Raw genomic sequence first — 113,614 nt, forward strand, 5'->3', positions numbered from 1 at the left:
CGCGAAGTACGCCTCGAACTGGCGCACCGGCTCGGCCAGCCGGGCGGAGCCGGGGGCCTCGGCCGGCTCCGCGCCGAGCCGGCCGCGCAGCCGGTCCAGCGCCCTGTCCCGTATCTCCGGGCGGGCGTGGAAGACGACGCTCACCAGCCCCGTCTCCGTCGCGGCCAGCATCAACGGACCGATGTCGCTCCCGACCACGGTCCACTCGACGACCCCGTTGCTGTCCATGCCACCACCGTACGGCGGCCCACTGACAACGGGGCCCGGCGGACTCAGCCCCGTGTGGCCGCGCGCACCACGTCGGGGGTGTTCGTGATGATCCCGTCCACCCCCATGGACTCGACCCGGCGCGCGGCCGCCGCGTCGTTCACCGTCCAGGAGTTCACCTGGAGCGTCTTGCCGTGCGGGCCCTTCAGGGCGTGCACCGCCGTCACATAGCTGCCCGACAGGCCCGTGTACGAGGGGTTGATCTGGTCGGCGAACGCCGCGTACGCGGGCAGCTCGGAGACGGCCGGGGCGCCGAGGAAACCGGTGACCAGGTCCGGGCGCAGGGAGTGCACCGTACGCAGGCTGTCGGCCCCGAAACTCTGGATCACCAGGCGGCTGCGGACGTGGCTCGTGTCCAGCCAGCCCTCCTCGCCCAGCACCCGGAGGGTCGCCCGCTCGATCCCCGGGTAGCTCTCCGGGCTCTTGATCTCCAGCAGGAGGTTCTGCTTGTTGTGGCCGAGCCGCTTCAGGTACTGGTGCAGGGTCGGCACCCGGGTCCCGGCGTACGCGGGCCCGAACCAGCTGCCCGCGTCCAGTCGGGAGATCTCGGCGGCCGTGAAGTCCTTGACCGCCCAGGGCGCACGGTCCGGGAACACCTCCTCGGCGTTCGTCGTCCGCTTGAGATCGGTGTCGTGGATGACGACCACCACCCCGTCCCTGGTCAGCTGGACGTCGTTCTCCACCCAGTCGAAGCCCAGCGCGTCGGCCTTGTCCACGGACCTGAGCGTGTTCTCGGGGGCGTACGCCGAGGCGCCCCGGTGGGCGTAGACGCGCGGGTGGTCCGCCGCGGCGTCGGAGGCCCGGCGGACCGGGGCGACCTGTTGGACCGGGTGCCGGGTCAGCGGGGTGTCCGCGACCGGGGTGCCCGGTTGCGGCATCAGCAACGTGCCGGCGCCCATGACGGCAGCGGCGGCGACGGAGGCGGTAGCGGTGCCTGCGTACACGTGGACTCCTTGCGTCAGAGTTGCGGACGGCCCGAGCGTCCCAGCCGGCCCCGAACACGGGACAGGCGCAGGATGGCCACTGTGTGAAGGGACCGCGTCACCCGCTGTCGGCCCGGTCGATAAGATGCGGCACTTCTGTTGTGTCTGCCGGGCCCCGCGCCCGGACGACGGGCCCTGGGATCGTCCCGACCCGGGCTTGCTGCTGCGAAGGGCGTACAAGGATGCAGGGCACGATCGACGGCTTCAGCTACGGAGCGGTGACCCCTGCGGCGGCGTTCCTGATGGCGTGCCTCGGTGCGGCGCTGGGCCTGCGCTGCACCACGCGGTCACTGCGTACCGAGCGTTCCTTCCGGGCCGGCTGGCTGGCTCTCGGGGCGACCTCCATAGGTTCGGGCATCTGGACCATGCACTTCATCGCGATGACGGGCTTCTCCGTCGAAGAGGTGCCGATCGGCTACGACAAACCGATCACCTTCGCCAGCCTCGCCGTCGCGATCGTGATGGTCGGCATCGGGATCTTCCTGGTCGGTTACCGGGGCGCCACCCGCATGGCCCTGGTGACGGGAGGCACGATCACCGGGCTCGGTGTGGCCTCCATGCATTACCTCGGCATGGCGGGAATGCGTCTTGATGGGCAGTTCGAGTACGACACGGTGACCGTCGCCCTCTCCGTGGTCATCGCCGTCGTCGCCTCGACCGCCGCGCTGTGGGCCGCCGTCTCCATCCACGGCTTCCTGCCCAGCCTCGGCGCGAGCGTCGTGATGGGCGTCGCCGTGAGCGGCATGCACTACACCGGGATGGCCGCGCTCCGGGTCCATCTGCACCCCGCCGCCTCGACCGCCGCCCACGCCCCCGGCGACAGCGCGGGCTCGCTGCTGGTGCCCCTGCTGCTCGGCCCCGCCTGCTTCCTGCTGCTGGCCGCCGTCGTGGTCATGTTCGACCCGCTGGTGGTCATGGGCACGCCCGACTGGGACGACCCGCGCGCCGCCCGGACCCCCGGCATCCCGGCCCAGCGCCAGGTCCCGCGCTTCGGCACCCACGCCGATCCGGCCTCCTTCCACTCCCGCCCGCGCGACGCCGTGGGGCCCGCGGACCGGTGAACCGGGCCCGTTGTCAGTGGCGGGTCGTACGGTGGTTGCATGCGGCCAGTCTCGAAGATCGAACGTACGGTGGCGCCTTTCGAGGTCATCAGTCCCTATCAGCCCAGCGGCGACCAGCCCACGGCCATCGCCGAGCTGGAGAAGCGCGTCCGCGCAGGTGAGAAGGACGTCGTGCTCCTCGGCGCGACCGGCACCGGTAAATCCGCGACCACCGCGTGGATGATCGAGAAGCTCCAGCGCCCCACGCTGGTCATGGCGCCGAACAAGACGCTCGCCGCCCAGCTGGCCAACGAGTTCCGCGAGCTCCTGCCCAACAACGCCGTCGAGTACTTCGTCTCGTACTACGACTACTACCAGCCCGAGGCGTACGTCCCGCAGTCGGACACCTACATCGAGAAGGACTCCTCGATCAACGAGGAGGTCGAGCGGCTGCGCCACTCCGCGACCAACTCGCTGCTCACTCGGCGCGACGTCGTCGTGGTCGCCTCCGTCTCCTGCATCTACGGCCTCGGTACGCCGCAGGAGTACGTGGACCGCATGGTCCAGCTCAAGGTGGGCGACGAGGTCGACCGCGACGCGCTGCTGCGCCGCTTCGTGGAGATCCAGTACACGCGCAACGACCTGGCCTTCACCCGGGGCACCTTCCGGGTGCGCGGCGACACCATCGAGATCTTCCCGGTCTACGAGGAGCTCGCCGTCCGCATCGAGATGTTCGGCGACGAGATCGAGGCCCTGTCCACGCTGCACCCGCTGACCGGCGAGGTCATCAGCGAGGACCAGTCCCTCCACGTCTTCCCCGCCAGCCACTACGTGGCGGGTCCCGAGCGCATGGAGAAGGCCGTCAGCGGCATCGAGCGGGAGCTGGAGGAGCGCCTGGCCGAGCTGGAGAAGCAGGGCAAGATGCTGGAGGCCCAGCGGCTCCGCATGCGTACGACGTACGACATCGAGATGCTCCGCCAGATCGGCACCTGCTCCGGCGTCGAGAACTACTCGATGCACTTCGACGGCCGTTCCCCCGGCACCGCCCCCAACACCCTCCTCGACTACTTCCCGGAGGACTTCCTCCTGGTGCTGGACGAGTCGCACGTCACGGTCCCGCAGATCGGCGCCATGTACGAGGGCGACGCCTCCCGCAAGCGGACCCTGGTCGACCACGGCTTCCGGCTGCCGTCCGCCCTGGACAACCGCCCGCTGAAGTGGGAGGAATTCCTCCAGCGGATCAACCAGACGGTCTACCTCTCCGCCACCCCGGGCAACTACGAGATGTCCCGTGGCGACGGCTTCGTGGAGCAGATCATCCGCCCGACCGGCCTGGTCGACCCCGAGGTCGTCGTCAAGCCCACCGAGGGCCAGATCGACGACCTGGTGCACGAGATCCGGACGCGCGCCGAGCGCGACGAACGGGTCCTGGTCACCACGCTCACCAAGAAGATGGCGGAGGACCTGACCGACTACTTCCTGGAGCTCGGCATCCAGGTCCGCTACCTCCACAGCGACGTCGACACGCTGCGCCGCATCGAGCTGCTGCGCGAGCTGCGCTCCGGCGAGTACGACGTCCTGGTCGGGATCAACCTCCTGCGCGAGGGCCTGGACCTGCCCGAGGTGTCCCTCGTGGCCATCCTCGACGCCGACAAGCAGGGCTTCCTGCGCTCGGGCACCTCGCTGATCCAGACCATCGGCCGCGCGGCGCGCAACGTCTCGGGCCAGGTCCACATGTACGCGGACAAGGTCACTCCGGCCATGGCGCAGGCCATCGACGAGACCAACCGCCGCCGCGAGAAGCAGATCGCGTACAACACCGAGCGCGGCATCGACCCGCAGCCGCTGCGCAAGAAGATCAACGACATCGTCGCCACCATCGCGCGCGAGGAGATCGACACCGAGCAGCTGCTCGGCACCGGCTACCGCCAGGGCAAGGAGGGCAAGGCACCCGTGCCCGCCCTCGGCAAGCACGCCGTCCCCGGTGACGGCAAGGCGGCGACGGCCGGGAAGTCCGCGAAGGCCGGCAAGGCGGGCAAGGCCGCCGCGGCGGTCACCGACCGCCCGGCGACCGAACTGGCCGGGATCATCGAGGAGATGACGGACCGGATGCGCGCCGCCGCGGCCGACCTCCAGTTCGAGGTCGCCGCCCGGCTGCGCGACGAGGTGGGCGAGCTGAAGAAGGAGCTCCGCCAGATGCGCGAGGCCGGTCTGGCCTGACCGGCCGGGGCGCTTCGGGCGGCATGTTGCAGGACCGACACAAAACGGCCCAGGCCCTCCGCGCGGGTGACACCACTGCGTAGGGTGCTGGGAAACCGCACAAGGACGGTTGCGGGGAATGCGGAGAGGGGACAGCGCGTGACGGTCAATATGACCAAGGGTCAGGCCATCAGCCTGCAGAAGAGCGACGGGGGGACCCTGACCGCGGTACGGATGGGGCTCGGCTGGCAGGCGGCACCGCGCCGCGGTCTGTTCGGCTCGCGCACCCGGGAGATCGACCTGGACGCCTCGGCCGTCCTGTTCGCCGACAAGCAGCCGGTCGACGTCGTGTTCTTCCGGCACCTCACCAGCGACGACGGCTCGGTGCGCCACACCGGGGACAACCTCGTGGGCGGCGCCGGTTCCGGCGGCGACGACGAGGCGATCCTCGTGGACCTCCAGCGGGTGCCGGTCCACATCGACCAGATCGTCTTCACGGTGAACTCCTTCACCGGCCAGACGTTCCAGGAGGTGCAGAACGCCTTCTGCCGCATCGTGGACGAGACCAACGGCCAGGAGCTCGCCCGCTACACGCTGGACGGCGGCGGGCAGTACACCGCGCAGATCATGGCGAAGGTGCACCGGGCGGGCAACGCCTGGAAGATGACCGCCATCGGCACCCCGGCCAACGGCCGCACCTTCCAGGACCTCATGCCGGCGATCCTGCCGCACCTGTAGGACGGCACACCGGACCGCGAGGTCCGCATCGCGGTACGCGCAGCTCCCGGCGGCATCGGCCACCGGGAGCTGCCCGCATACTTCACCAACACCAGCGGTAATACGTCGAGGGGACAGGGCAATGACGGCCGAGCTGGTCCGGGGGCAGAACCACACCTTGCCCCAGACCCGTCTGGAGATCCGGATATCGGCCGGGGCGCCCGTCGTCGCCGGTGCCACGCTCGGTGACGAGCAGGGCAGGGTGGCCGGCGTCGAGTGGATCGCCCACCCCGGATCGCCGCAGCTGCACGGCCTCGAAGTCTCCCGGCAGGCCGCCGCCGACCACCGCCTCGCCGTCGACCTCGACGCCCTGCCCGAAGGGGTCCACCGGGTCACGGTGCTGCTGGCCCTCCCGCTCGGCGCCGGCGGGCCGACCCGGTTCGGCGCCGTCGCCTCGCCCTTCGTCGCGGTCACCGGCCTCGACGGCACCGAGATCGCCACCTTCACGCTGACCGGCCTCGACAGCGAGTCCGCGGTCGCCGCCCTGGAGCTGTACCGCCGCCAGGGCGCCTGGAAGGTCCGCGCGGTCGGCCAGGGGTACGCGGGCGGCCTCGCGGCCATGCTCGCCGACCAGGGCGTGGACCGGGCCGCCGAGCTGGCCGGGACCATCCAGGACGCGGTCGCCCGGGGCCTCGCCCGCTCCGTGGCCCCGCCGCCGCCCCGCACCCCGGAGGGCGACCGGGTCAGGCACGCGCCCACCCCGGCCCCCGCCCCGGGCAACGGGCAGCCGCCCGTCCCGCCGCCCGCGCCGGCCACACCCGCGCAGCCCGAACCGCTGGCGGAGCCGGCCGCCCCGGGCGGCCCGGTCAACTACGCGCACCCGCGCCGCCAGTCCACCGCGCCCCCGCCGCCGCCCCCGGTCGCGCCGCCCGCCCCGCCGGGGCAGCCCGCCCAGCCCGTCGCCGGGGACGCCACCGGCTGGTCCATGGACGAGCGCCTGTACAACCAGGTGTGGGGCATGTTCGAGGACCTGGCCCGCGCCGTCGCCGCCTACCGCAGCGCCGTCGACTTCGCCGAGTCCCGCATGGACCAGGAGCTGGAGCGCACCCTGTCCGACCCGCGCAGCCGCATCGGGGGCGCGGGGGACCGGGCCCGCGAGGAGGCCCGCGCTAAGCGCGACGAGCTGACCTCCCGCGCCCGCGAGTCCCTGGACCGCGACCTCGCCCAGCTCGACGCCGAGTCCGCCGTCGTGGAGCCCGCGCTCCCCGCCCCGTACGCGGGCTGGGACAACCCCGTCTGGCACGGCTACCGGGTGCCGATGGAGATCCCCATGGCGCTGCGCATCGGTGACCTCCACCTCCCGGAGCGCGCCGACCTGCGCATCCCGCTCCTCGTCCGGCTGCCGCTGGAGCGCGGCATGTGGATCGACAGCGGGCGCACCGCCTCCGAGGCCGCCGCGCTGACCGGCCCGGACCAGCTGCGCGGGCTCGCGATGGAGACCGCCGTGCTGCACGCGGCCCGGCTGCTGGCGGTCTACCCGCCGAACGAGTTCACGGTCCACGTCATCGACCCGGCCGGATCGGCCGCCGGGGCGCTCGCCCCGCTGGTCCGCTCCGGGGTGCTGCCCTCGCCGCCCGCCGCCGGGGCGCAGGGCGTCTCCTCGGTCCTCGCCCACCTCACCCGGCGGGTGGACCTGGTGCAGATGGCGATCCGGGCCGGTGCCGCCGACTCGCTGCCGCCGGACCTGGACCCGGCCGAGCAGCTGCTGATCGTCAACGACTTCCCGCACGGCTTCGACGACCGGGCGGTGACCCAGCTGCGCTACCTCGCCGACGAGGGGCCGTCCGTGGGCGTCCACCTGATGATGGTCGCGGACCGGGAGGAGGCGTCCGAGTACGGCCCGATCCTGGACCCGCTGTGGCGTTCGCTGCTGCGGGTCACCCCGGTCGCCGACGACCATCTGGCCGACCCGTGGGTCGGCCACGCGTGGACGTACGAACCGCCCAGGACACCGCCGGGGAGCGCGGTCCTGGACCAGGTGCTGGAGCGGGTCGCGCACGCCCGCCGCACCGGGCACCGCTAAGTCGCCGGGCCCCGTAACGCCTTCGGTAAACCGCCCCTGACCTGCTCTTTTGGAGATCCTTTAGGCTTCCCTTTACCTTTCTTTGGTATTTCCTGTACCGTTCATGGAGCGGAGGGGAGTACTCCCATACGCGGCGTTCCCGTCAGTACGGACTGTGACCGGTCCCGGGGCGCCGGCCCAGGCGCGCAGCCCGCGCGCCCAGGTGGAAGAGACCTCCGGCAGCGACGACGCTGATCAGTAGCCCGTAGCGAACTGCCGGAGGCGCAGTGGACGTTTCATGGACCCTCTGGGCGCTGACCATCTTTGGTCTGTGCGCCCTCATCGCCGTCGACTTCTTCATCGGGCGCAAGCCCCATGACGTGTCGACCAAGGAAGCCGGGATCTGGACGATCGTCTGGATCGTGCTGGCCGCCCTCTTCGGCCTCGGGCTGCTCGTCTTCGGCGAGACCCAGGCATCGGGCGAGTTCTTCGCCGGGTACATCACCGAGAAGTCGCTCAGCGTCGACAACCTCTTCGTCTTCGTGCTGATCATGGCGAAGTTCTCGGTGCCCTCCCACCTCCAGCAGCGGGTGCTGCTGATCGGCGTGCTGATCGCCCTGGTGCTGCGGGCGATCTTCATCGCGGCCGGCGCCGCGGTCATCGCCAACTTCTCGTGGATCTTCTACATCTTCGGCGCGTTCCTGATCTACACCGCCTGGAAGCTCATCCAGGAGGCGCGGGCGGACGACGAGGACGAGGAGTTCGAGGAGAACCGCCTCCTGAAGAGCATCGAGCGCCGCTTCGGCGTCGCCGACCGGTACCACGGCACCAAGCTCTTCATCCGCAACAACGGCAAGCGCGTCATGACCCCGCTGATGGTCGTCATGCTCGCCATCGGCACCACCGACGTGCTGTTCGCGCTGGACTCCATCCCCGCGATCTTCGGCCTCACCCAGGACCCGTACATCGTCTTCACCGCCAACGCCTTCGCCCTGATGGGCCTGCGCCAGCTGTACTTCCTGATCGGCGGTCTGCTGGAGAAGCTGGTCCACCTCAGCTACGGGCTGTCGGTGATCCTCGGCTTCATCGGCATCAAGCTGGTGCTGCACGCCCTGCACGAGTCCGGGGTGCACGTCCCCGAGATCTCCATCCCGGTCTCGCTCGGCGTGATCTGCGGGGTGCTGATCATCACGACGATCACCAGCCTCATGGCCAACAAGAAGAAGGCCGAGGCCGAGGCCCGCGAGGCGAAGACCGGGGACCGCGTCTAGCCCCGGCGACACGGAGACGGACGGTCCCGCCTCACCAGCCCCGGGCGCGCCACTCGGGCAGGTGGGGCCGTTCGTCCCCCAGCGTGGTGTCGCGCCCGTGGCCCGGGTAGACCCAGGTCTCGTCCGGCAGCGGCGCGAAGAGCTTGGTCTCCACGTCGTGCAGCAGACTCGCGAACGCCTCGGGGTCCTTGTGCGTGTTGCCGACGCCGCCGGGGAAGAGGCAGTCCCCGGTGAACAGGTGCGGCGCCCCGTGCGGGTCGTCGTACAGGAGCGAGATCGACCCCGGGGTGTGCCCGGTCAGGTGGCGGGCGGTGAGCGCCACCTCGCCCACCCGGATCGTGTCGCCGTCCTCGACCAGGACCTCCGTCGGCACCTCGATGCCCTCGGCGTCGAACCGCCCCGCGAAGGTGCGCGCCCCGGTCGCGGCGACCACCTCGGCCAGGGCCCGCCAGTGGTCGCGGTGCCGGTGGGTGGTGACGACGGAGAGGATCGAGTCGTCACCGATCAGCCGCAGCAGCGTCCCGGCCTCGTCGGCCGCGTCGATCAGCAGCTGCTCTCCGGTGGCCCGGCAGCGCAGCAGATAGGCGTTGTTGTCCATCGGGCCGACGGCGACCTTCGAGATCATCAGATCCGTCAGCTCGTGCACATCGGCGGGCCCGCCGACCCTGACCGCTCCGCTGTACGTCATGTTCCTCAGCCTATAGCGGGGCAGCGGCCTACAGCGGGGGCAGTGCCGGAAGCGTGCCGCCTTCGACCGTCAGCGCCGAGCCGTCGCGCCGTCCGCTGAGCCAGCCAAGCAGCCCGGGCGCCGTGCCCCGGACCGCGACCGGCCCGCCCTCCGCGCCGCCGCCGGTCGTCCACACCCGCCCGGTGTCGTCGGCCAGTGACGTCGGCACCACCTCCGGATGCCCGGCGAACCGCTCGGCCAGGAAGCCGATCTCCCGCCCGGTGAACTCCTCCGGCAGGTCCTCCAGCTCGTAGCCGACGCCCAGGTCGACGTGGTGCAGCTCCACCTCGCCGCGGCGCCGGAACGGCACGAGGGCCGCCGAGTCCGTCACACCGTTGCGCAGGGTCACCGTGCGCGACCAGTCCGCGGGCTCGGCCGCCGCCTCCACGAAACGGGCCGCGCTCGCCGTCAGGTCGGCCAGTTGCTGCTCCTGGGGCCGGGGGGCGTCCCGCTCGATGTCGCGGTCCCGGGTTTCGCTGTCTGCGTACATCGGCAGGCCGCGGAGAACATTTGCGAGCGCGTCGGCGTTACGGGAGAGGTGCGCGATGACATGACCGCGGCTCCAGCCCGGCAGCCGGGACGGCTCGGACAGCGCCGCGTCGTCCAGTTTTCCGGTGGCTCCGAGCAGCCGATCCGTCGCTTCCCGGAGTGCTGCCAGGTCGTGCGCATGATCAGTCATGGGGCCGAGCCTAGCTGCGGCCACTCGTTCGGGTGAAGGAGTTCTCAGCCGTCCGCAATTCGAATGTGCGTGCTATACGCTCGAAGTCGAAAGCTTCGTACACCGCTGTGGCGCCCCCCATACCCTGGGCCGGGGGCTCAGTTCCCCCATTTCTCTCCAGAAAGGTGCGGACCGGCGTGGCCGACCGTCTCATCGTCCGTGGCGCTCGCGAGCACAACCTCAAGAACGTCTCGCTCGACCTTCCCCGCGACTCCCTCATCGTCTTCACCGGGCTCTCCGGGTCGGGCAAGTCGTCGCTCGCGTTCGACACGATCTTCGCCGAGGGCCAGCGGCGCTACGTGGAGTCGCTCTCCTCGTACGCCCGGCAGTTCCTCGGCCAGATGGACAAGCCGGACGTCGACTTCATCGAGGGCCTGTCGCCCGCCGTCTCCATCGACCAGAAGTCGACCTCGCGCAACCCGCGCTCGACGGTCGGCACCATCACCGAGGTCTACGACTACCTCCGGCTGCTCTTCGCCCGGATCGGCAAGCCGCACTGCCCCGAGTGCCACCGCCCCATCTCGCGCCAGTCGCCGCAGGCCATCGTGGACAAGGTCCTCGGCCTGCCCGAGGGCAGCCGCTTCCAGGTGCTCTCGCCGCTGGTGCGCGAGCGCAAGGGTGAGTTCGTGGACCTGTTCTCGGACCTCCAGACCAAGGGCTACAGCCGTGCCCGGGTGGACGGTGCCACGATCCAGCTCTCCGAGCCGCCCACGCTCAAGAAGCAGGAGAAGCACACCATCGAGGTCGTCATCGACCGCCTCACCGTGAAGGACAGCGCCAAGCGCCGGCTGACGGACTCCGTCGAGACCGCGCTCGGCCTCTCCGGCGGCATGGTCGTGCTCGACTTCGTGGACCTCCCCGAGGACGACCCCGAGCGCGAGCGGATGTACTCGGAGCACCTCTACTGCCCGTACGACGACCTCTCCTTCGAGGAGCTGGAGCCGCGCTCCTTCTCCTTCAACTCCCCGTTCGGCGCCTGCCCCGACTGCACCGGCATCGGTACGCGCATGGAGGTCGACCCGGAGCTGATCGTCCCGGACGAGGAGAAGTCCCTGGACGAGGGCGCCATCCACCCCTGGTCCCACGGCCACACCAAGGAGTACTTCGGCCGCCAGATCAACGCCCTGGCCGAAGCCCTCGGCTTCCGTACGGACATCCCCTGGGCCGGGCTGCCGCAGCGCGCCAAGAAGGCCCTGCTGCACGGCCACAAGATCCAGACCGAGGTCCGCTACCGCAACCGGTACGGGCGCGAGCGCGCCTACACCACCCCGTCCTTCGAGGGCGCCGTCCAGTTCGTCAAGCGGCGGCACTCCGAGGCCGAGAGCGACTCCAGCCGGGAGCGCTTCGAGGGGTACATGCGCGAGGTCCCCTGCCCGACCTGTGAGGGCACCCGGCTCAAGCCGATCGTCCTCGCGGTCACGGTGATGGAGAAGTCCATCGCCGAGGTCTCCGCGATGTCCATCAGCGAGTGCGCCGAATTCCTCGGCCGCCTCAAGCTGAACGCGCGCGACAAGAAGATCGCCGAGCGGGTCCTCAAGGAGGTCAACGAGCGGCTGAAGTTCCTGGTCGACGTCGGCCTGGACTACCTCTCGCTGAACCGCGCCGCAGGCACCCTGTCCGGTGGCGAGGCCCAGCGCATCCGGCTCGCCACGCAGATCGGCTCCGGTCTCGTCGGCGTGCTCTACGTGCTGGACGAGCCCTCCATCGGACTGCACCAGCGCGACAACCACCGGCTGATCGAGACCCTGGTCCGCCTCCGGGACATGGGCAACACGCTCATCGTCGTGGAGCACGACGAGGACACCATCAAGGTCGCCGACTGGGTGGTGGACATCGGCCCCGGCGCCGGTGAGCACGGCGGCAAGGTCGTCCACTCCGGCTCGCTCAAGGAGCTGCTGGCCAACGACAAGTCGGTCACCGGGCAGTACCTGACCGGCAAGCGGTCCATCCCCGTCCCCGACGTGCGGCGGCCCGTGGACCCCTCGCGGCTGCTCACGGTGCACGGCGCCCGGGAGAACAACCTGCGGGACATCGACGTCTCCTTCCCGCTGGGCGTGCTGACCGCCGTCACCGGCGTCTCAGGCTCCGGCAAGTCGACGCTGGTCAACGACATTCTCTACACCCACCTGGCCCGCGAGCTGAACGGCGCCAAGTCGGTGCCCGGCCGGCACACCCGGGTCGACGGGGACGACCTGGTCGACAAGGTGGTGCACGTCGACCAGTCGCCCATCGGCCGTACGCCCCGGTCCAACCCGGCCACGTACACCGGTGTCTTCGACCACGTCCGCAAGCTGTTCGCGGAGACGATGGAGGCCAAGGTCCGCGGCTATCTGCCGGGCCGGTTCTCCTTCAACGTCAAGGGCGGCCGCTGCGAGAACTGCTCGGGCGACGGCACGATCAAGATCGAGATGAACTTCCTGCCCGACGTGTACGTCCCGTGCGAGGTCTGCCACGGTGCGCGCTACAACCGGGAGACCCTGGAGGTCCACTACAAGGGCAAGTCCATCGCCGAGGTGCTGGACATGCCGATCGAGGAGGGCCTGGAGTTCTTCGAGGCCGTCCCCACGATCGCCCGCCATCTGCGCACGCTCAACGAGGTCGGCCTCGGCTACGTGCGGCTCGGCCAGTCCGCGCCGACGCTCTCCGGCGGTGAGGCCCAGCGGGTCAAGCTCGCCAGCGAGCTCCAGAAGCGCTCCACCGGCCGCACGGTCTACGTCCTGGACGAGCCGACCACCGGTCTGCACTTCGAGGACATCTCCAAGCTGATCAAGGTGCTCTCCGGCCTGGTCGACAAGGGGAACTCGGTGATCGTCATCGAGCACAACCTCGACGTCATCAAGACCGCCGACTGGGTCGTGGACATGGGCCCCGAGGGCGGCAGCGGCGGCGGCCTGGTCATCGCCGAGGGCACCCCGGAGTACGTGGCGGGCGCCCCCGCCAGCCATACCGGGAAGTTCCTCCAGGACATCCTGGACGCCGACCGGGTCAGCGAAGCGGCCGTCCCGGCCGCCCGCAAGCCGGCCGGGAAGAAGGCCGTGAAGAAGACGGCCGCCGCGAAGTCGGCCTCGGCCACGAAGACGGCGACGGCGACGGCCAAGGCGTCCGCGGCGAAGAAGACGGCCGCGAAGAAGCCCGCCGCCAAGAAGACGGCCCGGGCCCGCAAGGCCTGACGCCGACGACCCGCCGTACGAGGCGGCGGCCCCCCACGGTGGGGGCCGCCGCCTCGCCGCGTTCCCGGCCGTCCTCGCGCGCCGGCCGCCGCCGCACCGCGTTCCCGGCTCCGACGAGCCACGACCGGCCCCCGCGCGGAGGCGCCCGTCTCCGCCGGTATCGTCGGTTACGTCACCGATGCCGCGGCCGCCCCGGGCAGCTCCGGCACGGTTTCCCGATCTGACCGCCCGACCCGTGGAGACCGCATGTCCGGCCAGCCCGCCGCCCGCCGCACCGTGCTGAAGGGCGCCGCTCTCGCCGGCGTCGCCGGGCTGGGCGCCGCCGCCTGCTCGACCGACTCGAAGCTCGGCCACGCCCAGACGCCGACCCCCACCGCCCCCGTCGAGCTCGGCGCGCCCGACGAGGTCCCCGTCGGCGAGTCCAAGCTCTACCGCGAGCAGCGCGTCGTCGTGACCTGCCCGGCCAAGGGGGAGTTCAAGGCGTTCAGCGCCCAGTGCACCCACGCCGGCTGCCTGCTGGACAAGGTCGAGAAGAACGAGGGCCACTGCCCCTGCCACGGCAGCCGCTTCGACACCACGACCGGCAAGGCCATCCACGGCCCCGCGACCGTGCCGCTGCCCGCCGTCCCGGTCCGCGTCGAGGGCGGAAAGCTGATCGCGGGCCCCGACGCCTGAGTCACCCGGCCCCCGGCCTACTCCCAGTCCCAGTCGATCCCGACCAGCCCCGGCCGCACCCCCTGCTCCACCAGATGCACGGTCCGGTGCCGGCCGGTCAGCGTGAGCTCCGCCCGGGCGCCCCGGGGCGCGCCCGCCGACGCCTGGGCGAAGCTCCGGCACCGTACCGGCAGCGCCTCCTCGGCGAACCCGACCTGGAGCACGTACTGCCCGCCGCCGAAGGTGAAGCCGCGCATGTACTCGCCGCACGGCCCGCCCGTGCCGTCCTCGAAGCCGTAGCCGAAGAGGTACGTGTCGCCCGCCCGCAGCCGGGTGTCGAACAGCAGCTCGGCGACCAGCACCCCCGTCTCCCGGTCCCAGCGGACCCGGCCCGTCCGGCAGTTCTCCCGGGCGCGCACCTCGACCCGCGCCGGATCGCAGCCCGGATCGCCCACGTACACCGCGAGATAGCGGTCGATGCCGTCCCGGTGGGCGCGCACCACATGCTGGGAGGCCCGCTGCTGCATCTGGCGCCCCGGCCCGATCCGTACCCGTTCCTGGTGGCCCACCGTGTGCAGCCCGCCGTCCGCGGGTGACTCCATGTCCGCGAGCAGCCGCTCCACGACCCCGGACGTCTCCACCAGCGAGCGGTAGGTGCGCGCGGGCGGGCGCTCGGTGTCCGGGCGGGGCTCCTCGGTGTCCAGGAGCCCGAGCAGCGAGTTCGGCGGCAGTGCGAGGACCTCCTCCAGGGCCTTCACGGCGCGCAGCGACTCCGGACGCTGCGGGCGGCGGGCGCCCTGCTGCCAGTAACTCAGGCTGGTCACACCGAGCTTGATCCCCCGGTGCGCGAGATGGTGCCGGACCCGCTGGAGCGGCAGGCCGCGCACCGACAGCGCGGTGCGCAGGGCCAGGTGGAACGGGCCGGTGTGCAGCACCTGCGCCAGTTCGGCCTCGGTGTGCCGCATGGGTCCTCCTGGTGAACGTTCACGCCGGCCGGGCAGGGGGCCGCGCCGACGGATGCCGGTCCGCAGGTGGCCGGGGGCGCGCGTTCACACCTCGGCCCCGGACGTTCACACCGCGGTGTTCACCCGCATTCAAGCGTGTTGACCCGTCCCCGACAACGGTTGATGCTCCTCCACAGCGTCCGGACGCGCTCCTCGGAACCCCCACCCCCCGCCCCGGGAGGAACGCCATGCGCAACCCAGGTACCAGGCCGGCCCGGCTGTCGGTGACAGCCGTACTGGCCGCCCTGCTGCTCGCCGTCCCCACGGCGACCGCCACCGCCGCCGACCAGCCCCGCATCGCCGCCGCCACGGCCACCGCCACCGCCCAGGTCCGGACCGCGTCCGCCCCGACGGCCGCCCTCGCCGCCACCAAGCGGCTGAACATCACGATGCAGGCCCAGCAGAAGACCAACTGGTGCTGGGCCGCGTCCGGCAACACCATCGCCACCTGGTACGGCCGCAACTACAGCCAGAACCAGTTCTGCAACGCCGCCTTCAACCGCGCCCAGGGCTACGACTGCCCCAACTCGCAGGCCGCCCTCGACAACGTGCAGAACGCCCTGTACTGGGCGGGCATCAGCCCCGGCTCGTACGTCAGCGGCTGGCTGCGCTACGCCACCGTGCAGAGCGAGATAGCCGCCGGACGCCCGGTCGAGACCCGCATCCAGTGGTCCTCGGGCGGCGGCCACATGCACGTCCTGTACGGCTACGACGACGCCAACAGCCTCGTCTACTGGGGCGACCCGTGGCCCTCCAGCAACCGCTACAACTGGGCCTCGCACTCCTGGTACGTGAACAACAGCGAGTTCTCCTGGACCCACTCGCTCTACCGGATCGGGGCGTGACGCCATGACCACCACCCGTACCCGGAGCGCCCGCCGCCCCCTCGCCGCCGCCCTGGCCGCCGCCGGTGTCCTCGCCGGCACGGCCCTCCTCACCGCCGCCCCGCAGGCGGCCGCCGCCGACGGCCCCCAGGCCGGTCCCGCCGCCCTGGCCGCGGCCCACGAGGCGGCCACCGACGCCACCACCCTGAACACCCTGTCCCGGTTCTTCGCCCGCGAGGGCGCCGTCACCGAGAAGGCCGCCGCACCCCGCATCCAGGGCGAGGCCGTGCCCGTGCGCACCCTGTCCGCCGGGTTCGTCGCGGGCGAGCCGGGCGCCCCCGTCGCCTCCCTCGACTACCTGGCCAGCACCGCCGTCTCCTCGGACGGGCAGAAGGCGTCGCTCTGGACGCTGCCGGAACCCGGCAAGGACGGCGCGATGCGGGTGGTGAACATCGCCACCGGCGACGACGAGGCCCGCTACACCGCGGCCGGCGCCCGCAAGCTGCCCGGCGGCATCGTCTTCCACGAGCCCCAGATCGACGCCTGGTACGTGCAGAAGGGGGACAAGGTCCTCCCGCTCGACCAGGACGCCGTCCGGGCGGTCGGCAAGCAGGGGACGACGCTCTCCGCCTACCGCACCCGGGTCCACGCCGCCTACGCGGACAAGCTCCCCGGATCCGCGTACGCCCGCAAGGGCGAGGCGGGCGGCTACGGGCCCGAGGCGAAGAAGGCGTCCGGCCCCGCCATCGCGGCCTCCACCACCGGGACCGAGACCGCCCTGACCGCGGGCTCCATGGCGGCCGCCGGAGGCGCCGTCGCCGTACTCGCCCTGTGCGGCGTCACCGCCCTGCGCCTCAGGAACCGCCGCCGGACCGGGTGATCCGCCCGGCCCCACGACCCCGCGCTCCGGGGCAGGTGCTCCCCACCCCTGCCCCGGAGCGCGGCGCCATCCGCGCACCCCGCGCTGTCACCGCCCGCAAGTAGGGTGGGGAGCATGGCAGACCCCTCCAGCTACCGCCCCAAGCCGGGACAGATCCCCGACTCCCCGGGGGTCTACAAATTCCGCGACGAACACCGCCGGGTGATCTACGTCGGGAAGGCCAAAAGCCTGCGCCAGCGCCTGGCCAACTACTTCCAGGACCTCTCCGGCCTCCACCCGCGCACGCGCACGATGGTGACCACGGCCGCCTCCGTGGAGTGGACGGTCGTCTCCACCGAGGTCGAGGCGCTTCAGCTGGAGTACTCCTGGATCAAGGAGTTCGACCCCCGGTTCAACGTCAAGTACCGCGACGACAAGAGCTATCCCTACCTGGCGGTCACGCTCAACGAGGAGTTCCCCCGCGTCCAGGTGATGCGCGGCGCCAAGAAGAAGGGCGTGCGCTACTTCGGTCCGTACGGGCACGCCTGGGCGATCCGCGAGACGGTCGACCTGATGCTCCGCGTCTTCCCCGTCCGCACCTGCTCCGCCGGCGTCTTCAAGAACGCCGCGCGGACCGGCCGCCCCTGCCTCCTCGGCTACATCGGCAAGTGCTCGGCCCCCTGCGTCGGCCGCGTCACCCCCGAGGAGCACCGCGAACTGGCGGACGACTTCTGCGACTTCATGGCCGGCCGCACCGGCACGTACATCCGCCGCCTGGAGAAGGACATGATGGCGGCCGCCGAGGAGATGGAGTACGAGCGGGCCGCGCGGCTGCGCGACGACGTCGAGGCACTGAAGCGCGCGATGGAGAAGAGCGCCGTCGTCCTCGCCGACGCCACCGACGCCGACCTCATCGCGGTCGCCGAGGACGAGCTGGAGGCCGCCGTCCAGATCTTCCACGTGCGCGGCGGCCGGGTCCGCGGCCAGCGCGGCTGGGTCACCGACAAGGTGGAGAACGTCGACACCTCCGGCCTCGTGGAGCACGCCCTCCAGCAGCTGTACGGGGAGGAGAGCGGCGACGCCGTCCCCAAGGAGGTCCTGGTCCCGGCCCTGCCCGAGGACCCCGAGGCGGTCTCCCAGTGGCTCGCAGACCGGCGCGGCTCCCAGGTCAGCCTGCGCATCCCGCAGCGCGGCGACAAGAAGGACCTGATGGTCACCGTCCAGCGCAACGCCCAGCAGGCGCTCGGACTGCACAAGACCAAGCGCGCCTCCGACCTCACCACCCGCTCCCGGGCCCTGGAGGAGATCGCCGGGGCCCTGGACCTGGACACCGCCCCGCTGCGCATCGAGTGCTTCGACATCTCGCACCTCCAGGGCGACGACGTCGTCGCGTCCATGGTGGTCTTCGAGGACGGCCTCGCCCGCAAGGGGGAGTACCGCCGCTTCCAGATCAAGGGCTTCGAGGGCCAGGACGACGTCCGCTCGATGCACGAGGTGATCAGCCGCCGCTTCCGCCGCTACCTCCAGGAGAAGGAGCGCACGGGGGAGTGGGAGGAGACCCCGGCGCCCACCGGCCCCGTCCCGGCGGTCCCGGGCGAGGGCCACGAGGACCCCCGGGCCGCCGACGAGTCCCGCGAGGACGACGGCCGCCCCAAGCGGTTCGCGTATCCGCCGCAGCTCCTCGTCGTGGACGGCGGGCAGCCGCAGGTCGCCGCCGCCAAGCGGGCCCTGGACGAGCTCGGCATCGACGACATCGCGGTCTGCGGCCTCGCCAAGCGCCTCGAAGAGGTCTGGCTGCCCGATGACGACGACCCGGTGGTCCTGCCCCGCTCCAGCGAGGGCCTGTATCTCCTCCAGCGCGTCCGCGACGAGGCGCACCGCTTCGCCATCACCTACCAGCGCGCCAAGCGGGCCAAGCGCATCCGCGCCAGCCCGCTGGACGCCGTCCCCGGCCTCGGAGACACCCGGAAACAGGCCCTGATCAAGCATTTCGGCTCCGTCAAGAAGCTGCGGCAGGCGACAATCGAAGAGATCTGCGAGGTTCCCGGGATAGGCCGCAGGACAGCGGAGTCCGTGGCCGTCGCCCTCGCGGCGGCCGCCCCGGCCGCACCCGCCGTGAACACGGCCACAGGAGAGATCATGGAAGAGGACGACGGGGGCAGCACGACATGACCGAGAACGAACATGAACACGGGCACGACCGCACGGACCGAGCAGACGGAGCAGCACACGTGAGTACGGGCACCCCGACCGAGACGGGCGACGCCGCGACGGCCATCCCGGAGCTGGTGATCATCTCCGGCATGTCCGGCGCCGGGCGCAGCACAGCGGCCAAGTGTCTGGAGGACCTCGGCTGGTTCGTCGTGGACAACCTGCCGCCCGCGCTGATCCCCACCATGGTGGAGCTCGGCGCCCGCTCCCAGGGCAACGTCGCCCGGATCGCCGTCGTGGTCGACGTGCGGGGCCGCCGCTTCTTCGACAACCTGCGCGAATCCCTCGCCGACCTGGACGCCAAGGGCGTCACCCGCCGCGTGGTCTTCCTGGAGTCCTCCGACGACGCGCTGGTCCGCCGCTTCGAGTCGGTCCGCCGCCCCCACCCGCTCCAGGGCGACGGCCGCATCGTGGACGGCATCGCCGCCGAGCGCGACCTGCTCCGCGAGCTGCGCGGCGACGCCGACCTGGTGATCGACACCTCCAGCCTCAACGTCCACGAGCTGCGCGCCAAGATGGACGCCCAGTTCGCCGGCGACGAGGAGCCGGAGCTGCGCGCCACGGTGATGTCCTTCGGCTTCAAGTACGGCCTGCCGGTCGACGCCGACCTGGTGGTCGACTGCCGCTTCCTGCCGAACCCGCACTGGGTCCCGGAGCTGCGCCCCTTCACCGGGCTGAACGAGGAGGTGTCGGCGTACGTCTTCGACCAGCCCGGCGCCAAGGAGTTCCTCAACCAGTACACCGAACTGCTCCAGCTCGTCGCCGCGGGCTACCGCCGCGAGGGCAAGCGCTATGTGACCATCGCGGTGGGCTGCACGGGCGGCAAGCACCGCTCGGTGGCCATGTCCGAGAAGCTGGCGGCCCGGCTCGCCACGGAGGGGATCGAGACCGTGCTCGTACACAGGGACATGGGGCGCGAGTGACCAGTCGCAATCTGCGCCTGCGCCGGCTGCGGGGCGCCGCGCCCGCGCTCTCCGTGCGCAAGCGCGGCGCCCAGCCCAAGGTCGTCGCCCTCGGCGGCGGCATGGGCCTGTCGGCCTCCCTCACCGCGCTGCGCCGGATCACCGGCGATCTGACCGCCGTGGTCACCGTCGCCGACGACGGCGGCTCCAGCGGACGGCTGCGTGAGGAGCTGGGCGTCCTGCCCCCGGGTGACCTGCGCAAGGCGCTGGCCGCCCTGTGCGGCGACGACGAGTGGGGCCAGACCTGGGCCCAGGTCATCCAGCACCGCTTCCAGTCCAAGGGCGACCTGCACGAGCACGCGGTCGGCAATCTGCTGATCGTCGCCCTCTGGGAGCAGCTGGGCGACCACGTCCAGGCCCTGGACCTGGTCGGCAAGCTGCTCGGCGCGCACGGCCGGGTGCTGCCCATGTCCGCCGTGCCGCTGGAGCTCCAGGCTCTCGTCAAGGGCCACGACCCGGACCGCCCGGAGGACGTGGACACCGTGCGCGGCCAGGCCACCGTGGCCCTCACCCCGGGCGAGGTGCAGTCCGTGCACCTGGTCCCGGCCGACCCGCCGGCCGTCCCCGAGGCGGTCGCCGCCGTCCGGGACGCGGACTGGGTGGTCCTCGGCCCTGGCTCCTGGTTCTCCTCTGTCATCCCGCACCTGCTCGTCCCCGAACTGCTGGACGCGCTGATCGAGACGAAGGCCCGCAAGGTCCTTTCGTTGAATCTCGCACCGCAACCCGGTGAAACAGATGGCTTCTCACCGCAGCGTCATTTGGAGGTTTTGGGACGACACGCCCCTAAACTCGCCCTGGACGTGGTGCTGGCCGACGAGGCCGCCGTGCCCGACCGCGATTCCCTCGCCGACGCAGCCAAACGGCTCGGCGCCGCGGTCGAGCTGGCGCCCGTGGCCTCACCCGACGGCGTTCCGATCCATGATCCGGAGCTGTTGGCCGCCGCGTACGACCGTATTTTTCGGATGCATGGAAGGATCGGCCCATGGCGATGACGCCGGCGGTGAAGGACGAAGTCTCCCGGCTTCCCGTGACCCGGACCTGCTGCAGGAAGGCAGAGGTCTCGGCGATTCTCCGGTTCGCGGGCGGGCTCCACCTGGTGAGCGGCCGGATCGTGATCGAGGCGGAGCTGGACACCGCGATGGCGGCGCGCCGGCTCAAGCGGGACATCCTGGAGATCTTCGGGCACAGCTCGGAGCTCATCGTGATGGCCCCCGGCGGGCTGCGGCGCGGTTCGCGCTACGTCGTACGGGTGGTGGCGGGCGGCGACCAGCTGGCGCGCCAGACCGGCCTGGTCGACGGCCGGGGCCGCCCCATCCGCGGCCTCCCGCCGCAGGTGGTCTCGGGGGCCACCTGCGACGCCGAGGCCGCCTGGCGCGGGGCGTTCCTGGCGCACGGCTCGCTCACCGAGCCCGGCCGCTCCTCCTCGCTGGAGGTCACCTGCCCCGGCCCGGAGGCCGCGCTCGCCCTGGTCGGCGCCGCCCGCCGGCTCTCCATCGCGGCCAAGGCCCGCGAGGTGCGCGGGGTCGACCGGGTCGTCGTCCGCGACGGCGACGCGATCGGCGCCCTGCTCACCCGGCTCGGCGCCCATGAGTCGGTGCTGGCCTGGGAGGAGCGCCGGATGCGCCGCGAGGTCCGGGCCACGGCGAACCGCCTCGCCAACTTCGACGACGCGAACCTGCGCCGCTCCGCCCGGGCCGCGGTCGCCGCGGGCGCCCGGGTCGGCCGCGCCCTGGAGATCCTGGGCGAGGAGGTCCCGGAGCACCTGGCGGCCGCCGGGCGGCTGCGCATGGAGCACAAGCAGGCGTCGCTGGAGGAGCTGGGCGCCCTCGCCGACCCGCCGCTGACCAAGGACGCGGTCGCGGGCCGCATCCGCCGGCTCCTCGCGATGGCCGACAAGCGGGCCCAGGACCTGGGCATCCCCGGCACGGAATCCACTCTCAGCGAAGAGCTGGCCGACGGTCTGGTCGGCTGAGCCGTACCGGCGGTACGCGCCCCGCGAGGGGAACGGCCCGCCGACTCGCGGCCGTTGACGCTGCGTAATCGCCGCAGAGGGTGCCGTACGGCGCCCGGAGGCCCGTATTCCTACTGGGGAGTACGGGCTTCCCGCGTTCTTACGGCACCGCTCGATGTCACCCCGGCGGCTCCGGAGAGGTAGGGTCGGAGGCGGTCGGGGACATCCCATACAACTCGCCGGCGTCGAAAACCGGCGTACCTAACGAGGAGATCGGTTCGTGACGATCCGCGTAGGCATCAACGGCTTTGGCCGCATCGGTCGTAACTACTTCCGCGCGCTGCTGGAGCAGGGTGCGGACATCGAGATCGTGGCTGTCAACGACCTGGGTGACACCGCGACCACGGCCCACCTGCTGAAGTACGACACCATCCTGGGTCGTCTCAAGGCAGAGGTCAGCCACACCGCCGACACCATCACCGTCGACGGCCACACCATCAAGGTGCTCTCGGAGCGCAACCCGGCCGACATCCCCTGGGGTGAGCTGGGCGTCGACATCGTCATCGAGTCGACCGGCATCTTCACCAAGAAGGCCGACGCCGCGAAGCACATCGCCGGTGGCGCGAAGAAGGTCCTCATCTCGGCTCCGGCCAAGGACGAGGACATCACCATCGTGATGGGCGTCAACCAGGACAAGTACGACGCGGCCAACCACCACGTCATCTCCAACGCGTCCTGCACGACCAACTGTGTCGCCCCGATGGCCAAGGTTCTGGACGAGAACTTCGGCATCGTCAAGGGCCTCATGACGACGGTCCACGCGTACACCAACGACCAGCGCATCCTGGACTTCCCGCACTCGGACCTGCGCCGCGCCCGCGCCGCCGCCGAGAACATCATCCCGACCACGACGGGTGCCGCCAAGGCGACCGCCCTGGTCCTGCCGCAGCTCAAGGGCAAGCTCGACGGCATCGCGATGCGCGTCCCGGTCCCGACCGGCTCGGCCACCGACCTGGTCGTGACCCTCCAGCGCGAGGTCACCAAGGACGAGGTCAACGCCGCGTTCAAGAAGGCCGCCGACGACGGCGACCTGAAGGGCATCCTGTACTACACCGAGGACCCGATCGTGTCCTCGGACATCGTCAGCGACCCGGCGTCCTGCACCTTCGACTCCTCCCTGACGATGGTCCAGGAGGGCAACACGGTGAAGATCCTCGGCTGGTACGACAACGAGTGGGGCTACTCCAACCGTCTCGTGGACCTCACCGTCTTCGTCGGCGGCCAGCTCTGAGCACCGCCGCACCGGCAGGCATCTCGATGTGAGCACGGGGCTCGAACAGCGCGACGCTGCGCTGTTCGAGCCCCCTCGCATGCTCACTCGTCCTCCAAGGAGTCCAGACAGATGAAGACGATCGACGCACTTCTCGCCGAAGGGGTCGCCGGCAAGCGGGTATTCGTCCGCGCCGACCTCAACGTGCCGCTGAGCGGCACCACCATCACCGATGACGGCCGCATCCGCGCCGTCACCCCGACCGTCCGCAAGCTGGCCGAGGCCGGCGCCCGGGTCGTCGTCGCCTCGCACCTGGGCCGCCCCAAGGGCGCCCCGGACCCGGCGTTCTCGCTGGCCCCCGCCGCCACCCGGCTCGGCGAACTGCTCGGCGCCGACGTCGCGTTCGCGACCGACACGGTCGGCGAGTCCGCCCGCGCCACCGTCGCCGCGCTGACCGACGGCCAGGTCGCGGTCATCGAGAACCTCCGCTTCAACCCCGGCGAGACCTCCAAGGACGACGCCGAGCGCGGCGCCTTCGCGGACCAGCTCGCCGAGCTGGCCGACCTGTACGTGGGCGACGGCTTCGGCGCGGTCCACCGCAAGCACGCCTCGGTCTTCGACCTCCCGGCCCGCCTCCCGCACGCGGCCGGCGACCTCATCGCCACCGAGGTCGGCGTCCTGAAGAAGCTCACCGAGGACGTGCAGCGGCCCTACGCCGTCGTGCTCGGCGGCGCCAAGGTCTCCGACAAGCTCGGCGTCATCGACCACCTCCTCGAGCGCGCCGACCGCATCCTCATCGGCGGCGGCATGGCGTACACCTTCCTCAAGGCCCAGGGCCACGAGGTCGGCAGCTCGCTGCTCCAGGAGGACCAGATCCCGGCGGTCCAGGAGTACCTGCGGCGGGCCGAGGCGAAGGGCGTGGAGTTCGTGCTCCCCGTCGACGTCGTCGTCGCGCCCGCCTTCCCGGACCTGAAGACCAAGGCCCCGGCCCACCCGGAGACCGTTGCCGCCGACGCCATGCCGGCCGGACAGATGGGCCTGGACAACGGTCCCGAGACCAACAAGCTCTACGCATCGAAGCTCGCCGACGCGGCCACCGTCTTCTGGAACGGTCCGATGGGCGTCTTCGAGCACCCCGACTTCGCCGAGGGCACCCGGGCCGTCGCCCAGGCCCTCGTCGACTCCTCGGGCTTCAGCGTGGTCGGCGGTGGCGACTCCGCCGCCGCGGTCCGCATCCTGGGCTTCGACGAGAACGCGTTCGGACACATCTCGACCGGTGGCGGCGCCAGCCTCGAATACCTCGAGGGCAAGACGCTTCCCGGCCTCGCCGCTCTGGAGGACTGACCTTTCATGACCACCCGCACCCCGCTGATGGCGGGCAACTGGAAGATGAACCTCAACCACCTCGAGGCCATCGCCCACGTCCAGAAGCTCGCCTTCGCCCTGGCCGACAAGGACTACGACGCCGTAGAGGTCGCCGTCCTGCCGCCCTTCACCGACCTGCGCTCCGTGCAGACGCTGGTCGACGGCGACAAGCTGAAGATCAAGTACGGCGCCCAGGACATCTCGGCGCAGGACTCCGGCGCGTACACCGGTGAGATCTCCGGCCCCATGCTCGCCAAGCTGAAGTGCACCTTCGTCGCCGTCGGCCACAGCGAGCGCCGCCAGTACCACGCGGAGACCGACGAGGTCTGCAACGCCAAGGTGAAGGCCGCGTACAAGCACGGCCTGACCCCGATCCTCTGCGTCGGCGAGGGCCTGGACGTCCGCAAGGCCGGCGACCAGGTCGCGTACACCCTCGCGCAGCTCGACGGCGGCCTGAAGGACATCCCGGCCGAGCAGGCCGAGTCCATCGTGATCGCCTACGAGCCGGTCTGGGCCATCGGCACCGGCGAGGTCGCCACCCCGGAGGACGCGCAGGAGGTCTGCGGTGCGATCCGCGTCCGCCTCGCCGAGCTGTACTCGCAGGAGCTGGCCGACGCGGTCCGCATCCAGTACGGCGGCTCGGTGAAGTCCGGCAACGTGGCCGCGATCATGGCCCAGCCCGACGTCGACGGCGCCCTGATCGGCGGCGCGGCGCTCGACGCGGACGAGTTCGTCAAGATCGTCCGCTTCCGCGACCAGTGAGTATGCGGTAGCGCGGATCCGTCGTACCCTTGCGGGGGCCGGGGAGGGCGACCTCCCGGCCCCCGTAGTTCGCACTAGCAGTCGGTATTTCCGGAAAGTAGGGACCAGCCGTGATTCTGGGGTTCGAGATCGCCCTGATCGTCTTCAGCCTGCTGCTGATGCTGCTGGTGCTCATGCACAAGGGCAAGGGCGGCGGTCTCTCCGACATGTTCGGTGGCGGCATGCAGTCCTCCGTCGGCGGCTCCTCGGTCGCCGAGCGCAACCTCGACCGCATCACCGTCGTGGTCGGTCTGGGCTGGTTCGCGTGCATCGTGGTGCTTGGTCTGCTCATCAAGCTGGACAACTGACCCGTCGTGCGCGCTTCCCGGTGACGGTGTAACTCCTTTCACTGGACGCGCGTTGGGCCTTACGTAGACTGGGGCACCTTCGAGCACCATCACGCAGGGAGTTACGACCGTGGCAAGTGGCAACGCGATCCGGGGAAGCCGGGTCGGGGCGGGGCCGATGGGGGAGGCCGAGCGCGGCGAGTCCGCGCCACGGCTCCGCATCTCCTTCTGGTGCTCGAACGGGCACGAGACGCAGCCCAGCTTCGCCCATGACGCGCAGGTACCGGACACCTGGGACTGCCCGCGGTGCGGTTTCCCGGCCGGCCAGGACCCGGAGAGCCCGCCCGACCCGCCGCGCACCGAACCGTACAAGACGCACCTCGCGTACGTGCGGGAGCGCCGCAGCGACGCGGACGGCGAGGCCATCCTCGCCGAGGCCCTGGCGAAGCTCCGCGGCGAGATCTGAAGACGTTCACCGGCCGGACACCCCCTGGGTGCCCGGCCGGAATGCTTCCGTCGTGCCGCAGCCTGCCGCCGTCACGTCCGGCCGCCTGATCAATTAGGTTGGAGGGGCAGCGGGGAACTGCGGTGACGAGAGAAGTGGGCTGATGTCCGGGATGAACGCAACTAGCCGTACCAGGCTCAACCAGACGCCGGAATGGGCGGCGCTGGGGAAGCACCGTGAGCAGCTCGGGCCGACCGGTCTGCGCGAGTTGTTCGCGGACGACCCGGAGCGCGGCACCGGGTACACCCTGCGGGTCGGCGACCTGCACCTCGACTACTCCAAGCACCTCGTCACCGACGAGACGCTGACCCTCCTGCGCGAACTCGCCGCGGCCACCGACGTGTTCGGGCTGCGGGACGCGATGTTCCGCGGCGACAAGATCAACACCACCGAGGACCGGGCGGTCCTGCACACCGCGCTGCGCGCCCCGCGCGAGGCCGTCATCGAGGTCGACGGCGAGAACGTGGTGCCGGCGGTGCACGCGGTGCTCGACAAGATGGCGGCGTTCTCCGACCGGGTCAGGTCGGGGGAGTGGACCGGTCACACCGGCAAGCCCATCAAGAACATCGTCAACATCGGCATCGGCGGCTCGGACCTGGGCCCCGCCATGGCGTACGAGGTGCTGCGCTCCTTCACGGACCGCTCGCTCACCTTCCGCTTCGTCTCCAACGTGGACGGCGCCGACCTGCACGAGGCCGTCCGCGACCTCGACCCGGCCGAGACGCTGTTCATCATCGCCTCGAAGACCTTCACCACCATCGAGACGATCACCAACGCCACCTCCGCCCGCAACTGGCTGCTCACCGGCCTGAGGGCCGGTCAGGACGCCGTCGCCAAGCACTTCGTCGCGCTGTCGACCAACGCGGAGAAGGTGTCGGACTTCGGCATCGACACGGCCAACATGTTCGAGTTCTGGGACTGGGTCGGCGGCCGCTACTCGTACGACTCCGCCATCGGCCTCTCGCTGATGATCGCCATCGGCCCGGACCGCTTCCGCGAGATGCTCGACGGCTTCCACCTCGTGGACGAGCACTTCCGCACCGCCCCGGCCGAGGAGAACGCCCCGCTGCTGCTCGGCCTGCTGGGCGTCTGGTACGGCGCGTTCTTCGACGCCCAGTCGCACGCGGTGCTGCCCTACAGCCACTACCTGTCGAAGTTCACCGCGTACCTCCAGCAGCTGGACATGGAGTCCAACGGCAAGTCCGTGGACCGCGACGGCAACCCCGTCGACTGGCAGACCGGACCGGTCGTCTGGGGCACCCCCGGCACCAACGGCCAGCACGCCTACTACCAGCTGATCCACCAGGGTACGAAGGTGATCCCGGCCGACTTCATCGGCTTCGCGCAGCCGGTCGAGGACCTGCTGCCCGGGCTGGTCGCCCAGCACGACCTGCTGATGGCCAACTTCTTCGCCCAGACCCAGGCCCTCGCCTTCGGCAAGACGCCGGACGAGGTCCGCGCCGAGGGCGTCCCCGAGGAGCTGGTGGCGCACAAGACGTTCCGGGGCAACCACCCCACGACGACGATCCTCGCCGACCGGCTCACCCCGTCCGTGCTCGGCCAGCTGATCGCCCTGTACGAGCACAAGGTCTTCGTCCAGGGCGCCATCTGGAACATCGACTCCTTCGACCAGTGGGGCGTCGAGCTCGGCAAGGTCCTCGCCAAGAAGATCGAGCCCGTCCTGACCGAGGGCAAGGGCGGCGAGCAGCTGGACAGCTCGACCGCCGCGCTCGTCTCGACCTACCGCGAGCTGCGCGGGCGCTGAGCCCCCGCTGAGGGGCCCCGCCGTGCCGGTGGGGCCCCTCAGCCGTGCGTCGTGTCGATGACGCAGAAGCGATTGCCCTCCGGGTCCGCCAGCACCACGAAGTCCGGGTCCTCCGGATACAGCTCCCAGTCGGTCTCCGCCGCGCCCAGCGCGAGCAGCCGGGCCACCTCGGCGTCCTGCTCCTCCGTGTACAGGTCGAGGTGGACCCGGGGCACCTCCTGCACCGGGGAGTCGCTGCGGCCCAGCGAGAGCCCGACGCCCGGCCCCTCGGCGGGGACCAGGACCACCCAGTCCTCCGTGGCCGGTTCCCGCTCCACGTAGCCCAGGGCCGCCTTCCAGAAGGCCGCCGCCCGCGCCACGTCCGACGCGCCCATCACCACGGTTCCGATACGCATGGGGCCGAGCCTTTCACGTATCGCCCCCGGAAACGCGCCGGGCCCGGCCCGCCCCGAAGGACGGACCGGGCCCGTGGGCACCCCCGCTGACGGCCGGTCAGGCGGAAGCCGGCGGATACAGGGCGTGGGGGAGGCGGGAGGCCGCCGCCGCGTCGAGCAGCCACAGCGTGCGGGCGCGGCCGTACGCACCGGCCGCCGGTGCCTGGATCTCGCCGGCCCCGGACAGGGCGATGGCGACCGCCTCCGCCTTGTCCTCGCCCGCGGCCAGCAGCCACACCTCGCGCGCCGCCCGGATGGCGGGCAGCGTCAGCGAGACCCGGACCGGCGGCGGCTTGGGCGCACCGTGCACACCGACGACGGTGCGCTCGGTCTCCCGCACCCCGGGCAGTTCCGGGAAGAGCGAGGCGACGTGCGTGTCCGGGCCGACGCCCAGCATCAGCACGTCGAACTCCGGCACCGGGCCGTGGTCCTGCGGCGCCGAGGCCGCCGCCAGTTCGGCCGCGTACCCGGCGGCCGCGGCGTCGGCGTCCGGGCCGTAGGGGCCGTCCGAGGCCGGCATCACGTGCACCCGCGAGGGGTCCAGGGGCACGGCGTCCAGCAGGGCCTCGCGGGCCTGCGTGACATTGCGCTCCGGGTCGCCCTCCGGCAGGAACCGCTCGTCGCCCCACCACAGGTCGAGCCGCGACCAGTCGACCGCGTCCCGGGCGGGCGCGGCGGCGAGCGCGGCCAGCAGGCCGTTGCCGTTGCGCCCGCCGGTGAGCACCACCGAGGCGTCGCCGCGCGCGGCCTGGGCGTCCACGATCTTCGTGATCAGCCGGGCCGCGGCGGCCTGCGCCATCAGCTCCTTGTCGCGGTGCACGACGAGCTGCGGGACTCCGGTCACTTCGCCGCCGCCTTCTTGGCCGGGGCGGCCTTCTTCGCGGCGGGGGCCTTGTCGGAGGCCGGAGCGGGGGCCTTGGCCGACTGGCCCGGACCTGCCTTCTCCAGCCGGTCCACGCCGAACTTCACGGTCGACTCGTAGATGTTGTCCGGGTCGAGCCGCCGCAGCTCCTCCGCGAGGAGCTCCGCCGTCTCGCGGCGCTTGAGCGCCACCGCGCGGTCCGGCTGGCCCGCCATGCACAGCGTGGCGAGCGAGCCGTCGGCCCGGTCCAGGACGATGTCGCCGTTCTTGGTGACCATCCGGACGGCCGTCAGACCGGGGCCGCCGGACGTGGTGCGCTCCACCGGCACGCCGAGCCGGTCCGCGAGCCACATGGCGAGGAGCTCGCAGCTCGGGTTGTCCGACTCGCCCTCGACCGTGGCCGAGACGACCTCCGCCGGCTGCTGGTCGAGCGCGGCGGCCAGCATCGAACGCCACGGCGTGATGCGCGTCCACGCCAGGTCCGTGTCACCGGGCCGGTACGTGTCGGCGCGCACCCCCAGCTCGTCCAGCGGGTGCTCGGCCGAGTAGGTGTCGGTGATCCGGCGCTGGGCCAGCGCGCCGAGGGCGTCCTTCGCCGGGTCGGCGGGGGAGTCCTGCGGCCACCACGCCACCACCGGGGCGTCCGGCAGCAGCAGCGGCAGGACGACCGACTGGGCGTGGTTGGCCAGCTCGCCGTGGAGCCGGAGCACCACGGTCTCGCCGGAGCCCGAGTCGGAACCGACCCGGATCTCGGCGTCGAGCCGTGCGTCGCGGCGGGTGCGCGGCGAACGGCTGAGCCGCTTGATGACCGCGATGATCCGCGAGGGGTGCTCCCGCGAGGAGTCGCTGGCCGCCTTCAGCGCGTCGTAGGCGTTCTCCTCGTCGGTGACGATGACGAGGGTGAGGACCATCCCGATCGCCGGGGCGCCGACCGCGCGCCGGGCCGAGATGAGCGCCTGGTTGATCTTGCTGGACGTGGTTTCCGTGAGATCGATCTTCATGGCCGGCGCCAGCTCCGTCCGTCGCGTGCGAGCATCTCGTCCGCCTCGGCCGGACCCCAGGTGCCGGCCGGGTACTGGGCGGGCTTGCCGTGCTTGTCCCAGTACTCCTCGATCGGGTCGAGGATGTTCCAGGAGAGCTCGACCTCCTGGTGGCGGGGGAAGAGGTTGGCGTCGCCGAGCAGGACATCGAGGATGAGCCGCTCGTACGCCTCCGGGCTGGACTCCGTGAAGGACTCGCCGTACGCGAAGTCCATCGTGACGTCCCGGACCTCCATCGAGGTGCCGGGCACCTTGGAGCCGAACCGCACCGTGACGCCCTCGTCCGGCTGCACCCGGATGACCAGGGCGTTGCCGCCCAGCTCCTCGGTGGCGCCGGACTCGAACGGCAGGTACGGGGCGCGCTTGAAGACGACCGCGATCTCCGTGACCCGGCGGCCGAGCCGCTTGCCGGTGCGCAGGTAGAAGGGGACGCCCGCCCAGCGGCGGTTGTTGATCGTCAGCTTGATCGCGGCGAAGGTGTCGGTCTTCGACTTGGGGTCGATGCCGTCCTCCTCCAGATAGCCGACGGCCTCCTCGCCGCCCTGCCAGGCGTGCGTGTACTGACCGCGCACGGTGTGCTTGCCCAGGTCCTCGGGCAGCTCCACCGCCGTGAGCACCTTGAGCTTCTCGGCGACCAGGGCCTTCGGGTGGAAGGAGCCGGGCTCCTCCATCGCGGTCAGCGCGAGCAGCTGGAGCAGGTGGTTCTGGATGACGTCGCGGGCGGCGCCGATGCCGTCGTAGTAGCCGGCCCGGCCGCCGATGCCGATGTCCTCGGCCATCGTGATCTGCACGTGGTCGACGTAACTGCGGTTCCAGATCGGCTCGAACATCGTGTTGGCGAAGCGCAGCGCCAGGATGTTCTGGACGGTCTCCTTGCCGAGGTAGTGGTCGATCCGGAAGACCTCGTTCGGCGGGAAGACGTCGTGCACGATCTGGTTGAGCTCCTGCGCGCTCTTCAGGTCGTGGCCGAACGGCTTCTCGATGACGGCGCGCCGCCAGCTGCCTTCCTTCTGGTCGGCCAGCCCGTGCTTCTTGAGCTGCTGGACGACCTTGGGGAAGAACTTCGGCGGGACGGACAGGTAGAAGGCGAAGTTGCCGCCCGTGCCCTGCGCCTTGTCCAGCTCCTCGATCGTGGCCCTGAGGGTCTCGAAGGCCACGTCGTCGTCGAAGTTGCCCTGCACGAAGCGCATGCCCTGGCTGAGCTGCTGCCAGACCTCTTCGCGGAAGGGCGTACGGGAATGCTCCTTGACGGCGTCGTGGACGACCTGGGCGAAGTCCTCGTCCTCCCAGTCGCGGCGCGCGAAACCGATGAGTGAGAAGCCCGGCGGCAACAGGCCGCGGTTGGCCAGGTCGTAGACGGCGGGCATCAGCTTTTTACGGGACAAATCGCCCGTGACGCCAAAGATGACCAGGCCCGACGGCCCCGCGATGCGCGGGAGCCGTCGGTCCTGGGCGTCACGGAGCGGGTTGGCTCCGGGAACACCAGACAAAGTGGTCAGCCCTTCGAGGGGGCGAGGCGCTGAAGCTCCGCCTCGGTCGACTTGAGCAGGTCGTTCCAGGACGTCTCGAACTTCTCGACGCCCTCGTCCTCCAGCAGCTGCACGACGTCGTCGTAGTCGACGCCGAGCTTCTTGATCGCGTCGAGGTCGGCGCGAGCCTGGTCGTACGCACCGGTGACGGTGTCGCCGGTCACCTCGCCGTGGTCCGCCACCGCGTCCAGAGTCGCCTCCGGCATGGTGTTGACCGTGTTCGGCGCGACGAGGTCCACCACGTACAGGGTGTCCTTGAGGGCCGGGTCCTTCACGCCGGTCGAGGCCCACAGCGGACGCTGCTTGTTGGCGTGCGCCTTGTCCAGGGCGGCCCAGCGCTCACCGGCGAAGACCTCCTCGTACGCCTCGTAGGCCAGGCGGGCGTTGGCCAGGGCGGACTTGCCCTTCGCGGCCTTCGCCTCCTCGCCGCCGATGGCGTCCAGGCGCTTGTCGATCTCGGTGTCCACACGGGACACGAAGAAGGACGCCACCGAGTGGATCTTGGAGAGGTCCAGGCCCGCGGCCTTCGCCTTCTCCAGGCCCGCCAGGTAGGCGTCCATGACCGCGCGGTAGCGCTCCAGCGAGAAGATCAGCGTGACGTTGACGCTGATGCCCCGGCCGATCGTCTCGGTGATCGCGGGCAGGCCCGCCTTGGTCGCCGGGATCTTGATCAGCGTGTTCGGGCGGTCCACCAGCCAGGCCAGCTGCTTGGCCTCGGCGACCGTGGCCGTCGTGTCGTGCGCCAGGCGCGGGTCGACCTCGATGGAGACCCGGCCGTCCTGGCCGTCCGTCGCGTCGAAGACCGGGCGCAGGATGTCGGCCGCGTCCCGGACGTCCGCGGTGGTGATCATGCGGATCGCTTCCTCGACGGTCACCTTGCGGGCCGCGAGGTCGGCGAGCTGCTGGTCGTAACCGTCGCCCTGCGAGATGGCCTTCTGGAAGATCGACGGGTTGGTCGTGACCCCCACGACGTGGCTCTGGTCGATCAGCTCGGCGAGGTTGCCCGAGGTGATCCGCTTGCGCGAGAGGTCGTCGAGCCAGATCGCCACGCCCTCGTCGGAGAGGCGCTTGAGTGCGTCTGTCATGAGAAATGCATCTCCTACTAGTCGTATACCGGCGTCAGCGCGTGGCGGCGGCGAGGGATTCCCGGGCGGCGGCGGCGACGTTCTCGCCGGTGAAGCCGAACTCGCGGAACAGGACCTTCGCGTCCGCCGAGGCGCCGAAGTGCTCCAGCGAGACGATCCGGCCGGCGTCTCCCACGTACCGGTACCAGGTCAGGGCGATGCCCGCCTCGACGGCCACGCGCGCCTTGACCGACGGGGGCAGGACGGAGTCCTTGTAACCCTGTTCCTGCTCCTCGAACCACTCGACACACGGCATCGAGACCACACGGGTCGGAACTCCGGCCGCCTGGAGCTCCTCGCGCGCCTCGACGGCGAGCTGGACCTCGGAGCCCGTACCGATCAGCACGACCTGGGGCGTGCCGCCCTCGGCCTCGAAGAGCACGTAGCCGCCCTTGGCCGCGTCCTCGTTCGCCTCGTACGTCGGCACACCCTGGCGGGTCAGCGCCAGGCCGTGCGGGGCGCCCTCGCCGAACACCTTGGTGTAGCGGCGCAGGATCTCGCGCCAGGCGATGGCGGTCTCGTTGGCGTCGGCCGGGCGCACGACGTTGAGGCCCGGGATGGCGCGCAGCGAGGCCAGGTGCTCGACCGGCTGGTGGGTCGGGCCGTCCTCGCCGAGGCCGATCGAGTCGTGCGTCCACACGTAGGTCACCGGCAGGTGCATCAGCGCGGACAGGCGCACGGCGTTGCGCATGTAGTCGGAGAACACCAGGAAGGTGCCCCCGTAGATGCGGGTGTTGCCGTGCAGCGCGATGCCGTTCATCGCGGCGGCCATGGCGTGCTCGCGGATGCCGAAGTGGATCGTCCGGCCGTACGGGTCGGCCTCCGGCAGCGGGTTGCCCGCGGGGAGGAACGACGACGTCTTGTCGATCGTGGTGTTGTTCGAACCGGCCAGGTCGGCGGAGCCGCCCCACAGCTCGGGGATGATCCCGCCGAGCGCCTGGAGCACCTTGCCGGACGCGGCGCGGGTGGCGACGCCCTTGCCCGTCTCGAAGACCGGCAGGCTGTCCTCCCAGCCCTTGGGCAGCTCGCCCGCGGCGATGCGGTCGAAGTCGGCGGCGCGCTCGGGGTTGGCGGAGCGCCAGGCGTCGAAGCCCTTCTCCCACTCGGCCTTCGCCTCGCGGCCCCGGTCCAGGGCGCGGCGGGTGTGCGCGATGACCTCGTCGGCGACCTCGAAGCTCTTCTCCGGGTCGAAGCCGAGCACCTTCTTGGTCGCGGCGACCTCGTCGTCGCCGAGCGCCGAGCCGTGCGACGCCTCGGTGTTCTGAGCGTGCGGGGCGGGCCAGGCGATGATCGAGCGGGCCGCGATGAACGAGGGGCGCTCGGTCTCGGCCTTGGCGGCGAGCAGCGCGTTGTAGAGGCCCTCCGGGTCCAGGTCGCCGTTGGGCAGCTGGTCGACGCGCTGGACGTGCCAGCCGTACGCCTCGTAGCGCTTGACGGTGTCCTCGGAGACCGCGGTCTCCGTGTCGCCCTCGATGGAGATGTGGTTGTCGTCCCACAGCAGGACCAGGTTGCCCAGCTTCTGGTGGCCGGCCAGCGAGGACGCCTCGGCCGAGATGCCCTCCTGGAGGCAGCCGTCACCGGCGACGACCCACACCATGTGGTCGAACGGGGAGGTGCCGGGGGCCGCCTCCGGGTCGAACAGACCGCGCTCGTAGCGGGCGGCCATGGCCATGCCCACCGCGTTGGCGACGCCCTGGCCCAGCGGGCCGGTCGTCGTCTCGACCCCGGTGGTGTGGCCGTACTCCGGGTGGCCCGGGGTCTTGGAGCCCCAGGTGCGGAACGACTCCAGGTCCGCCAGCTCCAGGCCGTAGCCGGCCAGGTAGAGCTGGATGTACAGGGTCAGGCTGCTGTGGCCCGCGGAGAGCACGAACCGGTCGCGGCCGGTCCAGTCCGCGTCCGCCGGGTCGTGCCGCATCACCTTCTGGAAGATGGTGTACGCGGCGGGAGCCAGGCTCATCGCCGTGCCCGGGTGGCCGTTTCCGACTTTCTGTACGGCGTCCGCGGCGAGGACGCGGACGGTGTCCACGGCCCGCTGGTCCAATTCGGTCCACTGGAGGTCTGTGGTGGTCGGCTTGGTGCTCACCCTGAGTCAGGGCTCCTCTCCAACTGTTGTAGACCGGTGACTTCGACCGCACCGGATGCTGTCGAGCCTACCCCCGTCCGTACCCGTGTTTTCCGGCTCCTACCAGGGTGCGGGCGGCCCGTGGAATCCGCCTCCCGTATGAGCGGAAGGGCTCACCGATGGGCTTCTCCGATGAGCGCGGAGACCCACTCCTGGGCGCTCCGAAGAGCGGCCCCGGGCGCGGTTGCGGAGGCCCCGGAAACGGGTCGCGCGACCCCTGCGACACCAGTGCGTCACTCGTGCGTACGAGACGGCCCCCGGCGGCCGTCCGCGCCACATCAACACGACCCCACCCCCGCGAAGGGCGGCCTGTCCCCAACGTCTACAGTGGTCGGGTTCGCGCAAGTCTTCACCGGGCCCTTACGCCCGGAGCTTGCTGGGATTTCTCTGTCAGGGGTGTGCGTGACGGCCGTCGAGTCCCGACCCGCAGGGGTCGCCTTGACTCCGAGCCCAGGGGGCCAACGCCCATTCGGGGCCCGTGTCAAGGCATTCGTGGCACTGACCAAGCCTCGGATCATCGAGCTGTTGCTGATCACCACTGTTCCGGTGATGTTCCTGGCCGCTCAGGGTGTACCCGACCTGTGGCTCGTGCTCACTACCACCATCGGCGGCTACCTGTCCGCCGGCGGTGCCAATGCACTGAACATGTACATCGACCGCGACATCGACGCGCTGATGGACCGTACGTCGCAGCGCCCGCTGGTCACCGGGATGGTGAGCCCGCGCGAGTGCCTGGCCTTCGGCATCACCCTCGCGGTGGTCTCGACGGTCTGGTTCGGTCTGCTGGTCAACTGGCTGTCCGCGGCGCTGTCGCTGGGCGCCCTGCTCTTCTACGTCGTGATCTACACGATGCTGCTGAAGCGCCGCACCTCGCAGAACATCGTCTGGGGCGGCATCGCGGGCTGCATGCCGGTCCTCATCGGCTGGTCCGCCGTGACGAACGAGATGTCCTGGGCCGCGGTGATCCTCTTCGCCGTCATCTTCTTCTGGACGCCGCCGCACTACTGGCCGCTGTCGATGAAGGTGAAGGACGACTACGCCCGCGTCGGCGTCCCCATGCTCCCGGTCATCGCGTCCAACCGGGTGGTCGCCCGCCAGATCGTCGCCTACAGCTGGGTGATGGTCGCCGTCTCGCTGCTGCTCACCCCGCTGGGCTACACCGGCTGGTTCTACACCGCCGTGGCGCTGCTGACCGGCGGCTTCTGGCTCTGGGAGGCGCACGCGCTGCTCAGCCGGGCCAAGTCCGGGGTGACGGGCGCGAAGCTCAAGGAGATGCGGCTGTTCCACTGGTCGATCACCTATGTGTCGCTGCTCTTCGTCGCCGTGGCGGTGGACCCCTTCCTCCGGTAGAACCCCTGCTCCGTCCGACGGGCGGGGAGCGTGGCCGATGCCACGCTCCCCGCCCGTCGCCGGTTGATCTACCCGCCGGTAGCATCCTGTCCATGGCAGAGACGGCAGAGGCTGAGACCCAGCAGGTGGACGGCAGGCGGGCGGCGCGCGCGGAGCGCAGGGCGGCCCGGCTGGCCAAGCAGATCGGTGCCTTCGCGAAGGCGCACGGCGGTGCCGAGGGGCAGGTCGCCTACCTCGGGCAGATGGGCGCCCGCATCGTCCTGGTGGGCGAGGACGGCGAGTGGGGCGATCTGGTCGCCCCCTCGTACGAGATCGCCGAGAGCGCCGCGCAGAGGTCCGGGATCACGCTCCACGAATCCTTCGACGGCGAGTTCGCGGCGAAGGTGCGCACGGGCCCGTACGAGTGGACCCGGATGGCCGGGATCCAGGTCGGCGGCCCCTCCAACGCGGCCTGAGACCGGAGAAACGGACCGGGGCTCCCGCTCCGACGGCGTACAGCCGTGGAGCGGGAGCCCCGGTCCGTTCGTGTGTGCCCCGGCGTCAGCCGGCCGCGGCGGGCTCCGCCTGCTCGGCCGCCGGCGCCGGCAGCGGCGCGACGGCCACCGGCCGCTCGCGCAGCGACAGCATGACGCGTACGACCCCGATCCACACCAGGCACGAGCCGAACATGTGCACGCCGACCAGGATCTCCGGCGTATCGGTGAAGTACTGCACATAGCCGATGACGCCCTGCGCCATCAGGATCAGGAACAGCTCCCGGGTCCGGTGCAGCGGCCCGATGGGCGCGTCCACGGCCTTCAGGACGAACCAGAGCGCGACGGTCAGCGCCACCACGACCCAGGCCAGGTCCGCGTGCAGCTGGGCGACCGTCTTCCAGTCGATGGGGATGCGGTGGACGTCGCTGGAGTCGCCCGCGTGCCGCCCGGCGCCCGTGACCACCGTGCCCACGGCGATCAGGAGCCCCGCCGCGACGGCCAGCAGCCAGGCCAGCTGGGCGACCGCCTTGCCGACCAGCGGGCGCGGCGCCTCGTCGCCCTCACGGATCCGCTGCCAGGTCGTCAGGGCGACCGTGAGCAGCGCGGTGGAGAGCAGGAAGTGCGCCGCGACGGTGTACGGGTTCAGCCCGACGAGCACGACGATGCCGCCGAGCACCGCGTTGCCCATCACGATCCAGAACTGGACCCAGCCGAGCCGGGTGACGCTGCGCCGCCAGGGCTTCGCGGACCGGGCCGCGATGATCGCCCAGCCGACGGCCGCGCACAGCACGTACGTGAGCATCCGGTTGCCGAACTCGATGGCGCCGTGGAAGCCCATCGCGCTCGTCGCCGTCAGGCTCTCGTCGGTGCACTTGGGCCAGGTCGGGCAGCCGAGGCCGGAGCCGGTGAGCCGGACGGCGCCGCCGGTCACGACGATCACGACGGCCATCACGACCGCGGACATGGCCGCGCGGCGCACCGTCCGGGGCTCGGGCGTCCAGCGCTCGGCGATGTACAGCAGCGGATTGCGCAGGGCTTGAGCGACTTCGGCTCGGGTCAGCTTGGGCACGCGCACCATGGTAGGACGCCGCTTGTGCAAGCTTTCACGAGGGGGCGTCGCGCCGGTCAGGGTGGGATCAGGCCGCGGCGTCTGGTGCGGTGCATCGCAAGGCGCCGGAACATCCTAATGGCGGAGCCATTCGGGCGTTTCGGCAACGCGGCGAGGTGCCGTGCCAGGCGTCGTGGACCCCGCCCTGACCGGTGCGACGCCCCCCTGGGGGGACGAGTTACGCGTAACGGCGACGGAGCGCGTCTGTCGGCTCACTCCCAGCGGAAGAAGCGGGCCGCCGCGCCGAGCCCCAGGACCGTCCAGACCGCGAGGATGCCCAGGTCGCCCCAGGGCATCCCGGCGCCGTGCTGGAGGACGTCCCGCAGCCCGTCCGAGAGGGCCGCGATCGGCAGCAGGCCCAGCACCGACTGCACCGCGTCCGGGAACTTCTCCAGCGGCACGATCACCCCGCCGCCGACCAGGAGCAGCAGGAAGACCAGGTTGGCCGCGGCGAGGGTCGCCTCCGCCTTCAGCGTCCCGGCCATCAGCAGCCCGAGCCCGGAGAAGGCGGCGGTCCCCAGCACCAGGAGCAGCAGCACGGCGAGGGGGTTGCCGTGCGGGGACCAGCCCAGCGCGAAGGCGATCACCGTCAGCAGGACCACCTGGAGGACCTCGGTGACCAGCACGGACAGGGTCTTCGCGGTCATCAGCGCCCAGCGGGGCAGCGGTGAGGCGCCGAGCCGCTTGAGCACCCCGTAGCGCCGCTCGAAGCCGGTGGCGATGGCCTGGCCGGTGAAGGCGGTCGACATCACGGCCAGCGCCAGCACGCCGGGCGTCAGGAAGTCGACCGGCTCGCCCGTGCCGGTGTCCACGATGTCCACGGAGCTGAACAGCACGAGGAGCAGCGTCGGGATGACCACGGTCAGCAGCAGCTGCTCGCCGTTGCGCAGCAGCATCCGCGTCTCCAGCGCGGTCTGCGCGGCGATCATGCGCGGCAGCGGGGCGGCGCCCGGCCGGGGGGTGTACGTACCGGCGCTCATGCGCGCAGCTCCTTGCCGGTCAGTTCGAGGAAGACGTCCTCCAGGGTGTGGCGCTCGACGGAGATGCCGGAGGGCATCACGCCGTGCTGCGCGCACCAGGAGGTGACGGTGGCCAGCAGCTGCGGGTCGATGTCGCCCGTGATGCGGTACGTGCCGGAGCTCAGCTCGTCCGCCCCGGTGCCGTCGGGCAGCGCCTTGAGCAGCGAACCGAGGTCGAGCCCGGGGCGGCCGGTGAAGCGCAGGGTGTTCTCGGCGCCGCCCCGGCACAGGGCCTCGGGGGAGCCCTGGGCGACGATCCGGCCGGCGTCGATGACGGCGACCTCGTCGGCCAGCTCCTCCGCCTCGTCCATGAAGTGGGTGGTGAGCACCACGCTCACCCCGTCGGCGCGCAGCTCCCGGACCAGGTCCCAGGTGGAGCGGCGGGCCTGCGGGTCGAGGCCGGCGGTGGGCTCGTCCAGGAAGACCAGCTCGGGCCGGCCGACGACCGCCATGGCGAGGGCGAGCCGCTGCTGCTGGCCGCCGGAGAGCCTGCGGTAGGTGGTGCGGCCGCAGGAGCCGAGGCCGAGGCGTTCGATCAGGGCGTCGACGTCGAGCGGGTGGGCGTGCAGCTTGGCCATGTGGCGGAGCATCTCGTCGGCGCGGGCGCCGGAGTAGATCCCGCCGGACTGGAGCATCACGCCGATCCGGGGGCGCAGCCGCGCGGCGTCGGCGACGGGGTCGAGGCCGAGGACCCGGACGGTCCCGCCGTCGGGGCGGCGGTAGCCCTCGCAGGTCTCGATGGTGGTGGTCTTGCCGGCGCCGTTGGGGCCGAGCACGGCGGTGACGGCGCCGGCCGGGATCTCCAGGTCGAGGCCGTCCACCGCGGTCTTGTCGCCGTACCGCTTCACCAGGCCGCTGATCCGGACGGCCGGGCGGGGCTCGCTGTTCATGGCAGACGAGTCTAGGCAGCGGCCCGGAGAGGCCCGGCTCCGGGGCTTGATTAGGTAACCCTAAGTGATGGAAAGCACCGTTGATCGTTTCGGACCGTGGTTGTCACGGCCGGAGGAATTACGCAACAATGGCGTTGTGAAATACGCGGGCGAGGCTCCTCAGGAGGAACTCGCGACCGGTGAGCGCTCGACGCGCAACCGCGTCGCGCGGTCCATCCTGGACCACGGCCCGTCCACCGTCGCGGAGCTGGCGAAGCGGCTGGGGCTCACCCAGGCCGCCGTGCGCCGCCATCTCGACGCGCTCGCCTGCGACGGCGTGGTCGAGGCCCGCGAGCAGCGGGTGTACGGGGCGCGGACCCGGGGCCGTCCGGCCAAGGTCTTCGCCCTCACCGACTGCGGCCGGGACGCCTTCGACCAGTCCTACGACACGCTCGCCGCGGACGCCCTGCGCTGGATCGCCGAGACCGCGGGCGACGAAGCGGTCATGGCGTTCGCCCGGGCCAGGACCGCCGAGCAGTCGGCGGCCTACCGCGCGGCCATCGAGGCCGCGGATCCCGAAGCCCGTACGGAGGCGCTGGCCAAGGCGCTGTCCGCCGACGGGTACGCTGCTACGGCGCGCAGCGCGCCGGGCCCGCAGCAGGGTGAGCAGCTGTGCCAGCACCACTGCCCGGTCGCGCACGTCGCCGAGCAGTACCCGCAGCTGTGCGAGGCGGAGACGGAGATCTTCTCCAGCCTCCTGGGGACCCATGTGCAGCGTCTGGCCACCATCGCCCACGGCGACGGGGTGTGCACGACGTACATTCCGCGCAGCGGACACCCCACCCCACACACCACCGATTCAGCATCTGCAAGCACGGCCGGGAGGAACCCCGCATGACGCTCCCCACGGAGACTGCCCACCCTGAGCTCGAGGGTCTGGGCACGTACGAATTCGGCTGGGCCGACTCCGACGCGGCAGGCGCGGCGGCCAAGCGCGGCCTCTCCGAGGCCGTCGTCCGCGACATCTCGGAGAAGAAGAACGAGCCCGAGTGGATGCTGAAGCTGCGGCTCAAGGGCCTCAAGCTCTTCGGCAAGAAGCCCATGCCGAACTGGGGCTCGGACCTGTCGGGCATCGACTTCGACAACATCAAGTACTTCGTCCGCTCCACGGAGAAGCAGGCTGCCTCCTGGGACGACCTGCCCGAGGACATCAAGAACACGTACGACAAGCTCGGCATCCCCGAGGCGGAGAAGCAGCGCCTCGTCGCCGGTGTCGCCGCGCAGTACGAGTCCGAGGTCGTCTACCACCAGATCCGCGAGGACCTGGAGGAGCAGGGCGTCATCTTCGTCGACACCGACACCGCGCTGAAGGAGCACGAGGAGCTCTTCAAGGAGTACTTCGGCACCGTCATCCCGGTCGGCGACAACAAGTTCGCGTCGCTGAACACGGCCGTGTGGTCCGGCGGCTCCTTCATCTACGTGCCCAAGGGTGTCCACGTGGACATCCCGCTCCAGGCCTACTTCCGTATCAACACGGAGAACATGGGCCAGTTCGAGCGCACGCTGATCATCGTGGACGAGGACGCCTACGTCCACTACGTCGAGGGCTGCACGGCCCCGATCTACTCCTCCGACTCGCTGCACTCCGCGGTCGTCGAGATCATCGTGAAGAAGGGCGGCCGCTGCCGCTACACGACGATCCAGAACTGGTCGAACAACGTCTACAACCTGGTCACCAAGCGTGCCGTGGCCTACGAGGGCGCGACCATGGAGTGGGTCGACGGCAACATCGGCTCCAAGGTCACCATGAAGTACCCGGCCGTCTACCTGATGGGCGAGCACGCCAAGGGCGAGACCCTGTCCATCGCCTTCGCGGGCGAGGGCCAGCACCAGGACGCCGGCGCCAAGATGGTCCACATGGCCCCGAACACCTCGTCCAACATCGTCTCCAAGTCGGTGGCGCGAGGCGGCGGCCGCACCTCCTACCGCGGTCTGATCGAGATCGGCGAGGGCGCGCCGGGCGCGAAGTCCAACGTGCTGTGCGACGCGCTGCTCGTGGACACGATCTCCCGGTCCGACACCTACCCGTACGTCGACGTCCGCGAGGACGACGTGTCGATGGGCCACGAGGCGACCGTCTCCAAGGTCTCCGAGGACCAACTCTTCTACCTGATGAGCCGCGGCATGACCGAGTTCGAGGCCATGGCGATGATCGTGCGCGGCTTCGTCGAGCCGATCGCCAAGGAGCTCCCGATGGAGTACGCCCTGGAGCTCAACCGGCTGATCGAGCTGCAGATGGAGGGTTCGGTCGGCTAGTACGCCGCCGAACACGTCCTGAAGTTCTTGACTGAGAAAGCGAGCACTACGACAGCCATGGCTGAGGCTCAGAACATCCCCGCGGGGTCCACCACCGCCGGTTCCATCGCGGTGGCCGCGGAGTCGACCGTCGCCACGCGCATGAGCGCGCCCCCGTCCTTCGACGTAGCGGACTTCCCCGTCCCGCACGGCCGCGAGGAGGAGTGGCGGTTCACCCCGCTGGAGCGGCTGCGCGGCCTGCACGACGGCACCGCCGCCGCGACCGGCAGCGGTGTGAAGGTCGCCATCGAGGCCCCCGAGGGCGTCGTGGTCGAGACCGTCGGCCGCGACGACGCCCGGCTGGGCAAGGCCGGCAAGCCGGTCGACCGGGTGGCCGCGCAGGCGTACTCGTCCTTCGAGCAGGCCCACGTCGTCACGGTCCCCAAGGAGGCCGTGCTGACCGAGCCGATCCGGATCGCCGTGCACGGCGAGGGCGGTGTCGCCTACGGCCACCAGGTCGTGGAGCTGGGGGCCTTCGCCGAGGCCGTCGTCGTCATCGACCACACCGGTGACGCGGTGCTCGCCGCCAACGTCGACTACGTCCTGGGCGACGGCGCCAAGCTGACCGTCGTCTCCGTGCAGGACTGGGACGAGCGCGCGGTCCACGTCGGCCAGCACAACGCGCTGGTCGGCCGGGACGCCTCGTTCAAGTCCGTCGTCGTCACCTTCGGCGGCGACGTGGTCCGGCTGCACCCCCGGATCGCCTACGCGGGCACCGGCGGCGAGGCCGAGCTGTTCGGCCTGTACTTCACCGACAAGGGCCAGCACCAGGAGCACCGCCTCCTGGTCGACCACAACACCCCGCACTGCAAGTCCAACGTGGCCTACAAGGGCGCGCTCCAGGGCGACGAGGCGCACGCGGTGTGGATCGGCGACGTGCTCATCCAGGCCGCCGCCGAGGGCACCGACACCTACGAGATGAACCGCAACCTGGTCCTCACGGACGGCGCGCGGGTCGACTCCGTGCCGAACCTGGAGATCGAGACCGGCGAGATCGTCGGCGCCGGCCACGCCTCCGCGACCGGCCGCTTCGACGACGAGCAGCTGTTCTACCTCCAGTCCCGGGGCATCCCGGCCGAGGAGGCCCGCCGCCTCGTCGTGCGCGGCTTCTTCGCCGAGCTGGTCCAGCAGATCGGTCTGCCGGACGTCGAGGCCCGCCTGCTCGACAAGATCGAGGCCGAGCTGGAGGCGTCGGTCTGATGGCCTTCGTCAAAGCCTGTGCGCTGAGCGAGCTGGCGGACGACACCCCCAAACGGGTGGAGCTCGACGGCACGCCGGTCTCCGTCGTCCGCACCGAGGGCGAGGTGTTCGCGATCAACGACATCTGCTCGCACGCGAACGTCTCGCTGTCCGAGGGCGAGGTCGAGGACTGTTCGATCGAGTGCTGGCTGCACGGATCGAGCTTCGACCTGCGCACCGGCAAGCCGTCCGGCCTTCCCGCGACGCGCCCCGTCCCCGTATACCCCGTCAAGATCGAAGGGGACGATGTGCTCGTCTCCGTCACCCAGGAGTCCTGAGTCACCCATGGCAACGCTTGAAATCCGCGACCTGCACGTTTCCGTCGAGGCCGACAACGCCACGAAGGAGATCCTCAAGGGCGTCGACCTGACCGTGAAGCAGGGCGAGACCCACGCCATCATGGGCCCCAACGGGTCCGGCAAGTCCACCCTCGCGTACTCCCTCGCAGGCCACCCCAAGTACACGATCACCAGCGGCACGGTGACCCTGGACGGCGAGGACGTCCTGGAGATGTCCGTGGACGAGCGGGCCCGCGCCGGCCTGTTCCTCGCCATGCAGTACCCGGTCGAGATCCCCGGTGTCTCGGTCTCCAACTTCCTGCGCACCTCCGCCACCGCTGTCCGCGGCGAGGCGCCCAAGCTGCGTACCTGGGTGAAGGAGGTCAAGGAGACGATGGCCGGCCTCCAGATGGACCCGTCCTTCGCCGAGCGCAACGTCAACGAGGGCTTCTCCGGCGGTGAGAAGAAGCGCCACGAGATCCTTCAGCTGGAGCTCCTCAAGCCGAAGGTCGCCATCCTCGACGAGACCGACTCCGGTCTGGACGTCGACGCCCTGCGCATCGTCTCCGAGGGCGTCAACCGCGTCCGCGAGACCGGCGAGGTCGGCACCCTGCTGATCACGCACTACACCCGGATCCTCCGGTACATCAAGCCCGACTTCGTGCACGTGTTCGCCAACGGCCGGATCGCCGAGTCCGGCGGCGCCGAGCTGGCCGACAAGCTGGAGAACGAGGGCTACGAGGCCTACGTGAAGGGTGGCGCTGCCGCGTGACATATCTGCCGGGCCTCCTCGACACCGAGGCGATCCGCAAGGACTTCCCCCTCCTGGACCGCACGGTCCACGACGGCAAGAAGATCGTGTACCTGGACAGCGCGGCGACCTCGCAGAAGCCGCGCCAGGTCCTCGACGCCCTCAACGAGTACTACGAGCGCCACAACGCCAATGTGCACCGGGGCGTGTACACGATCGCGGAGGAGGCCACGGCGCTGTACGAGGGCGCCCGTGACAAGGTCGCCGCCTTCATCAACGCGCCCAGCCGCGACGAGGTCATCTTCACGAAGAACGCCTCGGAGTCGCTGAACCTCGTGGCCAACATGCTCGGCTGGGCCGACGAGCCCTACCGGGTCGACCACGAGACCGAGATCGTCACCACGGAGATGGAGCACCACTCCAACATCGTTCCCTGGCAGCTGCTCTCGCAGCGCACGGGCGCGAAGCTGAAGTGGTTCGGCATCACCGACGACGGCCGGCTCGACCTGTCCAACATCGACGAGATCATCACCGAGAAGACGAAGATCGTCTCCTTCACGCTGGTCTCGAACATCATGGGCACGCACAACCCGGTCGAGCAGATCGTCCGCCGCGCCCAGGAGGTCGGTGCGCTCGTCTGCGTCGACGCCTCCCAGGCTGCCCCGCACATGGTGCTCGACGTGCAGGCGCTCCAGGCCGATTTCGTGGCCTTTACCGGTCACAAGATGGTCGGCCCGACCGGCATCGGCGTCCTCTGGGGACGGCAGGAACTCCTGGAGGACCTGCCGCCGTTCCTGGGTGGCGGCGAGATGATCGAGACCGTGTCGATGCACTCCTCGACCTACGCGCCCGCGCCGCACAAGTTCGAGGCCGGTACGCCCCCGATCGCCCAGGCCGTCGGCCTCGGCGCGGCCGTGGACTACCTGACCTCGATCGGCATGGAGAACATCCACCGCCATGAGCAGGCCATCACCGCCTACGCGGTGAAGCGGCTCCTGGAGGTGCCGGACCTCAGGATCATCGGCCCGGCCACCGCGGAGGACCGCGGCGCGACGATCTCCTTCACGCTCGGCGACATCCATCCGCACGACGTGGGGCAGGTGCTGGACGAACAGGGCATCGCGGTCCGGGTCGGCCACCACTGCGCCCGCCCGGTCTGCCTGCGGTACGGAATTCCTGCGACGACGCGAGCGTCGTTCTATCTGTACTCCACGCCCGCCGAGGTCGACGCCCTGGTGGACGGCCTGGAACACGTCCGGAATTTTTTCGCCTAGACGCGGCTGGGGATTGAACTCGTGAAGCTGGATTCCATGTACCAGGAAGTGATCCTGGACCACTACAAGCACCCGCACGGGCGCGGTCTGCGGGACGGCGACGCCGAGGTGCACCACGTCAATCCGACGTGTGGTGACGAGATCACGCTGCGGGTGCGGTACGACGGCGAGACCCTCGCCGACGTGAGCTACGAGGGCCAGGGCTGCTCCATCAGCCAGGCCAGCGCCTCCGTGCTGAACGAGCTGCTGGTGGGCAAGGAACTGGGCGAGGCGCAGAAGATCCAGGCCGCGTTCCTGGAACTGATGCAGTCGAAGGGGCAGCTGGAGCCCGACGACGCGATGGAAGAGGTGCTGGAGGACGCGGTCGCGTTCGCCGGTGTCTCCAAGTACCCGGCCCGGGTGAAATGCGCGCTGCTGAGCTGGATGGCGTGGAAGGACGCGACGGCGCAGGCGCTGTCCGAAGGGAAGACCGCATGAGCGACAACGAGACCGTGACGACCAAGCCGGCCTCCGAGGAGGAGGTCCGCGAAGCGCTGTACGACGTGGTCGACCCCGAGCTGGGCATCGACGTCGTCAACCTGGGGCTGATCTACGGCATCCACATCGATGACGCCAACATCGCCACCCTCGACATGACCCTGACGTCCGCGGCCTGTCCGCTGACCGATGTCATCGAGGACCAGGCGAAGTCCGCGACGGACGGCATCGTCAACGAGCTCCGGATCAACTGGGTCTGGATGCCGCCGTGGGGCCCCGACAAGATCACGGACGACGGCCGCGAGCAGCTGCGCGCGCTGGGCTTCAACGTCTGAGCCTCCGCGTACACCCGTACGCGCGACAACGGCCCCGGCAACTCGCCGGGGCCGTTTCGGCGTTGTGGGCGCAGGGGCCGCGGGGCAGACTGTCGCCCATGGCCCTTCGCTTCTATCAGCTCGCCGTCGACGCCCATGACCTGCCCGCCCAGGCGCGCTTCTGGTGTGCCGCCCTGGACTGGCGGGTGATCTACGAGGACGAGGACGAGATCGTCATCGGCGCCGACGAGACCGCGCTGCCGGGCATCTGCTTCCTGCCCGTGCCCGAGGACAAGGCGGTCAAGAACCGGCTGCACATCGACCTCTCCCCGGACGACCAGGCCGCCGAGGTCGAGCGCCTGACCGGGCTCGGCGCCCGGCGCATCGAGGTCGGCCAGCCGTCGGACGTGACGTGGGTGGTGCTGGCCGATCCCGAGGGCAACGAGTTCTGCGTACTGCGCCCGAAGAAGACGCTGACCGACTAGGCGGCGTACGGCGGCGGTACGGCGGCGGCCTCGGCGAGGACCGGGGCCAGGTTCTCGGTGCGGATGCGCCGGTCCACGTACAGCAGTCCCGTGATCAGCGGCGGGAACACGGCGACGACCAGCTGGCCCACGAGCTGGCCGAGCACCGCGAGGACCACGTAGCCGCCCAGGGCGGTGATGATCGCGGCCGGGTGCGTGTTCTCGTCCACGGCGGTGGAGCCCAGTGCGCCGGTGAACATGCCGAGGAAGTTGAACGGCAGCTGGATGATGTAGCTGACCGCGGAGGCGATGATGCCCGAGAGGAGCATCATGCCGAAGATCCGCCACCAGTCGCCGCGCACCAGCAGGGCCGAGCGGCGGAGCGAGGCCACGGGGCCCTGGTTCTCGAACACGGCCGTCGCGGGGGCGAGCGAGAACCGCACCCAGATCCAGAGGACCAGCGGGACGAAGGCGAGGAAGCAGACCGCGCCCACGATGATCAGCGTCACCGCGGCCCCGCCGCCGTCCGTGGCGACCGCGGCGATGATCCCCGCGGTGAGCGCGCCCACCGCCAGCACCATCGGCACCATCGTGATCAGCCCGGTCAGCAGAAGCGTGCCGATCACCGCGGGCGTCCGCGCCCAGGCCCGCCGCCAGACCGCGGAAAACGTCGTCGGCCGGCCCAGCACCGCGTCCTGGAGAACCGCCGGCACCGCCGCGTAGACCACGGCCGAGGCGATCACCATCGCGAGGAACCCGAGCAGCAGGACCACGCCGAACGCGACGATCACCGGGACCACGTCCTGCGAGGCGGCGGCCTCGCCCTCCTCCAGGTCGAACAGCCGGTCCAGATGGTCCGAGACCGCCCCGTACGCGACGGCGACCGCCACGCCCAGCACGACCAGCGCCCCGCCGTACAGCGCCGCGCCCACCGCGAAGAGCTGCTTGGCATAGCGGCCCAGCGTCGAGAACGCGCCGTTGAATATGTCCCCGAGCTTCAACGGCCCCAGGGGTATGACCCCCGGCTTCGGGGGCATCCAGCCACCGCCACCCCAGCCGCCCCACCCTGCGTCCTGCGCCACTGCCGCTCCCCGCCCATCTGTTCGATCATGTGCTGAACGGACCACGGTAGCGGCAAGGCGTTGCGTACACTCGTACACATGGGATACGGACTGCTCGCCGCGGCCATCGCGGCGGAGGTGGCGGGGACGACCGCCATGAAGTACAGCGAGGGATTCACCCGGCTCTGGCCCTCGCTGATCACCGTCGCCGGCTATCTGCTGGCCTTCTCCCTGCTCGCCCAGACCCTCAAGACCCTGTCCGTCGGCACCGCCTACGCGATCTGGGCGGGCGTCGGCACCGCGGCGGTGGCCCTCATCGGGATGTTCTTCCTGGGGGAGTCCGCCACTCCGCTCAAGGCCCTCGGCGTGCTGCTGGTCATCGCCGGTGTGGTGGTGCTCAATCTGGGCGGGGCGCACTGATGGCACGGCGGTACGACCCCGAGCGGCGCGACCGGATCATCGACGCGGCGATCCGGGTGGCCGGTGAGCGGGGCATCGCCGGGCTGAGCCACCGCTCCGTCGCCGCCGAGGCCGATGTGCCGCTGGGCTCGACCACGTACCACTTCGCCTCGCTGGACGAACTGCTGGTCGCCGCCCTGCGCCGGACCAACGAGAACTTCGCCGCCGTCCTGCGCGGGAGCGTCGCCCTCGCCGACCCGGAAGCGGACCTCGCCACCGAACTCGCCCGGCTGCTCGGGGAGTTCTTCGCGGGCGGGCGCGGCCGCGCCGAGCTGGAGTACGAGCTGTATCTCGCCGCCGTGCGCAGGCCCGCGCTGCGCCCGGTCGCCGCCGAGTGGACCGACGGCGTGACCGACCTGCTCCGCCCGCGCACCGACCCGGCCACCGCCCGCGCCCTGGTCGCCCTGATGGACGGCATCTGCATCCAGGTGCTGCTCACGGGCAGTGCCTACGACGAGGCGTACGCCCGCGAGATGCTGGGCCGGGTCGCGGGCTGAGCGCCGTCAGGGCCGGGGCACCGCCGCCAGGGCGGCCCGCACGCTGTCCTCGATGTCGGTGACCGGGTACAGCACCTCGCGGACCGTGCGGTCCCGGTCCACCACCAGGGTCAGCCGCTTGGCGCGGACGATTCCGCCGGCGCGGAACGTCGGCAGGCGCAGCGCGGCGGTCAGCTCCAGGTCGGCGTCGGAGAGGAGCGGGAAGCGCAGGCGCTCCGCCTCGGCGAAGGCCGCCTGCTCGTCGGGGCGTTGGGTGGAGACGCCGTGCACGCTCGCGCCCGCCGCCGTGAACTCGGCCAGCCGGTCGCGGTAGGTGCACGATTCGAGGGTGCAGCCGCGGGCGCCGGGGATGCCGGACCAGCCCGGGGGATAGGACTCCTGGCGGGCATAGGCGCCGGGGAAGAAGTACAGGACGGTGTACGGGGTGGCGGCCACCGGGTCCCGGCGGTCGCCGTCCGCCCCGGGCAGGGTCAGCTCCGGCACACGCGTCCCGCGCAGCGCGTGCACGCGCGCGGCCTCCCGTGAGGACTCCTCCGTGGTCGCCATCGTCTCCCCGTCTCCCATCACCCAGGCGTCGCCCCAGTCCTGGAGCGCGATCAGTACCGGCAGCAGGGCGCGTCCGCGCGGGGTCAGCCGGTACTCGTACCGCACCGGCCGCTCCTGGTACGGCTCGCGGGAGAGCACCCCCGCGTCGACCAGGAGCCGCAGCCGTTCCGTCAGGACCTTGCGCGAGACGCCCAGTTCGCGCTGGAGGGCGTCGAACCGGTGCACGCCGCGCGCGGTGTCCCGCACGATCAGCAGGGTCCACCAGTCGCCGACCACGTCGAGCGCCTGCGCGATGGCGCAGTCGGCGTCGGCCTGGCTGATGCGCTGGGGCATGGGGCCTCCTCGGTGGTCCGGGGCTGCCATTCAACTCCATCGGGCCGCGTTGACCTGCGGAATCCATGCTGCCATAGTCAGTTCCCAAAAGGAACTCACTGGGTGTTCCGCTGGGGAGGGTGTTCGGATGGGGATGCTGAGAGGTGTGCCGCGCACGGTGCGGCTGCTGGCCGTCGGGGCGTTCTTCAACGCGGTGGTGAGCTTCACCTTCGTCTACCTCTTCGTCTATCTGACCGGCCCGCGCGGGCTCTCCGTCGCCCAGGCCGGGCTGCTCACCGGCATCGGCGGCGTCGGCCTGGTCGCGGGGAACTTCACCGGAGGCTGGTTCGGCGACCGCTACGGGCACCGCCGGATGCTGCTGCTCGGCGCCTGTGTGAGCGGTGCGGTCCTCGTCGCGCTGCCCCTGCTGCCGCTCGCCGCGCTGTACGCCGTGCTGCCGCTCGCCCAGTACGCGAGCGGCGTCGTGCGCGCCGCGAACTCCGCCCTGGTGGCCGTCTCCGTCCCGGAGGGCGGCCGGCGCCAGAGCTTCGCCCTGACCCGCTTCGCCTCCAACGGCGGCTTCACCCTCGGACCGCCCGCCGGAGCGCTGATCGCCGCCCGCTTCTCGTACGACTGGCTGTTCCTCGTCGACGGCCTGGGCACCCTGCTCTTCGCCTGTTACGCGGCCCGCATCCTCCCCGCCCGGGGCACCGCGCACTCCCGCCCCGCGCCCCCGCCGCCCGGTGCCCCGGGGCTGTGGCGCGAGCTGCTGGCCAGGCCCGCCGTGCCGGTCCTGCTCGCCGCGATCGTCTGCGTGGACGTCGTCTACCGCCAGCAGTACTCCACCCTGCCGGTTTTCCTCGCGGACCACGGCCACTCCACCGCGTTCTACGGCTGGCTCATCGCCGTGAACGGCGGGGTGATCCTCTGTCTGGAACTGCCCGCCGCCCACGCCCTGCGCGCCCGCGCCCCGCTGGGCATCATCGGCACCGGACTGCTGCTGGTCGCGGCCGGGTACACGCTGCTGATCCCGGGCGCCGGGGCCGGATTCGCCGTCCTGATGATGGTCTCCCTCACCCTCGGCGAGATCCTGTACAAGACCCCCGCCACGGCGTACGTCGCCGATCAGGCGCCCGCCCACGCGCAGGGCCGCTTCCAGAGCCTGTACGCGGGCGCCTCGATCAGCGGCCAGGTGCTGGCCCCGCCGCTGGGCGGCGCCCTGTACACCACCGCGCCCGCGCTGCTCTGGCCCGCCTGCGCGGTCCTCGCCTGCCTGGCGGGGTGCGCGGTGCTCGCGGCCCGGCGGCTGCCCGGGTCTCCCGCGCCGGTCCCGGCGGCGCGTCGCCCGGACGCTGAGACCGGTTCGCCCGCGCGCCCCCGGTCCGGTTAGGTTTCTGGTCATGACCGACACGACTTCCACCCGTACCACCGGCGCCGTCGCCGCCGGCCTCGCCACCATCGCCGGCGACGGTGCCGTCCTCGACACCTGGTTCCCCGCCCCCGAGCTGACCGCCGAGCCCGGCCCGGCCGGAACCGAGCGGCTCAGCCCCGACCAGGCCGTCAACCTGCTCGGCGAGGGCGCCGCCAAGGCCATCGGCGTCGACGCCCGCCGCGGGGTCGAGGTCGTCGCCGTGCGCACGGTCATCGCCTCCCTGGACGACAAGCCGCTCGACGCCCACGACGTCTACCTGCGCCTGCACCTGCTCTCGCACCGCCTGGTCCAGCCGCACGGGCAGAACCTGGACGGCATCTTCGGCCACCTCGCCAACGTCGCCTGGACCTCGCTCGGCCCGGTCGCCGTGGACGATCTGGAGAAGGTGCGGCTCAACGCCCGCGCCGAGGGCCTGCACCTCCAGGTCACCTCCGTCGACAAGTTCCCGCGCATGACGGACTACGTGGCGCCGAAGGGCGTGCGGATCGCCGACGCCGACCGGGTGCGCCTCGGCGCGCACCTCGCCTCCGGCACGACCGTGATGCACGAGGGCTTCGTCAACTTCAACGCCGGCACGCTCGGCACCTCCATGGTCGAGGGCCGCATCTCCGCCGGTGTCGTCATCGGTGACGGCTCGGACATCGGCGGCGGCGCCTCCACGATGGGCACGCTCTCCGGCGGTGGCAAGGAGCGCATCGTGATCGGCGAGCGCTGTCTGGTCGGCGCGGAGGCCGGGGTCGGCATCGCGCTCGGCGACGAGTGCGTCGTGGAGGCCGGTCTGTACGTCACCGCCGGCACCCGGGTCACCCTGCCGGACGGCCAGGTGGTCAAGGCCCGCGAGCTCTCCGGCGCCTCGAACATCCTCTTCCGCCGCAACTCGGTCACCGGAGCCGTCGAGGCCCGCCCGAACAACGCGGTCTGGGACGGCCTCAACGACGTCCTGCACAGCAACGACTAAGCGGCCACGAGGAGTTCCTCGTACGCCGCACGCAGCCCGTCGGACGCCTCGCGCCCGGCGGGCTGCAGCGGTTCGCGGACCGGGCCCGCCGCCAGCAGCGCCTTCGCGGTCACCGTGCCGGGCAGCCCGGACGCCATCATCAGCGCGGTCAGCGGGGCCAGCCGCGCGTTCAGCCGGGCGGCCCCGTCGGTGTCCCCGGCGTCGAACGCGTCCAGCACCGCCCGCATCCGGCCCGGCACCACGTTGGCGACCGTGCTGACGTACCCGGCGCCGCCCACCGCGTACAGCGGCAGATTCAGCTCCTCGCAGCCCGAGTAGTAGGCCAGCCCGCCGGCCGCGATCACCCGGGTCGCCGTCAGCAGGTCCTGCGAGCAGTCCTTCACGGCCACGATGCGCGGGTGCTCCGCGAGCCTCAGCATCGTCTCCGGCTCGATGCGGGTGCCGGTGCGGCCGGGGATGTCGTACAGCATCACCGGCAGGCCCGCCGCGTCCGCGATCCGCCGGAAGTGCGCCTCCACGGCCGCCTGCGGGGGCCTGCTGTAGTACGGGGTCACCACCAGGAGCCCGTCCGCGCCCGCCCGTTCCGCCTGGTGCGCCAGCTCGACGGTGTGCCGGGTGTCCGCGGTGCCGACGCCCGCCACCAGCGGCACGTCCGGGCCGACCGCGTCGCGCACCGCGCGCAGCAGGTCCGCCTTCTCCGCGTCGGAGGTGGTCGGGGACTCGCCGGTCGTGCCGCTGAGCACCAGCCCGTCGCAGCCGCCCGCGACCAGGGCGGCGGCGTGCGCGGCGGCGGCCTCCCGGTCGAGGGCGCCGTCGGCGGTGAACGGCGTGATCATGGCACAGAGGGCGCGGCCGAAGGGGCGCGGGCGGGCAGCGGCGGAAGGCGTCATACCGGCAGTCTCGGTCCCGCTGACCGTGAAGGTCCACTTAGATCTGCTGTGGGTGAAGGTGAAGCAATGCTCAATCATCACCGGGGGTCGGGTCTCCCGGGCGTCCCGGGCGCTCAGAGGAAGAGCTTGAAACCTTCGTGGCTCGCGGTGAACCCCAGCGAGGTGTAGAAGCGGTGCGCGTCCGTCCGGCTCCGGTTGCTGGTGAGCTGCACCAGCGCGCAGCCGCGCAGCCGGGCCCGCTCCACCGCCAGCTCCATCAGCCGCCGCCCCAGACCGCCGCCCCGGCGGTCCGCCCTGACCCGCACCGCCTCGATCAGCGCCCGCTCCGCACCGCCCTTGCCGAGCCCCGGGATGTACGTCGCCTGAAGGCAGCCCACCACTGTCCCGTCCGCCTCCAGCACCAGGATCTCGTTGCGCGCGTCGGCCGCGATGTCGGCGAACGCCTTCTCGTGCGCCTCGCCCACCACGACCGACGCGGGGTCCGTCACCGCGTTCTCGTCGGCGAGCAGGGCGAGGACGGCGGGCAGGTCGGGGCGGGTGGCGGTACGCAGATGCACGCCCCGGATTCTGGCACGGGCGCCCCGGCGTGGAGCGGGGCGGTCCGGGGCGCCGTGACCCATGCCCGCATTCCGGTCGGCGCGCGGCGAATTGCGTTTAGGCTTGGGGCGTGTTCCGGAAACGCGGCCCCCTGCCGGGCGGCGCGGAACACGTTCTGAGCCCCGGTCCCGTATCCGGCCCGGCGACCGAACCCCGTACGTTCCGAGGAGACCCCCTGATGTCCGCAGAGCGCCCGACCCTGCCGCCGGTCCGGCTGCACACCGAGGCCGAGCTGGCACGGGACGCGCTGGCCGCGCCGCTGCTCGCCCGTGCCGCCCGGCTCGCCCGCTGGGCCGGGCCGGACACCAGGGTCGGCGCCGGCGGCGAACTGGTCGACGCGCAACTGCCCGCCGCCGCCGAACTCCTCGGCCTCACCCCGGACGAGGACGGCGCGGCCGAGGCCAGCGAGGCGTGGCGGCTCGCCGTGGACACCGGTCTGGTCGACATCGAGGACCCCGCAGGCGAGACGGGCGACCCGGACGACGCCTTCGGCGCGGAGGACGGCTTCGCCGAGGACGATGAGCCCGGGGACGAGGAGCCTTCCGGGACCGTCACGCCCGGCGAGAACCTGGCGCTGCTGACCGGGGGTTCACCCGCGGACGTGCTCGCGATCTGGCTCGACGGGCTGGAGGCCGCGTACGCCGACGCGACCGCACCCGCCTTCGACGACTTCGCGGACCTCATCGGCGAGGACGGCTCGGTCGACTTCGACGCGCTCGACTGGGACCCGGAGACCGAGACGGAGTTCCTGGACGGCGTCCTCGGCAACCTCTACCTGCTCACCGTCGGCGAGGGGGCGGACGGGGCGCCCGTGCCGCTGCCCGCGCTTGCCGCCTCGATGATCGTCCCCGACGACATGGGCGAGCCCACCGATGACGTCCTGGAGCAGGTCTCGGACGCGATGATGCGGCTGGACGACCAGTTCCGGGTCCTCGAACCCATCGGCATCGTCGAGTACCAGCCGGTGGACGAGGCGCTGCTGGTCGAGGAGGGCGAGGACGCGCTGTCCCCGGGCGACGAGGAGGACGTCACCCGCTACGGCATGGTCCGGCTGACCCCGCTCGGCCTCTACGGCATCCGCGCCCGGATGCTGGACGCCGGGGTGGACGCCCCGGCGATCGGCGACCTCGCGGACAAGGGCGCCGACGCGCTCCTCGGCGGCGTCGCCCACTACCCGGAGGCCGCGGCCCGCGCCGAGATCCAGCTGTGGCTCACCCGCCGGGGCCAGGACGGCGCCGCCGCCGAACTCCTGGACGCCGCACGGGGCACCGACGAGCTGGGTCCGCTGCGCCGGCTGCACTGCCAGCAGGCGCTCGCCCTGGTCGGCGCCGAGGCGGAGCCCGCCGTGCGCGCGGTGCTGGGCGACCCGGAGCTCGGCGGCCTGGCCCGGGTCTGGCTCGCCGAGCGCGGCGCGGAGGGCGTTCCGGCGCCCTCGGAGGAGATGATCTTCTGGCTCGCCATCGACACGATCGCCGCCCAGCTGGAGGCCGCCGGCGACCTGGAGGAGCTCCAGGGCCTGGTCGAGGGGCTGTCCGGCCAGCACAGCGGCTTCTTCGAGGAGGCGTGGCGCGTCGACCACCCGGCCGCGGCGGACGTCCTGGAGGCGATGGGGCGGCTGCACAGCGACAAGAAGCAGGCCAAGGACGCCCGCAAGGCCGCGTTCAAGGCGCGCTCGCGCGGCGGTTCGGCCGACTGAGCGGGCGTACCACGACGGGATGAGGGGCGGCCGAAGTTCACCGAACGGGTCGCCCCGAAGTCGTCGCCGGTTCAACTGGTGTTGGGGAACGGGCGGAACGGTGAGGGCCGTCAACAGCACGCCCCCGCAGCACCAGGAGTACGTGATGGCCTTCACGCGCAGGGAATTCACCACACAGTCCGCCCTCACCGGCGCCGGCATCGCCCTGACCGGAACCGTCGCCGCGCTGGCCACCGCGCCCGGCGCCCTCGCCGCCGGGGGCCCGAATCACGGCCACGGCCACGACGACCACGACCACGACCACGGGCACGACGGTCACGGCCACGGGCATGACCACGGCCCCGGGTACGGCCCGCTGCGCTCCGACCCCAAGGGCATACTCGCGCTGCCCGCCGGATTCTCGTACCGGATCATCACGCACTGCGGGGTCACCAAGCTGGACAGCGGGGAGTACACCCCCTCCAACCACGACGGCACGGCCGCCTTCGAGGGCCCGCGCGGGGTGACCCTCCTGGTCAACAACCACGAGCTGGCCGGCACCCGGGAGGGCTGGGAGCACCCCGTGCCCCTCACCGACGGCCTGGTCTACGACCCGGTCGCGGCCGGCGGCTGCACCGTCGTGGAGACCCGCCGCGACGGCCGCACCGCCGAGTGGGTCGGCATCGCCGGCACCTCCACCAACTGCGCGGGCGGCGCCACCCCGTGGGACACTTGGCTCACCTGCGAGGAGACCGAGGACAAGGCCGGCAAGAACGGCCTCCTGAAGGACCACGGCTACGTCTTCGAGGTCGACCCGTACGACAAGCGCGCCAACCGCTCGCCGCGCCCGATCAAGGCGTTCGGCCGGTACGCGCACGAGGCGGTCGTCATCGACCCCAAGCAGGGCCACGCCTACCTCACCGAGGACGCCTCGGGCCCCAACGGCCTGCTCTACCGCTGGGTGCCGCCGCACGGCTTCCGGCACGGCCGGGGCAAGCTGCGCACCCTCGCCGACGACGCGGGCGTGCTCCAGGCGTTCAAGTGCTTCGACAAGACCGGCAAGTTCGTGGACGACCTCTCGCGGGCCACGAAGACCGGCACCGTGTACGGCGTGGACTGGGTGGACGTGCCGGACCGCGACGCCAAGTCCGTCTCGGTGCGCAAGCAGTTCGCGGACGGCACGGTCACCCGCGCCCGCAAGCTGGAAGGCATGTGGTGGGCCGACGGCGGCGCGTACATCGTGTCCTCCTTCGCCCGTGACGAGAGCCCCGTCCAGCACGACGGCCAGGTCTGGTTCTACGACCCGAAGCGCCGCACGCTGACCCTGAAGGTGCTCCTCGGCGTCAACCCGGACCCGTCGAAGGACGGCGCGTTCGACGGCCCGGACAACATCACCGTCTCGCCGTACGGCGGCCTGGTCATCGCCGAGGACGGCGAGGGCGTCCAGCACCTCTTCGGGGCGACCGACAGCGGCCGTACCTACCCGATCGCGCGCAACGAGCTGAACATCGGCAGCGAGGCGGAGCCGGAGTACAGCGAGTTCACCGGGGTCACGTTCTCGCCGGACGGGCGGACGCTCTTCGCCAACATCCAGACCCCGGGGATCATGGTCGCGATCACCGGTCCGTGGAAGCGGCAGCCCAACCGTTAACTGCGGGGCATGGCGTCGGGCCCTCCGGGGGCGCATACTCGACTTAATGAAACAGTCAGCCGGCTCCCGCCGCCACCTGCCGTCCAGTCCCTTCAACCGCCCGGCCCAGGCGGCCCCACCGGTCGAGTTGTTCGACGTGGGTGACCGGGTCTCGCACGACCAGTTCGGTCTCGGGCGCGTCCTCGCCGTCGAGGGCGACAACGACGCGGTGCTCATCGACTTCGCGGGCCGCCAGGGCCGCATCATGAGCCCGTACTCCAAGCTCACCAAGCTCTGAGGCCGTCACAGGGGCCGTCCGCCAGCCGCGCGGGCGGCCCCTGAGCCATGCGTGGGGCCCGTGTGGAGCCCCTACAGCGCCTGCGCGGCGGGCTTCACCATGCCCCGGACGGTCCGCGACTTCACGAAGTCGCCGATGGCGGTCATCTCCCACTCGCCGGAGAACTGCTTGATCAGCTTGGCCATCATCACGCCGGTCTGCGGCTCGGCCCCGGTCAGGTCGAAGCGGACCAGCTCCTCGTCGGTGGCGGCGTCCACCAGGCGGCAGTACGCCTTGGCGACCTCGGTGAACTTCTGGCCCGTGAACGAGTTGACCGTGAACACCAGGCCCGTCGCCTCCGCCGGGATCCGGCCCAGGTCCACGACGATCACCTCGTCGTCCCCCTCGCCCTCACCGGTGAGATTGTCCCCGGAGTGCTTGATCGCGCCGTTCAGGATGGACAGCTTGCCGAAGTAGCAGCTGTCCAGGTGGTTGCGCTGGGGCCCGTACGCGATGACCGAGGCGTCCAGGTCGATGTCCTTGCCCCGGTAGGCGGGCTCCCAGCCGAGGCCCATCTTGACCTGGGAGAGCAGCGGGCGCCCCGCCTTGACCAGCGAGACCGTCTCGTTCTTCCGGAGGCTGACCCGGCCCTTGTCCAGGTTGATCCGGCCGGGCGCGGCCGGTGCGGGGGCCGCGGGTGCGGCCGGGGGCGGCGCTGGGGTGGCGACCGGTGCCGGGGCGGCGGCCGGCGGCGGGGGAGCGGGGGCGGTGACCGCCGGGGCGGCGGGCGGGGCGGCGGGCTCCTCGACCGTGACCCCGAAGTCCGTGGCGATGCCCGCCAGGCCGTTCGCGTAACCCTGGCCGACCGCGCGGACCTTCCAGGCGCCGCCGCGCCGGTAGACCTCCATGATCACGAGCGCGGTCTCGGTGCCCAGCCGGGGCGGGGTGAAGGACGCGAGCACCGTGCCGTCGTCCGCGTTGCGCACGGTGGCGGTCGGCTCGACGCCCTGGAAGGTCCGGCCCGCCTCGTCCGGGCTGGCCGTGACGACGATCTTCTCGATCCCGGCGGGCACCGAGGCGGTGTCCACCACGACGGCGTCCGGCGCGCTGCCGCCGCCGGAGCGGTAGCTCACGCCGGGGCCCGTGGGCTGGTTGTAGAAGATGAAGTCGTCGTCGGAGCGCACCTTGCCGTCGGCGGTGAGCAGCAGGCCCGAGACGTCGAGCCGCACGGGCGCGGCGACGTCCACCGCCACGCGGACGGCGTTCAGCGGGAGGTTCGAGCCGGGTGTCATAGCGGTCATGTCCGGATGAACGAACGACCCGGCTTTGCCGTTCCCTTACCTTTCGGCAGTTTCGCCCGGACGGCGGAAGCCCCCGTTCCGCGCCGGGCGCCGGCTCCCGTCAGCGGTTGCGCGGGTGGTTGCGCGCGGTGCGCTCGTTGCCGTGCTTGTACGCCCCCGTCCAGCGGGCCATCACCAGCTGGGCATCGCCCGCCGCCACCTCGGCCAGGAACTTCTCCGCCCGGCCGCCGCGCAGGGTGCCCGCCGGGCGGCCGTGGTGGGTGACGGTGACGCTCGCGTCGCCGTGCTGTTCGTACCGGAATCCCGAAGGTCTCGCCATGCCCGCATCATGCCGCGCCGACGCGGTCCGGGCGACGGCGTTTCCGCGGCCTCAGTGCGGCCAGACCGGCGGGTTGGTGCAGAAGTGGCCGCCGAGGTGGGCGTGGTCCGGGTTGGCCGGGTCCAGCTCGCCCTGCTCCGCGATGAGCTTTGCCGCGTACGGCTCCGAGTCGTCCTGCGGCTCGTAGCCCAGCGCGCGGGCCGAGGTGAGGTCCCACCACAGCCGGGTGTTGTCCGAGGAGCCGTGGACGACGGTGTGCCCGACGCCCTCGGCGGTGAGCGCGGCGTCGAAGAGGCGGGCACCGTCGGCCGGGCTCATCCACACCGACAGCATCCTTACGGACGTCGGCTCCGGGAAGCAGGAGCCGATGCGGATGGAGACCGTCTCCAGGCCGTGCAGGTCCCAGTACAGCTGGGCGAGGTCCTCGCCGAACGACTTGGAGAGGCCGTAGAAGGTGTCGGGGCGGCGCGGGGTCCCGATCGGGATCAGCGGGTCGCCGGGGAGCGGGCGCGGGGTGAAGCCCACCGCGTGGTTGGACGAGGCGAACACGACGCGCGGGACACCGGCCTCGCGCGCGGCCTCGTACAGGTTGTACGTGCCCTCGATGTTCGCCTTGAGGATCTTGTCGAAGGAGGCTTCCAGGGAGATGCCCGCGAGGTGGATGATCGCGTCGACCCCGGTCACGGCCGCGCGCAGCGCCTCCCGGTCCCCGAGGTCGGCGGTGATCGCGTCCGGCTCGCCCTCGATCGGCACCATGTCGAACAGGCGCAGCGTGTAGCCGTGGGCGGGCAGCAGCTCGCGCATCAGCGTGCCGAGGCCGCCGGCGGCGCCGGTGAGCAGGACGGTGCGGGGCTTTTCGGCGGGCATGCGGGGTCTCCTCTTGGATCTGGTTCACATGCGTGGACAAGGTATGCGGGGGCTCGGGGAGCGTCAAGGGAACCCGTGGCGGGTTGGTCCGGACCGGGGCGTCGTCGCCTTGACCCCGGAGCCCCGCCGGGCCTAGCTTAGGCATCGTTCATAAATATGGACACCAATCAGAGATGCGCACGCCTCAGGAGGCGCCCGTGAGCTCAGACCCGCTTGCCGCCCGGCTCACCGCCGTTGCCGGGCCGCTCTTCTTCCCCGTCACCGCGTACGACGCGACCGGCTCCGTCGACCTGGACGTCTTCCGGGCGCACGTCCGCCAGGGCATCGACGCGGGCGCGGCGGCCGTCTTCGCGTGCTGCGGCACCGGGGAGTTCCACGCCCTGACCCCGGAGGAGTTCCGGAGCGTCGTCGCCGCCGCGGTGGAGGAGACCGCCGGGCAGGTGCCGGTCGTCGCGGGCGCCGGATACGGCACCGCGCTGGCCGTCCAGTTCGCCCGGCTCGCCGAGGAGGCGGGCGCGGACGGGCTGCTCGCCATGCCCCCGTACCTGGTCCACGCGGACCAGGAAGGGCTGCTGGCCCACTACACCGCGCTGGTCGGGGTGACCGGCCTGGAGACCATCGTCTACCAGCGCGACAACGCCGTCTTCACCCCCGAGACCGTGCTCGCCCTGGCGCAGACCCCGGGCATCATCGGCCTCAAGGACGGCTACGGCGACCTGGACCTCATGCAGCGCATCGTGAGCGCGGTGCGCACGGGGCTGCCCGGGCAGGACTTCCTCTACTTCAACGGGCTGCCCACCGCCGAGCTCACCGGCCTCGCCTACCGGGGCATCGGCGTCACGCTGTACTCCTCGGCCGTCTTCGCCTTCGCCCCGGACATCGCGCTCGCCTTCTACCGCGCCCTGGAATCCGGCGACGACGCCCTGGTCAACGCGCTGCTCGACTCCTTCTACCGGCCGCTCGTCGAGCTCCGGGCCCAGGGGCGCGGCTACGCCGTCTCGCTGGTCAAGGCGGGCGTCCGGATGCACGGCCTGGACGTCGGGCCGGTGCGCAGTCCGCTCACCGAGCCGCCCGCCGCCCACATCAAGGAGCTGACGGAGATCATCGCCGCCGGGCGCGCGCTGCTGGAGGGGCGCGGATGAGGACGTCCGCCTTCCTCTACCCCTGGGACGTCGTCGGCGACCCGGACGCCCCCGCCCGCATCGCGGACCTCGGCGTCCAGCAGGTGACCCTCGCCGCCGCCTACCACTCGACCCGGGCGCTGACCCCCCGCCACCCCGGCCGCCGCATCGTCACGGCCGAGTACGCGGCGGTCCTGTACCCGCCGGACGAAGGCCGCTGGGCTGGGCGGGAGGTCCGCCCGTACCGGCAGGCGTGGATGCCCTCCGACGACCCCTTCGCGGAGGCCGCCGAGGCGCTGGCCGGGGCCGGTCTCGACGTGCACAGCTGGGTGGTCCTCGCGCACAGCTCCCGCCTGGGCGCGGACCACCCGGACACCTCGGTGGTCAACGCCTACGGGGACCGCTACCCGTGGGCGCCCTGCATCGCGCGCCCCGAGGTCCGCGCCTACCTGGTGGACCTGGCGGCGGAGGCGGCGGTACGCGAGGGGGCGCGGGGCACCGAGCTGGAGTCGTGCGGCTGGTACGGCTTCGCCCACCTCCACGCCCACGACAAGGTGGCGGGTGTCGGGCTCGGCGACGCGGCGCAGTACCTGATGTCGCTCTGCTTCTGCGCCGTCTGCCGGGCCGGTTACGCCGGACAGGGCCTCGATCCCGAGGAGCTGGGCGCGGCCGTGCGCCGCGCGCTGGCACCGGTCTGGTCCGGGTCCGGCTCACCGGACGCGGGCTGGGACGCGGTGGGGAAGCTCCTCGGCGCCGACCTCGCGGAGGCGACGCTGCGGTGGCGCACCGAGGTGGCCCGGAGCCTCCAGGAAGCGGTGACCGGTGCGGTGCGGGCGGCGGCGGCGCCCGGGTTCCAGGTGCTGCTGCACGCCGACCCCGCCCCGTACCGCTGCGGGGCCAACGTGGGCGTCGACCCCGGGCACATCCTGTCCGTGGCGGACGGCGTGGTCCTGCCGTGCACCGGGGCGGACGCGGTACGGGAGGCGGTGCTCGGGCCGTTCGCGGGCCGGGGGAGCGATGCGGTCGTCGCCGCCAACCTCACCGTGGTGCGCGGCATGGGCGGCAGCCCGGACACGCTGGAACGGGACGCGGCGCACGCCGCCTCGCTCGGCGCGAACCAACTCCGCCTCTACCACGCGGGCCTGGCCTCGGACCCGGACCTGGCGAAGGTGGCCGGGGCGCTCTCACGCCTCGGCTGAGGCCGAGACCGCCGGGCCGCCCGGAACCACCCGTTCCCGGCGGCCCGCGGCCAGCAGCAGCCCCGCCGTCAGGAGCGCCCCGGCGCCCACCAGCGGCAGCAGAACCTGGACGTCCACCCGCGCCACCAGGCCCGCGCCGATGCCCAGCGCCACCGCGTTGGGCGACATGATCAGGGTGTCGGCGGTCGCTGCCGTGCGGCCGAGGACCGCGTCCGGGGTCTCCCGCTGCACCGCCGTCAGCGCGGCGATCAGCACGCACGGCAGGCCCACCCCGATCAGCGCGCACGCGGCGAGCGCCGTCGCGTCGGACGGCACGGCCCGCAGCGCCACCGCGACCCCGAACACCGCGATCCCGGCCGCCCCGAACACCCGCCCCGGCAGCCGGCGCATCAGCGCGCCCGCGAACAGCCCGACCGTGACGGACCCGAGCCCCTGGGCGACCGACAGCACCCCGGCGTACGCGGGGGAGTGGCCGAGGGTGTCCACGACGGCGTACAGCGTCGCCCCGTTGAGCCCGGCGCACAGCATCGTGGCCGAGGCGGCGAGGACCAGGGGGCGCAGCACCGGCGACCCCCACAGCTGCCGCATCCCGGCCGTCCAGCCACCCGGTCCCCCGCGGGCGGGCCGGGCCGTCCGGCGTACCCGCAGCAGCGCGTAGAGACCGGCCGCCAGGGCGAAGGAGACCGCGTCCAGGAGCGCCACCGCGCCGCCCCCGAAGCGGGCGTAGAGCCCGGCGCCGGTCAGCGGGGCGACCAGCTTCATGCCCTCGTTCGCCATCATCCGCAGCCCGTTGAAGTCGCCGAGCAACGCGGCCGGTACCGCCCCCGCCACCACGGCCGACTCCGCCGAGTCCATCAGCACCGAGAGGCACCCGTACAGCACCAGCACCGTGAACAGCAGCCGGACGCGTCCCTCCGCGCCCAGGAGCGCGAGCGCCGCCATCAGGGCCGCCAGGACGACGTTCGTGCCCACCAGGAGCGGCTTGCGCGGCAGCCGGTCCGCCACCGCCCCGAGCAGCGGGCCGAACAGGACCGGCAGCCAGACCGCGAACAGGGCGAGCGCCGCCAGGGAGTCCGATCCCGTCAGCGACTTGACCCAGATCCCGGCCGCCAGCCGCATCGCCGAACTGCCGAACCCCGAGACCACGACCGCCGCGAGGAACACCCCAGCCGTCCGGTTCCGCAGCACCCGACCCACCGCCATCCCGCCCACCGCACCTTTCCGACCTGCGTGTTCTTCCTGCGGTCAGGCTGGCGGCTGAGGCCCCGGCGCGGCATCGGGCAGATGCCCTACCCCCGGGAACTCCCGCGCGGCGCACCGGAATCCGTGTACGGCACATGTCCCGGTCGCACGAACTTCTTTCGTCAGAAGCGTTGACGAAACATTTGCGGCGGCCCTAGCTTCATCGCGTCGTACTCCGTACGTCATATATGAGACGCGATACGCGAGATGTGAGAGCCCTTCACCCATGACCTTTGCGCCCACCCCGATTCCGTCCCGCACCCAGTACGTGCTGGAGGCGATCAAGCACGCGATCCTCACGGCACAACTGAGGCCGGGGCAGGCGCTCGTGGAGACCGAGCTCGCCGCGCAGTTCGGGGTCTCCAAGACCCCCGTCCGCGAGGCGCTGAAGACCCTCGCCGGCACCGGACTCGTCGTCATGAGCCAGTACAAGGGCGCCACCGTCCGGCTGGTCGACGCGGCCATGGCCCGCGAGGTCTACGACGTACGGCTGCTGCTCGAACCGGAGGCGCTGCGCCGCTCGATCACCCGCAAGGCGTCCCTCGACGCGGCGCAGGAGGCCCTGGAGCGGGCGGATTCGGCGGGCGACAAGGCCGACCGCTCGCTCGCCAACCGGGACTTCCACCGGGCGCTCTACCTGCCCTGCGGCAACCCGCTGCTCGCCCGGATGCTGGACGAGGTCCGCGACCAGGCGGCGCTGGTCTCCACGGTCGCCTGGTCGGCGATCCCGTCCTGGGAGCGGGAGGCGGCCGAGCACCGGGAGATCCTGCGGCTCGCGCTCGCCGACGACGCGGACGCGGCGGCCGGGGCCCTGCACGACCACATCGCGTCGTTCGTCCGCCGCGCCTTCCCCGACGACGAGGACGGGGGCGGCGCGGCGTGACCCCGCACACCGAAGAAAGGCCAGTCCGCATGGACCTCACCCCGCTGAAGGCGGCCCTCGCAGATGTCGTGGCGATCCCGGTGACCCCGTTCGCCGGGGACGGATCCATCGACACGACGGCGCACCGCGCCCTGCTGCGGAGACTGCTCGACGGCGGCGTGCGCATCGTCACCCCGAACGGCAACACCGGGGAGTTCTACGCGCTCACCCCCGAGGAGCGGCGCACCGTCACCGAGCTGACCGTCGAGGAGGCCGGCGGCCGCGCGACGGTCCTGGTCGGCGTCGGACACGACGTGCCGACCGCCGTCGCCGCCGCCGAGCACGCCCGGGACGCCGGGGCCGAGATGGTGATGGTCCACCAGCCTGTCCACCCGTACGTCTCGCAGGACGGCTGGATCGACTACCACCGGGCCATCGCGGAGGCCGTGCCCGGGCTCGGGGTCGTCCCGTACATCCGCAACCCGCACCTGGACGGCGGCTGCCTGGCCGTCCTCGCCGACAGCTGCCCCAACGTCATCGGCGTCAAGTACGCGGTGCCGGACGCGGCCCGCTTCGCCGCCTTCGCCCGCGACGCCGGACTGGACCGCTTCGTCTGGGTCGCCGGGCTCGCCGAGTTGTACGCCCCGGCCTACTTCTCGGCGGGCGCGACGGGCTTCACCTCCGGGCTCGTCAACGTGGCGCCCGGCGTCTCGCTGGCCATGCTGGAGGCGCTGCGGGCCGGCGACCACCCGGCCGCCATGAAGGTCTGGGAGCAGATCCGCCGCTTCGAGGAGCTGCGCGCCGACCGTCAGTCCGCCAACAACGTGACCGTCGTCAAGGAGGCCCTGGCCGCGCTCGGGCTCTGCGACCGCGCGGTGCGCCCGCCCAGCCGGGTGCTGCCCGAGGCCCAGCGCGCCGAGGTCGCCGACCAGATCGCCGGGTGGTCCATATGACCGGCCGCATCGCCCCCGAGGAACTGCGCAGCCACCAGTGGTACGGCACCGACGGGCTCCGCTCGTTCAGCCACCGCGCCCGCACCCGTCAGCTCGGCTACCTCCCCGAGGAGCACCTGGGCAAGCCGGTCGTGGCGATCCTCAACACCTGGTCGGACATCAACCCCTGCCACGTCCACCTGCGCGACCGGGCGCAGGCCGTGAAGCGCGGGGTCTGGCAGGCGGGCGGCTTCCCGCTGGAGTTCCCGGTCTCCACGCTCTCGGAGACCTTCCAGAAGCCGACCCCGATGCTCTACCGGAACATGCTGGCGATGGAGACCGAGGAGCTGCTGCGCTCCTACCCGGTCGACGGGGCGGTGCTGCTCGGCGGCTGCGACAAGTCCACCCCGGCGCTGCTGATGGGCGCCGCGTCCGTGGACCTGCCGGCCGTCTTCGTACCGGCGGGGCCGATGCTGCCGGGGCACTGGCGCAACGAGGTCCTGGGCTCCGGCACCGACATGTGGAAGTACTGGGACGACAAGCGCGCCGGGCTCATCGGCGACTGCGAGATGGGCGAGCTGGAGAACGGCCTCGCCCGCTCGCCCGGCCACTGCATGACCATGGGCACCGCCTCCACCCTCACCGCCGCCGCCGAGGCCCTCGGCGTCACCGTCCCGGGCGCCTCCTCGATCCCCGCCGTCGACTCCGGCCACGACCGGATGGCCGCCGCCTCCGGCCTCCGGATCGTCGAACTGGTGTGGCAGCAGCGGAAGCTGTCGCAGATCCTCACGGCCGAGGCGTACGAGGACGCCGTCGCGACCGTCCTCGCGCTCGGCGGGTCCACCAACGCCGTCATCCACCTCATCGCGATGGCCGGACGCTCCGGGATCAAGCTCACCCTGGACGACTTCGACCGCATCGCCCGCACCGTCCCGGTCCTCGCCAACCTGCGCCCCGGCGGGAAGTACCTGATGGAGGACTTCCACTTCGCGGGCGGGCTCCCCGGATTCCTGGCCCGGCTCACCGACGTCCTGCATCTCGACCGGCCCACGGTCGCGCACGACACCCTGCGCGAACAGCTCGACGGGGCGCTGGTGCACAACGACGACGTCATACGGAAGCGCTCCAACCCGCTCGCGGACGAGGGCGGCGTGGCGGTGCTGCGCGGCAACCTCTGCCCGGACGGCGCCGTCATCAAGCACATCGCCGCCGAACCGCACCTGCTGCGCCACACCGGGCCCGCGGTCGTCTTCGACGACTACCAGGAGATGCAGCGCACCATCAACGACCCGGCGCTCGCGCTCACCCCCGACCATGTGCTCGTCCTGCGCAACGCCGGACCCAAGGGCGGTCCGGGGATGCCCGAGTACGGCATGCTGCCGATCCCCGACTACCTGCTCAAGCAGGGCGTACGGGACATGGTCCGGCTCTCCGACGCCCGGATGAGCGGCACCAGTTACGGCGCCTGCGTGCTGCACATCGCGCCCGAGTCGTACGTCGGCGGGCCCCTCGCCCTCGTCCGCACCGGTGACCTGGTCACCCTGGACGTCGAGGCGCGGCTGCTGAACCTCGACGTGTCCGACGAGGAACTGGCGCGCCGCCGCGCCGAGTGGACCCCGCCGCCCGTCCGCTACGAGCGCGGCTACCAGGCGCTCTACCAGGACCAGATCACCCAGGCCGACACCGGCTGCGACTTCGCCTTCCTGGCCCGGCCGGGAGAAGTGCCCGACCCGTACGCCGGCTGAACGGCCCCTCAGGAATTCCGGCGCCCCCTTGTTCGACATACCGAACACCATGCGGGAAGCGCTTGCACCCCCGTACAGAGAGAACGGAGACGTGTCATGGCCCAAGCCTCCGCCGCGGCCACACCGCCCAAGGTGCCCCGGCGCCGCTCCGCAAGCCCCCGCCGGCTGCCGTATCTGCTGATCGCCCCCGCGGGGCTGCTGATGCTCGGCTTCATCGCCTATCCGGTGGTCAGCGTCTTCTACTACAGCCTGCAGAACTACAACGTCACCAAGCCCTGGCGGAACGGCTTCGCGGGCCTGGACAACTTCACCCGGATCTTCACCGAGGACGACCAGTTCTGGACGACCCTCGGCTTCAGCGCCCAGTGGGTGATCGTGCAGGTCGCGCTCCAGCTCACGCTGGGGCTCGCGCTGGCCCTGATCGTCAACCAGACCTTCATCGGCCGGGGCATCTCCCGCGCCATGGTCTTCTCGCCGTGGGCCGTCTCCGGGGTGCTGACCAGCACCATCTGGATCCTGCTCTACAACTCCTCGACCGGCTTCAGCCGCTACCTCGCGGACGCCGGGATCGGCGACTACGGCACCTCGGTGCTCTCCGACACCGGCACCGTCTTCTGGGCCGCGACCGTCGCCGAACTCTGGCGCGGCGTCCCCTTCTTCGCCATCCTCATCCTCGCCGACCTCCAGTCCGTCTCCAAGGAGCTGTACGAGGCGGCCGCCGTGGACGGCGCCGGACGGCTGCGGCAGTTCTTCCACATCACCCTGCCCCACCTGCGCGACGCGATCATCCTGTCCACGCTGCTGCGCGGGGTCTGGGAGTTCAACAACGTCGACCTGCTCTACACCCTCACCGGCGGCGGACCGGCCGGCGAAACCACCACGCTGCCGCTCTACGTCGCCAACACCGGCATCGAGGGCCACGACTTCGGCTACGCCTCCGCGCTCACCACCGTCGCCTTCGTGATCCTCCTCTTCTGCTCGATCGTCTATCTGCGCCTGAGCAAGTTCGGAGGCGACCACAAGTGACCGCAGCCCTCGCCGAGAAGAACGACACCCGTGCCGCACGGCCGGCCGCCCCCGAGGGCCCGCCGCCCGCCGCGCCCCGCCGCAGGCCAGGACGCGAACGCGCCTTCGACGACGTACCGCGCTGGCAGATCTACGTACCGCTGGGCCTCTACCTGGTCTTCACGCTCGTCCCGTTCTACTGGATGTTCCTCTTCGCCGTACGGCCCGCGGGCTCCACCTCGCTGGTGCCCTGGCCGATGACCGGGGAGCACTTCTCGAAGGTCTGGAACGAGCGCAGCTTCGCCGTCTTCTTCCAGAACAGCATGATCGTCGGCGTCTGCACCCTGGTCGCCACGACCCTCGTCGCCCTGGCCGGCGGCTACGCCCTCGCCCGGTTCGACTTCAGGATCAAGAACGGCTTCATGCTGGCGCTGCTCTGCTCGCAGTTCATCCCCGGCGCGCTGATGCTCGTCCCGCTCTTCGAGATCTTCAAGAACCTCCAGATGATCAACTCCCTGGGGAGCGTGGTCATCGCCGAGACGGTCTTCCAGCTGCCGCTCTCCATCATCCTGATCAGCGGATTCATCAAGAACGTGCCGCCCTCGCTGGAGGAGGCCGCCTGGGTGGACGGCTGCTCGCGCTTCCGGGCCTTCTGCGCGGTCGTGCTGCCGCTGCTGCGCCCCGGGCTCATCGCCGTCGGCTCCTTCGCCTTCGTGCACAGCTGGAACCACTTCCTGTTCGCGCTGATGTTCCTCAGCGAGCAGGACAAGCAGACGATCCCGGTCGGCCTGAACACCCTCATCGGCGCGGACAGCGTCGACCTGGGCGCGCTCGCCGCGGGCGGGGTGATCGCCGCGGTGCCCGTGGTGATCGTCTTCGCCTTCATCCAGAAGTGGCTGATCACCGGCTTCAGCGCCGGCGCCGTGAAGGGGTGACGGACATGACCTCGCTGCCCCCCGCCGCCACGCCCGTCCCGATCGTCCTCGCGGGCGCCCGGGGCCACGGCCGCTGGCACCTCGCCAACATCCGCCGCCTCCAGCACCAGGGGCTCGTCCGCCTCGCCGGCATCTGCGAGCTCACCCCGCTCGACGCCACCGAGCTGGCCGCCTTCGCGGACGAACCCCCCGAGCAGTCCGCCGACTTCGGCGCCCTCCTGGACTCCACCGGGGCCCGGGCCGCCGTCATCTGCACCCCCATCCAGACCCACACCGCGCTCGCCCTGACCGCCGCCGGGCGCGGAGTGCACCTCCTCCTGGAGAAGCCGCCCGCCGCCACCCGCGCCGACTTCGACCGCATCCGCGCCGCAGTGCGCGACGCGGGCACCGCCTGCCAGGTGGGCTTCCAGTCCTTCGGCTCGCACGCCGTCCCCGCCATCCGGGAACTAGTCGCCACCGGAGCCATCGGCACCGTCCGGGGGTACGCGGCGGCGGGCGCCTGGGTCCGCGACGACGCCTACTACCGGCGGGCGCCCTGGGCCGGGCGGCGCCGCATCGGGGACACCGAGGTGGTCGACGGCGTCCTCACCAACCCGCTGGCCCATGCCGTCGCCACGGCCCTCGAACTCGCCGGGACCACCGCCGAGGACGTCACCGCCATCGACACCGAGCTCTTCCGCGCCCACGACATCGAGGCCGACGACACCTCCTGCGTCCGCGTCACCACCGCGTCCGGGCCGCCCGTCACCGCCGCCGTCACCCTCTGCGCGGAACAGGCGGGGGAGCCGTACGTCGTCGTCCACGGCGACCGCGGCCGCGTCACCTTCTGGTACAAGCAGGACCGCGTCCTCGTCCAGCGCGCGGGCCACGGCCCGGTGGAAACCGTGCACGGGCGCACCGACCTCCTGGAGAACCTGGTCGCCCACCTGACGGAGGGCGCCACGCTCCTCGTACCGCCGGAGCGCACCGGCGCCTTCATGGAGGTCGTGGAGGCGGTACGGACGGCGCCCGAACCGCGCCCCCTGCCGTCCGACGCCTGGCACACCGCCCCCGTGCCCGGCACCGGGGCCACCCGCCGGGTGGTGCGCGGCATCGACGCCCTGGTCGCGTCCGGCGCCGAAACCCTCGCCCTCTTCTCCGAACTCGGCGCCCCCTGGGCACGCAGCGAGGTGACCTCCCCATGACGAACACCGCCCTGCTCAGCTGCGCCGGACGCCCCGTCGGCCGCTACACCTACCTCCCCGCCGACGCGGCCCGCCCCTACCTCCACCCGGTCACCACCCTCGCGGGCATCCCCGTCACCGAGGAGCGTCCCGCCGACCACATCCACCACCTGGGCGCCTCCGTCGCCGTCCCGGACGTCTCCGGGCACAACTTCTGGGGCGGGCGCACCTTCGTCCGGGGCCAGGGGCCCACCGTGCTCGACAACCACGGGACGCAGCGCCACCTGGGCTGGAAGCTGTGCGACCCGGACGGCTTCGTGGAGGAGCTCGGCTGGGAGGCCGCCGGCGGCGAACTGCTGCGCGAACACCGCACGGTGGCCGCTGCCGCACTCTCGGACACCGCCTGGGCGCTCGACCTCTCCTTCTCGCTCACCAACCCCGGCCCCGGCGACCTGTCGATCGGCAGCCCCGCCACCAACGGCCGCCCCGGCGCCGGATACGGCGGCTTCTTCTGGCGCGCCCCCAAGGAGGCGGCCGCGCCCGCCGTGTTCGGCCCGACGGCGGACGGCGAGGAGGCGGTGCACGGGCGGCCCGCCGACTGGGTCGCGCTCTGCGGCGAGCGCTGGTCGCTGGTCTTCGCCGGGGCCACCGAGGAGACCCGCCGCGACCCGTGGTTCGTGCGCACCGCCGAGTACCCGGGCGTCGGCTCCTCCCTCGCCGCCGCCGAACGGCTCCCCGTTCCCGCAGGGGCCACGGTCGTACGCCGCGTGGTCACCGTAGTCGCGGACGGCCGCCTCGACCGGGCGGGCGCCGCCGCCCTCGTCCGCAGGGCGGTGACGGCGTGAGCCCCCGGCCCCCGTGGGTGGCCGACCAGGGCGACGGCACCTACCGCAACCCGGTCCTGAACGCCGACTGGTCCGACCCCGACGTGATCCGCGTCGGCGACGACTTCTACCTCACCGCCTCCAGCTTCGGCCGCGCCCCCGGACTGCCGCTGCTCCACTCCCGCGACCTCGTCAACTGGACGCTGACCGGGCACGCCCTGGACCGCCTGGAGCCCGCCGCCGAATTCGCGGTGCCCCGCCACGACTGCGGGGTGTGGGCGCCCTCGCTGCGGCACCACGCCGGACGGTTCTGGATCTTCTGGGGCGACCCCGACCACGGCATCCAGCAGATCAGCGCCGAGGACGTCCGGGGCCCGTGGACCGCGCCGCACCTGGTGAAGGCCGGACGGGGACTGATCGACCCGTGCCCGCTGTGGGACGAGGAGACCGGCGAGGCGTACCTCGTGCACGCCTGGGCCAAGTCCCGCTCCGGGATCAAGAACCGGCTCACCGGACACCGGATGAGCCCCGACGGGCGGGAACTCCTGGACGAGGGCAAGACCCTGATCGACGCCGACACGCTGCCCGGCTGGTTCACCCTGGAGGGCCCCAAGCTGCACCGCCGCAACGGCGAGTTCTGGATCCTGGCCCCGGCGGGCGGGGTCGCGACGGGCTGGCAGGGCGCGTTCCGCTCGCGCGACTTCTTCGGTCCCTACGAGGAGCGCGTCGTCCTCGCCCAGGGCCGGACCGGCGTCAACGGGCCGCACCAGGGCGCCTGGGTGGACACCCCGGCCGGTGAGGACTGGTTCCTGCACTTCCAGGAGCGCGGGGCGTACGGCCGCGTGACGCACCTCCAGCCGATGCGCTGGGACGGTGACGGCTGGCCGGTCATCGGCGACTCCGGCGAACCCGTCGCCACGCACCGCAAGCCCGCCCTGCCCGCCCAGCCCGTCGAGGCCCCGGCCTGCGACGACGGCTTCCCGGGCGGCCGCCACGGCAGGCAGTGGCAGTGGACGGCGAACCCGCGCCCCGGCTGGACCGTCGCACACGCCGGGGACGGGCTGCGGCTGAGCTGCGTACCCGCCCGGGACGCGCACGACCTGCGGCTCCTGCCCCACGTACTGGTCCAGCGGCTGCCCGCCGAGACGTTCACCGCCGAGGTCGGACTCGCCCTGGACAGCGAGGTGCCCGGGGCGAAGGCGGGGTTCGCCGTGCTCGGGGACGCGTTCAGCTGGATCGGGCTCGAACGGCAGGCGGACGGCGGGGCGCTGCTGGTGCACCGGTTCGCCGAGGCGACCGCCACCGCCGAGCGCGACGCCGGGCACGCCGGGCCGGCGCCCTCGGGCACGGCGCGGCTGCGGATCGAGGTGGCGGCGGGGGCCCGGTGCCGCTTCCTGGCCGACACCGGGGACGGGGCCGGGTTCCGGCCCTCCGGACAGGTCTTCGCCGCCACCCCGTGGCGCTGGGTCGGCGCGCTGCTCGGGCTGTTCGCCACCGCGCCGCCCGGGACGGGCCCGACCGGGACCGCCCGCTTCACCGGCTTCCACGTAACCGCGTAACCGGACCACCGTCCGGCGCTCCCACCCCCCATGCACGCGCACGAACCGAGAGACCCGAGAGAACCGAGAGAGAAGAGCCGATCATGAACATCTCGAAGACGCAGCGGGGGCGCGCCGCGGCCGCCGTCTCGCTCGCGGCGGTGCTCGCCCTGACGGCGACCGCGTGCGGCGACGACGGCAGCGGCAGCGGCGACGAGGGCAGCGGCAAGGGCGAGATCACCTTCTGGGACAACAACGGCGGTCCGCGCACCGCCGTCTGGAAGGAGATGATCCAGGACTTCGAGAAGAAGTACCCGGACATCAAGGTCAAGTACGTGCCGATCCCGATCGCCGACGTGCAGTCCAAGTACGACACGGCCATCGCGGGCGGCGGGGTGCCGGACGTCGGCGGCGTCGGCACCGCCTACCTGGCCAACATGGTCTCGCAGGAGGCCCTGGAGCCGCTGGGCGACCGGATCAAGGACTCCTCGCTCAACGGCAAGCTCGTCGAGGGCATGGTCGAGAGCGTCAAGGACGCGGCCGGGCGGGACGACGAGATGTACACCGTGCCGACCTCCGCGAACAACGGCGCGCTCTGGTACCGCACCGACCTCTTCAAGGCGGCCGGGCTCGAAGCGCCCACCACCTGGGCCAAGTTCTACGAGGCGGCCGGGAAGCTGACCGACGCCAAGAACAACAAGTTCGGCTACACCATCCGAGGCGGCGCCGGTTCCATCGCCCAGGCCGTCGACGCGGCGTACGGGCAGTCCGGGATCACCGAGTTCTGGAACGGAGACAAGACCACCCTCAACGACCCCAAGAACGTGGCGGCGCTGGAGAAGTACGCCGCCCTCTACAAGAAGACGACGCCGTCCGCCGACGTCAACAACGACTTCACCAAGATGGTCGCCCAGTTCGACACCGGCACCATCGGCATGCTGAGCCACAACCTCGGCTCCTACCAGGACCACCTGAAGGCCCTCGGCAAGGACAAGTTCGCCGGGATACCCAACCCGGTCGGCGACGGCGGCACCCGCGTCCAGGTCTCCAACCCGGTCGACGGCCTCGGCCTGTTCAAGGCGAGCAAGAACAAGACGGCCGCCTGGAAGTTCATCGAGTTCGCCGCCTCGCACGAGTCGAACAGCAAGTGGAACGAGTCCGCGGGCGCCATCCCGGCCAACACCGAGGCCGCCAAGGACCCGTGGATCAGCGAGGCCGCGCCGACCGAGCTGGCCGCCAAGGCCCTCACCGACGGCTCCACCAAGATCGTGCAGCTGCCGTACTACCTGCCCGACTGGAACAACATCAGCAAGGCCGACAACGAGCCGGAGTTCCAGAAGCTGCTGCTCGGCAAGGTCACGGCCAAGGCGTTCCTGGACAAGATGGCCGACGAGCTGAACGCGGCCCAGAAGGAGTGGAAGGAGCGGAGCAAGGGCTGATCCGGCCCCCGCAGCGGGGCCGGGCGCGGGACCGTCGTGCGGACGGCCCGCCCCGCCCCGCCGCCCCTGCCCTCCTGCGTACCCACCCACGAGAGAGGCAGCACCACCACCGTGTCACTCACCCGCAGACAGACCGCGGCCGCCCTCGCCGCACTGCCCCTGGCGCTCGCCGCCACTCCCGCCGCGGCGCACGGAGCCCGCCCCCGTACCCGCACCGTGCACCTCGCGGGCGACTCGACGGCCGCGCAGAAATACGCCGACGCCGCACCCGAGACCGGCTGGGGCATGGCCCTGCCGTTCTTCCTCGGGCCCGGGCTCACCGTGGCCAACCACGCCATGAACGGCCGCAGTTCCCGGAGCTTCATCGACGAAGGGCTGCTCGCCGCCCTGCTGCCGGACGTCCGCCCGGACGACCTCCTGCTGATCCAGTTCGGGCACAACGACGAGAAGACGGACGACCCGGCGCGCGGCACCGACCCGTACACGACGTACCAGGACTGCCTGCGCCGGTACATCGCCGAGGCCCGCGCCCGGCGCGCCCGGCCCGTGCTGCTCACCCCGGTCGAGCGGCGCAGGTTCGCCGAGGACGGCACCGCCAGGCCGACGCACGGCGACTACCCGGCCGCGATGCGCGCCCTGGCCGCCGAGGAGCGGGTCCCGCTGCTCGACCTTCAGGCCCGCACCCTGGCCCGCTGGCAGGAGCTCGGCCCCGACGGCACCGAGGCGTACTTCAACTGGCTGGCGCCCGGCGAGTCCCCCAACTACCCCGACGGGCGGGAGGACAACACCCACTTCCGGCCCGCCGGTGCGATCGAGGTCGCCCGGATGACGGCCCGCGCCCTGCTCGACGCGCGGGTGCTCGCCCCGCGTGAACTGCGCCGGCTCGGCGCACGCGTACCCGAGACGTGGATCAGCTGGCCGCAGGCCGCCTGACGCCCGCGCCACCCCCCGCCCTTCCCCTTCCACAGGTCCCGCACCAGAACCGAGGATTTGTCATGTCCACACGCAGAATCTGTGCCCGCGCCATCGTCGTCGCGATGGGCTGCGCCTCGCTGGCCCTCGCCCTGAGCGTTCCCGCCCAGGCGTCCCCGCAGCCCCGCGGCGCCAAGGGCGTCGAGCGCGCCGTCCTGGCCAAGGGCGACGGCTGGGCCTCCGCCGAGGGCTCCACCACCGGCGGCGCCGCCGCGACGCCCGACCACGTCTACACCGTGCACAACCGCGCCGAACTCATCGCCGCCTTCGAGGACGCGGGCGACGCGCCGAAGATCGTCCGCATCGCCGGGACCGTCCACGGCAACGCCGACGCCGAGGGCACCCCGATCGACTGCGAGGCGTACCAGACCGACGGCTACACCCTGGACAAGTACCTCGCCGCCTACGACCCCGGCACCTGGGGCCGCGAGGAGGTCCCGTCCGGGCCGATGGAGGACGCCCGGCTCGCCTCCGCCAAGCTCCAGAAGGCCGCCGTCAACGTCTACGTCCCGTCCAACACCACGCTGATCGGCGTCGGCAAGGACGCCACGGTCATCGGCGCCTCGATCCAGATCCAGAACGTCTCCAACGTCATCGTCCGCAACATCAACTTCGAGGACACCTACGACTGCTTCCCGCAGTGGGACCCGACCGACGGCGACACCGGCCACTGGAACTCGGAGTACGACAACCTCGTCGTCTACGGCTCCGACCACGTCTGGGTCGACCACAACACCTTCAGCGACGGCGACCGCCCCGACGCCGACCAGCCCCGCTACTTCGACGAGCTGTACCAGCAGCACGACGGGCTCTTCGACATCGTCAAGGGCGCCGACCTGGTCACCGCCTCCTGGAACGTCCTCAAGGACCACGACAAGACGATGCTCCTCGGCAACAGCGACGGCGCCGGGGCCACCGACCGGGGCAAGCTCCGCGTCACCCTGCACCACAACCTGTTCAAGGACGTCAACGAGCGCGCGCCCCGCGTCCGCTTCGGCCAGGTCGACTCGTACAACAACCACTTCGTCGCCACGAAGGGCAGCGTCTACGGGTACTCGTACGGAATCGGCGCGGAGTCGCACCTGGTCGCCGAGCACAACGCGTTCACGCTGAGCGGTGAGTTCGACAAGGCGAAGATCCTCAAGAAGTGGTCCGAGTCCTCGCTCACGGCCGCCGACAACTGGGTCAACGGCCGCCGCACGGACCTGATCGCCGTCCACAACGCGGGCGTCCCCGAGGAGCAGCTGACCACGGGCGCCGGCTGGACCCCGACCCTGCGCAACCGGGTCGACCACCCGCTGCTCGTGCCGCTCGTCGTGGGCCTCGGCGCGGGCACGGGCCGGCTGCCCGGCGCCTGACCAGCCGCCCCTTCCTCCGCCGGCGCCCGCGCGGCGCCGGCGGAGGCCGCCCCCGCAAAGGAGCATCCATGCCCACCCGACGCACCGCCCTGGCCCTCTTCGCCTCCTCCGCCCTCGCGCTCGGCACCGCCTCGCCCGCCGTCGCGCACGACCGCCCCTTCGGCCGCCACGGCTCGCCCGCCCGCCGCCGCGACCGCGCCACCCTGTACGTCGACGCGCGCGGCCGGGGCGACCACACCACCGTCCAGGCCGCCGTGGACGCCGCCACCGGCACCGGGCGCACCCTGGTCATCGCCCCCGGCACCTACCGGGAGACCGTCGACATCCCCGCCGACCGGACCGGCCTCACCCTCGTCGGCGCGAGCGGCGACCCGCGCGACACGGTGATCGTGTACGACAACGCCAACGGCACCCCGCGCCCCGACGGTTCGGGCACCTACGGCACCAGCGGGTCCGCCACGGTCACCGCCCGGCCCGCCGGACTCACCGCCCGCGACCTCACCTTCGCCAACGACTGGCTGCGCGCCGACCACCCGGACTACACCGGCACCCAGGCCGTCGCCCTCAAGGTGACCGGCGACCGCTCGGCGTTCCACCGCTGCCGCTTCCTCGGCCACCAGGACACGCTGTACGCGGACTCGGCGTCGCTCACCGACTTCGCCCGGCAGTACTACCGCGACTGCTACGTGGAAGGGGACGTCGACTTCGTCTTCGGGCGGGCCTCCGCGGTCCTGGACCGCTGCCACTTCCGCACTCTGGCCCGCACCGACCTGGCCGGTCCGCCCCACGGCTTCGTCTTCGCGCCGAGCACCGCCGGGGCCGACCCGCACGGCTTCCTGGTCCTGCGCTCCCGGATCACCAGCGCCGCCCCCGACGGGTACTTCAAGCTGGCCCGCCCCTGGGTGCCGTCCTCGGACCTCACCGCGCACCCCATGCTGACGGTGCGCGAGAGCCACCTCGGCGCGGGCATCGACGCGGACGAGCCGTACGGCACCATGTCGGCCGGCTTCCCCTGGCAGGACCAGCGCTTCGCCGAGTACCGCAACACCGGCCCCGGCGCGCGCGTCACCGTCCCGGCCAACCGCCCGCAGCTCACGGCGTCCGAGGCGCGGGAGCACACCCCGGCCGCGTGGTTCGGCGACTGGCGGCCGTAGAGGTCACTGCGCCCGCCCGAAGCGGTCGCCCACCGCCGCCTTGCCGCCCGAGGCGCGGACCGCGTGGGCGGTCACGTAGTCGCCGGTGGCGTCCCGGTCGCCCTCCGCGTGGTTGTACTGCCCGGCGAAGGTGTGCGTCCCGGCCGGGACGGTCCGGCCGGGACGCAGCGTCCACCGGTAGACCAGATAGCCGCCGCTCTCGTCCACCGACACGGTGAAGTCCGGCTCGGGCAGGGAGCGCCAGGAGCCCGTGCTGTTCACCCCGCCCGTCTCGGCGACCCGCAGCTCCACGGTGAGCGCGGACAGCGGCTCGGTGGTCCGCAGGGTGACGTTGCTCTGCGCCCAGTACGGGTTGCTGTTCGGGTCCACCACGCCGCCGGTCCACAGCGGTCCGTCCTCCGGCGGCAGCCCGGCGGGGGAGTCCGGGGCCTTCGCGGTGGCGGACGGCGCCGAGGCCACCTGCCCGCCGCGCGGCCGGGCGTCGTCGCCCGCCGAGGTGACCGCGAACGCTCCGGCCGCCAGCACCCCGCAGACCGCCGCCGTCGCCCCGGCCACCCGCAGCCACGGGCGCACCGCGCGCGGCGGGCGCACGGACCGGGGTGCGGGGCGGTCGCCCGCCATGCCGCGCTCGATCCGGGCCAGCATCCGGGCCCGGTCGGGGCGGTGGGCCTCGGCGGCCTCCCGCAGCCGCCCGGACAGCTCCTCGTCCTTCACCGCTCTCCTCCGCTGCGCTGCGCCGCGACGGCCACCCGGACCCGCGCGGCGGGCGTCTCGGGTCCCAGCAGCCGCTGGAGTTCGGCGACGGCGCGTGAGGTCTGGCTCTTCACCGTACCCACCGAGATCCCCAGTACCAGCGAGGTGTCCCGCTCGGAGAGGTCGAAGGCGTGCCGCAGCACCACACAGGCCCGCTTGCGGAACGGCAGCCTGCGCAGCGCCTCCTGCACGTCCACCACGGCCGGCACATCGGGCCCCTCGGCCGCCCCGTCGTCCCCGCCGCCGCGCGGCGCCCAGAACAGCGCGATCCGGCGGCGCTCGCGAACCGCGCTGCGGATGCGCGTCCTGGCCAGGTTGGCGACGACGCCCCGCGCGTACGCCACCGGGTGCCCGGCCTCGCGGACCCGGTCCCATCGGTGCCAGAGCGCGAGCAGGGCGTCCGCCGCGAGATCGTCGGCGGCATCCGCCTCACCGGTCAGCAGATGGGCGAGGCGGGCCAGTTCCGCGTAATGGGCCTCGAAGAACTCATGGAACTCGGCGGCGGCGGCATCGTCGACTGCTGTGCCCACGGCAACCCCGTCCCCCTGCGCTCGCACGCCCGGCCCGTCCGGATACGCCCCCACCGGGGCGTGAGCGTACCGCAAGCGCTTCGACAGCAGGAGAGGTCTACAGCAGGAGAGGTCTACCGCCGCAGGGCCGCCTCCATCATCTTCTTGGCCACCGGCGCCGCCAGCCCGTTGCCGCTGACCTCCGACGCGGTCGAACCGGAGTCCTCCACGATCACGGCCACCGCGACCTCCTGGCCGCCTGACTTCGCGTACGAGGTGAACCAGGCGTACGGGGTGTTGCTGTTGTCCACACCGTTCTCGGCGGTGCCCGTCTTGCCGCCGACCTCGGCCCCGGCGATCCGGGCGTTGGTGCCGGTGCCCTTCTCCACCACGGTCACCATGGCGCTGCGCAACTGCTTCGCGGTGTCCTCCGAGACGATCCGCTTCGTGTCGCCGTCCGCGAAGTCCTCCAGCGTGCCGCCGTCCCCGTCGGTCACCTTCGACACCATGTGCGGGGCGGCCAGCTCACCGCCGTTGGCCAGGGCGGCGGAGACCATCGCCATCTGGAGCGGGGTCGCGGTCACCTCGAACTGGCCGATGCCCGACAGCGCCGTCTGCGGCTTGTCCATGTCCTCCGGATACACGCTCTTGGACGCCCGGACCGGCACGTCCAGCTTCTCCTCGTTGAAGCCGAACTTCTCCGCCATCGCCCGCATCTTGTCCTGGCCCAGGTCGGCGGCGACCTTGCCGAAGACGTTGTTGCACGAGTACTGGAGGGCGACCCGCAGCGAGGCGTTCTCGCAGGGGGCGGAGGCGCTCTCGTTCCGCAGCGGGGTGCTGGTGCCCGGCAGGGTGTACGGGACGGGGCTCTTCGTCGGCACGTCCACCGAGTCGTACAGCCCGTTCTCCAGCGCCGCCGCCGCCACGACCAGCTTGAACGTCGAGCCGGGCGCGAGCGGCTGCCGCAGCGCCCGGTTGACCAGCGGCTTGTCCTTGTCGGCGAGCAGCTTCGACCAGGTGTCGCCGTCGTTCGTGCCGCTGATGTCCGACGGGTCGTACGACGGGGAGGACACCATGCCCAGGATCTGCCCGCTCCTCGGGTCGATCGCCACGGCCGCGCCCTTGTCGTCGCCGAGCGCGTCGCTCGCCGCCTTCTGCACGTCCGGGTCGATCGTCGTGACCACGTCACCGGGCGAGGACCGCTGCCCCGTCAGCGCGCCCAGCGGACTCTTCAGCCGGTCGTCGGTGCCGTCCAGCACATGGCTGTAGATCCCTTCGAGCTGCGTCGAGCCGTACGCCTGCGAGCTGTAGCCGGTCACGGACGAGTAGAGGCCGCCCTGTCTGTAAGTGCGCTTGTACGCGAGATCGCTGCCCTCCGTCCGTTTCGAGCCCGTGACCGGCGAACCGGCCACGATGATGTCGCCCAGCGGCTGCGCGTACTGCGCGATGATCTTCCGCCGGTTGTGGTCGTCGTCTGCGAGCGCCTTGGCCTGGTACGACTGCACCCAGGTCGCCCGCCCGAGGAGGGCGAGGACCAGCAGCAGACAGAAGACCGAGGCGCGCCTTATCGTCTTGTTCATCCCGCTCGGTGGACGAGTGGGATCGGCCGGGTCGTTCCCGGTTGTGCCACTTCTCACCGATTCCTCATACGGTGACCACGGCGTGCACGGCTGTACGGGCTCAGCCCGGCGTGATGAACCCCGACTCGTACGCCGTGATGACCGCCTGGGTACGGTCCCGGGCCCCTGTCTTCGCGAGGACCGCCGCCACATGCGTCTTGGCCGTCGCCGCGCCCACCGCCAGCCGGTCCGCGATCTCCGCGTTCGTCAGCCCCGCCGCGATCAGCCGCAGCACCTGCGCCTCCCGCTCGGTGAGCCGCGCGGCCCACGGCGGGGCGGGGGCCGGTGCGGGCGTCCCGTACGCGGCGGCGAGCTGCCGTACGGCGGCCGGGAAGAGCAACGAGTCGCCGCACGCCACCAGCCGGACCGCCTGCACCAGCTCCTCGGCCGCCGCCCGCTTCAGCAGGAAACCCGCCGCCCCGGCGCGCAGCGCCTCGTACACATAGGCGTCGTGCTCGAAGGTGGTGACGACCAGGACGCGCGGGGCCGGGTCCAGCGTGGCGAGGATCTGCTCGGTGGCCCGGATGCCGTCCGTCTCGGGCATCCGCACATCCATCAGCACCACGTCGGGCCGCAGCGCCCGCACCACGGAGACCGCCTCGGCGCCGGTGGCCGCCTCGCCGACGACCTCCAGACCGTCCTCGGCGTCCAGGATGGCCCGCAGCGCGGTGCGCACCATGCGTTCGTCGTCGGCGAGAACGATCCGGACCGGCGTGCTCATCGGGGCTCCTTCGAGGGGGCCTGCAGGGGGAGGCGGGCGGCCAGCCGCCACACGCCGTCGTCGCGGGGACCGGCCTCGGTGGCGCCGCCGAGCAGCAGGGCGCGCTCCTTGACGCCGGTCAGGCCGCGTCCGCCGCCGGGGCGGGCGACCGGGGGCCCGGGCGGAAGCGCGCTGTCCAGGACGAGCGTCAGCTCGCGGGCGCCGACGCCGAGGCGCAGCCGGACCGGGGAGCCGGGGACGCCGTGCCGCAGCGCGTTGCTCAGGCCCTCCTGCACGATCCGGTACGCCTCGGCCGAGACGGGTCCGGGCACCGCGCCCGGGTCGCCGTCGGCCTCGTAGCGCACGGGCACCCCGCACCGGGCGAGCAGCCCGCCGAGCGCGTCGAGCCCGGGGCCCGCGAGCGCGTCGGACCCGTCGCCGTCCTGCCGCAACAGGCCGAGGACCGCGTCGAGTTCGCCGACCGTGCGCCGCGTGGTCTCCTCGATCGCGGTGAGCGCCTCCCGGACGAACCCGGGGTCGCTGTCCAGGACCCGGCGGGCGGCCCCCGCCTGCAGGGTGACGGCGCTCAGCGCGTGGCCGACCGAGTCGTGCAGCTCCCGGGCGAGCCGGTTGCGCACGGCCAGTTCGGCGGCCCGGCGCTCGGCGGCGGCCAGCCGGTCGTCCGGGGTGGGGCCGAGCAGCACGGGCGCCCGGTTCGCGAGCAGCGCCCCGGCCGCCGCCGCGCACCCCGCCAGCGCGACGAGCATGGCCGCCCCGGCCAGGGGCGCGACGGCCAGGACCCAGGTGTGGTCCAGGCCCGGGCGGGCGTCCAGGGCGGATTCGCGGAGGGCCGGGACGAACGGCAGCGCCGCCACGCAGACCGAGAACGGGACGAGCGCCAGCGTCATCCCGCTGATGATCCCGCCGAGCCCGACGTGCAGCGTGAACCAGGCGGCCGAGCGCGCCCGCGCCTGCCGGGAGGCGGCGGGCCCGTCCGCGAGGGGCCGGTCCGGGGCCAGCCCGCACAGGGCGCGGGCGGCAGCCACCGAGAGCGGCCGGGCGGTGGGGAGCAGCGCGGTGACGGCGGCCATCGGCAGGGCGCAGCCGAAGGCGGCGAGCTGGGCGGGGAGCGAGGTGAAGGGGTTGACGTCGGGCGCGTACAGGCCGACGACCACCGTGCCGACCAGGAAGTACGGCATCAGCAGGGCGCCACCGATGATCAGGTGCAGCCACCGCAGCCGGGCACGGCGGCCCACCAGCCGGGCTATCAGCGGGGTCATGCCGGGGCGCCTCGCGTCCCGGCCGCGCGCTCGGCGAGGAAGTACGCGCCGAGGGTCACCACCAGCGTTCCGACCAGCATCTGCACAGCGTAGGTGAGCACCATGCCGGGCGTGGCCGTTTCCGCGCCCTCCCCGGCCGAGCCCAGCGCGGCCAGGCAGAGCCAGCCGCCCCAGCAGGCCGTCGCCCCGGAACCGCCCCACGCCAGCGCGAGCGGCACCCGCAGCGGCAGCGCGGACCGGCGGAAGGCCAGCAGCAGGACCCCGGCCACGGCCACCGCGATCCACAGCACGTACACCGCCTCCAGCACGTGGAAGCCGCTGTCCCGCCCGGCCACCCGGTCCGGGGTGAGGCCCGCCGTCGAGCCCGCCGCCCACAGCAGATGCGCGGTGCCGGGCGCCAGGGCGAGCAGCGACGCGGCGACGGCGGCGGCCCGCAGCGCGGGGGCGGTCGGGCTCGCGGGCAGTGCGCCCAGCGTGCCCTGCCAGAGGTGGCCCCAGCGGTCACGGGCGTACAGCACGAACAGCGCGCCCAGGGACAGGCCCTGGAGGATGAAGCCGCCGTAGACGACGCCGAACACCCACTCGTGCAGGAACGGCCGGCCCGCGGCCTCCGCGCCGCCGGTGTCCCCGCCCAGCGCCCGGGCCAGCAGCTGCGCCGGGTAGCCGGTCATGATCGGCAGCAGCAGCCCGGTCGCCGTCCACATCGGCAGCGCGAGCAGCCACGCGGGCACCCGCAGCCCCCAGGGCCGGGTGAGCAGCAGGGCCAGGACCACCACCGCGCCGTCCATCAGCACCGAACCGCCGTTGGCGACAGCCATCAGGGCGCGGTGGTCCAGCAGCTCGCTGCCGTCCGGGATCCCGACGCGGCTGCCCGCCAGCCAGGCGATCTTGAGGGTGATGTAGGGCAGGCAGGAGACGATGGCGACGGTGCGCAGCGCGGTGCGGGCGGAGACGGTTGTCATGGCCCCCACGCTGCCCGGCGGCGCGCCCCCGCACCTCCTGCCCGATGACGATCCGCCTCCGCCGCACGGGGGAGGCGGACCGGGGGCTCAGAGCCTGCGGGTGGCGAGCGTCAGCCGGTCGCGCGCGTCGAACAGCGCGTCCTTGACCATCTGTTCGTGCGCGGGCGTGAGCCGGGCGACCGGCACCGAGCAGCTGATGGCGTCCCGGGCCGGGGTGCGGTACGGGACGGCGACCCCGAAGCAGCGCAGCCCCAACGTGTTCTCCTCGCGGTCCACCGCGTACCCCTGCTCGCGGATCTGGTGCAGCTCCTCGATGAGCTTCTCCCGGTCCGTCAGGGTGTGTTCGGTGAGCGCGGGCAGCGTCTCGGGCAGCATCTTGCGGACCTGCTCGTCGCTGTAGGTGGCCAGCAGCGCCTTGCCGAGCGAGGTGGAGTGCGCGGGCAGCCGGCGGCCGACGCGGGTGAAGGGGCGCAGATAGTGCTGGGACTGGCGGGTGGCGAGGTAGACCACGTTGGTGCCGTCGAGCCGGGCCAGGTGGATGGTCTCCGTGGTGTCGTCGGAGAGCCGGTCGAGCGTGGGCCGGGCCGCGGCGACGACCTCGTCGCCGTCGATGTACGAGGTGCCGACCAGCAGGGCCCGTACGCCGATCCCGTAACGCGTCCCCGTCGCGTCGGTCTCCACCCAGCCCAGCTCCACCAGTGTGCGCAGCAGCATGTAGAGGCTGGACTTCGGGTAGCCGACGGCCTCCTGGACCGCGGCGAGCGAGTGCATCCCGGGCCGCCCCGCGAAGTACTCCAGCAGCTCGACCGTCCGTACCGCGGACTTGACCTGCGCCCCACCCGACTCGGGAACCGACATCGCCCTGCCCCTTTCACCCCGCCGACGAAACCCTGCGACTTCTTGCCAACACCGAACGCCCGGAAATAGAGTCGCTTCACATTCACGTTCAGGAACGCTGTTCAGAATACCGAACAGCTTATACCGGACGACTTCTGATGTGCGGCAGTGGAGCGGAAGGAAACACGGTGGCAGCAGCACCAGTCTGGAGCGTCGACCCCCGCACCGGGAACCCGCGCGAGCAGGTTGCGGTGGAGGCCACAGCGGAGGAGGTCGACCGCGCGGTCCGCGCCGCCCACGCGGTGCGCGGCTCCCTCGCCGACCGCACCACGCGCGCCGCGTTCCTGCGCACGGCCGCCGAACTGCTCACCGAGGCGGGCGACCACGTCATCGAGGCCGCCGACGCCGAGACGGCCCTCGGCCCGGCCCGGCTGACCGGCGAACTCGCGCGCACGGCGGCCCAGTTGCGGGCCTTCGCGGAGGTCGTGGACGAGGGCGCCTTCCTCGACATCCACATCGACCACGCGGACGCCACCCGCACCCCGCCCTGGCCCGACCTGCGCCGCTACAAGATCCCGCTCGGCGTCGTCGCGGTGTACGCCGCCAGCAACTTCCCGCTCGCCTTCTCCGTGCCCGGCGGCGACACCGCCAGCGCCCTCGCGGCCGGCTGCCCCGTCGTCGTCAAGGCCCACCCGGACCACCCGGCGACCTCCGAGCTCTGCGCCTCGGTCCTGCGCCGGGCCGCCGCGCGCACCGGGCTGCCCGAGGACGTCGTGACCCTGGTGCACGGCTTCGAGGCGGGCGTCGCCCTCGTCCGGCACCCGCTCGTCGCCGCCGCCGGATTCACCGGTTCGGTGCGCGGCGGACGCGCCCTGTTCGACGCGGCCGCCGCCCGCCCCGCGCCCATCCCCTTCCACGGCGAGCTGGGCTCCCTCAACCCCGTCGTCGTCACCGGGGCCGCCGCCGCCGAGCGCGGCGCGGAGATCGGCGCGGGCCTGGCCGGCTCGATGACCATGGGCGCAGGACAGTTCTGTACCAAGCCCGGATTCGTCCTGGTCCCCGAGGGCGCGGGCGGCGACCGCCTCCTCAAGGCGCTCACCGAGGCCGTCAGCGACACCGAGGCGGGCGTCCTGCTCGACCACCGCATGCGCGACGCCTTCCTCGCCGGGGTCACCGAGCGCGCCGCGCTCCCCGGCGTCGAGGCCCCCGTCACCCCCGGCGCGGGCGGCGAGCACACCGTCGCGGCCGGCTTCCTGACCGTCCCGGCCCGCGAGCTCACCGCCGAGGGCCCGCACGACGCGCTCCTGGAGGAGTGCTTCGGCCCCGTCACGGTCGTCGCTCGCTACGCCTCCGAGGACGAGATCACCGCCGTCCTGTCCCGCCTCCCCGGCAACCTCACCGCCACCCTCCACGTCGCCACCGAGGAGGCCGGGGGCGCCGCCGCGGACCTTCTCGCCGCGCTCACCCCGCTCGCCGGGCGGGTCCTCGTCAACGGCTGGCCGACCGGCGTTGCCGTCGCCCCGGCCCAGCACCACGGCGGCCCCTACCCGGCCACCACCTCCACCTCCACCTCGGTCGGCGCCACCGCCATCGAGCGCTGGCTGCGCCCGGTCAGCTACCAGACCACCCCCGAAGCGCTCCTCCCGCCGGAGCTGCGCGAGGACAACCCGCTGGGCCTGCCCCGCCGCGTGGACGGACGACCCGCATGAACCTCCCCGAACTCCCCTTCGCGCTCCGGCCGTACGGCCCCGAGGGCGGCTGGACGTACGAGAACGGCGCGCTCACCGGCCGCGCGGGCGCCCGCCAGGACCGCTTCGTCCCGCCGGGCGGCGACGGCCTGGAACCGGCGAGCGACGCGCCCCGGCTGCTCGGCGCCGCCCCGGCGGGCGACTTCCAGCTCGTCGCCCGGGTGAAGGTGGGCTTCGCCGCCGCCTTCGACGCGGGCGTGCTCTACCTCCACACCGGCGACCGGGAGTGGGCCAAGCTCTGCCTGGAGCTGTCCCCGGAGCGCCCGACCATCTGCACGGTGGTCACCCGGGGCCACTCGGACGACGTCAACTCCTCCGTCGTGGACGGCGACACCCACTGGCTGCGCCTGAGCCGTACGGGGCACGCCTTCGCCTTCCACGCCTCGGCCGACGGCGAGAAGTGGACCTTCGTCCGCGTCTTCACCCTCGGCACCCCGGAGCAGGCGGCCACCGCGTCCGTCGGCTTCCTCGCCCAGTCACCCACGGGCGAGGGCTGCGAGGTGACCTTCGACCGGATCGCCTTCCGGCCGGAGGGTCTGGCGGACCTGCGCGACGGCAGCTAGGGGCTGTCCGACGATCGGGCCGGGGCGGCGGAACCGGCGCCCCGGCCCGTACGTCCTCCCCACCATGATCCGTACAGCGACACAGGACGACCTCGACGCGATAGTCACCCTGCACACCGAGGCCAGGGCCACCTACTACAGCGGACATCTCGCCGAGGAGGAGTACGCCGGTCCCGCCGAGGTGAGCCGGAGCCGGGACGGCTGGTCCCGGGCGGTGGACCGGGAGGACGCCACCGTGCTCGTCGCCGAGAAGGACGGCGCCCTCGTCGGCATCGCCGCCCACTCCGCGCGCGACGACTGGACGTACCTCACCCAGCTCCACGTCTCCCCGGCCCACTGGCGCGAGGGCGTCGGCAGCGCCCTGCACCGCGCGTGCGTCGCCGACTGGCAGCGGCGCGGTGTGACGCGGGCCCGGCTGGAGGTCTTCGAGCCCAACAAGCGCGCCCAGGCCTTCTACGCTGCCCGGGGCTGGGTCGCCGACCCGGAGACGCCCCGGCACGGCGACCATCTGGTGCTGCGCCTCGCGGTGCCGGACGCGGTGCCGGAAGCGCCCGCGAGAGGCTGAGCACACCGGGTGCGGGCCCGGGAATGGCCCGGGCCCGTCATACGTTGGGCGGGGAGCGGAGGGTGCCTCCGCCCCTGCCGCAGTCATCGATGAGTCCGGAGAGAAGAAGAGTCATGCGCGTCGAGATCTGGAGCGACATCGCCTGCCCCTGGTGCTATGTCGGAAAGGCCCGTTTCGAGAAGGGCCTCGCGGGCTTCGCCCACCGCGACGACGTCGAGGTGGTCCACCGCTCCTTCGAGCTCGACCCCGGCCGTGCCAAGGCCGACACCGAGCTGGTCACCGACATGCTGGCGCGGAAGTACGGGCGCACCCCCGACGAGGTCCGGTCGATGGAGGCCAACGTCGCCGCCAACGCCCGGGCCGAAGGGCTCGGCTACCTCACCGAGGGCCGCGACCACGGCAGCACGTTCGACATCCACCGCCTGCTGCACCTGGCCAAGGCCCGCGGCCGCCAGGAGGAGCTGCTGACCCTCGCCTACCGGGCCAACTTCGCCGAGGAGCGGTCCGTCTTCGACGACGCCGTTCTGCTGGACCTGGCCGTCGAGGCGGGGCTCGACGCCGAGGAGGCCCGCGCGGTGCTCGCCGACCCGAAGGCGTACGCCGACGAGGTGCGCGCCGACGAGCAGGAGGCGGCCGAGCTGGGCGCCAACGCGGTGCCGTTCTTCGTGTTCGACCGGCGCTACGGCATCTCCGGCGGCCAGCCCGCCGAGGTCTTCGCCCAGGCGCTGGAACAGGCGTGGAAGGACCGCCCGGTCACCGCCGCCGCCGCCGCGGCGGCCTGCGACGCCGACGGGGCCTGCGAGGTCCCCGGAGCCGCCCGGAACGCCTGATACGCGCCCAGAAACATAAGCATCGCTTGGGGTCGGGCGTGAATTTTTGTCAATTGACCCCAGGTCGGCGAAGGTTCACGCTGAACGCATGACGATCTCTCCGCTCAGCCGTGCCGTCGCCGCCGAGTTCGCGCCCGAGACCACCTACCTCAACACCTCCACCTGCGGGCTGCTGCCCCGTCGCACCGTCGACGCGGTGAAGGCCCTCGCCGAGGAGGGCGCCTCCGGCCGCCGCGCCGGTTCGGGGGACTTCGAGGCGGTGGACCGCGCCCGGGACGGCTTCGCGCGCCTCGTCGGCGTCGGGGCCGACCGGGTCGCCGTCGGCAGCTCGGTCGTCGCCCACGTCGGGCTGATCGCGGCCTCGCTGCCCCCGGGGTCCGAAGTGCTCGTCCCCGAGGGCGAGTTCAGCTCCGTCGTCAGCCCGTTCGCCATCCGCGGCGACCTCGACATGCGCTATGTGCCGCTGGACGGGCTGGCCGCGGCGGTGCGCCCGTCCACCGCGCTCGTCGCCTTCTCCTCGGTGCAGTCGGCGGACGGCCGCCGCGCCGACCTGGACGCGGTCCGGTCCGCCGCTGCCGCCCACGGCGCCCGCACCCTGCTGGACGCCACCCAGTCGGCGGGCTGGCTGCCGCTCGACGCGGGGGCCTTCGACTACACGGTCACCGGCGGCTTCAAGTACCTGCTCTGCCCGCGCGGTACGTCGTTCCTCACCGTCACCGAGGAGGCGCAGGAGGCCGTGCGGCCGGTCGACGTGGGCATGGCCGCCTCCGAGGACCCGTGGGGCAGCGTGTACGGACCGGTCACCAAGCTCGCCGCCGATGCCCACCGCTACGACGAGCCGCCCGTCTACCTCGCGTACCACGGCGCCGAGCACTCCCTCGCCCTGCTCCACGAGATCGGCGTCGACGCCCTGCACGACCACGCCCTCGCGCTGGCCGACCGCTTCCGCGCCGGGGTGACGGCCCTCGGGCACGAGCCCGTGGAGGCGGACACCGTCGTCGTCGCGGTGCCCGGGCTCGGCGACCGGGCACCGGAGCTCCAGCGGGCCGGAGTGCTGGTCGCCGGCCGGGCGGGCAACCTGCGCGCGTCCTTCCACCTCTACAACACGGAGGCGGACGTGGACCGCGCCCTCCAGGTGCTCGCCGGCTGACGGGCCCCCGCCGCCCACCCGGTCACGCCGAGTCGCGGCGGACCAGCTCGGTCGGCAGTATCACCGCGGCCGGGTCCTCCCCGCCGATCTGCGCCAGCAGCACCCGTACCATCTCGGCGCTGATCCGGTCCCAGGGCTGGCGGATCGTCGTCAGCGCCGGACGGGAGGCGAGCGCGGCGGGGGAGTCGTCGAAACCGCCCACCGCGACGTCGTGCGGCACGCTGCGCCCGGCCTTCTCCAGGGCCGCGAGCACGCCCTGCGCCATCAGGTCCGAGGCGACGAACACCGCGTCCAGGTCCGGGGCGTGTTCCAGGAGCAGCGCCGCCGCCGTCTCGCCGCCCGCCCGGCTGTAGTCGCCGGGAACGATCAGCGCGTCGTCGGCGGGCAGCCCGCAGTCGGCCAGCATCTCGCGGTACCCGGCGAGCCGCTCGACGCCGCCCGGGGTGTCCAGCGGGCCGCTGACCGTACCGATGCGGCGGCGCCCCGACTCGTACAGGAAGCGCACCATGTCCCGGGCGCCGTCCCGGTCGGCGGCCGCCACATAGCTCACCTTCGAGCCCTGCCCGAGCGGCTTCCCGCACGCCACGAGGGGGACGCCCGCCTCGTGCAGCTGGGCGGCGACCGGGTCGCCGGAGTGGCTGGAGACCAGCAGGACCCCGTCCACATGCCCGGCGATGTACCGCATGTTCCGGCGGCGCTCGGCCTCCGTGCCCGCGATCATCAGCAGCAGCGGGATGTCGTGCGCGGCGAGCGCGCTCGTGCAGCCCCGCAGCAGCACATTGAAGTTCGGGTCCTCGAAGAACCGCTCCTGGGGCTCGGTGAGCAGGAAGGCCACCGAGTCCGAGCGGCCCGTGATCAGCGACCTGGCGTGCCGGTTCACCGTGTAACCGGTCTTGCGGATGGCCGCGTTGACAGCGTCGAGCGCCGCCGGGCTGACGTTGTGACCGCCGTTGAGCACCCGGGAGACCGTGCCCCGGGAGACCCCCGCCTCCCGCGCCACGTCGTGGATCGTCGGCGGCCGGCGGCGTCCCGTACCGGTCTGTTCTGTGCGGCTCATGGTGCGTGATCTTTCATCAAGTGGCGTCCTGGCGGGGCCCGTCAGGACTTTACGGCCCCGGAGAGCAGGTCGAGGCTCCAGAATCGCTGGATGACCAGGAACAGGGCGATCAGCGGGACGATCGCGAGCAGCGCTCCCGTGATCACCAGCGTATAGAGGGCCGGGGTGGTGGACCCCTGCTGGAGCAGGGTGAAGAGACCGAGCGTGACCGGGAACTTCTCGTCGTCACCGAGCATGATGTACGGCAGCAGGAAGTTGTTCCAGATCGCGACGAACTGGAAGAGGAAGACCGTCACCAGGCCCGGCAGCATCATCGGCAGGGCGATGGTGCGGAAGATCCGCCACTCGCCGCCGCCGTCCATCCGCCCGGCCTCGATCACATCGCCCGGCACGGCCGCCGCCGCGTAGATCCGGGCGAGGTAGACCCCGTACGGGGAGAGGATCACGGGCAGCATCACCGACAGGTAGGAGTCGGTGAGGTCGGCCTTCGCCATCAGCAGGTACTGCGGCACGGCGAGGATCACCGGCGGCATCAGCACCCCGGCGAGCAGGATGTTGAAGATGCTCTCCCGGCCCCGGAAGCGGTACACCGCCAGGGCGTACCCGGAGACCGCCGAGACCGCCGTGGACAGCAGCGCGCCCACACCGGCGTACAGCGCCGAGTTGGCCATCCACCGCCAGTACACCCCGTCCCGGTACGCCGACAGGTCGGCGACGTTGTCCGCGAAGCCGGACCCGGGCAGGAAGGTGAACGTGGAGAACAGCTCGCTGCCGGACTTCGTCGAGGCGACGAGGATCCAGGCGACGGGCAGCAGGCAGTAGACGGCGCCCAGCAGCAGGGCCGCCGTGGGCACGAGGGCGAACCGGCGACGGGTCGCGGGCGCGGGCCCGGGGTGCGTCGTGGTCACTGGGATCCCCCCTGCTTCGTACGGGAGTTGGCGGCCCGGAGGAATCCGAAGGACAGGGCCAGGGTGACGGCGGCGATGATGACCGCCTGGGCGGCCGCCGCGTAGATGTCGTTGTTGACGAACGCGTCCTGGTAGACCTTCATCAGCGGACTCCAGGTGGTGGAGAGGGAGTTGGTGAGCGGCTTCAGCGTGGTCGGCTCGTTGAACACCTGGAGCGTCGCGATGATCGAGAAGAAGAAGGTCAGCACCAGCGAGGGCGCCACCATCGGGATCTTGATCCGGAGCGCGATCTGCAGCTGCGAGCAGCCGTCCAGGCGGGCCGCCTCGAAGATCTCGGCGGGGATGGCCCGCAGCGAGGTGTAGATCACGATCATGTTGAAGCCGGTGCCGCCCCAGACCGCGATGTTGGCGAGCGCGCCGTAGAGCGGTCCGCCGTCCAGGAGGTCCGGCGCGGGCAGCCCCGCCTTGTCCAGGACGAAGTGGAACGGGCTGACGTCCGGCAGGTAGAGGAAGCCCCACATCAGGGCGGCGACCACGCCGGGGATGGCGTACGGGAGGAAGATCGCCAGCCGGGTGAAGCCGCGCAGCCGCAGCCGTTCGGTGTCCAGGAGCAGCGCGAAGAGCAGGGCCAGCCCGAGCATCACGGGCACGACGATCGCCCCGTAGCCGAGGATGCGCAGCGCGCCGTGCAGCAGCTCGGAGTCGGAGAGCGCCTCGCGGTAGTTGGCGAAGCCCGCCCAGACCTCCTTGCGCGCGCCCTTGCCGAGCCCCAGTCCGCTGACCTCGGTGCGGCGCAGCGAGAGGTGGACGGCGTAGCCGATGGGCAGGGCGAAGAAGAGCAGGAACAGCACGGTGGCGGGGATCAGGAAGGCGTACGGGGCGCTCTTGACCCCGTACGGCTTCCGGCGGCGTGCGCGTGTCACTCGGAGACTCCGAAGCCCTGCTTCTTCAGGTCGGCGAGCGTGGCGTCCTGCATCGCGGTCAGGGCTGGGGCGAAGTCGGACCTGCTCTTGGCGGCCTTGGCGAAGTTGTCCTTGAACGAGGTGTACGCGACGTTCACGTTCGGGCCCCAGGCGGCCGGGGCGGTGCCCTTGGCGATCTTGGCGGCCTCGGTGTAGAAGTCCGGCTGGCCGGCGAAGTAGGCCGGCGGCTTCGCGAGCGCGCCGCCGGTCTGGGCGGCGGTGGCGGCGGGGTAGATGCCGCTCTCCTTGACCAGGGCGGCGAGCGCGGCCGGGTCGGTGTTCAGCCACTTCGCGAAGGCGGCCGCGGCCTCCTTGTGCGGCGAGTCGTTGGTGACTGCGGTGGAGGAGCCGCCCCAGCTGCCGGTGACGTTCTCGCCGGCGGTCCACTGGGGGAGCGGGGCCATCGCCCACTTGCCCGCGGTGTCGGGGGCCGCGGTGGTCAGGGTGCCGGGCGCCCAGACCGCGCTGACCCAGGCGATCTGCTTGCCGGTGTTGAGCGCCTTGTTCCAGGCGGGGGTGTACATCGGCTGGTTGTCGATGGCGCCCTCCTTGACCAGCCCGCCCCAGAAGCTCGCGACCTTCCGGGTGGCCGGGTCGTCGATGGCGACCTTCCACTTGTCGCCGGAGGTGGTCCACCACTGCGCGCCGGCCTGCTGGGCGAGGCCCGCGAAGAGACCGGAGTCGTTGGAGGAGAAGGTGGTGAGGTCCTTGTCCGGCGCCTTCCGCTTCAGCGCGCGGGCGGTCTCGGCGAACTCGTCCCAGGTGGTGGGCACCGACAGCCCGTACTTCTCGAACAGGTCCTTGCGGTAGTAGAACATCAGCGGACCGGAGTCCTGCGGCAGCGCGTACAGGGCGGCCGAGCCCACGGTCGCCTGCTGCCAGACACCCTCGGCGAACTGCTGCTCGACGTCGCCCACCTCGTCGGATATGTCGGCGAGCACGTCGTTGGAGACCAGTGTGGGCAGCGCCTGGTACTCCGCCTGCACCAGGTCGGGGGCCTTGTGCGCCTTCGCCGCGGTGATGATCTTGGTGACCAGGTCGTCGCCGGACGCCTGCTTCTTCACCGTGACCTTGATACCGGCCTTCTTGCCCTCGCCCTTGTTCCAGATGTCCGCGACCTTGTCCAGGCCCGGGGCCCAGGCCCAGTAGGTGAGCGAGACGGGACCGGACGCGGCCGGTCCTTCGCCGTCGTCGTCCGACGAGCCGCAGCCCGTGAGCAGTGCGGTGGCGGCGAGCGAGGCGGCCGCACAGGCCGCGACGATGCGGTACTTCATGGAGGTCTCCCCTGACGAGAAGCGAGGGTGCAGCGCCTGATGTGCGCTGTGAGCGTTCACAGTAGAGAAACGAAACCGACACTTGTCAATGGTTGTTGCTGTGCGGTTATGTTGGCCCAGCGCCGCCGAGAGAGCGTGTGCACGTTCCCAGTATTTGTAGCAAAGAGCCCAGGAGACGCCCATGCCGCACACCCCTCGCGCGACTGTTCCGAAGGGTCTGCACCAGCTGGCCTTCGGCGGCGACTACAACCCCGAGCAGTGGCCCGAGGAGGTCTGGCACGAGGACATGCGCCTCATGCGGGAGGCCGGCGTCACCATGGTCAGCGTCGGGATCTTCTCCTGGGCCCTGCTGGAACCCGAGCCCGGCCGCTACGACTTCGGCTGGCTCGACCGGCTCCTGGACCTGCTGCACGTCAACGGCATCCGCGCCGACCTCGGCACCCCGACCGTCGCCCCGCCCGCCTGGTTCTACCGCGCGCACCCCGACGCCCTGCCCGTCAGCAGGGACGGGGTCCGTTACGCCTTCGGCTCACGCGGCGCGATCTGTCACAGCCACCCGGACTACCGGGCGGCCGCGGCCCGCATCACCGAACAGCTCGCCCGCCGGTACGGGAACCACCCGGCGCTCGCCCTGTGGCACGTCCACAACGAGTACGGCGTCCCCGTCAGCGCCTGCTACTGCGACCACTGCGCCGCCCACTTCCGCCGCTGGCTCACCGCCCGCCACGGCACCGTCGAGGCCGTCAACGAGGCGTGGGGGACCGCCTTCTGGGGCCAGCGCTACCGCGCCTTCGGCGAGATCGACCCGCCCCGCACCACCCCGACCGTCGGCAACCCCGCCCAGCAGCTGGACTACGCGCGCTTCGCCGACGCCACCATGCGGGAGAACTTTTGCGCCGAGCGCGACCTCCTGCACCGGCACGCCCCCGGCATCCCCGTCACCACCAACTTCATGACCGCGCTCAGCCAGTGCGAGTCCGTGGACTACTGGGCCTGGGGGCGCGAGGTCGACCTCGTCACCAACGACCACTACCTGATCACCGACGGCCGCCGCACCCACGTCAACCTCGCCATGGCCGCCGACCTCACCCGCTCGGTGGCGGGCGGCGCCCCCTGGCTGCTCCTCGAACACTCCGCGGGCGGCGTCAACTGGCAGCCCCGCAACCCCGCCAAGCGCCCCGGCGAGATGGCCCGCAACAGCCTCTCCCACGTCGCCCGGGGCTCCGAGGGCGCGATGTTCTTCCAGTGGCGGCAGTCCCGGCGCGGCGCCGAGAAGTTCCACTCGGCGATGCTCCCGCACGCCGGCACCGACTCCCGGATCTGGCGCGAGGTCTCCCGGCTGGGCGCGGACATCGGCCTGCTGGACGGGATCCGCGCCACTCGCACCGTCGCCGACGCGGCCATGGTCTGGGACTGGCAGTCCTGGTGGGCGCAGTCCCTGGAGTGGCGGCCCAGCCAGGACCACGACGCCCGCGAACGCGCCGACACCTTCTACGCCGCGCTCTACGACCGCCACCTCACCGTCGACTTCGCCCACCCCGAGGCCGACCTCTCCGGCCACCCCCTGGTCGTCGTCCCGGCCCTCTACCTCGCCACCGAGGAGACCGGCCGCAACCTGCGCCGGTACGTGGAGGGCGGCGGCACCCTCGTCGTCTCGTACTTCTCCGGCATCGTCGACGCGAACGACGCCGTGCACCCGGGCGCCTACCCGGGCCCGCTCCGGGACGTGCTGGGGCTGACCGTCGAGGAGTTCGCACCGCTCGCCGAGGGGGAGACGGTCCGCCTGATCACCCCCGAGGGAGCCCCGGAGGGCCCGGAGCTCACCGGCGACCTCTGGTCGGACGTGGTCATCCCGCGCGGCGCCGAGACCGTGTGGTCCTACGCGAACGGCATCCCGGCCGGGCGCCCCGCCGTCACCCGCCACCGCCTCGGCGAGGGCACCGCCTGGTACGTCTCCACCCGGCTGGGCGGCGCGGACCTGGACGCCGTCCTCGACCGGGCCTGCGCGGACGCCGGTATCGCGCCCCGGACCTCGCTCCCGTACGACGTCGAGGTCGTCACCCGGACCGGCGAGAGCGGCACGTACCTCTTCGTCATCAACCACACCGGCGACGAGGCGAAGGTGCCGCTCACCGCCCCCGGCACCGAACTCCTCACCGCCGAGCCCGTCGCGGGCGAACTCGCCGTCCCGGCGGGAGCCGTCCGCGTCGTCCGGCTCGGTGACTAGGGCGCACCACCGCACCACCGCTCCACCCCCAGGCAACTCCCGCGCACGGCCGAAGGGAAACCGACGATGTACGCAACGAAGCACGGCAGGAAGAGAGCGGCGGCACTGGCCGCCTCGCTCTCCGGACTCCTGCTGGCCGCCCTGCCCGCCCCGTCCGCCCACGCCGCCACCACCCTTACCGACCCCGGCTTCGAATCGGGCGCCACCGGCTGGTCGACCTACTCGGCGGGCGGGCAGAACGCCGCCTCGTTCACCGAGGCGGGCGGCCACGGCGGCAGCACCCGGCTCAGCCACTGGTCCGCCTCCGCCTACAAGGTGGAGACGTACCAGTACCTCACCGGCCTCACCGACGGCACCTACACCCTGACCGCCTGGGTGCGCTCCGGCGGCGGCCAGAACTCCGCCTACATCGCCCTGCGCAACTGCGGCAGCGCCGAGCAGCGCACGGACCTGCCGCCCACCGCCGACGGCGCCTGGATCCGCCTCGTCACCTCCGTGAAGGTGGTCGGCGGTGCCTGCACCATCAGCCTCAACTCCGACGCGCACGCGGGGGAGTGGGCCAACTTCGACGACATCACCTTCACCCCCGGCTCCACCGGCCTCACGATCAAGGGCGCCGACCTCTCCACCCTCCCGAAGAACGAGGCCCACGGCGCCGTCTACCGCTCCGCGAGCAGTACCGCCGGTGACGCGATGGGCCTGCTGAAGTCCGCCGGGATGAACTACGTCCGCCTCAAGGTGTGGGTGAACCCGGCCGACGGCTTCAACGACAAGGCCCACGTCCTGGCCATGGCCAAGCGCGCCAAGGCCCTCGGCATGAAGGTGCTGGTCGACTTCCACTACTCCGACAGCTGGGCCGACCCCGGCAAGCAGAACAAGCCCGCCGCCTGGTCCGGACACGGCTACGCGCAGCTGCGGACGGACGTCTACAACCACACGTACGACGTGCTGAACGCGCTCAAGGCACAGGGCACCACCGCCGACATGGTCCAGATCGGCAACGAGATCAACGCCGGGATGCTCTGGCCCGAGGGCTCCACCGACCACTGGTCCCAGCTCGCCGGACTCCTCACCTCCGGCGCGAACGCGGCCAAGGCCGTCTCCTCCGGTACGCAGGTGGCCCTGCACCTGGCCGAGGGCGGCGACAACGCGGGCACCCGCTGGTGGTTCGACAACGCGGTCGCGTACGGCGTGCCCTTCGACGTCGTCGCGCTCTCGTACTACGGCTACTGGCACGGGCCGCTCTCCGGCCTCCAGGCCAACCTGGACGACGCCGCGGCCCGCTACGGGAAGCCGGTGCTGGTCGCCGAGACCGCCTACGCCCACACCCTCGCGGACGCCGACGGCCTGGAGAACAACATCGCCACCGCGGACCAGCTGGTCAGCGGCTACCCGGCCACCCCGGCCGGGCAGGCGGCCAACCTCCGGGACGTGCTGAACGTCGTCGAGGCCGTCCCCGGCGGCCGGGGCCTGGGCGCGGTGTACTGGGAGCCGGCCTGGACCGCCGTCAGCGGCAGCGGCTGGGACCCGGCCGACCCCTCCTCCGGCAACGCCTGGGAGAACCAGGCCCTGTTCGGCTACGACCAGAAGCTGCTCCCGGCGGCGGGCTGGTTCTCCCACCGATAGCCCGGAGGGTCAGGACAAGGGCGCGCTCCGCCACTTCCACGAGGTGACGCGCTCGCGGCCGGGCAGCTCGCCGCGGCCGGTGGACCAGAGCAGCACGGCCCACCGGTCCTTGTCGTCCGGGGCGTCGGGGAAGAGCCGGGCCAGCGCCCGGTCGCACAGCCCGGCGGGCGGCTCCCAGGAGACGCCCAGGCCCGACGCGATGTCATGGGCGTGCACCAGGGTCTCCACGACGCCCATGGCCGCGAAGCCCTCCGGGTCGGAGACCCCGTACCCGTGGTACGAGCGGGTGGCCGGGGACGCCGTACGGACCATCGCGGCCAGCAGCACGCCGCTCGCCTCCACGGTCTGGAGCAGCCCGGCCACCCCCGCCTCCGGGTCCGCGAAGACCGCGTTCCACGGGCCGCCCTCGCGTCGGGGGGACCAGTGGTACGGCACCTCGGTCTCCACCGACGGTGTACGCGGGCCCAGTTGGACGGCGTACGCGAACAGGTCGTCGCTCAGGTGCTCCGCGGTCTCCCAGCAGTCCCACGTCAGCGCCCCGGCCGGGACGCGCCAGTCGGCGGCCGGGGCGGCGGCGAGCGTGTCGACCGTCAGGCGGACCGCCTCGGTCACGTCATCCGCGGTGACCGGCAGCCGCGTACCGGTGAGCGCCGCCCGCTCCGCCGCGCCGCACTCCACGCAGAACTCGTTGCCCTCCGGGTCGGCGAGGGTCGCCCAGCCCCGTCCGTTCGGCTTGCGGTGGTCGGCGACCAGGGTGGCGCCGAGGGCCAGCAGCCGTTCGACCTCCTCGTCTCGGTTGCGGTCCTCCGGCTTGATGTCCAGGTGCACGCGGTTCTTGGTCTGCTTCCTGTCGGGCACGGTGACGAAGAGGAGGGCGGCGCCCGGCGCCTCGACCAGGGCCTCGGGGTCGCCGGGGTGGTCCTCGTCGGAGAGCGGTGCGCCGAGCACCGCCGACCAGAAGGTGCCCAGGGCGTAGGCGTCGGCGCAGTCGATGGTGATGTGCTGTACGTGGGATGTCATGCGCTCACTGTTCCCGCCGGTCCCGCCCCGGTCCACCGAGATATGCCGGAGGGGGTGGCACGGGAATCCGTACCACCCCCTCCAAGGCCCTGCCGGGGCCTACTTCACCGGGGTGAAGTCGCGCGCCCCGATGAACTCCGGGCGGCGGACCGGCGCCGCGAACGGCTCCTGCGCGGTGTTCTCCACGCTGTTGAACACGATGAACACGTTGCTGCGCGGGTACGGCGTGATGTTGTCGCCCGAGCCGTGCATCGCGTTGCAGTCGAACCAGGTCGCCGAACCGGCCTTGCCCGTGAAGAGCCTGATGCCGTGCCGGTCGGCCATCTTCGTCAGCGCTTCGTCGGACGGGGTGCCGGCGTCCTGCATCTGGAGCGACTTCTTGTAGTTGTCCTTCGGCGTCTCACCCGCGCAGCCGAGGAACGACTTGTGCGAGCCGGGCATGATCATCAGCCCGCCGTTGGTGTCGTAGTTCTCGGTCAGCGCGATCGACACGGACACCGTCCGCATGTTCGGCAGACCGTCCTCCGCGTGCCAGGTCTCGAAGTCCGAGTGCCAGTAGAACCCCGAAGCCCCGAACCCGGGCTTGACGTTGATCCGCGACTGGTGGACGTAGACGTCCGAACCGAGGATCTGGCGGGCCCGGCCCACCACCCGCTCGTCGGCGACCAGCCGGGCGAAGACCTCGCTGATCCGGTGGACCTCGAAGACCGACCGTACGGACTGCGACTTCGGTTCGATGATGGAGCGCTCGTCGGCGCGGACGGCCGGGTCGGCGATCAGCCGTTCCAGCTCGGCGTGGTAGCCGGCCACCTCGTCCGGGGTGATCAGCTGCTCGACGGGCAGGAAGCCGTCGTGCTCGTAGCCCTGGAGCTCCTTGGCGCTGATCGGACCCGGTGCGCCCGGCGCGGACCAGATGACCGGGTCCTGGCGGGGAGTGGTCATCTCGGCGGCGCCGCGCGAGGGGTACAGGTCGGTGCGTACGTCGGTGGTCATGGGGTTCAGCCCTCCTCGGTCAGCAGTGGATAGACACCGTTCTCGTCGTGCTCCTCCCGTCCGGTGACCGGCGGGTTGAAGACGCAGACACAGCGGAAATCGGTCTTGGGCCGCATCGTGTGGCGCTCGTGGCCGTTGAGCAGGTACATCGTCCCCGGCGTGATCCAGTGCTTCTCACCGGTCTCGTCGTCGGTCAGCTCGGCCTCGCCCTCGACACACAGGACCGCCTCGATGTGGTTCGCGTACCACATCGACGTCTCGGTACCCGCGTACATGATGGTTTCGTGGAGCGAGAAGCCGACCTTCTCCTCGGCGAGCACGATGCGCTTGCTCTCCCAGGTCCCGGAGGCGGCCTTGATGTGCCGGTCGGTGTTCTCGACGTCGGCGAACGATCGGACGATCACGGTGGTTCGATGCCTTTCTCTGTACGGAGGTGAGGGGTGCGGTCCGGACCGTCAGGCGGTCTCGCGGACGGCACGGGCCAGCGTGCGCAGGCCCTCGTCCAGCTCCTCGGGTGTGATGGTGAGCGGCGGCAGCAGCTTCACGACCTCGCTCTGCGGTCCGGAGGTCTCCAGGAGCAGCCCCAGCTGGAACGCGCGGGCGCAGACCGCGGAGGCGCGCGCCGGGTCGTCGAACTCCAGGCCCCAGACCAGGCCGCGGCCCCGGAAGCGGGCGCTGTCGTGCTCGCCGCAGATGGCCAGCATCGTCTGCTCGATCTGCTCGCCCCGGGCCAGCGTCTGCTTCTCCATCTGGCCGTCCGCCCAGTAGGCGTCCAGCGCGGCGGCGGCGGTGACGAACGCCGGGTTGTTGCCGCGGAAGGTGCCGTTGTGCTCGCCCGGCTCCCAGACGTCCAGCTCCGGCTTGAACAGGCAGAGCGACATGGGCAGTCCGTAGCCGCTGATGGACTTCGACAGCGTCACGATGTCCGGCGTGATGCCGGCCTCCTCGAAGGAGAAGAAGCCGCCGGTACGGCCGCAGCCCATCTGGATGTCGTCGACGATCAGCAGCATGTCCTGGCGGTGGCACAGGTCCTGGAGCGCGCGCAGCCACTCGGCGCGGGCGACGTTGATGCCGCCCTCGCCCTGGACCGTCTCCACGATCACGGCGGCCGGGTGGTTGAGCCCGGAGCCCTGGTCCTCCAGGAGCCGCTCGAACCAGAGGAAGTCGGGGACCTGGCCGTCGAAGTAGTTGTCGAACGGCATCGGCGTGCCGTGCACCAGCGGGATGCCGGCACCGGCCCGCTTGAACGCGTTGCCGGTCACGGCGAGCGAGCCGAGCGACATGCCGTGGAAGGCGTTGGTGAACGAGACGACGGACTCGCGTCCCTTGACCTTGCGGGCGAGCTTCAGCGCCGCCTCGACGGCGTTGGTGCCCGTCGGGCCGGGGAACATCACCTTGTACGGCAGGTCGCGGGGGCGCAGCACGACGTTCTGGAAGGTGTCCAGGAAGGCGCGTTTGGCGGTGGTCGCCATGTCGAGGCCGTGCGTGATGCCGTCGCGTTCGATGTAGTCGATCAGCGCGCGCTTGAGCACGGGGTTGTTGTGGCCGTAGTTGAGCGAGCCCGCGCCGGCGAAGAAGTCCAGGTACGAGTGGCCGTCCTCGTCGGTCAGCCGGGCGCCCTGGGCGCGGTCGAACACGGCGGGCCAGCCGCGGCAGTAGCTCCGGACCTCGGACTCCAGGGTCTCGAAGACACTGAGGGCGGGCGGGGTGATGGTCACAGCGGGTCTCCTGCGGGGCGTGAGGTGGTGTGACGGGCGGCGTTGAAGGATGCTGCGGCGGGTGGGAGTGCGGCGCTCAGGCGTGGAACGGGCCGATGCGGTACAGCACTTCCGGCAGATGGGTGCCTTCGGGGAACAGTCCGCCGTCGAAGAGCACCTCGCGCTCCAGGGCCACGTCGTGGCGCTGCGCGTAGGAGGTGAACAGGCGGTCCGACGCGGTGTTGTCGGGGGTGACGGTCGTCTCGACCGAGGCCAGGCCCTGTTCGGCGGCGACCCGGGCGGTCAGGGAGTCCAGCAGCTTCGCCGCCAGGCCCGTACCGCGGTGGCCGTGGTCGACGGCCACCTGCCAGACGACGAGCGTCTCGGGACGGTCCGGCCTGATGTATCCCGTCACGAAGGCGACCGGGGCGCCGGTCTCGTCACGGGCGACCACGGAGGTCGCCGCGAAGTCACGACACCACAGCAGGTAGCTGTACGAGGAGTTGAGGTCCAGGACCTCGGAGTCGCGGGCGATGCGCCAGATCGCGGCCCCGTCCTCCACTCGCGGCGTGTCGATCGTAAGGAATTCGCTTCGGGCACTTGCAAAATCTGCTGGTGCGGCGGTCATGGCATTTGAATTTACCTAGCAAGTTTTTAAATTGCATCGAGGCAAAGGGTTGGGTGGGGCAGGCATCTGTGTTATCAGGCGGGTGCGCGCACCGGCGCGAAACGTCTTCGTTTTCTGTCGTTCTGTCCGGTATTTTTCGGGCAAATCTCCGACTGTGTGGAGTCGGTCACAAGCCCATAACTCTCTCCACACACAACCGAAACGAGTCCCGGGAACGGCTTGATAACTGGGGCGTTTAGCCCGGGGAGAAGCGGGCATAAGAATGCGGGGAGCTGTTCTGATTCAGACAGCTCCCCGCATTGTTTATCGGATGCGCTTTTATGCGCTGGGCCAGGTTTCCGAAACGGCCTTCCGGGCAGCCTCCAGATCGACCTGCCGGCCGGCCCCGGCCAGCGCCGACCCCAGAGCCGCGAGCGAGGAGAGCACCGCGCCCCGCGTCGCATCCACCCCGTAGTGATTGACCCGGATCATCTCCTTGGCCAGCGCACCCCCGCCCGCGATCAGCGGCAGCGAGGGCTCGCCCGCGAGCGCCCGCGCGACGAGCTCGGACGCGTCCACGCCCTCCGGCGTGCGCAGCGTCGTCGCCACCGGCGCCGCGTCCCGGGCCTCGTGGACGTACGGGGTCAGGCCGCCGCCCAGCGCCACCGCACCGGCCCGGGTGGCCGCCGCGGCCGCCGCGTGACGGGCCATCACCGCGTCCAGCCCCTCCGCCTCGATCCGCTCCACGCACGCTTCCAGGGCCAGCATCTCCAGCTGGGCCGGGGCGTGCAGCAGCGCCTTGCGGCCGCCGTCGATCCAGCGCTCCTTCCAGTCGAGGAGCGACAGGTAGGACCGGCGCGGCGCCTGCGGGTTGGCCGCGATCCGCTCCCAGGCCCGCGCGCTCACCGACACCGCCGAGACCCCGGCGGGCCCGCCCATCGCCTTCTGCGCCCCGATCACGCACAGGTCCACGCCCCAGGCGTCCGGCAGCAGCGGCTCGGCGCCCACCGAGGCGACCGCGTCCAGCATGAACAGCGCGCCGTGCGCCCGCACCACCTCGCCGATCTCCGCGACCGGGTTGGTGTTCCCGGTCGCCGCCTCGGCGTGGACCAGCGAGACGAAGTCGATCTCCGGGTGTGCGGCCAGCGCCTCGGCGACCTGGTCCGCGGTGACGGCCGTGTGGAACGGCACCTCCAGGTCGACGACCTCGGCCCCGCAGTCGCGCAGCCAGTTCCCGAAGGTCTGCCCGTACGGTCCGGTCACCACGTTCAGCGCCGTCGAACCGGGCCGGGCGCCGCCCCGGATGCAGCCCTCCAGCGGCAGCAGCGCCTCGCCCTGCATGATGACGACGTCCTGCTCGGTGGCCAGCAGACCGGCCACCCGCCGCTCGATCGCCGCGAAGTGCGCGGCGGTCAGCGGAGCGAGGTCGAGGAAGGGGTGCGTCACGGCGGTGCTCTCTTCGGTTTCGGTCGGCGGGCTCCGGCCTGCTGACCGGGCGCCTCCGAGAGTACCCAGCACCGTCCGGACGGGCCGGGACAGGGCATGTCGCACGCGGTGGGCCCCTCGTACAGTGCTGTGCATGAGTGATCACGAGGCATCGCGGGTGCTGCATGTGAAGGGGCGGGTGCTCGTCGGACCCGAGGAGGTCAGGGACGAGCTCTGGGCGGTCGGCGGCCGGGTCACCTACGAGCGGCCGCCCGGCGCGGACGACGCCGTCACCGTCACCGGCTGGGCCCTGCCCGGCCTGGTCGACGCCCACTGCCACGTCGGACTCGACCACCACGGCGCCGTGGACGCGGCGACCAGCGAGAAGCAGGCCCTGGACGACCGGGAGGCCGGGGCGCTGCTCCTGCGGGACGCGGGCTCGCCCGCCGACACCCGGTGGATCGACGACCGCGAGGACCTGCCGAAGATCATCCGGGCCGGCCGCCACATCGCCCGGCCCCGCCGCTACACCCGCAACTACGCCTGGGAGATCGAGCCGGACGAACTCGTCGCCTACGTCGCCCAGGAGGCGCGCCGGGGCGACGGCTGGGTGAAGCTCGTCGGCGACTGGATCGACCGCGAGGTGGGTGACCTGACGGCGCTCTGGCCGCGCGAGGCGGTGGAGGCGGCCATCGCGGAGGCGCACCGGCTGGGCGCCCGCGTCACCGCGCACTGCTTCGCGGAGGACTCGCTGCGGGACCTGGTCGAGGCCGGGATCGACTGCGTCGAGCACGCCACGGGCCTCACCGAGGACACCATCCCGCTCTTCGCGGAGCGCGGCGTGGCGATCGTGCCGACGCTGGTCAACATCGCCACCTTCCCCTCGCTCGCGCAGAGCGGCGAGGCGAAGTTCCCGCGCTGGTCCGCCCATATGCGGCGCCTGCACGAACGCCGTTACGACACCGTGCGCGCCGCCTACGACGCCGGGGTGCCGGTCTTCGTCGGCACCGACGCGGGCGGGGTCCTCGCGCACGGCCTGGTGGCCGACGAGGTCGCGGAGCTCGTCAAGGCGGGCATCCCGCCGCTGGCGGCGCTGTCCGCGACGACCTGGGGGGCGAGGGCCTGGCTCGGCAGGCCCGGCCTGGAGGAGGGGGCACCGGCCGACCTCGTGGTGTACGACGAGGACCCGCGGGCGGACGTGCGGGTGCTGGCCGGGCCGCGCCGGGTCGTCCTGAACGGGCGCGTGATCGGCTGACGCACCGCGTTGACCGGCAGTGACCCGGGGGCGGCCCGCTCGTTGAACCTTTTCCGTGTACGCGGCACGGTCCTCGTGCGGGCCGCCCGCGCGCGGTCAGAAACGCCCCGGCGCTCAGTGAAACGGGTGAACGCGAGGAACGCACGTGCCGGAATATTCGAATACAGGCACGGAAACCCCCCTTTGGAGTGAACTGGCGTCAGGTGTCCGCCAGTTCACCCTCTGTGCGTAAAGATTCACGGAGTCGAGGCCACCGGTGCCCGCGATGTCCCCCATTGGACGGCGCACTGGTGGCTCCATGTCTCCTGTGGGGGTTCCACCATCTTGAACAGCAACACCTTCCGTCTCGCCGCCCTGGCGGTCGCCGCCGCCCCCGTCGCCGCCCTGGTCGCGGTCCCGGCCCACGCCGCCCCCGCGACCACCACGTCCGGCGGCGACGGGAAGGCGAGCGCGGTCGTGCTCCGTACCGCACTCGACGTCTCCCTCCTCAACAAGACGGTCGACGTGCCGTTGAAGGTCACCCTCAACGAGGTGCAGGCGCCGCGCAGCGCCGAGCAGACCGCGCTCAGCGTGCGGCTCGACGGGGTGGACCGCGGAAAGCCGTTCAGCGTCCTCAAGGCCGATGTGGCCACCGCGAAGGCCACCGCCGACAAGCACCGCGCCGCCGGCTACAGCAATCTCGCCAATGCCCGGGTGAGCCTTCCCGGGCTCACGGCGTTCCCGCTGCTCAAGGTGGAGAAGGTCACCTCGAAGGCGGTCTGCGAGGCGGGCAGCCGGCCGGTCGCCGAGGCCAACGTGCTCGGGTCCGTCTCGGTGCTCGGCAAGCGCGTCACGCTCACGGCGGGCGGCACCACGCGGGTCGCGGTGCCGCAGGTCGGCGAGGTGACGCTCGACCTGTCGAAGACGGAGACCACTTCGCGCACGGCCGCCGCTGTGGCACTCCAGCTGAAGGTGTCGGTCAACCCGCTCAACCTGAACGTCGCGGACGTCAAGGGCGAGGTCACCCTCGCGGAGGCCACCTGCGAAACCCCGAAGGGCCACGGCGGCCACACGGGCGGCGGCGACAGCGGGGGCGGCCACAACGGTGGCGGTGACAACGGGGGCAACGAGAACGGCGGCGGCGACAACGGCGGGAACGACAACGGCGGCGCGACCGGGGGCGGTTCGACGGACGGCGGCTCCGGGAGCGGCGGCTCCACGGGCGGCGGCGACAAGGCCGGCTCGACCGGGGGTGGCGGCGACGTGAAGACCCAGACGGGTACGGACCAGGCCCCGGCCGCCACGGACGGGGACCTGGCCGAGACGGGCAGCAGCTCCAGCACCCCGTACATCGCGGGCGGCGCGGCGCTGCTGCTGGCGGCCGGGGCGGGCGCCATGGTCCTGACCCGCCGCCGCGCCCGAGGCTGACGGCCCGAGGGGAGGAACCCCGGGGGAGGGGATGGTGAGCGGTGCTCCGAGGGGGGAGCACCGCTCACCTATGTGAGCAGTGTGCGCCAGACGGAGCGCCGCTCACCGGACGGAGCGTCGCTTATCAACCGGAGCGCCGCGCACCAACCGGAGCGCCCCGCTACCGCCCCGCCACCGTCAGCGCCTGGAGCGCCAGGTCGAGCGCCTGGAGGAAGCGGTTGGTCGTCGTCCGGTCGCGTACCGCCAGCCGCAGCCAGCCGTCCCCGAGCCCAGGAAACGTATCTCCTCGCCGCGCCGCGAACCCCAGCATCCGCAGCCGCTCCCGTATCTCGGCGGCCCCGTCGAGGCGGATCAGCACGAACGGCCCCTCGGCCGGCTCGACCACCCGGACCTCGGAGAACTCCCGCAGCCCGGCGACCAGATGGGCCCGGTCCACCACGATCCGGTCCGCCGCCCCGGCGGCCTCCGCCAGCGCGCGCGGCTCCATGCACGCCTCCGCCGCCGCCAGCGCGGGCGACGACACCGGCCACAGCGGCTGGGCCTCCGCCAGGGTGCGGATCGTCTCCGGGTCGGCCGCCACGTAACCGATGCGCAGACCGGCGAGCCCCCAGGTCTTGGTGAGGCTGCGCAGGACGACGAGCCCGGGGATGTCCGTACGCCCGATCAGGGCCTCGCGCTCGCCCGGCACCGCGTCCATGAACGCCTCGTCCACCACCAGGGTCCGGCCGGGACGCGCGAGGCGTTCGAGGACGGCGGCGGGATGGAGGACGGACGTCGGGTTGGTCGGGTTGCCGACGACCACCAGATCCGCGTCGTCGGGCACGTCCGCGGGGTCGAGCCGGAAGTCGTCCCCGGCCCGCAGCAGCACCCGCCCCACCTCGTGCCCGGCCGCGCGCAGCGCCGCCTCGGGCTCGGTGAACTGAGGGTGCACCACGTACGGCCGCCGGGCGGGCAGCGCACGGGCGAGGAGGACGAAGGCCTCCGCCGCGCCCGCCGTCAACAGGACGCGTTCGGGGGGTAGTTCGTGGCGCGCGGCGACGGCCTCGCGGGCCTCGCGGCCGTCCGGATACGCGGCGAGCGTGCCCAGGGAGCCGGCTATGCGCTCCTTCAGCCAGGCCGGTGGGGTGCCGGCCCGTACGTTGACGGCGAGATCGGTCAGATCCCGGCCCCGTCCGCGTACTTCCGCGTCTCCGTGGTGACGCAGATCGTGGGTGCCCGCGCCTGTCGCGTCGGGACTCTCAGTGGGAGTGTGCATGACCGCCGTGGTGGGGGTGTGGTGGGGGGTGTGCGCCGTGGCCTGGGTGGACTCCGGCAGGATGACTATGCGCCCCGCACCCTGTTTCACGCAACGGTCCCGACCGGCCGACGCGCGACCGCGCAGGTGGCCATCGACGGGTGCCCGTCGCGAGGCCGTGACTTCCTTTTGGGTACGAGGAGTTGACCGCCGCCGACGAGGGCGGCGGCCTCGGCCACCGAGGGGGTGCCGAGGGCGGCGAGCGCCGCGCCGGAGGGGTGCGGGACGGGGACCAGCGCGAGCACGTCCGCCGGGTACGCGTGGAGCGGCACCCCGAGCCGCGCGGCGGCGTCGAGCAGCCCCGGCTCCCGGGCCTTCGCCGTTACGGTGACCAACGCGGCGAGCTCCGTGAGCCCCGCCTCCCGCAGCACCTCCAGGACCAGCCCGGTGACCTCGTCGGCGGAGACGCCCCGGGAGGCGCCGACGCCGACGACGAGCGCGCCGAGATGCGCGGAGCGGGGTGCATCGGCTAGCAAGAGGCCATGGCGGTGTTCGTCGCGCTCGGCGCGTTCCTGATGACCCTGGCGGGCGGCTGGGTCGCCCAGCGCGTCAGCGACCGCCGCCACCTGGTCCTCGGTCTGGCCGGTGGGCTGATGCTCGGCGTGGTCGGCCTGGACCTGCTGCCCGAGGCGGTGGAGGCGGCGGGCGGCCTGGTCTTCGGCGTCCCGGCGGCGCTGCTGCTGTTCGTCGGCGGCTTCCTCGTCGCCCACCTCGTGGAGCGGCTGCTCGCAGTGCGTCAGGCGGCCCACGGCGCGGCCGAGGAGCGGGTCCCGCAGGTCGGGCTGACGGCGGCGTCCGCGATGGTCGGCCACAGCCTGATGGACGGGGTGGCGCTCGGCGCGGCCTTCCAGGTCGGCGGCGGGATGGGGGCGGCCGTCGCGCTCGCCGTGATCACGCACGACTTCGCGGACGGCTTCAACACGTACACGATCACCAGCCTGTACGGGAACGCCCGCCGCAAGGCCCTCACGATGCTCTTCGCGGATGCGGCGGCGCCCGTCATCGGGGCCGCGACGACGCTGCTGTTCACCCTGCCGGAGGAACTGCTCGGCTGCTATCTCGGCTTCTTCGGCGGCGCGCTGCTCTACCTCGCCGCCGCCGAGATCCTGCCCGAGGCCCACCACGACCACCCGGCCCGTTCCACGCTGCTGTGCACGGTGGCCGGCGTGTGCTTCATCTGGCTGGTGGTGGGCCTCGCCCAGTGACCCCGTCACCCCCGGCACCGCTCGACGAACCGCGCGGCCGTCCCGGGCGACGCGGCCCAGTGGGTGTGCAGATAACTCGCGTGTACGTTGCCCCGGACGAACCCCTCGACGCGCCGCTCGGGCCGGTGCATGCCCCAGGCGGGTTCGTCGCCCGCCCCGGGCTCGATGACGGTCCGGTGGAACTCGTGCCCCCGCATCCGCGCCCCGGCGGGCGCCAGCACGTTGTCCGTGAGCGCCACGGCGTCCCGGTACCCGAGCGTCAGCCGCTTGGTCATCCGCGCCTCGGCGTCGAGCACCCCGCACATCGGCAACCCGTCCAGGGACCGCGCCAGATACAACAACCCCGCACACTCGGCGGCCACCGGCGCCCCGGAGAGCGCCAACTCCGCGACGGCCTTCCGCAAGGCCTCGTTGGCCGACAACTCGGGGGCGTACACCTCAGGGAACCCGCCCCCGATGACGACGCCCCGGGTCCCGAGCGGCAGAGCCTCGTCCCGCAGGGGATCAAACGAAACGACGTCGGCCCCGGCCGCGGCAAGCAACTCGGTGTTCTCGGCATACGAGAACGTAAAAGCAGCCCCACCGGCCACAGCAACAACAGGCCGGTTTTTCAGCCCCTCCGGCGCTTGAGGAGCGGGGTCCGGGGCAGAGCCCCGGTTACGGGAAGGGGCGGGTAGGGGAACACCCCCGGCGACAGCAACCCCCGCATCCCACTCCCCACCCGGCGGCAACGCAGGCGCAGACCGCGCCAACGCCAACAACCCCCTCAGGTCACACCCAGCCGCAACCTGCCCCGCCATCGCCGCGACAGCGGCCACCGCATCGGACCGCCGCTCCGCCACCGGCACCAACCCCAGATGCCGCGACGGCACGGAGACCCCCTCCGCCCGCCGCAAGGCACCGAGCACCGGCACCCCCGACTCCTCCAACGCCTCCCGCAGCAACGCCTCGTGCCGGTCGGACCCCACCTTGTTCAGGATCACCCCGCCGATCCGCACCTCCGCGTCCCAGGACGCGAACCCGTGCACCAGCGCCGCCACCGACCGCGACTGCGACGACGCGTCCACGACGAGCACCACCGGCGCCCGCAGCAGCTTCGCCACATGCGCGGTGGACGCCAGCTCACCGAGCCCCGAGGCCCCGTCGTACAGCCCCATCACGCCCTCGACCACGGCCAGCCCGCACCCCCGCGCCCCGTGCGCGAACAGCGGCGCGATCAGCTCGGGCCCGCACATGTACGCGTCGAGGTTGCGCCCGGGCCGCCCGGTCGCCAGCGTGTGGAAGCCGGGGTCGATGTAGTCGGGGCCCACCTTGTGCCCGGACACGGCGAGCCCCCGCGCGGCGAACGCGGCCATCAGGCCCGTCGCGACGGTGGTCTTGCCGCTCCCGGACGAGGGCGCGGCGACGACCAGGCGGGGGACGTTCACCACTCGATGCCCCTCTGGCCCTTCTGCCCGGCGTCCATCGGGTGCTTGACCTTCGACATGTCCGTCACCAGGTCCGCCGCGTCCAGCAGCGCGGCGGGCGCGTTGCGGCCGGTGATCACCACATGCTGCGTACCGGGGCGGTCGCGCAGGACCGAGACGACCTCGTCGGTGTCGATCCACCCCCAGTGCAGCGGATAGGCGAACTCGTCCAGCACGTACAGCCGGTACGTCTCGGCGGCCAGGTCGCGCTTGACCTGCTCCCAGCCCTCGCGGGCCTTCGCCTCGTTGTCCGTCTGGTCGTCCCGCTGGACCCAGGACCAGCCCTCGCCCATCTTGTGCCAGGCGACGGACCCGCCCTCGCCGCTCGCGCCGAGGACCTTCAGCGCGTTCTCCTCGCCGACCTTCCACTTCGCCGACTTGACGAACTGGAAGACCCCGACGGGCCACCCCTGGTTCCAGGCGCGCAGCGCGAGCCCGAAGGCCGCCGTCGACTTCCCCTTGCCGATGCCGGTGTGCACCATCAGCAGCGGCCGGTTGCGCCGCTGCCGGGTGGTGAGTCCGTCGTCCGGCACGCTCTCCGGCTGTCCCTGCGGCATTAGGCGATCCTCCTGTCGGTGTGCCCGGGGCCCGTGCCCCGGACGTCCTTGACCAGCCCGGCGATCGATTCGGCGCGCAGCTCGTCCAGCGTGACGGCGGTGCCGCCCAGGTCGGCGGCGAGATTCGCCGCGAGCCCCAGCCGTACCGGGCCCGTCTCGCAGTCCACGACGACCGACGCGATGCCCTCGGCCGCGTGCAGCCGGGCCGCCCGCGCGGCCAGCGCCACCGGGTCCGGCCCGCCGGTCGCCCGCCCGTCCGTCACCACGACCAGCAGGGGCCGCCGGGACGGGTCGCGCAGCCGCTCCACCCGCAGCACGTCGTGCGCCTTCAGCAGTCCGGCGGCCACCGGGGTTCGCCCGCCCGTCGGCAGCGACTCGAGACGGGCCGCCGCCGCGTCCACCGACGAGGTCGGCGGCAGCGCCAGCTCCGCGTCCCGGCCCCGGAAGGTGACCAGGCCGACCTTGTCGCGGCGCTGGTAGGCGTCCATCAGCAGGGACAGCACCGCCCCCTTCACGGCGCCCATGCGCTGCCGGGCGGCCATCGACCCGGAGGCGTCCACGACGAACAGCACGAGATTGCCCTCGCGCCCCTCCCGCGTCGCCTGCCGCAGATCGTCCCGCCGCACCACGAGCCCCCGCCCGGACCGGCCCCGCGCCCGCTGGTGCGGGGCGGCGGCCTGCACGGTCGCGGCCAGATGCAGCTTGGTCAGCGCGCCCTCGGGCCGCCGCGCACCGGTCGTCCGACCGTGCTCGGTACGCGCCCGGGACCGCCGCCCTGCCGCGCCCTCACCGAGACCGGGCACGCTGAGCATCTTCGTACGGAACGGCTCACCGGCCCGTACGGGCTGCTGCTCACCGCCCTGCCCGGGCACGGGCGCGCCGGGCGTGTCGTCCGCCCCGTCGGCAGGGGAGGGCGGCGTGTCGGGCCCGTCCCCCTGCGGCGGCAGCCCGCCGCCCCCTCCGCCGCCACCGCCGTCACCGGGCCCGTCCGGCTCCGGCTCGTCGTCCCCGCCGCCGTTCTGCTCCAGCGTGTCGTCCAGCTTGTCCTCGTCGAGCCCCGGCGCGTCGAAGGGGTTCCGCCGCCTCCGGTGGGGGAGCGCGAGCAGCGCCGCCTGCCGGACGTCCTCGGCCTGTACGTCGGTGCGCCCCGCCCACGCGGCCAGCGCGGTCGCGGTCCTGGCCATGACGATGTCCGCGCGCATCCCGTCGACCTCGAAGGCCGCGCAGGTCGCCGCGATCTGCCGCAACGCCTGGTCACCGAGCACCACTTCGGGCAGCAGCGCCCGCGCGGCCGCGATCCGGTCCCGCAACTCCGCTTCCTCGTCGGCCCAGCGCGCCGCGAAGCCCGCCGGGTCGTCCTCGTAGGCGAGCCGCCGCCGCACGACCTCCACCCGCTGGTCCGTCTCCCGGGATGCCGCGACCTCGACGGTCAGCCCGAACCGGTCGAGCAACTGCGGCCGCAACTCGCCCTCTTCGGGGTTCATCGTCCCGACGAGCAGGAACCGCGCCGCATGCCGTACGGAGACGCCCTCGCGCTCCACGTACGAGGCACCCATGGCCGCCGCGTCGAGCAGCAGGTCCACCAAGTGGTCGTGGAGCAGGTTGACCTCGTCCACGTACAGGATTCCGCGGTGCGCGTCCGCGAGCAGGCCCGGTTCGAAGGCCTTCACGCCCTCCGCGAGGGCCCGTTCGATGTCGAGCGCCCCGACGAGCCGGTCCTCGGACGCGCCGACCGGCAGCTCCACGGTCCGCGCCGCCCGCGACACGCCGGAGGTGTCCTCGTGCGGGCCGTCCGGGCACGCCGGGTCGGGCGAGGCGGGGTCGCACGAGAAGCGGCACCCCGGCACGACGGAGACCTCCGGCATCAGCGCGGCCAGCGCGCGCACGGCGGTCGACTTGGCGGTGCCCTTCTCGCCGCGGACCAGGACCCCGCCCACGGCCGGGCTGACCGCGTTGAGCAGCAGCCCGAGCCGCAGGTCGTCCTGGCCGACGACGGCGGTGAAGGGGTAGGGCGTACTCACAGGGCCTCCTTGACGGGGATGGCGGGCGCTCCCGGCGGGATGAACGGCAGACCGGACGGCGCGCCCGACTCGATGAGCCGCCACAGCGCGTCGGTGTCCGCGTGTTCCTCGATCAGGTCGCCGAGGCGGTCGAGCTGTTCCTCGCGCAGCGCGGCGAAGCAGGTGTCGGGCGCGGGCACGAAGCGGCGGCCGGTGAGCCGGGCGACCTCGGCCAGGAACCGGCGGCGGAAGGCGTCGCTCTCCAGCGAGCCGTGCCAGTGCGTGCCCCAGACGGCACCGGATCGGCAGCCGTCCAGCGGGGTGCCCCGGCCGTCCGTCAGGAACGGTTCGCCGCCGCGCACATCGGCGACCCCGTGATGGATCTCGTACCCCTCGACGGGCGCACCGAGCGCCTCGCCGACCGGCCGGGCGAGCGTCTTCTCGCGGTCGAAGCGGACGCGCACCGGCAGCAGCCCGAGCGCGTCCACCTGCCCGGCGCGCGACTCCACCTCGTCCTCGATGTGCTCGCCGAGGATCTGGTAGCCGCCGCAGATCCCGAGCACCGGCCGCCCCTCGGCCGCGCGCCGCCGCAGCGCCTCGGCGAGTCCGCGCTCGCGCAGCCAGGCGAGCGCCTTCACGGTGCCCCGGGTGCCGGGCACGATGACGAGGTCGGCGTCGGCCAGCTCCTCGGGCCGGTCCACGAAGCGGACGACGACGCCCGGTTCGGCGGCCAGCGCGTCCACATCGGTGAAGTTCGACATCAGCGGGATCGCGCACACGGCGACGCGCAGGACGTCCTCGCCGTGCGGCGGGGCTACGGTCGACTCCCGTACGGTGCCGCGCAGCGACACCCGCAGGCCGTCCTCCTCGTCGATGCCGAGCCCGTGCGCGAAGGGCAGCACCCCGTACGTCGGACGGCCCGTCAGATCGCGGAGCATGTCGAGGCCCGGCTCAAGCAGCGAGACGTCGCCCCGGAACTTGTTGACCAGGTACCCCGCGATCAGCTCCTGGTCCTCCGGCGCGAGCAGCGCGGTCGTGCCGAAGAACGAGGCGAAGACGCCGCCCCGGTCGATGTCCCCGACCACCACGACCGGGAAGCGTGCGGCGCGGGCGATGCCCATGTTCACGATGTCCGTGCGGCGCAGGTTGATCTCGGCGGGCGAGCCCGCGCCCTCGCAGATCACCGCGTCGTACGTGCTCCGCAGCTGCTCCAGGCAGTCCGTGACGGTGGACAGCAGCTGTTCCTGCCGCCCGCCGTGGTAGCCGCGGGCGCTCATCTCGCCGACCGGCCGCCCCATCAGGACGACCTGGCTGGAGCGGTCGCCGCCGGGCTTGAGCAGCACGGGGTTCATCAGGGCGGTCGGCTCGACGCGGGCGGCCTGGGCCTGCATCGCCTGGGCCCGGCCGATCTCGGCGCCCTCGCGGGTGACGAACGAGTTCAGCGACATGTTCTGTGCCTTGAACGGGGCGACCTTCACGCCCCGGCGCACCAGCCAGCGGCAGATGCCCGCCGTGACGACGCTCTTGCCCGCGTCCGAGGTGGTCCCGGCGACCAGCAGTCCGCCGCTCATATCGCTCTCCGTCCAGCAGTACGGGATCCGTGAGGTCTCCGGGCCCGGCGCACGACCGCCCCCGCGCCCAGCCGGGCGGCCACGCTGACGCCGAGGGCGAGCACGCCCACCCGGCGCGAGAGCCGCACCGCGCGCTCGATGTCCCCGGTCTCCACCGCCCGCCCGGCCTCCCCGTTGAGCACGGGCCGGTGCTCGACCCGGCCGCCGTACGCCAGGGTCCCGCCCAGCCGTACGCCGAGCGCCCCGGCGAACGCGGCCTCCACCGGGCCCGCGTTGGGGCTCGGGTGCTTCGCGGCGTCCGCCCGCCAGGCCCGTACCGCCTCTCTGGGGCGGCCGCCGGAGGCCGCGGCGAGCAGGGCGGTGAGCCGGGCGCCGGGCCAGCCCGCGAGGTCGTCGAGGCGGGCCGAGGCCCAGCCGTACCGCAGATGGCGCGGCGACTTGTGGCCGACCATCGCGTCGAGCGTGTTGACGGCGCGGAAGCCGACGAGCCCGGGCACACCGGCGAGGGCGCCCCAGACGAGGGCGCCGACCACGGCGTCC

105 protein-coding genes and 1 pseudogene (2 of these 106 running past the window's edge) are annotated in these 113,614 nt (G+C 72.1%); 61 read left to right on the top strand and 45 right to left on the bottom strand.

The features are described from left to right. On the bottom strand, nt 1-228 hold the 5' end (the start) of the coding sequence (locus tag AMK18_RS25910; RefSeq protein WP_073864686.1) for a methylated-DNA--[protein]-cysteine S-methyltransferase. 315 nt of this gene lie to the left of the window's left edge; the window shows 228 of its 543 coding nt (coding positions 1-228); its start codon is at nt 226-228; its stop codon lies off the left edge, out of view. A gap of 44 nt (nt 229-272) precedes the next feature. After that, a complete protein-coding gene (locus AMK18_RS25915) occupies nt 273-1,211 on the bottom strand; it encodes a glycerophosphodiester phosphodiesterase (protein ID WP_073864687.1) in 939 nt (312 codons plus the stop codon). 221 nt (nt 1,212-1,432) lie between these two features. Here AMK18_RS25915 and AMK18_RS25920 point away from each other — a divergent pair, with 221 nt between their 5' ends. The 5 genes from AMK18_RS25920 (at nt 1,433) to AMK18_RS25940 (ending at nt 8,539) form a co-directional block, all read left to right on the top strand. Then, nucleotides 1,433-2,311, top strand: coding sequence for an MHYT domain-containing protein (locus AMK18_RS25920; RefSeq protein WP_018104588.1), 879 nt, complete (start codon nt 1,433-1,435; stop codon nt 2,309-2,311). Nucleotides 2,312-2,350: 39 nt separating this feature from the next. Then, the gene (gene uvrB / locus AMK18_RS25925; protein ID WP_018104589.1) at nt 2,351-4,510 is read left to right on the top strand and encodes an excinuclease ABC subunit UvrB; all 2,160 of its coding nucleotides are present in this window, start codon (nt 2,351-2,353) and stop codon (nt 4,508-4,510) included. Nucleotides 4,511-4,648: 138 nt separating this feature from the next. Continuing rightward, entirely contained in the window at nt 4,649-5,227 is a 579-nt protein-coding gene (locus AMK18_RS25930; protein WP_026171720.1) for a TerD family protein, read from the top strand. A gap of 121 nt (nt 5,228-5,348) precedes the next feature. Next, nucleotides 5,349-7,289: a TerD family protein gene (locus tag AMK18_RS25935; protein ID WP_073864688.1), complete on the top strand. Its 1,941-nt coding sequence runs from the start codon at nt 5,349-5,351 to the stop codon at nt 7,287-7,289. Between the two features lie 266 nt (nt 7,290-7,555). Next, on the top strand, nt 7,556-8,539 hold the full coding sequence (locus AMK18_RS25940) for a TerC family protein (RefSeq protein WP_018104592.1): 984 nt from the start codon (nt 7,556-7,558) through the stop codon (nt 8,537-8,539). A 31-nt stretch (nt 8,540-8,570) separates the two neighbouring features. On the opposite strand, the gene AMK18_RS25945 is transcribed toward AMK18_RS25940, so the two are convergent. Both AMK18_RS25945 and AMK18_RS25950 read right to left on the bottom strand, forming a co-directional pair. Further along, nucleotides 8,571-9,227, bottom strand: coding sequence for an MBL fold metallo-hydrolase (locus AMK18_RS25945; RefSeq protein WP_018104593.1), 657 nt, complete (start codon nt 9,225-9,227; stop codon nt 8,571-8,573). Nucleotides 9,228-9,255: 28 nt separating this feature from the next. Next, nucleotides 9,256-9,945, bottom strand: coding sequence for a maleylpyruvate isomerase family mycothiol-dependent enzyme (locus tag AMK18_RS25950; RefSeq protein WP_073864689.1), 690 nt, complete (start codon nt 9,943-9,945; stop codon nt 9,256-9,258). Between the two features lie 176 nt (nt 9,946-10,121). Between AMK18_RS25950 and uvrA the strand changes: the two genes are divergently transcribed. Continuing rightward, the gene (gene uvrA, locus AMK18_RS25955) at nt 10,122-13,154 is read left to right on the top strand and encodes an excinuclease ABC subunit UvrA (protein ID WP_073864690.1); all 3,033 of its coding nucleotides are present in this window, start codon (nt 10,122-10,124) and stop codon (nt 13,152-13,154) included. Between the two features lie 246 nt (nt 13,155-13,400). Further along, complete coding sequence (locus AMK18_RS25960; RefSeq protein ID WP_018104596.1) at nt 13,401-13,829, top strand: Rieske (2Fe-2S) protein; 429 nt, start codon at nt 13,401-13,403, stop codon at nt 13,827-13,829. 17 nt (nt 13,830-13,846) lie between these two features. Here AMK18_RS25960 and AMK18_RS25965 read toward each other — a convergent pair whose 3' ends face one another. Further along, entirely contained in the window at nt 13,847-14,773 is a 927-nt protein-coding gene (locus tag AMK18_RS25965) for a hypothetical protein (RefSeq protein ID WP_073864691.1), read from the bottom strand. A gap of 227 nt (nt 14,774-15,000) precedes the next feature. Here AMK18_RS25965 and AMK18_RS25970 point away from each other — a divergent pair, with 227 nt between their 5' ends. From AMK18_RS25970 to pgi, 12 genes are all read left to right on the top strand, one after another. Beyond that, nucleotides 15,001-15,657: a papain-like cysteine protease family protein gene (locus tag AMK18_RS25970; protein WP_018104598.1), complete on the top strand. Its 657-nt coding sequence runs from the start codon at nt 15,001-15,003 to the stop codon at nt 15,655-15,657. 4 nt (nt 15,658-15,661) lie between these two features. After that, on the top strand, nt 15,662-16,516 hold the full coding sequence (locus AMK18_RS25975) for a hypothetical protein (RefSeq protein WP_073864692.1): 855 nt from the start codon (nt 15,662-15,664) through the stop codon (nt 16,514-16,516). Between the two features lie 114 nt (nt 16,517-16,630). Continuing rightward, nucleotides 16,631-18,667, top strand: a complete 2,037-nt coding sequence (gene uvrC / locus AMK18_RS25980) for an excinuclease ABC subunit UvrC (RefSeq protein WP_018104600.1) — start codon at nt 16,631-16,633, stop codon at nt 18,665-18,667. Then, nucleotides 18,664-19,629, top strand: coding sequence for an RNase adapter RapZ (gene rapZ, locus AMK18_RS25985; RefSeq protein WP_073864693.1), 966 nt, complete (start codon nt 18,664-18,666; stop codon nt 19,627-19,629). The genes uvrC and rapZ overlap by 4 nt, the downstream gene beginning before the upstream one ends. Then, the gene (locus AMK18_RS25990) at nt 19,626-20,660 is read left to right on the top strand and encodes a gluconeogenesis factor YvcK family protein (protein ID WP_073864694.1); all 1,035 of its coding nucleotides are present in this window, start codon (nt 19,626-19,628) and stop codon (nt 20,658-20,660) included. The genes rapZ and AMK18_RS25990 overlap by 4 nt, the downstream gene beginning before the upstream one ends. Beyond that, nucleotides 20,651-21,640, top strand: coding sequence for a DNA-binding protein WhiA (gene whiA / locus AMK18_RS25995; RefSeq protein WP_018104603.1), 990 nt, complete (start codon nt 20,651-20,653; stop codon nt 21,638-21,640). The genes AMK18_RS25990 and whiA overlap by 10 nt, the downstream gene beginning before the upstream one ends. Before the next feature lie 259 nt (nt 21,641-21,899). Continuing rightward, a complete protein-coding gene (gene gap / locus AMK18_RS26000) occupies nt 21,900-22,910 on the top strand; it encodes a type I glyceraldehyde-3-phosphate dehydrogenase (protein ID WP_018104604.1) in 1,011 nt (336 codons plus the stop codon). A 111-nt stretch (nt 22,911-23,021) separates the two neighbouring features. Then, complete coding sequence (locus tag AMK18_RS26005; protein WP_073864695.1) at nt 23,022-24,233, top strand: phosphoglycerate kinase; 1,212 nt, start codon at nt 23,022-23,024, stop codon at nt 24,231-24,233. Between the two features lie 6 nt (nt 24,234-24,239). Next, nucleotides 24,240-25,016 carry a triose-phosphate isomerase gene (tpiA, locus tag AMK18_RS26010; protein ID WP_073864696.1) on the top strand — a complete coding sequence of 259 codons (777 nt, stop codon included), beginning with the start codon at nt 24,240-24,242 and terminating at the stop codon, nt 25,014-25,016. Nucleotides 25,017-25,126: 110 nt separating this feature from the next. Further along, nucleotides 25,127-25,363 carry a preprotein translocase subunit SecG gene (gene secG / locus AMK18_RS26015; RefSeq protein WP_018104607.1) on the top strand — a complete coding sequence of 79 codons (237 nt, stop codon included), beginning with the start codon at nt 25,127-25,129 and terminating at the stop codon, nt 25,361-25,363. Between the two features lie 109 nt (nt 25,364-25,472). Beyond that, on the top strand, nt 25,473-25,808 hold the full coding sequence (locus AMK18_RS26020) for an RNA polymerase-binding protein RbpA (RefSeq protein ID WP_073864697.1): 336 nt from the start codon (nt 25,473-25,475) through the stop codon (nt 25,806-25,808). A 151-nt stretch (nt 25,809-25,959) separates the two neighbouring features. Then, nucleotides 25,960-27,612: a glucose-6-phosphate isomerase gene (gene pgi, locus AMK18_RS26025; RefSeq protein ID WP_073864791.1), complete on the top strand. Its 1,653-nt coding sequence runs from the start codon at nt 25,960-25,962 to the stop codon at nt 27,610-27,612. Nucleotides 27,613-27,650: 38 nt separating this feature from the next. On the opposite strand, the gene AMK18_RS26030 is transcribed toward pgi, so the two are convergent. The 6 genes from AMK18_RS26030 to tkt all read right to left on the bottom strand — a co-directional run bounded on the left by AMK18_RS26030 (nt 27,651) and on the right by tkt (nt 34,684). Continuing rightward, a complete protein-coding gene (locus AMK18_RS26030) occupies nt 27,651-28,007 on the bottom strand; it encodes a VOC family protein (protein ID WP_073864698.1) in 357 nt (118 codons plus the stop codon). Nucleotides 28,008-28,104: 97 nt separating this feature from the next. After that, nucleotides 28,105-28,890, bottom strand: coding sequence for a 6-phosphogluconolactonase (gene pgl, locus AMK18_RS26035; RefSeq protein ID WP_073864699.1), 786 nt, complete (start codon nt 28,888-28,890; stop codon nt 28,105-28,107). Then, nucleotides 28,887-29,909, bottom strand: a complete 1,023-nt coding sequence (gene opcA, locus AMK18_RS26040; RefSeq protein ID WP_018104612.1) for a glucose-6-phosphate dehydrogenase assembly protein OpcA — start codon at nt 29,907-29,909, stop codon at nt 28,887-28,889. Before opcA ends, pgl begins: the two co-directional genes overlap by 4 nt. After that, on the bottom strand, nt 29,906-31,438 hold the full coding sequence (gene zwf / locus AMK18_RS26045) for a glucose-6-phosphate dehydrogenase (protein ID WP_018104613.1): 1,533 nt from the start codon (nt 31,436-31,438) through the stop codon (nt 29,906-29,908). Before zwf ends, opcA begins: the two co-directional genes overlap by 4 nt. 5 nt (nt 31,439-31,443) lie before the next feature. Further along, nucleotides 31,444-32,562 carry a transaldolase gene (gene tal, locus AMK18_RS26050; RefSeq protein WP_018104614.1) on the bottom strand — a complete coding sequence of 373 codons (1,119 nt, stop codon included), beginning with the start codon at nt 32,560-32,562 and terminating at the stop codon, nt 31,444-31,446. 34 nt (nt 32,563-32,596) lie between these two features. After that, complete coding sequence (gene tkt / locus AMK18_RS26055) at nt 32,597-34,684, bottom strand: transketolase (RefSeq protein ID WP_073864700.1); 2,088 nt, start codon at nt 34,682-34,684, stop codon at nt 32,597-32,599. Nucleotides 34,685-35,125: 441 nt separating this feature from the next. On the opposite strand from tkt, the gene AMK18_RS26060 reads away from it, so the two are divergent. Together AMK18_RS26060 and AMK18_RS26065 are read left to right on the top strand one after the other, a co-directional pair. Further along, entirely contained in the window at nt 35,126-36,073 is a 948-nt protein-coding gene (locus tag AMK18_RS26060) for a heme o synthase (RefSeq protein WP_073864792.1), read from the top strand. Nucleotides 36,074-36,165: 92 nt separating this feature from the next. Continuing rightward, the gene (locus AMK18_RS26065) at nt 36,166-36,528 is read left to right on the top strand and encodes a hypothetical protein (RefSeq protein ID WP_073864701.1); all 363 of its coding nucleotides are present in this window, start codon (nt 36,166-36,168) and stop codon (nt 36,526-36,528) included. 85 nt (nt 36,529-36,613) lie between these two features. On the opposite strand, the gene AMK18_RS26070 is transcribed toward AMK18_RS26065, so the two are convergent. The 3 genes from AMK18_RS26070 to AMK18_RS26085 form a co-directional block, all read right to left on the bottom strand. Beyond that, on the bottom strand, nt 36,614-37,627 hold the full coding sequence (locus AMK18_RS26070; RefSeq protein ID WP_073864702.1) for a COX15/CtaA family protein: 1,014 nt from the start codon (nt 37,625-37,627) through the stop codon (nt 36,614-36,616). Between the two features lie 242 nt (nt 37,628-37,869). Continuing rightward, nucleotides 37,870-38,637: an ABC transporter permease gene (locus tag AMK18_RS26080; protein WP_073864703.1), complete on the bottom strand. Its 768-nt coding sequence runs from the start codon at nt 38,635-38,637 to the stop codon at nt 37,870-37,872. After that, nucleotides 38,634-39,566, bottom strand: coding sequence for an ABC transporter ATP-binding protein (locus AMK18_RS26085; protein WP_073864704.1), 933 nt, complete (start codon nt 39,564-39,566; stop codon nt 38,634-38,636). The genes AMK18_RS26080 and AMK18_RS26085 overlap by 4 nt, the downstream gene beginning before the upstream one ends. A gap of 136 nt (nt 39,567-39,702) precedes the next feature. Between AMK18_RS26085 and AMK18_RS26090 the strand changes: the two genes are divergently transcribed. The 9 genes from AMK18_RS26090 (at nt 39,703) to AMK18_RS26130 (ending at nt 46,718) form a co-directional block, all read left to right on the top strand. Then, a complete protein-coding gene (locus tag AMK18_RS26090) occupies nt 39,703-40,443 on the top strand; it encodes a helix-turn-helix transcriptional regulator (protein ID WP_073864705.1) in 741 nt (246 codons plus the stop codon). Continuing rightward, a complete protein-coding gene (sufB, locus tag AMK18_RS26095) occupies nt 40,440-41,861 on the top strand; it encodes a Fe-S cluster assembly protein SufB (RefSeq protein WP_018104622.1) in 1,422 nt (473 codons plus the stop codon). Before AMK18_RS26090 ends, sufB begins: the two co-directional genes overlap by 4 nt. Before the next feature lie 57 nt (nt 41,862-41,918). Next, entirely contained in the window at nt 41,919-43,100 is a 1,182-nt protein-coding gene (gene sufD / locus AMK18_RS26100) for a Fe-S cluster assembly protein SufD (protein ID WP_018104623.1), read from the top strand. Beyond that, nucleotides 43,100-43,417: a bifunctional 3-phenylpropionate/cinnamic acid dioxygenase ferredoxin subunit gene (locus tag AMK18_RS26105; protein WP_018104624.1), complete on the top strand. Its 318-nt coding sequence runs from the start codon at nt 43,100-43,102 to the stop codon at nt 43,415-43,417. The genes sufD and AMK18_RS26105 overlap by 1 nt, the downstream gene beginning before the upstream one ends. A gap of 7 nt (nt 43,418-43,424) precedes the next feature. Continuing rightward, nucleotides 43,425-44,189 carry a Fe-S cluster assembly ATPase SufC gene (gene sufC / locus AMK18_RS26110; RefSeq protein ID WP_018104625.1) on the top strand — a complete coding sequence of 255 codons (765 nt, stop codon included), beginning with the start codon at nt 43,425-43,427 and terminating at the stop codon, nt 44,187-44,189. Further along, a complete protein-coding gene (locus AMK18_RS26115) occupies nt 44,186-45,442 on the top strand; it encodes a cysteine desulfurase (protein WP_018104626.1) in 1,257 nt (418 codons plus the stop codon). Before sufC ends, AMK18_RS26115 begins: the two co-directional genes overlap by 4 nt. A gap of 21 nt (nt 45,443-45,463) precedes the next feature. Then, nucleotides 45,464-45,919, top strand: coding sequence for a Fe-S cluster assembly sulfur transfer protein SufU (sufU, locus tag AMK18_RS26120; protein WP_018104627.1), 456 nt, complete (start codon nt 45,464-45,466; stop codon nt 45,917-45,919). Then, on the top strand, nt 45,916-46,254 hold the full coding sequence (locus tag AMK18_RS26125; protein WP_018104628.1) for a metal-sulfur cluster assembly factor: 339 nt from the start codon (nt 45,916-45,918) through the stop codon (nt 46,252-46,254). Before sufU ends, AMK18_RS26125 begins: the two co-directional genes overlap by 4 nt. Before the next feature lie 98 nt (nt 46,255-46,352). Further along, entirely contained in the window at nt 46,353-46,718 is a 366-nt protein-coding gene (locus AMK18_RS26130) for a VOC family protein (RefSeq protein ID WP_018104629.1), read from the top strand. Here the strand turns inward: AMK18_RS26130 and AMK18_RS26135 are convergent. Further along, entirely contained in the window at nt 46,715-47,779 is a 1,065-nt protein-coding gene (locus tag AMK18_RS26135) for a hypothetical protein (protein ID WP_241836644.1), read from the bottom strand. The two genes, AMK18_RS26130 and AMK18_RS26135, sit on opposite strands and share 4 nt — an antisense overlap. A 78-nt stretch (nt 47,780-47,857) precedes the next feature. Between AMK18_RS26135 and AMK18_RS26140 the strand changes: the two genes are divergently transcribed. Both AMK18_RS26140 and AMK18_RS26145 read left to right on the top strand, forming a co-directional pair. Next, nucleotides 47,858-48,178, top strand: a complete 321-nt coding sequence (locus AMK18_RS26140) for a DMT family transporter (protein ID WP_018104631.1) — start codon at nt 47,858-47,860, stop codon at nt 48,176-48,178. Beyond that, nucleotides 48,178-48,714 (top strand): TetR/AcrR family transcriptional regulator, encoded by a 537-nt coding sequence (locus AMK18_RS26145; protein ID WP_018104632.1) that lies wholly within the window; start codon nt 48,178-48,180, stop codon nt 48,712-48,714. The genes AMK18_RS26140 and AMK18_RS26145 overlap by 1 nt, the downstream gene beginning before the upstream one ends. A gap of 6 nt (nt 48,715-48,720) precedes the next feature. On the opposite strand, the gene AMK18_RS26150 is transcribed toward AMK18_RS26145, so the two are convergent. Continuing rightward, the gene (locus AMK18_RS26150; protein ID WP_018104633.1) at nt 48,721-49,593 is read right to left on the bottom strand and encodes a winged helix-turn-helix transcriptional regulator; all 873 of its coding nucleotides are present in this window, start codon (nt 49,591-49,593) and stop codon (nt 48,721-48,723) included. Between the two features lie 127 nt (nt 49,594-49,720). On the opposite strand from AMK18_RS26150, the gene AMK18_RS26155 reads away from it, so the two are divergent. Together AMK18_RS26155 and dapD are read left to right on the top strand one after the other, a co-directional pair. Continuing rightward, complete coding sequence (locus tag AMK18_RS26155) at nt 49,721-50,962, top strand: MFS transporter (RefSeq protein WP_073864707.1); 1,242 nt, start codon at nt 49,721-49,723, stop codon at nt 50,960-50,962. A 10-nt stretch (nt 50,963-50,972) separates the two neighbouring features. Then, a complete protein-coding gene (gene dapD / locus AMK18_RS26160; protein ID WP_073864708.1) occupies nt 50,973-51,962 on the top strand; it encodes a 2,3,4,5-tetrahydropyridine-2,6-dicarboxylate N-succinyltransferase in 990 nt (329 codons plus the stop codon). Here dapD and dapA read toward each other — a convergent pair. Next, a complete protein-coding gene (gene dapA / locus AMK18_RS26165) occupies nt 51,959-52,852 on the bottom strand; it encodes a 4-hydroxy-tetrahydrodipicolinate synthase (RefSeq protein ID WP_073864709.1) in 894 nt (297 codons plus the stop codon). The genes dapD and dapA overlap by 4 nt on opposite strands. A gap of 113 nt (nt 52,853-52,965) precedes the next feature. Continuing rightward, on the bottom strand, nt 52,966-53,409 hold the full coding sequence (locus AMK18_RS26170; RefSeq protein WP_018104637.1) for a GNAT family N-acetyltransferase: 444 nt from the start codon (nt 53,407-53,409) through the stop codon (nt 52,966-52,968). Between the two features lie 218 nt (nt 53,410-53,627). On the opposite strand from AMK18_RS26170, the gene AMK18_RS26175 reads away from it, so the two are divergent. From AMK18_RS26175 to AMK18_RS34660, 3 genes are all read left to right on the top strand, one after another. Next, the gene (locus tag AMK18_RS26175) at nt 53,628-55,145 is read left to right on the top strand and encodes a hypothetical protein (protein ID WP_073864710.1); all 1,518 of its coding nucleotides are present in this window, start codon (nt 53,628-53,630) and stop codon (nt 55,143-55,145) included. A gap of 145 nt (nt 55,146-55,290) precedes the next feature. Further along, the gene (locus AMK18_RS26180; protein WP_073864711.1) at nt 55,291-56,775 is read left to right on the top strand and encodes an alkaline phosphatase PhoX; all 1,485 of its coding nucleotides are present in this window, start codon (nt 55,291-55,293) and stop codon (nt 56,773-56,775) included. Nucleotides 56,776-56,821: 46 nt separating this feature from the next. Next, complete coding sequence (locus tag AMK18_RS34660) at nt 56,822-57,052, top strand: CarD family transcriptional regulator (protein ID WP_018104640.1); 231 nt, start codon at nt 56,822-56,824, stop codon at nt 57,050-57,052. 71 nt (nt 57,053-57,123) lie between these two features. On the opposite strand, the gene AMK18_RS26190 is transcribed toward AMK18_RS34660, so the two are convergent. From AMK18_RS26190 to AMK18_RS26200, 3 genes are all read right to left on the bottom strand, one after another. Continuing rightward, nucleotides 57,124-58,332 (bottom strand): TerD family protein, encoded by a 1,209-nt coding sequence (locus AMK18_RS26190; protein ID WP_073864712.1) that lies wholly within the window; start codon nt 58,330-58,332, stop codon nt 57,124-57,126. A gap of 100 nt (nt 58,333-58,432) precedes the next feature. Continuing rightward, nucleotides 58,433-58,651 (bottom strand): hypothetical protein, encoded by a 219-nt coding sequence (locus AMK18_RS26195; RefSeq protein ID WP_018104642.1) that lies wholly within the window; start codon nt 58,649-58,651, stop codon nt 58,433-58,435. Between the two features lie 51 nt (nt 58,652-58,702). Further along, nucleotides 58,703-59,518: an NAD-dependent epimerase/dehydratase family protein gene (locus tag AMK18_RS26200; protein ID WP_018104643.1), complete on the bottom strand. Its 816-nt coding sequence runs from the start codon at nt 59,516-59,518 to the stop codon at nt 58,703-58,705. 197 nt (nt 59,519-59,715) lie between these two features. Here AMK18_RS26200 and AMK18_RS26205 point away from each other — a divergent pair, with 197 nt between their 5' ends. Both AMK18_RS26205 and AMK18_RS26210 read left to right on the top strand, forming a co-directional pair. Further along, the gene (locus tag AMK18_RS26205) at nt 59,716-60,660 is read left to right on the top strand and encodes a 5-dehydro-4-deoxyglucarate dehydratase (RefSeq protein ID WP_073864713.1); all 945 of its coding nucleotides are present in this window, start codon (nt 59,716-59,718) and stop codon (nt 60,658-60,660) included. After that, nucleotides 60,657-61,838 carry a hypothetical protein gene (locus AMK18_RS26210; RefSeq protein WP_073864714.1) on the top strand — a complete coding sequence of 394 codons (1,182 nt, stop codon included), beginning with the start codon at nt 60,657-60,659 and terminating at the stop codon, nt 61,836-61,838. Before AMK18_RS26205 ends, AMK18_RS26210 begins: the two co-directional genes overlap by 4 nt. On the opposite strand, the gene AMK18_RS26215 is transcribed toward AMK18_RS26210, so the two are convergent. After that, nucleotides 61,824-63,041, bottom strand: coding sequence for an MFS transporter (locus AMK18_RS26215; RefSeq protein WP_073864715.1), 1,218 nt, complete (start codon nt 63,039-63,041; stop codon nt 61,824-61,826). The two genes, AMK18_RS26210 and AMK18_RS26215, sit on opposite strands and share 15 nt — an antisense overlap. Before the next feature lie 265 nt (nt 63,042-63,306). Between AMK18_RS26215 and AMK18_RS26220 the strand changes: the two genes are divergently transcribed. The 12 genes from AMK18_RS26220 to AMK18_RS26275 all read left to right on the top strand — a co-directional run bounded on the left by AMK18_RS26220 (nt 63,307) and on the right by AMK18_RS26275 (nt 77,007). After that, a complete protein-coding gene (locus AMK18_RS26220; protein ID WP_073864716.1) occupies nt 63,307-63,963 on the top strand; it encodes a GntR family transcriptional regulator in 657 nt (218 codons plus the stop codon). A gap of 29 nt (nt 63,964-63,992) precedes the next feature. Next, nucleotides 63,993-64,895, top strand: a complete 903-nt coding sequence (locus AMK18_RS26225) for a dihydrodipicolinate synthase family protein (RefSeq protein WP_073864717.1) — start codon at nt 63,993-63,995, stop codon at nt 64,893-64,895. Beyond that, a complete protein-coding gene (gene araD / locus AMK18_RS26230) occupies nt 64,892-66,619 on the top strand; it encodes an L-arabinonate dehydratase (protein WP_073864718.1) in 1,728 nt (575 codons plus the stop codon). The genes AMK18_RS26225 and araD overlap by 4 nt, the downstream gene beginning before the upstream one ends. A 96-nt stretch (nt 66,620-66,715) precedes the next feature. Further along, entirely contained in the window at nt 66,716-67,645 is a 930-nt protein-coding gene (locus AMK18_RS26235) for a carbohydrate ABC transporter permease (RefSeq protein ID WP_018104650.1), read from the top strand. Beyond that, on the top strand, nt 67,642-68,559 hold the full coding sequence (locus tag AMK18_RS26240; RefSeq protein WP_073864719.1) for a carbohydrate ABC transporter permease: 918 nt from the start codon (nt 67,642-67,644) through the stop codon (nt 68,557-68,559). The genes AMK18_RS26235 and AMK18_RS26240 overlap by 4 nt, the downstream gene beginning before the upstream one ends. 5 nt (nt 68,560-68,564) lie before the next feature. Continuing rightward, on the top strand, nt 68,565-69,743 hold the full coding sequence (locus AMK18_RS26245) for a Gfo/Idh/MocA family protein (RefSeq protein ID WP_198957084.1): 1,179 nt from the start codon (nt 68,565-68,567) through the stop codon (nt 69,741-69,743). Continuing rightward, nucleotides 69,740-70,567 carry a PmoA family protein gene (locus tag AMK18_RS26250; protein ID WP_073864721.1) on the top strand — a complete coding sequence of 276 codons (828 nt, stop codon included), beginning with the start codon at nt 69,740-69,742 and terminating at the stop codon, nt 70,565-70,567. The genes AMK18_RS26245 and AMK18_RS26250 overlap by 4 nt, the downstream gene beginning before the upstream one ends. Beyond that, nucleotides 70,564-72,105, top strand: coding sequence for a glycoside hydrolase family 43 protein (locus AMK18_RS26255; protein ID WP_073864722.1), 1,542 nt, complete (start codon nt 70,564-70,566; stop codon nt 72,103-72,105). Before AMK18_RS26250 ends, AMK18_RS26255 begins: the two co-directional genes overlap by 4 nt. 83 nt (nt 72,106-72,188) lie before the next feature. Continuing rightward, a complete protein-coding gene (locus tag AMK18_RS26260) occupies nt 72,189-73,523 on the top strand; it encodes an ABC transporter substrate-binding protein (RefSeq protein WP_073864723.1) in 1,335 nt (444 codons plus the stop codon). A gap of 111 nt (nt 73,524-73,634) precedes the next feature. Beyond that, nucleotides 73,635-74,456, top strand: coding sequence for a rhamnogalacturonan acetylesterase (locus AMK18_RS26265; RefSeq protein WP_073864724.1), 822 nt, complete (start codon nt 73,635-73,637; stop codon nt 74,454-74,456). 62 nt (nt 74,457-74,518) lie between these two features. Continuing rightward, nucleotides 74,519-75,853 carry a pectate lyase family protein gene (locus tag AMK18_RS26270; RefSeq protein ID WP_073864725.1) on the top strand — a complete coding sequence of 445 codons (1,335 nt, stop codon included), beginning with the start codon at nt 74,519-74,521 and terminating at the stop codon, nt 75,851-75,853. A 68-nt stretch (nt 75,854-75,921) separates the two neighbouring features. Next, entirely contained in the window at nt 75,922-77,007 is a 1,086-nt protein-coding gene (locus AMK18_RS26275) for a pectinesterase family protein (protein ID WP_073864726.1), read from the top strand. Nucleotides 77,008-77,010: 3 nt separating this feature from the next. Here the strand turns inward: AMK18_RS26275 and AMK18_RS26280 are convergent, their stop codons facing one another. The 7 genes from AMK18_RS26280 to AMK18_RS26310 form a co-directional block, all read right to left on the bottom strand. Then, complete coding sequence (locus AMK18_RS26280) at nt 77,011-77,721, bottom strand: hypothetical protein (RefSeq protein WP_073864727.1); 711 nt, start codon at nt 77,719-77,721, stop codon at nt 77,011-77,013. Continuing rightward, nucleotides 77,718-78,290 (bottom strand): SigE family RNA polymerase sigma factor, encoded by a 573-nt coding sequence (locus AMK18_RS26285; RefSeq protein WP_073864728.1) that lies wholly within the window; start codon nt 78,288-78,290, stop codon nt 77,718-77,720. The genes AMK18_RS26280 and AMK18_RS26285 overlap by 4 nt, the downstream gene beginning before the upstream one ends. Nucleotides 78,291-78,403: 113 nt before the next feature. Next, the gene (locus tag AMK18_RS26290; RefSeq protein ID WP_073864729.1) at nt 78,404-79,849 is read right to left on the bottom strand and encodes a peptidoglycan D,D-transpeptidase FtsI family protein; all 1,446 of its coding nucleotides are present in this window, start codon (nt 79,847-79,849) and stop codon (nt 78,404-78,406) included. Between the two features lie 100 nt (nt 79,850-79,949). Then, the gene (locus AMK18_RS26295) at nt 79,950-80,609 is read right to left on the bottom strand and encodes a response regulator transcription factor (RefSeq protein WP_073864730.1); all 660 of its coding nucleotides are present in this window, start codon (nt 80,607-80,609) and stop codon (nt 79,950-79,952) included. Continuing rightward, nucleotides 80,606-81,868: a sensor histidine kinase gene (locus tag AMK18_RS26300; RefSeq protein ID WP_073864731.1), complete on the bottom strand. Its 1,263-nt coding sequence runs from the start codon at nt 81,866-81,868 to the stop codon at nt 80,606-80,608. The genes AMK18_RS26295 and AMK18_RS26300 overlap by 4 nt, the downstream gene beginning before the upstream one ends. Next, a complete protein-coding gene (locus tag AMK18_RS26305) occupies nt 81,865-82,830 on the bottom strand; it encodes a hypothetical protein (RefSeq protein WP_073864732.1) in 966 nt (321 codons plus the stop codon). The genes AMK18_RS26300 and AMK18_RS26305 overlap by 4 nt, the downstream gene beginning before the upstream one ends. An 87-nt stretch (nt 82,831-82,917) precedes the next feature. Then, nucleotides 82,918-83,688, bottom strand: coding sequence for an IclR family transcriptional regulator (locus AMK18_RS26310; RefSeq protein WP_018104665.1), 771 nt, complete (start codon nt 83,686-83,688; stop codon nt 82,918-82,920). A 167-nt stretch (nt 83,689-83,855) separates the two neighbouring features. Here AMK18_RS26310 and AMK18_RS26315 point away from each other — a divergent pair, with 167 nt between their 5' ends. The 5 genes from AMK18_RS26315 to AMK18_RS26335 all read left to right on the top strand — a co-directional run bounded on the left by AMK18_RS26315 (nt 83,856) and on the right by AMK18_RS26335 (nt 88,523). Continuing rightward, nucleotides 83,856-85,376: an aldehyde dehydrogenase (NADP(+)) gene (locus tag AMK18_RS26315; RefSeq protein ID WP_073864733.1), complete on the top strand. Its 1,521-nt coding sequence runs from the start codon at nt 83,856-83,858 to the stop codon at nt 85,374-85,376. Then, nucleotides 85,373-85,978 carry a DUF1349 domain-containing protein gene (locus tag AMK18_RS26320; protein ID WP_018104667.1) on the top strand — a complete coding sequence of 202 codons (606 nt, stop codon included), beginning with the start codon at nt 85,373-85,375 and terminating at the stop codon, nt 85,976-85,978. The genes AMK18_RS26315 and AMK18_RS26320 overlap by 4 nt, the downstream gene beginning before the upstream one ends. 64 nt (nt 85,979-86,042) lie before the next feature. Further along, nucleotides 86,043-86,543 carry a GNAT family N-acetyltransferase gene (locus tag AMK18_RS26325; protein WP_073864734.1) on the top strand — a complete coding sequence of 167 codons (501 nt, stop codon included), beginning with the start codon at nt 86,043-86,045 and terminating at the stop codon, nt 86,541-86,543. Between the two features lie 113 nt (nt 86,544-86,656). Continuing rightward, nucleotides 86,657-87,373, top strand: a complete 717-nt coding sequence (locus AMK18_RS26330) for a DsbA family oxidoreductase (RefSeq protein WP_073864735.1) — start codon at nt 86,657-86,659, stop codon at nt 87,371-87,373. A gap of 88 nt (nt 87,374-87,461) precedes the next feature. Beyond that, nucleotides 87,462-88,523, top strand: coding sequence for an aminotransferase class V-fold PLP-dependent enzyme (locus AMK18_RS26335; protein WP_073864736.1), 1,062 nt, complete (start codon nt 87,462-87,464; stop codon nt 88,521-88,523). A gap of 22 nt (nt 88,524-88,545) precedes the next feature. Here the strand turns inward: AMK18_RS26335 and AMK18_RS26340 are convergent, their stop codons facing one another. From AMK18_RS26340 to AMK18_RS26355, 4 genes are read right to left on the bottom strand one after another with little or no spacing between them, the layout of a single operon-like run. Then, nucleotides 88,546-89,580, bottom strand: coding sequence for a LacI family DNA-binding transcriptional regulator (locus tag AMK18_RS26340; RefSeq protein ID WP_073864737.1), 1,035 nt, complete (start codon nt 89,578-89,580; stop codon nt 88,546-88,548). Nucleotides 89,581-89,621: 41 nt separating this feature from the next. After that, nucleotides 89,622-90,488 (bottom strand): carbohydrate ABC transporter permease, encoded by an 867-nt coding sequence (locus AMK18_RS26345; RefSeq protein WP_198957085.1) that lies wholly within the window; start codon nt 90,486-90,488, stop codon nt 89,622-89,624. After that, complete coding sequence (locus tag AMK18_RS26350) at nt 90,485-91,411, bottom strand: carbohydrate ABC transporter permease (RefSeq protein ID WP_073864738.1); 927 nt, start codon at nt 91,409-91,411, stop codon at nt 90,485-90,487. The genes AMK18_RS26345 and AMK18_RS26350 overlap by 4 nt, the downstream gene beginning before the upstream one ends. Further along, the gene (locus AMK18_RS26355) at nt 91,408-92,724 is read right to left on the bottom strand and encodes an ABC transporter substrate-binding protein (RefSeq protein WP_073864739.1); all 1,317 of its coding nucleotides are present in this window, start codon (nt 92,722-92,724) and stop codon (nt 91,408-91,410) included. Before AMK18_RS26355 ends, AMK18_RS26350 begins: the two co-directional genes overlap by 4 nt. A 181-nt stretch (nt 92,725-92,905) precedes the next feature. On the opposite strand from AMK18_RS26355, the gene AMK18_RS26360 reads away from it, so the two are divergent. Further along, the gene (locus AMK18_RS26360) at nt 92,906-94,951 is read left to right on the top strand and encodes a beta-galactosidase (RefSeq protein WP_073864740.1); all 2,046 of its coding nucleotides are present in this window, start codon (nt 92,906-92,908) and stop codon (nt 94,949-94,951) included. Between the two features lie 66 nt (nt 94,952-95,017). Next, nucleotides 95,018-96,577, top strand: coding sequence for a glycoside hydrolase family 53 protein (locus AMK18_RS26365; protein WP_073864741.1), 1,560 nt, complete (start codon nt 95,018-95,020; stop codon nt 96,575-96,577). A gap of 9 nt (nt 96,578-96,586) precedes the next feature. On the opposite strand, the gene AMK18_RS26370 is transcribed toward AMK18_RS26365, so the two are convergent. The 6 genes from AMK18_RS26370 to AMK18_RS26395 form a co-directional block, all read right to left on the bottom strand. After that, complete coding sequence (locus AMK18_RS26370) at nt 96,587-97,597, bottom strand: VOC family protein (protein ID WP_073864742.1); 1,011 nt, start codon at nt 97,595-97,597, stop codon at nt 96,587-96,589. A 99-nt stretch (nt 97,598-97,696) separates the two neighbouring features. Next, entirely contained in the window at nt 97,697-98,590 is an 894-nt protein-coding gene (gene thpD / locus AMK18_RS26375; protein ID WP_018104672.1) for an ectoine hydroxylase, read from the bottom strand. A gap of 5 nt (nt 98,591-98,595) precedes the next feature. After that, complete coding sequence (locus tag AMK18_RS26380; RefSeq protein WP_018104673.1) at nt 98,596-98,994, bottom strand: ectoine synthase; 399 nt, start codon at nt 98,992-98,994, stop codon at nt 98,596-98,598. A gap of 51 nt (nt 98,995-99,045) precedes the next feature. After that, complete coding sequence (ectB, locus tag AMK18_RS26385) at nt 99,046-100,308, bottom strand: diaminobutyrate--2-oxoglutarate transaminase (protein WP_018104674.1); 1,263 nt, start codon at nt 100,306-100,308, stop codon at nt 99,046-99,048. Between the two features lie 76 nt (nt 100,309-100,384). Beyond that, nucleotides 100,385-100,915, bottom strand: coding sequence for a diaminobutyrate acetyltransferase (gene ectA, locus AMK18_RS26390; protein ID WP_202534490.1), 531 nt, complete (start codon nt 100,913-100,915; stop codon nt 100,385-100,387). Nucleotides 100,916-101,233: 318 nt separating this feature from the next. After that, entirely contained in the window at nt 101,234-102,340 is a 1,107-nt protein-coding gene (locus AMK18_RS26395; RefSeq protein ID WP_073864743.1) for a pyridoxal-phosphate-dependent aminotransferase family protein, read from the bottom strand. A gap of 133 nt (nt 102,341-102,473) precedes the next feature. Here AMK18_RS26395 and AMK18_RS26400 point away from each other — a divergent pair, with 133 nt between their 5' ends. Further along, nucleotides 102,474-103,574, top strand: a complete 1,101-nt coding sequence (locus AMK18_RS26400; RefSeq protein ID WP_073864744.1) for an amidohydrolase family protein — start codon at nt 102,474-102,476, stop codon at nt 103,572-103,574. Between the two features lie 324 nt (nt 103,575-103,898). Beyond that, nucleotides 103,899-104,981, top strand: a complete 1,083-nt coding sequence (locus AMK18_RS26405; RefSeq protein ID WP_073864745.1) for an SCO1860 family LAETG-anchored protein — start codon at nt 103,899-103,901, stop codon at nt 104,979-104,981. 160 nt (nt 104,982-105,141) lie between these two features. Here AMK18_RS26405 and cobC read toward each other — a convergent pair. Beyond that, nucleotides 105,142-106,751: pseudogene (cobC, locus tag AMK18_RS26410) on the bottom strand (Rv2231c family pyridoxal phosphate-dependent protein CobC). A 6-nt stretch (nt 106,752-106,757) separates the two neighbouring features. On the opposite strand from cobC, the gene AMK18_RS26420 reads away from it, so the two are divergent. After that, complete coding sequence (locus tag AMK18_RS26420) at nt 106,758-107,480, top strand: ZIP family metal transporter (RefSeq protein WP_018104681.1); 723 nt, start codon at nt 106,758-106,760, stop codon at nt 107,478-107,480. 5 nt (nt 107,481-107,485) lie between these two features. Here AMK18_RS26420 and AMK18_RS26425 read toward each other — a convergent pair whose 3' ends face one another. The 5 genes in view from AMK18_RS26425 to AMK18_RS26445 are tightly spaced (each overlapping or abutting the next) and all read right to left on the bottom strand, a layout consistent with a single transcriptional unit that may run on beyond the window. Continuing rightward, nucleotides 107,486-108,910, bottom strand: coding sequence for a cobyrinate a,c-diamide synthase (locus AMK18_RS26425; protein ID WP_073864748.1), 1,425 nt, complete (start codon nt 108,908-108,910; stop codon nt 107,486-107,488). Next, complete coding sequence (gene cobO / locus AMK18_RS26430; protein ID WP_073864749.1) at nt 108,904-109,503, bottom strand: cob(I)yrinic acid a,c-diamide adenosyltransferase; 600 nt, start codon at nt 109,501-109,503, stop codon at nt 108,904-108,906. The genes AMK18_RS26425 and cobO overlap by 7 nt, the downstream gene beginning before the upstream one ends. Continuing rightward, on the bottom strand, nt 109,503-111,524 hold the full coding sequence (locus AMK18_RS26435; RefSeq protein WP_073864750.1) for a putative cobaltochelatase: 2,022 nt from the start codon (nt 111,522-111,524) through the stop codon (nt 109,503-109,505). Before AMK18_RS26435 ends, cobO begins: the two co-directional genes overlap by 1 nt. Next, nucleotides 111,521-113,074 (bottom strand): cobyric acid synthase, encoded by a 1,554-nt coding sequence (locus tag AMK18_RS26440; RefSeq protein ID WP_073864751.1) that lies wholly within the window; start codon nt 113,072-113,074, stop codon nt 111,521-111,523. Before AMK18_RS26440 ends, AMK18_RS26435 begins: the two co-directional genes overlap by 4 nt. Next, on the bottom strand, nt 113,071-113,614 hold the 3' portion of the coding sequence (locus tag AMK18_RS26445; RefSeq protein ID WP_073864752.1) for a cobalamin biosynthesis protein. 449 nt of this gene lie beyond the right edge of the window; the window shows 544 of its 993 coding nt (coding positions 450-993); the start codon falls outside the window, past its right edge; it ends in the stop codon at nt 113,071-113,073. The genes AMK18_RS26440 and AMK18_RS26445 overlap by 4 nt, the downstream gene beginning before the upstream one ends.

It is taken from the genome of Streptomyces sp. CB01249 (assembly GCF_001905735.1).
Taxonomy (GTDB): Bacteria; Actinomycetota; Actinomycetes; order Streptomycetales; family Streptomycetaceae; genus Streptomyces.

What these genes read in the sequence shown, in the direction of transcription:
- AMK18_RS25920 (WP_018104588.1), top strand. Translation starts at nt 1,433, where the DNA reads ATGCAGGGCACGATCGACGGCTTCAGCTACGGAGCGGTGACCCCTGCG.
- uvrB (WP_018104589.1), top strand. Translation starts at nt 2,351, where the DNA reads ATGCGGCCAGTCTCGAAGATCGAACGTACGGTGGCGCCTTTCGAGGTC.
- AMK18_RS25935 (WP_073864688.1), top strand. Translation starts at nt 5,349, where the DNA reads ATGACGGCCGAGCTGGTCCGGGGGCAGAACCACACCTTGCCCCAGACC.
- AMK18_RS25945 (WP_018104593.1), bottom strand. Translation starts at nt 9,227, where the DNA reads ATGACGTACAGCGGAGCGGTCAGGGTCGGCGGGCCCGCCGATGTGCAC.
- AMK18_RS25950 (WP_073864689.1), bottom strand. Translation starts at nt 9,945, where the DNA reads ATGACTGATCATGCGCACGACCTGGCAGCACTCCGGGAAGCGACGGAT.
- AMK18_RS25960 (WP_018104596.1), top strand. Translation starts at nt 13,401, where the DNA reads ATGTCCGGCCAGCCCGCCGCCCGCCGCACCGTGCTGAAGGGCGCCGCT.
- AMK18_RS25965 (WP_073864691.1), bottom strand. Translation starts at nt 14,773, where the DNA reads ATGCGGCACACCGAGGCCGAACTGGCGCAGGTGCTGCACACCGGCCCG.
- AMK18_RS25970 (WP_018104598.1), top strand. Translation starts at nt 15,001, where the DNA reads ATGCGCAACCCAGGTACCAGGCCGGCCCGGCTGTCGGTGACAGCCGTA.
- AMK18_RS25975 (WP_073864692.1), top strand. Translation starts at nt 15,662, where the DNA reads ATGACCACCACCCGTACCCGGAGCGCCCGCCGCCCCCTCGCCGCCGCC.
- uvrC (WP_018104600.1), top strand. Translation starts at nt 16,631, where the DNA reads ATGGCAGACCCCTCCAGCTACCGCCCCAAGCCGGGACAGATCCCCGAC.
- rapZ (WP_073864693.1), top strand. Translation starts at nt 18,664, where the DNA reads ATGACCGAGAACGAACATGAACACGGGCACGACCGCACGGACCGAGCA.
- whiA (WP_018104603.1), top strand. Translation starts at nt 20,651, where the DNA reads ATGGCGATGACGCCGGCGGTGAAGGACGAAGTCTCCCGGCTTCCCGTG.
- AMK18_RS26005 (WP_073864695.1), top strand. Translation starts at nt 23,022, where the DNA reads ATGAAGACGATCGACGCACTTCTCGCCGAAGGGGTCGCCGGCAAGCGG.
- tpiA (WP_073864696.1), top strand. Translation starts at nt 24,240, where the DNA reads ATGACCACCCGCACCCCGCTGATGGCGGGCAACTGGAAGATGAACCTC.
- pgi (WP_073864791.1), top strand. Translation starts at nt 25,960, where the DNA reads ATGAACGCAACTAGCCGTACCAGGCTCAACCAGACGCCGGAATGGGCG.
- AMK18_RS26030 (WP_073864698.1), bottom strand. Translation starts at nt 28,007, where the DNA reads ATGCGTATCGGAACCGTGGTGATGGGCGCGTCGGACGTGGCGCGGGCG.
- opcA (WP_018104612.1), bottom strand. Translation starts at nt 29,909, where the DNA reads ATGAAGATCGATCTCACGGAAACCACGTCCAGCAAGATCAACCAGGCG.
- tal (WP_018104614.1), bottom strand. Translation starts at nt 32,562, where the DNA reads ATGACAGACGCACTCAAGCGCCTCTCCGACGAGGGCGTGGCGATCTGG.
- AMK18_RS26065 (WP_073864701.1), top strand. Translation starts at nt 36,166, where the DNA reads ATGGCAGAGACGGCAGAGGCTGAGACCCAGCAGGTGGACGGCAGGCGG.
- AMK18_RS26070 (WP_073864702.1), bottom strand. Translation starts at nt 37,627, where the DNA reads ATGGTGCGCGTGCCCAAGCTGACCCGAGCCGAAGTCGCTCAAGCCCTG.
- AMK18_RS26080 (WP_073864703.1), bottom strand. Translation starts at nt 38,637, where the DNA reads ATGAGCGCCGGTACGTACACCCCCCGGCCGGGCGCCGCCCCGCTGCCG.
- AMK18_RS26085 (WP_073864704.1), bottom strand. Translation starts at nt 39,566, where the DNA reads ATGAACAGCGAGCCCCGCCCGGCCGTCCGGATCAGCGGCCTGGTGAAG.
- sufB (WP_018104622.1), top strand. Translation starts at nt 40,440, where the DNA reads ATGACGCTCCCCACGGAGACTGCCCACCCTGAGCTCGAGGGTCTGGGC.
- sufD (WP_018104623.1), top strand. Translation starts at nt 41,919, where the DNA reads ATGGCTGAGGCTCAGAACATCCCCGCGGGGTCCACCACCGCCGGTTCC.
- AMK18_RS26105 (WP_018104624.1), top strand. Translation starts at nt 43,100, where the DNA reads ATGGCCTTCGTCAAAGCCTGTGCGCTGAGCGAGCTGGCGGACGACACC.
- sufC (WP_018104625.1), top strand. Translation starts at nt 43,425, where the DNA reads ATGGCAACGCTTGAAATCCGCGACCTGCACGTTTCCGTCGAGGCCGAC.
- AMK18_RS26125 (WP_018104628.1), top strand. Translation starts at nt 45,916, where the DNA reads ATGAGCGACAACGAGACCGTGACGACCAAGCCGGCCTCCGAGGAGGAG.
- AMK18_RS26130 (WP_018104629.1), top strand. Translation starts at nt 46,353, where the DNA reads ATGGCCCTTCGCTTCTATCAGCTCGCCGTCGACGCCCATGACCTGCCC.
- AMK18_RS26140 (WP_018104631.1), top strand. Translation starts at nt 47,858, where the DNA reads ATGGGATACGGACTGCTCGCCGCGGCCATCGCGGCGGAGGTGGCGGGG.
- AMK18_RS26145 (WP_018104632.1), top strand. Translation starts at nt 48,178, where the DNA reads ATGGCACGGCGGTACGACCCCGAGCGGCGCGACCGGATCATCGACGCG.
- AMK18_RS26150 (WP_018104633.1), bottom strand. Translation starts at nt 49,593, where the DNA reads ATGCCCCAGCGCATCAGCCAGGCCGACGCCGACTGCGCCATCGCGCAG.
- AMK18_RS26155 (WP_073864707.1), top strand. Translation starts at nt 49,721, where the DNA reads ATGGGGATGCTGAGAGGTGTGCCGCGCACGGTGCGGCTGCTGGCCGTC.
- dapD (WP_073864708.1), top strand. Translation starts at nt 50,973, where the DNA reads ATGACCGACACGACTTCCACCCGTACCACCGGCGCCGTCGCCGCCGGC.
- dapA (WP_073864709.1), bottom strand. Translation starts at nt 52,852, where the DNA reads ATGACGCCTTCCGCCGCTGCCCGCCCGCGCCCCTTCGGCCGCGCCCTC.
- AMK18_RS26175 (WP_073864710.1), top strand. Translation starts at nt 53,628, where the DNA reads ATGTCCGCAGAGCGCCCGACCCTGCCGCCGGTCCGGCTGCACACCGAG.
- AMK18_RS26180 (WP_073864711.1), top strand. Translation starts at nt 55,291, where the DNA reads ATGGCCTTCACGCGCAGGGAATTCACCACACAGTCCGCCCTCACCGGC.
- AMK18_RS34660 (WP_018104640.1), top strand. Translation starts at nt 56,822, where the DNA reads ATGAAACAGTCAGCCGGCTCCCGCCGCCACCTGCCGTCCAGTCCCTTC.
- AMK18_RS26190 (WP_073864712.1), bottom strand. Translation starts at nt 58,332, where the DNA reads ATGACCGCTATGACACCCGGCTCGAACCTCCCGCTGAACGCCGTCCGC.
- AMK18_RS26195 (WP_018104642.1), bottom strand. Translation starts at nt 58,651, where the DNA reads ATGGCGAGACCTTCGGGATTCCGGTACGAACAGCACGGCGACGCGAGC.
- AMK18_RS26200 (WP_018104643.1), bottom strand. Translation starts at nt 59,518, where the DNA reads ATGCCCGCCGAAAAGCCCCGCACCGTCCTGCTCACCGGCGCCGCCGGC.
- AMK18_RS26210 (WP_073864714.1), top strand. Translation starts at nt 60,657, where the DNA reads ATGAGGACGTCCGCCTTCCTCTACCCCTGGGACGTCGTCGGCGACCCG.
- AMK18_RS26215 (WP_073864715.1), bottom strand. Translation starts at nt 63,041, where the DNA reads ATGGCGGTGGGTCGGGTGCTGCGGAACCGGACGGCTGGGGTGTTCCTC.
- AMK18_RS26220 (WP_073864716.1), top strand. Translation starts at nt 63,307, where the DNA reads ATGACCTTTGCGCCCACCCCGATTCCGTCCCGCACCCAGTACGTGCTG.
- AMK18_RS26225 (WP_073864717.1), top strand. Translation starts at nt 63,993, where the DNA reads ATGGACCTCACCCCGCTGAAGGCGGCCCTCGCAGATGTCGTGGCGATC.
- araD (WP_073864718.1), top strand. Translation starts at nt 64,892, where the DNA reads ATGACCGGCCGCATCGCCCCCGAGGAACTGCGCAGCCACCAGTGGTAC.
- AMK18_RS26235 (WP_018104650.1), top strand. Translation starts at nt 66,716, where the DNA reads ATGGCCCAAGCCTCCGCCGCGGCCACACCGCCCAAGGTGCCCCGGCGC.
- AMK18_RS26245 (WP_198957084.1), top strand. Translation starts at nt 68,565, where the DNA reads ATGACCTCGCTGCCCCCCGCCGCCACGCCCGTCCCGATCGTCCTCGCG.
- AMK18_RS26250 (WP_073864721.1), top strand. Translation starts at nt 69,740, where the DNA reads ATGACGAACACCGCCCTGCTCAGCTGCGCCGGACGCCCCGTCGGCCGC.
- AMK18_RS26260 (WP_073864723.1), top strand. Translation starts at nt 72,189, where the DNA reads ATGAACATCTCGAAGACGCAGCGGGGGCGCGCCGCGGCCGCCGTCTCG.
- AMK18_RS26270 (WP_073864725.1), top strand. Translation starts at nt 74,519, where the DNA reads ATGTCCACACGCAGAATCTGTGCCCGCGCCATCGTCGTCGCGATGGGC.
- AMK18_RS26275 (WP_073864726.1), top strand. Translation starts at nt 75,922, where the DNA reads ATGCCCACCCGACGCACCGCCCTGGCCCTCTTCGCCTCCTCCGCCCTC.
- AMK18_RS26290 (WP_073864729.1), bottom strand. Translation starts at nt 79,849, where the DNA reads ATGAACAAGACGATAAGGCGCGCCTCGGTCTTCTGTCTGCTGCTGGTC.
- AMK18_RS26295 (WP_073864730.1), bottom strand. Translation starts at nt 80,609, where the DNA reads ATGAGCACGCCGGTCCGGATCGTTCTCGCCGACGACGAACGCATGGTG.
- AMK18_RS26300 (WP_073864731.1), bottom strand. Translation starts at nt 81,868, where the DNA reads ATGACCCCGCTGATAGCCCGGCTGGTGGGCCGCCGTGCCCGGCTGCGG.
- AMK18_RS26305 (WP_073864732.1), bottom strand. Translation starts at nt 82,830, where the DNA reads ATGACAACCGTCTCCGCCCGCACCGCGCTGCGCACCGTCGCCATCGTC.
- AMK18_RS26310 (WP_018104665.1), bottom strand. Translation starts at nt 83,688, where the DNA reads ATGTCGGTTCCCGAGTCGGGTGGGGCGCAGGTCAAGTCCGCGGTACGG.
- AMK18_RS26320 (WP_018104667.1), top strand. Translation starts at nt 85,373, where the DNA reads ATGAACCTCCCCGAACTCCCCTTCGCGCTCCGGCCGTACGGCCCCGAG.
- AMK18_RS26325 (WP_073864734.1), top strand. Translation starts at nt 86,043, where the DNA reads ATGATCCGTACAGCGACACAGGACGACCTCGACGCGATAGTCACCCTG.
- AMK18_RS26330 (WP_073864735.1), top strand. Translation starts at nt 86,657, where the DNA reads ATGCGCGTCGAGATCTGGAGCGACATCGCCTGCCCCTGGTGCTATGTC.
- AMK18_RS26335 (WP_073864736.1), top strand. Translation starts at nt 87,462, where the DNA reads ATGACGATCTCTCCGCTCAGCCGTGCCGTCGCCGCCGAGTTCGCGCCC.
- AMK18_RS26340 (WP_073864737.1), bottom strand. Translation starts at nt 89,580, where the DNA reads ATGAGCCGCACAGAACAGACCGGTACGGGACGCCGCCGGCCGCCGACG.
- AMK18_RS26355 (WP_073864739.1), bottom strand. Translation starts at nt 92,724, where the DNA reads ATGAAGTACCGCATCGTCGCGGCCTGTGCGGCCGCCTCGCTCGCCGCC.
- AMK18_RS26360 (WP_073864740.1), top strand. Translation starts at nt 92,906, where the DNA reads ATGCCGCACACCCCTCGCGCGACTGTTCCGAAGGGTCTGCACCAGCTG.
- AMK18_RS26365 (WP_073864741.1), top strand. Translation starts at nt 95,018, where the DNA reads ATGTACGCAACGAAGCACGGCAGGAAGAGAGCGGCGGCACTGGCCGCC.
- AMK18_RS26370 (WP_073864742.1), bottom strand. Translation starts at nt 97,597, where the DNA reads ATGACATCCCACGTACAGCACATCACCATCGACTGCGCCGACGCCTAC.
- thpD (WP_018104672.1), bottom strand. Translation starts at nt 98,590, where the DNA reads ATGACCACCGACGTACGCACCGACCTGTACCCCTCGCGCGGCGCCGCC.
- ectA (WP_202534490.1), bottom strand. Translation starts at nt 100,915, where the DNA reads ATGACCGCCGCACCAGCAGATTTTGCAAGTGCCCGAAGCGAATTCCTT.
- AMK18_RS26400 (WP_073864744.1), top strand. Translation starts at nt 102,474, where the DNA reads ATGAGTGATCACGAGGCATCGCGGGTGCTGCATGTGAAGGGGCGGGTG.
- AMK18_RS26420 (WP_018104681.1), top strand. Translation starts at nt 106,758, where the DNA reads ATGGCGGTGTTCGTCGCGCTCGGCGCGTTCCTGATGACCCTGGCGGGC.
- cobO (WP_073864749.1), bottom strand. Translation starts at nt 109,503, where the DNA reads ATGCCGCAGGGACAGCCGGAGAGCGTGCCGGACGACGGACTCACCACC.
- AMK18_RS26440 (WP_073864751.1), bottom strand. Translation starts at nt 113,074, where the DNA reads ATGAGCGGCGGACTGCTGGTCGCCGGGACCACCTCGGACGCGGGCAAG.